Source organism: Novosphingobium sp. RL4, assembly GCF_035658495.1.
Taxonomy (GTDB): Bacteria; Pseudomonadota; Alphaproteobacteria; order Sphingomonadales; family Sphingomonadaceae; genus Novosphingobium.
Genome location: NZ_CP141945.1, coordinates 287,356 through 402,698, shown reverse-complemented (window position 1 = coordinate 402,698; position 115,343 = coordinate 287,356). Strand labels below are relative to the sequence as shown.

At 65.7% G+C, this 115,343-nt stretch carries 84 protein-coding genes and 1 pseudogene (2 of these 85 only partly in view); 36 read left to right on the top strand and 49 right to left on the bottom strand.

The genetic code is table 11. The features are described 5' to 3' along the window. Positions 1 to 647 carry the 5' portion of a hypothetical protein gene (locus U9J33_RS19045; protein WP_324699704.1) on the bottom strand. The gene continues 517 nt to the left of window position 1, outside the view, so only the first 647 of its 1,164 coding nucleotides appear in the window; its start codon is at positions 645 to 647; its stop codon lies off the left edge, out of view. 207 nt (positions 648 to 854) lie between these two features. Beyond that, positions 855 to 1,139, bottom strand: a pseudogene (locus tag U9J33_RS24885) (hypothetical protein); the annotation flags it as partial. Positions 1,140 to 1,621: 482 nt separating this feature from the next. Here U9J33_RS24885 and U9J33_RS19035 point away from each other — a divergent pair. Then, positions 1,622 to 2,296, top strand: a complete 675-nt coding sequence (locus U9J33_RS19035) for a CDP-alcohol phosphatidyltransferase family protein (protein WP_054439085.1) — start codon at positions 1,622 to 1,624, stop codon at positions 2,294 to 2,296. 117 nt (positions 2,297 to 2,413) lie between these two features. After that, positions 2,414 to 3,550, top strand: a complete 1,137-nt coding sequence (locus U9J33_RS19030) for a glycosidase (protein WP_324699703.1) — start codon at positions 2,414 to 2,416, stop codon at positions 3,548 to 3,550. A 4-nt stretch (positions 3,551 to 3,554) separates the two neighbouring features. Here the strand turns inward: U9J33_RS19030 and U9J33_RS19025 are convergent, their stop codons facing one another. The 3 genes from U9J33_RS19025 to U9J33_RS19015 all read right to left on the bottom strand — a co-directional run bounded on the left by U9J33_RS19025 (position 3,555) and on the right by U9J33_RS19015 (position 9,765). Beyond that, the gene (locus tag U9J33_RS19025) at positions 3,555 to 4,841 is read right to left on the bottom strand and encodes an MFS transporter (protein WP_132469574.1); all 1,287 of its coding nucleotides are present in this window, start codon (positions 4,839 to 4,841) and stop codon (positions 3,555 to 3,557) included. 195 nt (positions 4,842 to 5,036) lie between these two features. Next, on the bottom strand, positions 5,037 to 6,251 hold the full coding sequence (locus U9J33_RS19020) for a methyl-accepting chemotaxis protein (protein WP_324699702.1): 1,215 nt from the start codon (positions 6,249 to 6,251) through the stop codon (positions 5,037 to 5,039). Between the two features lie 385 nt (positions 6,252 to 6,636). After that, positions 6,637 to 9,765 (bottom strand): glycoside hydrolase family 2 TIM barrel-domain containing protein, encoded by a 3,129-nt coding sequence (locus U9J33_RS19015; RefSeq protein WP_324699701.1) that lies wholly within the window; start codon positions 9,763 to 9,765, stop codon positions 6,637 to 6,639. Between the two features lie 209 nt (positions 9,766 to 9,974). Between U9J33_RS19015 and U9J33_RS19010 the strand changes: the two genes are divergently transcribed. Then, complete coding sequence (locus U9J33_RS19010; RefSeq protein ID WP_231636021.1) at positions 9,975 to 12,932, top strand: TonB-dependent receptor domain-containing protein; 2,958 nt, start codon at positions 9,975 to 9,977, stop codon at positions 12,930 to 12,932. Positions 12,933 to 12,989: 57 nt separating this feature from the next. Here the strand turns inward: U9J33_RS19010 and U9J33_RS19005 are convergent, their stop codons facing one another. Then, positions 12,990 to 13,787, bottom strand: coding sequence for an anti-sigma factor family protein (locus U9J33_RS19005; protein WP_185999814.1), 798 nt, complete (start codon positions 13,785 to 13,787; stop codon positions 12,990 to 12,992). Next, on the bottom strand, positions 13,784 to 14,281 hold the full coding sequence (locus U9J33_RS19000) for an RNA polymerase sigma factor (protein ID WP_054439074.1): 498 nt from the start codon (positions 14,279 to 14,281) through the stop codon (positions 13,784 to 13,786). The genes U9J33_RS19005 and U9J33_RS19000 overlap by 4 nt, the downstream gene beginning before the upstream one ends. Before the next feature lie 83 nt (positions 14,282 to 14,364). Here U9J33_RS19000 and U9J33_RS18995 point away from each other — a divergent pair, with 83 nt between their 5' ends. Then, positions 14,365 to 15,612 (top strand): S8 family serine peptidase, encoded by a 1,248-nt coding sequence (locus U9J33_RS18995; protein WP_185999813.1) that lies wholly within the window; start codon positions 14,365 to 14,367, stop codon positions 15,610 to 15,612. A 136-nt stretch (positions 15,613 to 15,748) separates the two neighbouring features. Then, on the top strand, positions 15,749 to 16,477 hold the full coding sequence (locus U9J33_RS18990) for a hypothetical protein (RefSeq protein ID WP_054439072.1): 729 nt from the start codon (positions 15,749 to 15,751) through the stop codon (positions 16,475 to 16,477). A gap of 95 nt (positions 16,478 to 16,572) precedes the next feature. On the opposite strand, the gene U9J33_RS18985 is transcribed toward U9J33_RS18990, so the two are convergent. From U9J33_RS18985 to U9J33_RS18970, 4 genes are all read right to left on the bottom strand, one after another. Further along, positions 16,573 to 17,745 carry an alpha-hydroxy acid oxidase gene (locus U9J33_RS18985; RefSeq protein WP_324699700.1) on the bottom strand — a complete coding sequence of 391 codons (1,173 nt, stop codon included), beginning with the start codon at positions 17,743 to 17,745 and terminating at the stop codon, positions 16,573 to 16,575. Continuing rightward, positions 17,745 to 19,055 (bottom strand): NtaA/DmoA family FMN-dependent monooxygenase, encoded by a 1,311-nt coding sequence (locus U9J33_RS18980; RefSeq protein ID WP_185999812.1) that lies wholly within the window; start codon positions 19,053 to 19,055, stop codon positions 17,745 to 17,747. The genes U9J33_RS18985 and U9J33_RS18980 overlap by 1 nt, the downstream gene beginning before the upstream one ends. 162 nt (positions 19,056 to 19,217) lie before the next feature. After that, positions 19,218 to 19,940 carry a 4-carboxy-4-hydroxy-2-oxoadipate aldolase/oxaloacetate decarboxylase gene (locus U9J33_RS18975; protein WP_054439070.1) on the bottom strand — a complete coding sequence of 241 codons (723 nt, stop codon included), beginning with the start codon at positions 19,938 to 19,940 and terminating at the stop codon, positions 19,218 to 19,220. Then, the gene (locus tag U9J33_RS18970; protein ID WP_185999811.1) at positions 19,937 to 20,893 is read right to left on the bottom strand and encodes a hydroxyacid dehydrogenase; all 957 of its coding nucleotides are present in this window, start codon (positions 20,891 to 20,893) and stop codon (positions 19,937 to 19,939) included. The genes U9J33_RS18975 and U9J33_RS18970 overlap by 4 nt, the downstream gene beginning before the upstream one ends. 160 nt (positions 20,894 to 21,053) lie before the next feature. Between U9J33_RS18970 and U9J33_RS18965 the strand changes: the two genes are divergently transcribed. Beyond that, positions 21,054 to 21,977 carry an SMP-30/gluconolactonase/LRE family protein gene (locus U9J33_RS18965; protein WP_324699699.1) on the top strand — a complete coding sequence of 308 codons (924 nt, stop codon included), beginning with the start codon at positions 21,054 to 21,056 and terminating at the stop codon, positions 21,975 to 21,977. A 58-nt stretch (positions 21,978 to 22,035) separates the two neighbouring features. Here the strand turns inward: U9J33_RS18965 and U9J33_RS18960 are convergent, their stop codons facing one another. From U9J33_RS18960 to U9J33_RS18945, 4 genes are all read right to left on the bottom strand, one after another. Beyond that, positions 22,036 to 22,722 (bottom strand): GntR family transcriptional regulator, encoded by a 687-nt coding sequence (locus tag U9J33_RS18960; protein WP_185999809.1) that lies wholly within the window; start codon positions 22,720 to 22,722, stop codon positions 22,036 to 22,038. A 72-nt stretch (positions 22,723 to 22,794) separates the two neighbouring features. After that, entirely contained in the window at positions 22,795 to 24,090 is a 1,296-nt protein-coding gene (locus tag U9J33_RS18955; RefSeq protein ID WP_324699698.1) for a dicarboxylate/amino acid:cation symporter, read from the bottom strand. Between the two features lie 87 nt (positions 24,091 to 24,177). Next, complete coding sequence (locus U9J33_RS18950) at positions 24,178 to 25,638, bottom strand: amidohydrolase (RefSeq protein WP_324699697.1); 1,461 nt, start codon at positions 25,636 to 25,638, stop codon at positions 24,178 to 24,180. A 74-nt stretch (positions 25,639 to 25,712) separates the two neighbouring features. Beyond that, complete coding sequence (locus U9J33_RS18945; RefSeq protein WP_324699696.1) at positions 25,713 to 28,046, bottom strand: TonB-dependent receptor; 2,334 nt, start codon at positions 28,044 to 28,046, stop codon at positions 25,713 to 25,715. A 202-nt stretch (positions 28,047 to 28,248) separates the two neighbouring features. On the opposite strand from U9J33_RS18945, the gene U9J33_RS18940 reads away from it, so the two are divergent. Together U9J33_RS18940 and U9J33_RS18935 are read left to right on the top strand one after the other, a co-directional pair. Next, positions 28,249 to 28,731 (top strand): RNA polymerase sigma factor, encoded by a 483-nt coding sequence (locus U9J33_RS18940; protein WP_185999805.1) that lies wholly within the window; start codon positions 28,249 to 28,251, stop codon positions 28,729 to 28,731. Next, positions 28,728 to 29,771 carry a FecR family protein gene (locus U9J33_RS18935; protein ID WP_185999804.1) on the top strand — a complete coding sequence of 348 codons (1,044 nt, stop codon included), beginning with the start codon at positions 28,728 to 28,730 and terminating at the stop codon, positions 29,769 to 29,771. Before U9J33_RS18940 ends, U9J33_RS18935 begins: the two co-directional genes overlap by 4 nt. A 20-nt stretch (positions 29,772 to 29,791) precedes the next feature. Here the strand turns inward: U9J33_RS18935 and U9J33_RS18930 are convergent, their stop codons facing one another. Together U9J33_RS18930 and U9J33_RS18925 are read right to left on the bottom strand one after the other, a co-directional pair. Next, complete coding sequence (locus U9J33_RS18930; protein WP_324699695.1) at positions 29,792 to 32,236, bottom strand: TonB-dependent receptor; 2,445 nt, start codon at positions 32,234 to 32,236, stop codon at positions 29,792 to 29,794. Positions 32,237 to 32,455: 219 nt separating this feature from the next. Next, positions 32,456 to 36,679 carry a bifunctional nitrate reductase/sulfite reductase flavoprotein subunit alpha gene (locus U9J33_RS18925; protein WP_324699694.1) on the bottom strand — a complete coding sequence of 1,408 codons (4,224 nt, stop codon included), beginning with the start codon at positions 36,677 to 36,679 and terminating at the stop codon, positions 32,456 to 32,458. 598 nt (positions 36,680 to 37,277) lie between these two features. Between U9J33_RS18925 and U9J33_RS18920 the strand changes: the two genes are divergently transcribed. Next, on the top strand, positions 37,278 to 39,449 hold the full coding sequence (locus U9J33_RS18920; protein ID WP_165913293.1) for a TonB-dependent receptor: 2,172 nt from the start codon (positions 37,278 to 37,280) through the stop codon (positions 39,447 to 39,449). A gap of 169 nt (positions 39,450 to 39,618) precedes the next feature. Here U9J33_RS18920 and U9J33_RS18915 read toward each other — a convergent pair whose 3' ends face one another. The 4 genes from U9J33_RS18915 to U9J33_RS18900 form a co-directional block, all read right to left on the bottom strand. Continuing rightward, positions 39,619 to 40,902: a cystathionine gamma-synthase family protein gene (locus U9J33_RS18915; protein WP_324699693.1), complete on the bottom strand. Its 1,284-nt coding sequence runs from the start codon at positions 40,900 to 40,902 to the stop codon at positions 39,619 to 39,621. Between the two features lie 257 nt (positions 40,903 to 41,159). Continuing rightward, the gene (locus tag U9J33_RS18910) at positions 41,160 to 42,011 is read right to left on the bottom strand and encodes a DUF4198 domain-containing protein (RefSeq protein ID WP_324699692.1); all 852 of its coding nucleotides are present in this window, start codon (positions 42,009 to 42,011) and stop codon (positions 41,160 to 41,162) included. Positions 42,012 to 42,080: 69 nt separating this feature from the next. Next, a complete protein-coding gene (locus tag U9J33_RS18905) occupies positions 42,081 to 44,072 on the bottom strand; it encodes a TonB-dependent receptor domain-containing protein (protein ID WP_324699691.1) in 1,992 nt (663 codons plus the stop codon). A 90-nt stretch (positions 44,073 to 44,162) separates the two neighbouring features. Beyond that, on the bottom strand, positions 44,163 to 45,086 hold the full coding sequence (locus U9J33_RS18900) for a LysR family transcriptional regulator (protein ID WP_324699690.1): 924 nt from the start codon (positions 45,084 to 45,086) through the stop codon (positions 44,163 to 44,165). A gap of 359 nt (positions 45,087 to 45,445) precedes the next feature. On the opposite strand from U9J33_RS18900, the gene U9J33_RS18895 reads away from it, so the two are divergent. Continuing rightward, on the top strand, positions 45,446 to 46,213 hold the full coding sequence (locus U9J33_RS18895; RefSeq protein WP_054439048.1) for an energy transducer TonB: 768 nt from the start codon (positions 45,446 to 45,448) through the stop codon (positions 46,211 to 46,213). Positions 46,214 to 46,234: 21 nt separating this feature from the next. On the opposite strand, the gene U9J33_RS18890 is transcribed toward U9J33_RS18895, so the two are convergent. After that, on the bottom strand, positions 46,235 to 46,885 hold the full coding sequence (locus tag U9J33_RS18890) for an isochorismatase family protein (RefSeq protein ID WP_324699689.1): 651 nt from the start codon (positions 46,883 to 46,885) through the stop codon (positions 46,235 to 46,237). A 27-nt stretch (positions 46,886 to 46,912) separates the two neighbouring features. Between U9J33_RS18890 and pncB the strand changes: the two genes are divergently transcribed. Further along, entirely contained in the window at positions 46,913 to 48,217 is a 1,305-nt protein-coding gene (gene pncB, locus U9J33_RS18885; RefSeq protein WP_324699688.1) for a nicotinate phosphoribosyltransferase, read from the top strand. Positions 48,218 to 48,244: 27 nt separating this feature from the next. Here pncB and U9J33_RS18880 read toward each other — a convergent pair whose 3' ends face one another. The 3 genes from U9J33_RS18880 to U9J33_RS18870 form a co-directional block, all read right to left on the bottom strand. Next, on the bottom strand, positions 48,245 to 50,053 hold the full coding sequence (locus U9J33_RS18880; RefSeq protein ID WP_197283080.1) for a diguanylate cyclase: 1,809 nt from the start codon (positions 50,051 to 50,053) through the stop codon (positions 48,245 to 48,247). Positions 50,054 to 50,195: 142 nt separating this feature from the next. Further along, positions 50,196 to 50,957: an SDR family oxidoreductase gene (locus U9J33_RS18875; RefSeq protein WP_324699687.1), complete on the bottom strand. Its 762-nt coding sequence runs from the start codon at positions 50,955 to 50,957 to the stop codon at positions 50,196 to 50,198. Positions 50,958 to 51,037: 80 nt separating this feature from the next. Then, positions 51,038 to 53,176: a TonB-dependent receptor gene (locus U9J33_RS18870; RefSeq protein ID WP_324699686.1), complete on the bottom strand. Its 2,139-nt coding sequence runs from the start codon at positions 53,174 to 53,176 to the stop codon at positions 51,038 to 51,040. A 635-nt stretch (positions 53,177 to 53,811) separates the two neighbouring features. Here U9J33_RS18870 and U9J33_RS18865 point away from each other — a divergent pair. Continuing rightward, positions 53,812 to 56,238, top strand: a complete 2,427-nt coding sequence (locus U9J33_RS18865) for a TonB-dependent receptor (protein ID WP_324699685.1) — start codon at positions 53,812 to 53,814, stop codon at positions 56,236 to 56,238. Positions 56,239 to 56,319: 81 nt separating this feature from the next. Beyond that, positions 56,320 to 57,804 carry an NAD(P)/FAD-dependent oxidoreductase gene (locus U9J33_RS18860; protein ID WP_324699684.1) on the top strand — a complete coding sequence of 495 codons (1,485 nt, stop codon included), beginning with the start codon at positions 56,320 to 56,322 and terminating at the stop codon, positions 57,802 to 57,804. 72 nt (positions 57,805 to 57,876) lie between these two features. Here the strand turns inward: U9J33_RS18860 and U9J33_RS18855 are convergent, their stop codons facing one another. The 5 genes from U9J33_RS18855 to U9J33_RS18835 form a co-directional block, all read right to left on the bottom strand. Then, positions 57,877 to 60,231 (bottom strand): TonB-dependent receptor, encoded by a 2,355-nt coding sequence (locus U9J33_RS18855; RefSeq protein ID WP_324699683.1) that lies wholly within the window; start codon positions 60,229 to 60,231, stop codon positions 57,877 to 57,879. Between the two features lie 178 nt (positions 60,232 to 60,409). Further along, positions 60,410 to 61,786: an MFS transporter gene (locus U9J33_RS18850; RefSeq protein WP_324699682.1), complete on the bottom strand. Its 1,377-nt coding sequence runs from the start codon at positions 61,784 to 61,786 to the stop codon at positions 60,410 to 60,412. Positions 61,787 to 61,819: 33 nt separating this feature from the next. Then, complete coding sequence (locus tag U9J33_RS18845) at positions 61,820 to 62,401, bottom strand: hypothetical protein (RefSeq protein ID WP_324699681.1); 582 nt, start codon at positions 62,399 to 62,401, stop codon at positions 61,820 to 61,822. Then, on the bottom strand, positions 62,398 to 63,264 hold the full coding sequence (locus tag U9J33_RS18840) for a phytanoyl-CoA dioxygenase family protein (RefSeq protein ID WP_054439039.1): 867 nt from the start codon (positions 63,262 to 63,264) through the stop codon (positions 62,398 to 62,400). Before U9J33_RS18840 ends, U9J33_RS18845 begins: the two co-directional genes overlap by 4 nt. A gap of 133 nt (positions 63,265 to 63,397) precedes the next feature. Then, a complete protein-coding gene (locus tag U9J33_RS18835) occupies positions 63,398 to 64,384 on the bottom strand; it encodes a LysR family transcriptional regulator (RefSeq protein WP_324699680.1) in 987 nt (328 codons plus the stop codon). A gap of 163 nt (positions 64,385 to 64,547) precedes the next feature. Between U9J33_RS18835 and U9J33_RS18830 the strand changes: the two genes are divergently transcribed. The 3 genes from U9J33_RS18830 (at position 64,548) to U9J33_RS18820 (ending at position 67,666) form a co-directional block, all read left to right on the top strand. Next, positions 64,548 to 65,735: an LLM class flavin-dependent oxidoreductase gene (locus U9J33_RS18830; RefSeq protein WP_324699679.1), complete on the top strand. Its 1,188-nt coding sequence runs from the start codon at positions 64,548 to 64,550 to the stop codon at positions 65,733 to 65,735. 15 nt (positions 65,736 to 65,750) lie between these two features. After that, on the top strand, positions 65,751 to 66,302 hold the full coding sequence (locus U9J33_RS18825) for a cupin domain-containing protein (protein ID WP_054439036.1): 552 nt from the start codon (positions 65,751 to 65,753) through the stop codon (positions 66,300 to 66,302). 143 nt (positions 66,303 to 66,445) lie between these two features. Continuing rightward, the gene (locus U9J33_RS18820) at positions 66,446 to 67,666 is read left to right on the top strand and encodes an alpha/beta hydrolase-fold protein (protein WP_324699678.1); all 1,221 of its coding nucleotides are present in this window, start codon (positions 66,446 to 66,448) and stop codon (positions 67,664 to 67,666) included. A gap of 48 nt (positions 67,667 to 67,714) precedes the next feature. On the opposite strand, the gene U9J33_RS18815 is transcribed toward U9J33_RS18820, so the two are convergent. Next, on the bottom strand, positions 67,715 to 69,928 hold the full coding sequence (locus U9J33_RS18815; protein ID WP_324699677.1) for a beta-glucosidase family protein: 2,214 nt from the start codon (positions 69,926 to 69,928) through the stop codon (positions 67,715 to 67,717). 232 nt (positions 69,929 to 70,160) lie between these two features. Here U9J33_RS18815 and U9J33_RS18810 point away from each other — a divergent pair, with 232 nt between their 5' ends. The 4 genes from U9J33_RS18810 (at position 70,161) to U9J33_RS18795 (ending at position 74,189) form a co-directional block, all read left to right on the top strand. After that, the gene (locus tag U9J33_RS18810; protein WP_292636064.1) at positions 70,161 to 71,561 is read left to right on the top strand and encodes an MFS transporter; all 1,401 of its coding nucleotides are present in this window, start codon (positions 70,161 to 70,163) and stop codon (positions 71,559 to 71,561) included. Beyond that, positions 71,554 to 72,669, top strand: a complete 1,116-nt coding sequence (locus U9J33_RS18805; protein ID WP_132469563.1) for a DUF3089 domain-containing protein — start codon at positions 71,554 to 71,556, stop codon at positions 72,667 to 72,669. The genes U9J33_RS18810 and U9J33_RS18805 overlap by 8 nt, the downstream gene beginning before the upstream one ends. Before the next feature lie 189 nt (positions 72,670 to 72,858). Further along, the gene (locus U9J33_RS18800) at positions 72,859 to 73,260 is read left to right on the top strand and encodes a c-type cytochrome (protein WP_054439023.1); all 402 of its coding nucleotides are present in this window, start codon (positions 72,859 to 72,861) and stop codon (positions 73,258 to 73,260) included. A 2-nt stretch (positions 73,261 to 73,262) separates the two neighbouring features. Continuing rightward, entirely contained in the window at positions 73,263 to 74,189 is a 927-nt protein-coding gene (locus U9J33_RS18795; RefSeq protein ID WP_324699676.1) for an alpha/beta hydrolase family protein, read from the top strand. A 73-nt stretch (positions 74,190 to 74,262) separates the two neighbouring features. Here U9J33_RS18795 and U9J33_RS18790 read toward each other — a convergent pair whose 3' ends face one another. Further along, positions 74,263 to 75,822, bottom strand: coding sequence for an FAD-binding oxidoreductase (locus U9J33_RS18790; protein ID WP_324699675.1), 1,560 nt, complete (start codon positions 75,820 to 75,822; stop codon positions 74,263 to 74,265). Between the two features lie 182 nt (positions 75,823 to 76,004). On the opposite strand from U9J33_RS18790, the gene U9J33_RS18785 reads away from it, so the two are divergent. The 4 genes from U9J33_RS18785 to U9J33_RS18770 all read left to right on the top strand — a co-directional run bounded on the left by U9J33_RS18785 (position 76,005) and on the right by U9J33_RS18770 (position 79,384). Further along, complete coding sequence (locus U9J33_RS18785; RefSeq protein WP_324699674.1) at positions 76,005 to 76,595, top strand: ureidoglycolate lyase; 591 nt, start codon at positions 76,005 to 76,007, stop codon at positions 76,593 to 76,595. Between the two features lie 4 nt (positions 76,596 to 76,599). Next, positions 76,600 to 76,956 (top strand): hypothetical protein, encoded by a 357-nt coding sequence (locus U9J33_RS18780; protein WP_054439114.1) that lies wholly within the window; start codon positions 76,600 to 76,602, stop codon positions 76,954 to 76,956. Positions 76,957 to 76,978: 22 nt separating this feature from the next. Then, a complete protein-coding gene (locus U9J33_RS18775) occupies positions 76,979 to 78,163 on the top strand; it encodes a class I SAM-dependent methyltransferase (protein WP_292636070.1) in 1,185 nt (394 codons plus the stop codon). Between the two features lie 126 nt (positions 78,164 to 78,289). After that, positions 78,290 to 79,384 (top strand): LLM class flavin-dependent oxidoreductase, encoded by a 1,095-nt coding sequence (locus tag U9J33_RS18770; protein WP_324699673.1) that lies wholly within the window; start codon positions 78,290 to 78,292, stop codon positions 79,382 to 79,384. A 64-nt stretch (positions 79,385 to 79,448) separates the two neighbouring features. On the opposite strand, the gene U9J33_RS18765 is transcribed toward U9J33_RS18770, so the two are convergent. The 8 genes from U9J33_RS18765 to U9J33_RS18730 all read right to left on the bottom strand — a co-directional run bounded on the left by U9J33_RS18765 (position 79,449) and on the right by U9J33_RS18730 (position 87,429). Then, the gene (locus U9J33_RS18765) at positions 79,449 to 80,408 is read right to left on the bottom strand and encodes an alpha/beta hydrolase (RefSeq protein ID WP_324699672.1); all 960 of its coding nucleotides are present in this window, start codon (positions 80,406 to 80,408) and stop codon (positions 79,449 to 79,451) included. Then, on the bottom strand, positions 80,405 to 80,800 hold the full coding sequence (locus U9J33_RS18760) for a hypothetical protein (RefSeq protein ID WP_132469558.1): 396 nt from the start codon (positions 80,798 to 80,800) through the stop codon (positions 80,405 to 80,407). The genes U9J33_RS18765 and U9J33_RS18760 overlap by 4 nt, the downstream gene beginning before the upstream one ends. Before the next feature lie 2 nt (positions 80,801 to 80,802). Beyond that, positions 80,803 to 81,783, bottom strand: coding sequence for an alpha/beta fold hydrolase (locus tag U9J33_RS18755; protein ID WP_185999774.1), 981 nt, complete (start codon positions 81,781 to 81,783; stop codon positions 80,803 to 80,805). A 68-nt stretch (positions 81,784 to 81,851) separates the two neighbouring features. Then, positions 81,852 to 83,267 carry an MFS transporter gene (locus U9J33_RS18750; protein WP_324699671.1) on the bottom strand — a complete coding sequence of 472 codons (1,416 nt, stop codon included), beginning with the start codon at positions 83,265 to 83,267 and terminating at the stop codon, positions 81,852 to 81,854. A gap of 2 nt (positions 83,268 to 83,269) precedes the next feature. Continuing rightward, positions 83,270 to 84,277 (bottom strand): phosphotransferase enzyme family protein, encoded by a 1,008-nt coding sequence (locus U9J33_RS18745; protein ID WP_292636074.1) that lies wholly within the window; start codon positions 84,275 to 84,277, stop codon positions 83,270 to 83,272. Further along, complete coding sequence (locus tag U9J33_RS18740) at positions 84,255 to 85,088, bottom strand: alpha/beta fold hydrolase (RefSeq protein ID WP_185999772.1); 834 nt, start codon at positions 85,086 to 85,088, stop codon at positions 84,255 to 84,257. Before U9J33_RS18740 ends, U9J33_RS18745 begins: the two co-directional genes overlap by 23 nt. Before the next feature lie 71 nt (positions 85,089 to 85,159). Further along, complete coding sequence (locus tag U9J33_RS18735) at positions 85,160 to 86,560, bottom strand: MFS transporter (protein ID WP_324699670.1); 1,401 nt, start codon at positions 86,558 to 86,560, stop codon at positions 85,160 to 85,162. Continuing rightward, entirely contained in the window at positions 86,557 to 87,429 is an 873-nt protein-coding gene (locus U9J33_RS18730) for an alpha/beta fold hydrolase (RefSeq protein WP_324699669.1), read from the bottom strand. The genes U9J33_RS18735 and U9J33_RS18730 overlap by 4 nt, the downstream gene beginning before the upstream one ends. A gap of 120 nt (positions 87,430 to 87,549) precedes the next feature. Between U9J33_RS18730 and U9J33_RS18725 the strand changes: the two genes are divergently transcribed. The 8 genes from U9J33_RS18725 (at position 87,550) to U9J33_RS18690 (ending at position 96,290) form a co-directional block, all read left to right on the top strand. After that, entirely contained in the window at positions 87,550 to 88,851 is a 1,302-nt protein-coding gene (locus U9J33_RS18725) for a M24 family metallopeptidase (protein WP_324699668.1), read from the top strand. Beyond that, positions 88,848 to 89,696: an LLM class flavin-dependent oxidoreductase gene (locus tag U9J33_RS18720; RefSeq protein WP_324699667.1), complete on the top strand. Its 849-nt coding sequence runs from the start codon at positions 88,848 to 88,850 to the stop codon at positions 89,694 to 89,696. The genes U9J33_RS18725 and U9J33_RS18720 overlap by 4 nt, the downstream gene beginning before the upstream one ends. Beyond that, a complete protein-coding gene (locus U9J33_RS18715; RefSeq protein WP_324699666.1) occupies positions 89,693 to 90,922 on the top strand; it encodes an LLM class flavin-dependent oxidoreductase in 1,230 nt (409 codons plus the stop codon). The genes U9J33_RS18720 and U9J33_RS18715 overlap by 4 nt, the downstream gene beginning before the upstream one ends. Further along, complete coding sequence (locus U9J33_RS18710; protein ID WP_324699665.1) at positions 90,919 to 91,914, top strand: alpha/beta hydrolase; 996 nt, start codon at positions 90,919 to 90,921, stop codon at positions 91,912 to 91,914. The genes U9J33_RS18715 and U9J33_RS18710 overlap by 4 nt, the downstream gene beginning before the upstream one ends. Positions 91,915 to 92,066: 152 nt before the next feature. Then, complete coding sequence (locus U9J33_RS18705; protein ID WP_324699664.1) at positions 92,067 to 93,275, top strand: FAD-dependent oxidoreductase; 1,209 nt, start codon at positions 92,067 to 92,069, stop codon at positions 93,273 to 93,275. Positions 93,276 to 93,325: 50 nt separating this feature from the next. Beyond that, positions 93,326 to 93,616: a DUF1330 domain-containing protein gene (locus tag U9J33_RS18700; RefSeq protein WP_054439005.1), complete on the top strand. Its 291-nt coding sequence runs from the start codon at positions 93,326 to 93,328 to the stop codon at positions 93,614 to 93,616. Positions 93,617 to 93,734: 118 nt separating this feature from the next. Beyond that, positions 93,735 to 95,198 carry an MFS transporter gene (locus U9J33_RS18695; protein WP_324699663.1) on the top strand — a complete coding sequence of 488 codons (1,464 nt, stop codon included), beginning with the start codon at positions 93,735 to 93,737 and terminating at the stop codon, positions 95,196 to 95,198. A gap of 30 nt (positions 95,199 to 95,228) precedes the next feature. After that, positions 95,229 to 96,290: an LLM class flavin-dependent oxidoreductase gene (locus U9J33_RS18690; RefSeq protein ID WP_324699662.1), complete on the top strand. Its 1,062-nt coding sequence runs from the start codon at positions 95,229 to 95,231 to the stop codon at positions 96,288 to 96,290. A 73-nt stretch (positions 96,291 to 96,363) separates the two neighbouring features. On the opposite strand, the gene U9J33_RS18685 is transcribed toward U9J33_RS18690, so the two are convergent. Together U9J33_RS18685 and U9J33_RS18680 are read right to left on the bottom strand one after the other, a co-directional pair. After that, positions 96,364 to 96,738 (bottom strand): hypothetical protein, encoded by a 375-nt coding sequence (locus tag U9J33_RS18685; RefSeq protein ID WP_324699945.1) that lies wholly within the window; start codon positions 96,736 to 96,738, stop codon positions 96,364 to 96,366. Positions 96,739 to 96,743: 5 nt separating this feature from the next. Then, a complete protein-coding gene (locus U9J33_RS18680) occupies positions 96,744 to 97,973 on the bottom strand; it encodes a class I SAM-dependent methyltransferase (RefSeq protein WP_324699661.1) in 1,230 nt (409 codons plus the stop codon). A 191-nt stretch (positions 97,974 to 98,164) separates the two neighbouring features. Between U9J33_RS18680 and U9J33_RS18675 the strand changes: the two genes are divergently transcribed. Next, on the top strand, positions 98,165 to 99,199 hold the full coding sequence (locus U9J33_RS18675; protein WP_185999764.1) for a DUF1838 family protein: 1,035 nt from the start codon (positions 98,165 to 98,167) through the stop codon (positions 99,197 to 99,199). Between the two features lie 104 nt (positions 99,200 to 99,303). Further along, positions 99,304 to 100,371, top strand: a complete 1,068-nt coding sequence (locus U9J33_RS18670) for a Gfo/Idh/MocA family oxidoreductase (RefSeq protein WP_324699660.1) — start codon at positions 99,304 to 99,306, stop codon at positions 100,369 to 100,371. Here U9J33_RS18670 and U9J33_RS18665 read toward each other — a convergent pair whose 3' ends face one another. The 4 genes from U9J33_RS18665 to U9J33_RS18650 all read right to left on the bottom strand — a co-directional run bounded on the left by U9J33_RS18665 (position 100,372) and on the right by U9J33_RS18650 (position 108,836). After that, positions 100,372 to 101,604 (bottom strand): glycoside hydrolase family 27 protein, encoded by a 1,233-nt coding sequence (locus U9J33_RS18665; RefSeq protein ID WP_324699659.1) that lies wholly within the window; start codon positions 101,602 to 101,604, stop codon positions 100,372 to 100,374. Positions 101,605 to 101,627: 23 nt separating this feature from the next. Then, the gene (locus tag U9J33_RS18660; protein ID WP_324699658.1) at positions 101,628 to 104,066 is read right to left on the bottom strand and encodes a glycoside hydrolase family 3 protein; all 2,439 of its coding nucleotides are present in this window, start codon (positions 104,064 to 104,066) and stop codon (positions 101,628 to 101,630) included. Between the two features lie 9 nt (positions 104,067 to 104,075). Next, positions 104,076 to 105,626 (bottom strand): tryptophan halogenase family protein, encoded by a 1,551-nt coding sequence (locus U9J33_RS18655; RefSeq protein WP_324699657.1) that lies wholly within the window; start codon positions 105,624 to 105,626, stop codon positions 104,076 to 104,078. A gap of 105 nt (positions 105,627 to 105,731) precedes the next feature. After that, on the bottom strand, positions 105,732 to 108,836 hold the full coding sequence (locus U9J33_RS18650; RefSeq protein WP_324699656.1) for a TonB-dependent receptor: 3,105 nt from the start codon (positions 108,834 to 108,836) through the stop codon (positions 105,732 to 105,734). 216 nt (positions 108,837 to 109,052) lie between these two features. Between U9J33_RS18650 and U9J33_RS18645 the strand changes: the two genes are divergently transcribed. Together U9J33_RS18645 and U9J33_RS18640 are read left to right on the top strand one after the other, a co-directional pair. Next, positions 109,053 to 110,297: an ROK family transcriptional regulator gene (locus U9J33_RS18645; RefSeq protein WP_132469550.1), complete on the top strand. Its 1,245-nt coding sequence runs from the start codon at positions 109,053 to 109,055 to the stop codon at positions 110,295 to 110,297. Between the two features lie 147 nt (positions 110,298 to 110,444). Further along, positions 110,445 to 111,365, top strand: coding sequence for an ROK family protein (locus U9J33_RS18640; protein ID WP_324699655.1), 921 nt, complete (start codon positions 110,445 to 110,447; stop codon positions 111,363 to 111,365). A 6-nt stretch (positions 111,366 to 111,371) separates the two neighbouring features. On the opposite strand, the gene U9J33_RS18635 is transcribed toward U9J33_RS18640, so the two are convergent. The 3 genes in view from U9J33_RS18635 to U9J33_RS18625 are tightly spaced (each overlapping or abutting the next) and all read right to left on the bottom strand, a layout consistent with a single transcriptional unit that may run on beyond the window. Beyond that, the gene (locus tag U9J33_RS18635) at positions 111,372 to 112,832 is read right to left on the bottom strand and encodes a carboxylesterase/lipase family protein (RefSeq protein ID WP_324699654.1); all 1,461 of its coding nucleotides are present in this window, start codon (positions 112,830 to 112,832) and stop codon (positions 111,372 to 111,374) included. Then, on the bottom strand, positions 112,829 to 113,629 hold the full coding sequence (locus U9J33_RS18630) for a GDSL-type esterase/lipase family protein (protein ID WP_420719912.1): 801 nt from the start codon (positions 113,627 to 113,629) through the stop codon (positions 112,829 to 112,831). Before U9J33_RS18630 ends, U9J33_RS18635 begins: the two co-directional genes overlap by 4 nt. Then, a protein-coding gene (locus U9J33_RS18625) for a glycosyl hydrolase 2 galactose-binding domain-containing protein (protein WP_420719921.1) crosses the window boundary here: on the bottom strand, positions 113,626 to 115,343 show its 3' portion. 1,696 nt of this gene lie beyond the right edge of the window; the window shows 1,718 of its 3,414 coding nt (coding positions 1,697-3,414); its start codon lies off the right edge, out of view; its stop codon occupies positions 113,626 to 113,628. Before U9J33_RS18625 ends, U9J33_RS18630 begins: the two co-directional genes overlap by 4 nt.

Here is a 115,343-nt window from a genome sequence, read left to right as displayed (position 1 = left end):
AATATCGCCTTGTCTCCGGAAAGGAGGCAGGCGGCATGGAGGGCGATGAAGGTATCGCCTTCAAGCGCCCTGGATACCAGCGCCGCGCGAAGGCCCGGGCCGGTATTCGCGCTTGGGACCAGCATCCCGCGCGGCGATACAGAGATGAAGGAGAGCGTCCCGATGCGGCAAAGCGCAACCCTATCCTGCGCTATGAGCGATGGCGTCAAGCCGGCTGCCAGATGCGCGTAAGGGGCGGCGAAGGTCTGGCCCCAGGGATCGTCGGGAAAACGGATTTCCACCAGATCGTCTCCCCGTGGCAGGTACCTTTGGATGGCATAAGGAGGAACAGGGGCAGAGAAGGACAGGCCCGGCTCGGCGGCGATCACCCCTTGTTCGGACCAGCCAGTCAACAGGGCGTCGATCGCCTCATCCGATAAGGCTCCCGCAAGCTGGCGGCGCAGCGCCGAAAGCGATATTCCATCGGCAAGCCACGCCACGATGTGGGCTGCCGAGCCGTCTAGCGCGTGGAGTTGCTGGGAGGCTTCGAGGAAGAGCACCGGGCGCTGGTCAACCACGAGCGGCACGGCGCCTGGAGCCAGGCACAGTTTCAGGCTTTCGGCATCGGACTTCGCTGCCGGGGAATCCCGATCCGCGTTGCGGTGCATCGCTCCCTCCGGCCCCCGACCACGCGGATTACTCCGCGTGGTGTGATTCGATCAGCGCTTGTCGCCTTTCTTGCGCTCGGGTCCATCGCGCGAGCCCCCTTCGGCAACCTTGGGCGCCGAGCCTTCCGATTTCGTCTCGGGGACCTTCGTTCCGCCGCCGTCGCCTGTCGCCGACCCGGCAGCAGGCGTATCCTTGGGCGGGGAAGCGCCGCCGTCCTTGGTGCCGCCGGCACCGCCATCGCCGGTGCTGGCGCCATCCTTGCTGCCGCCGCCATCGCCGGTATGTCCGCCGTCACCGGTGCTGCCGCCGCTTCCGCCACCGCCGCCACCTCCACCGCCGCCGGACTTGGCGATCGCGGGCGAGCTCAGCGATGTCGAAAGGAGCATTGTCATCGCGGGCGGAACGAGCAGGGAATACTTTCCGCAAGCCGCGAGGAACGAGCGTCGATCGTTCGTTTCGGCTTGCTCAATCAGGTCTTGCGGGTTCTCCATTGCCTCGACTCCCCATCATGCCGAAGCCAGCGTACAGGAGGGCGCCTCCCCCGAAAGCGGCTATTATGGGCAGCGCCGCGCAACTATCCCGATGCACTTGCCGCATCATTCATAAGGTATCGGCGACTACCTCCCATTTGCCCTTGCGGGGCGGCGCGGCTGGCCAGACCGGCGATCGTCGGCTATAGGCCCCCGATCGCCGACAGGTATTTGCACGTCGGCGACTGAGAGACCAACGAGCTCCCGCAGGCAGGAGAGCTTCGATGGACTATCAGGTATCCCGAACAGACGAAGGCTTTTCGCGGGTCGATGCGGCTTCCCGCTGCATGGGAGTGCCGTGAAAAGACAGGTCAGGTGACGTCATCGGGGGCAATGACGTGGCCACGGGCTGATCCGGCCCGGCATTCGCGCGGGAGCGTCCGGCCTTCATCGGGGTTTCCGTTTTATGACATTTTGAATTCAAGCTTCACGGACGACATCTCATGACCGGCAAATCCGAAACGCAGCCTCTGCCCCCCACGCGGATTCAGGAAAACATCCTGGCAAGGCGGGAACGACAGCTCCTGCAATGGCTCTGCGCCCGGATGCCGCGATGGGTCACGCCGGACGTGCTGACCGCGACCGGTCTCGTCGGTGCCTTCATGACCTTCGGCGGCTACGCCGCAAGTAACCTTTCGGCGCAGTGGCTGTGGCTGGCGATGGCGGGTTATGTCGTGCAGTGGTTCGGCGATTCCATGGACGGCAGCCTTGCCCGGTTCCGCCGCATCGAGCGCCCGTCCTATGGCTATTTCATCGATCACAGCTGTGACGGGCTGACGACGGCGCTGATCGTCTGGGGCATCGGCACCAGCCCCTATGTGACGATGGACGTCGCAATGGTGGCACTGGTGGGATATCTCCTGCTTTCCATCCATGCCTATCTTGCCGCCCGCGTGCTGGGCGAATTCAAGCTCTCCTATCTCCAGGCCGGGCCTACCGAACTGCGCTTCATGCTGATCGGCCTCACCCTGATGATGATGACGTTGGGTTCGGGCAAGGGCCTGTTCGGCGCGGTTTCCGGCTTTGATCTGTTCGTCGGCAGCGTCGGCGTGATCCTCATGGTCCTGTTCGTCGTTCAGACGCTTGTGACCGGCCGCCGCCTCGCCGCGGCGAGCTGATCGGCGAAACCCAATGCGGCCACGCGCGTTTTCCCGACGATTCCGTCAGGAGAATGCCATGGTCGATCCAGTCACCGCCATCCCGGGGAGCGTTTCCTTTACGGTAGGGATGTGTTCATGAGCGGTTTTCCGGTGGACCGTCTCGTGTTCGTTCCCGATGACGTGGACCTTTCCCGCTCGCCACTGGCCGGCCATCTCGATGCCGAGACTTATGTTCTTGGCGCTTTCAACCCCGGCCTGACGCGCCTTCCCGGAGGCAATCTGCTGATGATGGTGCGCGTGGCCGAAGCCTTGCGCGAACCGATCCGGGACGGCCATGTCCACGCCATCCGATGGGAGGGCGAGGAAGGCGATCATGGGCGCTACGTGCTAGACGCCTGGCCGCTGGAGCATGCCGATACCGCCGACCCGCGCAAATTCATGCTGCGGGGCGGAGGTTGGCGCATCATGGCGCTGACTTCGCTTTCGTGGTTACTGCCCGTCGAACTCGACGCCGAAGGGCTGAACGTGGTCGCCGTCCACTACGACCGCGCGATCGCGCCGCAGCGCAGCCTGCAATGCTACGGGATCGAGGATGCGCGGATCAGCAAGGTGGGGGAAGACTGGCTGATGACCACGTGCTCGGTCAGTCCCGAGCGGCATTCGACCACGCTCTACAGTTCGAAAAACGGTCTGGACTGGCAGTTCGAGGACATCGTGCTCGATCACCAGAACAAGGACATGCTGATCTTCGAGGGCCTCATCGGCGGTCATTACTGGGCGCAGACACGCCCGCTCGGCGATCTCTATTTCGCCTATCCGCCGGGCAGCGAGTGGCGTTCGGGGCCTTCGATAAACCTTGCGCTCTCGCCTGACGCGCGGTTCTGGAAGCCCTGTGGCAGGCCTGGAATTCGGCCCCATTCCGCTACCGTCGCCACCGCGAGAATGGGGGGAGGGGCGCCGCCGGTCCTCACGGACCAGGGCTGGTTGACGCTCTGGCACGGGGTGGAGCCCAAGGAAATCGTGGGTATCTATCGCACGTACTGGTCGATCCTGGACCGAGACGATCCCAGCCGCGTCCTGCGGACCGGCCATTCGCCGTTGCTTGAAGCGGACCCGGACCTGACGCTTCCGCTAGAACACCAGATGTATTTGCGGGACGTGGTATTCACCACGGGCATCGCCGCGCATGGGGAGCATTATATAGTGGCGTCCGGCGAGGCCGACCTGGTCTGCCGGATCACGCATATTCCCCATGCTGTCTTCGCGCCCTGAAGGATCAGGCCCGGCGCGGAACGCAGATCGCCAGAACCGCTCCGAGCAGGGCAAGAGCACCCAGGACCATGAAGATCTTCGTGATCGAAAGGCCCGCTCCGATCAGGAAACCGCCGATCAGCGGCCCTCCAACGCCGCCGAGCCGACCAAAGCCCGCGCACCAAGCCACCCCGGCGCCGCGCATGCGCGTGGGGAAGTAATTGGCGGCCAGCCCGTAGATCAGCGTCTGCGTTCCGCTTGTGCCCACGCCCACGAGCGCGACGACGCACAGCAGTAGCCAAAGCGGCAGGGCAAGGGTCAATGCGAGAATGGCCAGCGCGCCCACGATGAAGCTTGCCGCCACGACCGGGCGCGGCCCCATCCGGTCCGCAAAGCGGGCAGCGAACATCGGACCGAGCACGGCGCCGCCGTTGAGCACCAGCAGGAAGGAAAGCGATCCCCTGGCGTCGAAGCCGGAGCGCATCATCAACTCGGGCAGCCAGGTGTTCAGCGAATAGACCAGCAGCAGCCCGGTCGCACTGACGAGACCGATGAGAACGGCGGGGACGAGGAATTCGCCGAAGAGGCCGCGATAACCGGTCGCCTCCGTTTCGGAACGGCGGGGCGCCGGTTCCTGATCGGGCAGCGCCACGCCGGTTCGTGCCGCGATTGCGCGTGCTTCCTCGACCCGGCCGCGCGAGACGAGCCACATGACGGATTCCGGCATCCTCAAGATCGCAAGCGGCAGCAGCGTTATCAGCGGCAGAGCCCCGATCGCGAACATGCCGCGCCATCCTATATGCTTGGCCAGCAGGATCGCGATACCTGCCGCTGCGAGGCTGCCCAGCGGCACGCCCGCGTAAGTCACGGCATTGTAGAGATTGCGCCGTCCCGGCGGAGCATATTCCGAAACCATGGCGGCCGTCGTCGCCAACAGTGCGCCGACCCCGAGCCCGGTGGTAAAACGCAGGATTCCGAACATGGCGGCGGAATGGGCGAGGGCGGTGAACAGCATTCCCAGCGAAAACCACGCATAGGCTGCGATCATCATTCGCCGTCGGCCGATACGGTCGCCGATGCTCCCGGCAATAAGCGCGCCCACGAGTACGCCAAGCAGCGCATAGCTGCCGAGGGCGCCTGCCAGCGCCGGATCGACTGGACCGATCTGCGCCGGGTCACGAAGGAACGTGGAGACCACGGTCCCGTATACGACGAGGTCATAGCCATCGAACATGAGACCAGCCATTGCGATCCCGACAATCCACGCCAATGTCCTTCGGCGCAGTTTCTGCGCCGTGGCATCTGCAGCCATCCGCCTTTCCCTTCCCAATCCTGCTCGTTTCGAGCCAAGGTCTCTTGCGGCGACCTCTGGCGGGAACGTAGTACACGCAATATAGGAAGTATGCGACGTAAATTTGTCATGGAGCCGAAGCGAGGCCACAAAGCGGAAGGCCCGCTCGCCTTTTGAAGGCGAACGGGCCGGAAATTCCGCGAAATTTGGTTTGTTTCAGGTGCCGCTGCGAACCAGTGTCGGACGGAAGCCTGGGCTGGCAGGGCCAATGCGAAAGTGGTCCGCTTCGTTTGCCAGCGAAGCGATTTCGTTGGTCAGGTTCCTCGCCGCGGCGGATGTCTGTTCGACCATAGCGGCATTCTGCTGCGTCGAATGGTCCATGACGCCAACCGCCGTGTTGATCTCCCCGATGGCCGCCGCCTGCGCATCGTTGTCGGCTGCGATCTGGCCGGCAAGGCGGGCAACTTCCTCGCCGGAGGTAGAGATCACTTCGAACGCCGCGTCGACCTTGCGCACCGCTTCCACGGCGACCTCGATATCCGACTGGGTGACCCCGAGTTGGTCGCGGGCACGCTTGGCTTCCTCCTCCGCCCGCATGGCTAGGGCGGAAACCAGATCGGCCACGACCGCGAAACCGCGACCGGCATCGCCCGCGCGGCCTGCCTCCACGGCGGCATTCATGGCCAGGACGCGGGTCTGGAAGGCGATCTTGTCTAGCCCTTCGATCACGCCGTCGATGCCTTTCGCGCTGTCGCTGACACGGTTCATCGCCCCGACGGCGGCATCGGTGCGTGCGCGTCCTTCGTTGACCGCACCCATCGCCTGCCCCGATGTGGCCACGGAGAGCGAAGCGGCCTGGGCCGTGGCTTTCAGCCGTGTGTCGATCTGCTGGATCGCCGCTGCCGTCTGTTCGAGACTTGCTGCATTGCCCTCCGTTCGGCGGGCAAGATCTTCCGATGCCTGTGCGATCTCGCGCGAGCCGGTAAGGCTGTTCTGGGTGCTGGCCTTCACCGCTCCCAGCAATGACCGCAGGCTGGCGAGAGCCTCGTTGAAGCTTTCCTTGAGGACGGCATAGTCGGCAGGATAAGCCTCGGTAATGTCCGCGGTAAGATCGCCCTGCGACATGCGGCGGAAATTCTCGGCCATGCCTTGCACGATCAGGGAATTGTTCTGCGCCTCCTTGTCGGACTCGATCTGAGCCTGCGCAGTGGCGCGGAACTGGAACATCGCCGTGGTCATCCGGCCCACGCAGTCGCGAAAGTCGGTGAACTGGATCGGCGTGTCCAGATCGCCAGCAGCCAGGCCCTCCATCCTCACGACCGTGGTAACATAAGGTCCGGCGATGGCTTCGCGGTAAAGGAATGCCAGCACCATGGCGAGCACGACGGTGCCCGCGGCCATCCACCGGGCCACCGAAGCTGGCATGAGCATGCCGGAAAATCCGGCAAGCGCCGTCAGGGCAACAAAGCTGCCGAAAGCGATGAATAATTTGAGACGAATAGGCGCGTCGGCCTTGAACCAGTACATAAGATACCCCCCACCCCTGAGTTCGCCGCCCGGACCTGAAGAGATCCGATGCCGGCGAAGTATCATCAGGCATTATAGGTGCCGGGGTCCGGGAGCTGGACGTTCCGGGCAGCTCGCAAGGGGGCGTTTCCGGGAAATTTTAGAACCTGAATGGTTCTATTTGTTATGCTGAGGGCGTGTGATTTGAAATAAATCTCAATATCGCGCTGAAAAGATTTGATATTGCGTCCCGTGGGGACGGCGTTCGCCCCGCCCGCCTCCGAGGGGGCTGGCAGGGCGAAGGTCGTTGTCAGTCTGCTCCGCCGATCGTGAAGGAATAGGTGAGCGGCTTCAGTTCGATGCGGTAGGGCATGTGCGCGCGGCCATCGAGGTTCCAGCCGGTGTCGCCGCCTACGCCCGCCTGCGCGGCATCGATCAGCAGCGTTCCGCTGCCATGCGGGCGGATGTCCGAGCTGTGCGCCTGACCAGGCGGCTTCATCGCGAGATCGGCATAGGGGAACGCGAGGGCATTGACCGAAAGCGGCTGCGCGCCAGTGATGCGCAGCCCGACATTGTTGCCGGTCTTCGTTCCCGTTAGTTCGATCCAGCGAACGTCGGTCTTGTTGCCCGATTCCTGGGGACGGGCGTAGTCGTGGAACTGGTCCGCCAGCAAACCCTGCCACTGGGCGATCATGCCGCCGGTCTTGCGGTCGGCGTATGTTTCCTGCGGACCGCGCCCGAACCAGCGGACGTGATCGAGTTCGGCCGGGGTCTCGAACGCGAGACCGACGCGGAGCGGATCGGGCAGGGTGTCTCGCAGCGGCTCGAAATGGATTGTGACGCCCACCGATCCGTCGCTTGCCATCGTCCAGCGCGTTTCGGTCTTCACCGAGCCGACGCCCATGTCATGGCGGACGATCACGGCATTGCCTTCACGCGTGATCGTCTCGAGACGGCGATGCTCGGAAAAGTACTGCCACATGGCGTGGCTCTTTGGCACGCCCGCGCCGACGTCGTTATCGGTCGGCGAGCGCCAGAAGTTCGGCGCACCGCCGGTCAGCAGCAGCTTGCCGCCGCGTTCGTAGCGGGTGACGAGGCCGGTTGCCTTGTCGATCTCCAGCACGGCACCGCCCGTTTCGAAGCGCAGCGCAGAGGCGGTCTCGCCGGGAGCGACCGTGCCCGCGGTGGCGGGTGCTGCGACCGGGCCGGATAGCTCGAACTGCTCCCAGCCGACGACATGCCCGGCCGGCTGCGAGGGTACGGCGCCGGCCCTGGCACGGGCGCGCAGGACGAGGATGCGCTCTGCGGAGGCATTTCTCGCAGCCGGAACCGGAACGGTGAGCGCCGCTGAACTGCCGGCCGCGACCTGCGGTGTGGCCAGAGTGCCGCTGGCGACATCATTGCCGTTTTCCATCATCGTCCAGTCCAGCGTGAAGCGCGAGAGGTCGATGTGGTCGTGGCGATTGACTACGCGGTATCCGCCAGCGTCATGCGTGAAGGCAATCGGTGACTGCACCTTGGCCAGTTCGTAGTATTCCGGGTCCGGCGTCCGGTCCGACTGGATCACGCCGTCGCCCACCGGGCTGTCGTCGCCATGTACGCCGGGCGCTTTCGGGTCGGGATCGTAGTCGAGGCCCTGTCCCCAGAACGGACGACCATCCTTGTCCTTTAGCAGCATGGTCTGGTCCACCCAGTCCCAGATGAAGCCGCCCTGCAGCTTGGGATAGCTGCGCATGGTTCGCCAGTAGCCTTCGAGATCGCCGAGGCTGTTGCCCATCGAATGCGCATATTCGCACAGGATCAGCGGTTGGGTGAACGCCGGATCCTTGGCGTAATCGACCATCTTGGGAACATCGTCATACATTGGCGCAAAGATGTCGACGTAGCTGTTCGTCGGATGGCGCCAGTTGCTCATGCTCCAGCCAAGGAAGCTCACGAGGCGGGTGGGATCGTTCGCCTTCACCCACTTGGCGGCGGCTTCGAAGTTGCTGCCGATGCCGGTTTCGTTGCCGAGCGACCAGAAGATGATCGAGGGATGGTTGCGATCGCGCTCGACCATGCGCTCCACCCGGTCGAGATGGGCCGCGAGCCATTTCGGGTCGTTGCCAAGCAGATACTTCGGGTCGTTCCCGTGTTCCTGCGAAAGGCTGAGGTAGCCGTGGCTCTCTATGTTCGCTTCGTCCATGACATAGAGGCCGTATTCGTCGGCAAGGTCATACCAGCGCGGATCGTTGGGATAGTGCGAGGTGCGCACCGCGTTGACGTTGGCCGCCTTCATCAGTTCGATGTCGCGGCGCATCGTTTCCTCGGAAACGATGCGGAAGGTTTTGGGATCGTGTTCGTGGCGGTTGACGCCGCGGATCATGATGCGCTTGCCGTTCACGCGCACTTCGCCGCCCGCGATCTCCACCGTGCGGAAGCCGATGCGGCGGCTGGTCGCCTCGATCAGCTTGCCATCGGCGCCCAGCAGCTCGACCAGCAAGGTGTAAAGCTGCGGATCTTCGGCCGACCAGCTTCGCACGGCGGGAATGGTCGCCGAGAGGGAAACGGCGCTTCCGTCTGCCGTGCCTTCGCGCACCAGCACTTCGCGCCTGCCGTCAAGCAGCGTCGCGCGGATCCGCATCGCGGCGGCCTGTCCGGCCAGGTCGACCTTCACGGCCAGCTTGCCGTCACGATACCCGTTCTCCAGCCCCGCATCGACGGTCAGGTCGCGAATATGCGTAGCCGGTGCGGCGTAGAGCGTGACGCTGCGCTCAATCCCGTTGACGCGCCAGAAGTCCTGGTCTTCCAGATAGCTGCCATCGGCAAAGCGGTAGAGTTCGATGGCGACGGTGTTGTTGCCGGCATGAGCATAGCGCGTCACGTCGAACTCGGCGGGCAGCTTGGAGTCTTCCGAATAGCCTACGCGCTGGCCATTGACCCAGATGTAATAGGCCGCGCCCGCCGCGCCGACGGTCAGCAGCAGGCGTCGGCCAGACCAGGTGGCGGGAACGGTGAAGTTGCGGCGGTAGGACGCCACTTCGTTGAGGCTGTGGTCGATCCAGGGCTGGTTGCGCGGAAAGGGATAGCCGCTGCCCACGAACACCGGCCGTCCATGACCCTCGGCCTGGAGGATGCCGGGGACTTTCATGGTTCCCCAGCCGCTTGCGTCGAAATCCTCAGCGAAGAAATCGGTAGGGCGGGTTTCCGGTGTCCTGGAGAGTTGGAACTTCCAGTTACCGTCGAGCGAGAGATGGTAGCGTGACTTTGCGGTTTCTCGCGACAAGGCGGCGGCGCGCGTCTCGAACCCGTCGAAAGTCGCATGCATCGGTTCGGCGCCTTGCCGGATGACATCCGGCTGCTCCCATTCCGGGGTTGGAGCCTGTGCATGGGCGGCTCCGGAAACCAGCAGGCTCGCCATCAGGCTTCCGATCGCGCTCGAATGGATGATGGTACGCACTTGGCATTTCCCCTGACGGTAAGCTGTTCCGGCAACGGAAAACCGGATAAATATATCGTATACCAATATAGGAAAAGCGCAACCGGTCAGGGTCTTCGCATTGCAACCGATTGAATGCGCTGCACCCAACTTGACAACGCAGAAATGATAATATCGTATACGGTGTACCGTATGTGGGGATTCATGCGGTCAACAGGGAGCAAAAATCAATGAGATATAATGCCCTCGCCGCGGGGTCCGCCGTGGCGCGTTTCCGGTGCGTGCTGATGCTGAGTTGCCTGGGGCTTTCCGCTGGCGCCCTTTCAACCGCGGCCTTCGCCCAGACGCTGCCCGAGACCGCCCAGGACACGGCGGGCGAGAACAAGGCGGCCGATATCGTCGTTACCGGTTCCCGCATCCGCCGCGCCGCAGCCGACAGTCCTTCGCCGCTTTCGATCGTCGATGCAGACCAGATCAAGGCGACTGGCACGCAGAACATCGCCGATGTCGTCAACCAGCTTCCGGCACTGGCCGTCACCCAGACCAACCAGACCAGCAACCTTGCGGGCAACGCTGGCGTCAATGCGCTTGACCTGCGCGGCCTGGGCACGCAGCGCACGCTGGTACTGGTCGACGGTCGCCGTCAGGTGGCGGCGATTCCGGGTACTTCGGCGGTCGATCTCAGCAATATTCCCTCCAGCCTCGTCCAGCGCGTGGAGGTGATCACCGGCGGCGCCTCGGCGCTGTACGGCGCGGATGCGGTTGCGGGCGTGGCCAACTTCATCCTCAAGAAGGACTTCGAAGGGGTCGAGGCGAACACGCGCTACAGTGCGTCCACGCGCGGCGACATGGATACCTACGGGTTCGACCTGCTGGCCGGCGCCAACTTTGCCGACCATCGCGGCAACGTGACGCTTTACGGGTTCTTCGAGAACACGCCCGGAACCGTCAGCGGTGCGGACCGGCCATGGACGGCGGACGGTTATCCGATCTACGCCCGCACCAGCAGTTCAAGCCCCTATTACATCCAGGATCACGTTCGCAACATCAACACCGCCGATGCCGCGCAAGTGGTACTGGGCGGCAGGCTTTACGCGGTCAGCGGCAATGGCACGCTGCGCGATCCGATCCTCGGTCCGGGTGGTTTCGTCAACGCCGTTCCCGTCAATCTGGGCACGTCGACCGAACCGCTGGGCACTTTGCTGACCGATGGCGGCGAATATAATGGCCGCTATGACGGCTGGTTCCTCTCGGTTCCCTCGCAGCGTATCAACACCCGCGCATCGGCGAGCTTTGAGGTCAGCGATGCGCTGAAGCTGTTCGCCAACGCTACTTTCGCGCACAATACGTCCAAGGCCGGCTATCTCCAGATGACCGCCTTCGGCACCGACGTCGTTCCGGCGGACAGCCCCTACATCACGGACGAGATGCGCGCTGCCAATGGCGGTGCGGTGCCGGCGGGCGGCGTGCAGTTCGCGCGGCGTTTCATGGAACTGGCCGCTCCGCGCACCGAGTATGACCGCACGCTGTTCCAGGCCGTGACCGGTGCCGAGGGTGATTTCACGCTCTTCTCCAAGCCATGGAACTATTCGACCTATTACTCCTACGGCAAGACCACCGAACGCGTGCGCGACGTCAATTCGACTGCATACGATCGCTGGTATCTGGGCCTCGACAGCACGACGGGGCCGGACGGCAAGGCGATCTGCCGCAGCACGCTCGACGATCCCGGCAACGGCTGCGTGGCGATCAATCCCCTGGTGAAGCTCACGCCGGAGATGATCGACTACATCACCTATACCTCGCACTGGTCGAAATCGACGCTGACGCAGCAGGTCCTGTCCGGCTACGTTAGCGGCGGCCTGTTCGACCTTCCCGGCGGCGCGGTGCAGGTTGTGCTGGGCGGAGAGTACCGCAAGGAGCGCAACGATATCGGCGCGATCCCCGAGTACAATCCGGACAGCCCGCTTTACGATCCCACCATCGGCACGACCGCCGGAACGCTGGTAGGAAAGTATTCGGTCAAGGAAGTCTACGGCGAAGTCCACGTCCCGCTGCTGGCGAAGACGCCATTCTTCGAGACGCTTTCGCTGGACGGCGCGCTGCGCCTTTCGGACTACAGCACCGCCGGTTCGACTACGACCTGGAAGATCGGCGGCGAATGGGCGCCGATCCGTGACATCCGCTTCCGCGCGACTTATGGCCAGGCCGTGCGCGCGCCGAACATAGGCGAGCTTTACACAGCGGACAGCATTTCGGGTCTCTGGATCACGGACCCGTGCAACACCTACAACCTCGCCAACCGGGCTACCCGCACGCAGTACACGGCGGCGAACTGCGCGGCGATCAGCCCTGCGGATACCGCCAGCTACTGGCTCTACCGTGACATCATCTCGAGCGGCAATCTCGACCTGAAGCCGGAAACCGCCAAGACGCTGACGGTCGGCGCGGTGATGCAGCCGCGCTTCTTGCCGGGCCTGTCGCTGACGGTCGATTACTACAACATCGACCTGCGCAATGCGATCGATGCGTTCGGTGCGCAGACCCTGATCGACAAGTGCGTGGATCAGCCGACGCTCGACAATATCTTCTGCCCCCTCATCAAGCGCGACGCCAACGGCAATCTCGAAGCGGTGATGACGCAGAAGCTGAACCTTGCGCAGTATCTGACGCGGGGTATCGATTTCGGCCTGAACTATTCGGTTCCGCTGGCACGGCTCGGCCTGCCGGACGACGAGGGCAAGCTTTCGATCGACGCCAACTACACGCGCCTGCTCAATCGTCGCTACACGCTCGATCCGTCCGATCCCAATTCGATCACCGAATATGCCGGAATCTTCGGTTCTCCGAAGTGGAAGGGTGTTGTGCGCACGACCTATTCGCGTGACGGCTTGGGCTTCACCTGGAGCCTGCGCCACGTCTCGCCGATGAAGGCCAGCACCACGATCACCAAGGAGAAGTACAGCAAGATCTGGACGCCGAACGTATTCTACAACGATTTCTCGGCCTTCTTCGCGCTCACTGACAATATCGAACTGTCAGGCGGGCTCAACAACGCCTTCGACCGCAAGCCGCCGCGCATCCCCGGTGCCGAGGCGGGCGGCGCGAACTTCGAACTGAGCGAACAGTCCGGTGTCTACGATGTGATCGGACGCACCTTCTTCCTCAGCCTGAGGTTCCACCGATGATACAGGCGCGCCCGGTTTCCTTGGGAAGCCGGGCGCGCTCATTTGGTGGCTGTTCGTTCAGCGCCAGTTTCTCTCGCGAGCGGCACTTTCCTGTGCGGCGTCAAGTGGCTCGCCCGCGGCCATCTCCTGCGCGGCCGCCAGCAAAGCGGCACCGGCGGACCCGGCCTGCCGGTAAGTACCAGCTGCCCTGTCGCCCGGCTTCATCGTCCGCTCGAGAACCCAGTCGCGGTCATCCTTGCAGGCGATGCCCGTTGCCGCGCGGGCTTCGAACACGCGGCAATAGCCGCCGTCGCTGCGCCGGAAGCTGGTGAGGATACGCAAGTCGCCATCTCCTCCCGCCGATGCCAGCGTGCGGTCGAGCCCCTTTGCCAGCGTACCCGAGGCCACCAGCCTGTCGCCATTCGACGTGATCGGCCCTTCGCTGTGAAGCCGGGTGCCCAGCATCAGCCCGAGCACCAGTGAAGCGGCGATGGCGAAGGCCATGCGCCGATCAGCGAAGATCGGAGCGCGTGATCTTCTTTCGGCCTTGCGGCGCGCCTTTTCGGCTTCCTCGCGGCGGCTGCGTGCGCTCGCGAAGTCCAGCACCTGCGCCGGTGCGGCGTGGTTGCTGTCGGTCATCTGCTCTTCCGCCTCCTCGGCGGCGGCGCGGGCGATCATGTCGGTGAGCGCATCGGGCACGGGTTCCCTGGCCACCGGTGCGAAATGTCCGCGCAGGGTTTCGCGAAGGCCGCGCTCGGCATCGAGCCGCCGGGCCAGTTCCGGGTCCGCCGCAATGGCGGCTTCGACGCGCGCAGCATCTTCGGGCGAAAGCTCGCCGTCGACGAGCGCCATCAGTTCTTCCGCCGTCACGCTCATGCCACTTCTCCCAATTCCTTCATCAGTGCTTCCCGGCCGCGACCTAGCCGGGAGGTCAGTGTTCCCTGCGGAATGCCGATCATCTCGGCGGCCTCGCGGTAAGCGAAGCCTTCGACCAGCACCAGCACGACGGCCTCGCGCTGTTCTTCCGGCAGCCGCGCCAGCGCGCGGTCAACATTGCTCAGCTCGACGCGGTTCTCCGCGTCGCGGTCCCCGGCCATGCCGATGTTCGCGCCTTCGTCCTCGTGAGCGAAAGTCTGTGCCCGGCGCGCTCTTGCTCTGGTCTCGTCGATCCACTGGTTCCGCATGATCCTGTAAACCCACGCGTCAAGACGCGTCCCTTCCTGCCACTGCTGGCGGGCCCTGAGCGCACGCTCGACGGTCGACTGGCAAAGGTCGTCGGCATCGGCGGCATTCTGCGCAAGCCCGCGTGCGAACCGCCGCAAGCGTGGCAGCAGTGCCGTCAGTTCGTTGCAGAAGCCGTTGTTGCTCATCGAATTGCCATGTCCCGGGATGAAACGTCCCGATGCCACCGTTTCATCCCCTGACGCCATTTATTTTTGCTATCGGACCACTGATGATACCGCGCGGGAAGACACCATACGCATTGCTGGCCTCGCTGCTCCTGGCCCTGACGGGGCCGGCGCAGGCACAGCTTTCGCTTCCCGGCGGGATTGATCCGCTCGGCACTTTGGGGCGGGTTGGCGATGCCGCGCAGGAATTGACGGATCGAGCACTGGCGCCAACCTCGACAATCGAGCGCAGCGCGCGCCAACTTGCGCAGGCGCGTATCGCGCGTCTGGAAGGCTTGGTCATGGCAAGCCGGGGAGCGGTGGACTGGGATGATCGCCATGAACCGGCCCGCGCCGGAGAGGTACTGTTGCTCGATCCCGACCCTGCCAGCCTTGCCCTCGCGCGGGACCGGGGATTCCTGCCGATCGAGCAAGGTGTGATCGAGGATCTCGGCATCGCTTATGCGCGGCTTTCCGTCCCCGCCGGGCAATCGCTCGCCCGCGGGCTCAAGATCTTGCGCCGGGCGCTGCCAGGCCGCGAGATCACGGCTGACCAGATTCATTTCCCGTCAGGCGTGGGCGCCGGTGGGACCAATGCGAAGCCTGCTACGCCGGCGCTGCCACGAGGGGGAACGGTCGGCGTTATCGATGGTGCGATTGCGGGCTCGGATCGGCTTGTCGCTCAGCGCGGTTTCGCCAGCGGCGCCCCCAAAGGCAGTGAGCATGCTTCTGCGATCGCCTCGCTGCTCAAGAGTGCAGGATCGGCGCGGATCTATGGTGCCGATGTCTACGGTTCGGACCCGGCTGGCGGCAATGCCCTTGCTATCGCGCGCGCGCTTGGCTGGATGGCGGGGCAGGGGGTGCCGGTCGTGTCGATCAGCCTGGTCGGGCCTGTCAATCCGTTGCTGGCGCGGGCGGTGGCGGCTGCCCGCGCGAAAGGGATGGCGGTGGTCGCCGCCGTCGGCAATGACGGCGCCGCTGCGCCTCCTGCCTACCCGGCGTCCTATCCCGGTGTTGTCGCGGTGACCGGAGTGGACGGTCGGGGCCGGGTGCTGATCGAGGCCGGACGGGCATCCCACCTGGATTATGCTGCTCCCGGCGCGGACATGTCGGCAATCGTTCCTGCCAAGGGACGCATCGGTTTGCGGGGCACGTCCTTCGCCGCTCCTCTAGCGGCGTCCCGCATCGCGGCTCGCATGGCGCAGGGCAGGAGTGCCGCTTCGGCTCTTGAAGCCGCGAATTCCGAGGCATTCGGCGCATCGCGCCAGACTGGACGGGGCGTGCTCTGCATGATCTGCCGTTCGGGTACATAAGAGGCCGCGCGGAATTTTTTTATAAAAATCGCCTTCGTCACGGATGAAAGCGCAATGGCCATCCGTTCCTCTCACAGACACCCCGGCAAGGCGAGATGCCCTGGCGGCAGGTACGACAAGAGGAAGGAACGAAATCATGAAGAAGCTCTCTTTCGGTACGGCCATCACCGTTTTCGCCATCGTAGCCGTTAGCGGCACTGCCAATGCCCAATTGCTGGGCGGCGGCGGACTGGGCGGCTCGCTGGGTGGTTCCCTGGGCGGTTCGCTCGGAGGCAGCATTGGTTCGGTCGGGAGTTCGATCGGCGGCGCGGGTAGCGGCGCGGGCGACATCGGTGTGTCGCGAACCACGCGTTCGGTCACGTCTTCGGCCAGGGGCAGCGGCGAGGGACGAGCCCGCAAGTCGGTGAGCGCGCCATCGATCTCCGCGCCGGACACTTCGGCGGTCCGCGATACGGCATCGGGCGCGGCAGGCAATCTGGGCGGTTCGGCGGGATCGCTCGGCGCCACGGGAAGCGGCACCGCGAGCGGAACAGCAAGCCGCACCGCCTCGGGCGCCATGCTTTCCGGCAGTGGCGCGGCCGATGGCGTGCTGTCAGCGGGAACGCTGCCGGGTGATGCGGCATCGACGCTCGGCAATGCCCGAAGCGCAGCCGGACAACAGCTTTCTTCCGCCGCATCCGGCGCGCGTGACCGTGCCGGCGAAACTGCCTCCGCAGTTCAGAGTGCGCAGGCCCAGGGATCGGGCAATGGTTCCGCCAATGCCGGTGCGGCCGAACACAATGCTGCCGCCTCGGGTTCGGCAGGAGCCTCGCGCTCGGCCTCCGGCGCCTCGGTCAACCTTGGCGCGAGCGCCAGCGGCAATTGAACCTGACAATACCCCCCGCGCACCGACGGGGCCGATGATCGGCTCATGACGGTGCGAGCCCCCGGTTGGCAGAAATGCCGCCGGGGGTTTTCGTTTCAGCGCAGCAACCCGGCGGTTCCGGGCATCAGGAAGCTGCGGTCAAGCTGGTTCAGCCGGTTCACGCCCAGCATGGCCATGCCCACGTCTATCTCGTTCGCGAGCAACGTCAGCGCATGTCGGGCTCCTGCCTCGCCAGCGGCGGCGCAGCCATAGAGCGTCGCACGGCCTACCATCACCGCGTCCGCGCCGATCGCCATGGCTTTCAGCACGTCTGCGCCGCGCCGGATGCCACTGTCGAACAGGACTGCTGCGCGCCCTGCCACGGCATCGACGATATCGCCGAGTGCGGTGATAGCGGGCGGCGAGGAATCGAAATTGCGCCCGCCATGGTTGGATACGGCGATACCGTCCACGCCGTGATCCACTGCCATCCGCGCATCGTCGGGATGGAGCAGGCCCTTGAGCACGAGTTTGCCGGGCCAGCGGCGGCGCAGTTCGGCCACGTCCTTCCAGTCGACCGAGGCGGAATTGGCGACGCGGGAGACCTTGCCGGTGATCCGTCCGCCGACTTCCGCCGGATAATTGGCGAACTGCGGCAAGCCGCCCTCCAGCATGTAGCGGCCCATGACCGAGGCGAGCCAGCGCGGTCGGCGCAGGAAATCGCCGACGAGGCGGGCGTTCGGGCGCACCGGGTTCGACATGCCGGCCCTGCGGTTGAATTCGCGCAGCGGCCAGAGCGGCGTATCCACTGTCAGCACCAGGACTTCCGCGCCGTTTTCCCGTGCGGCATCGACGACCTGCCACGACAGGTCGCGCCTTTCCCAGAGGTACATCTGCATCCAGTGCCCGCACGAGGCCACTTTGGCGATCTCGGCGAAGCTGGTGGTGGAACTAGTGGTCTGCGTGAAGGGAATGCCCGCTGTTGCCGCGGCTTTCGCGATGGCGCGTTCGCCGCGGTGCCACATGAGATCCGCTACCCCGGTGGGTGCGATCACCAGTGGGAGCGGCTGGCGGCGCCCGAACAGCGTAATTTCTGCGGAACGCGCGGAGACGTCGCGCAGGGTGCGCGGCAGGAGTTGCACGGCGCGCAGGGCATCGGGGTTCCGCCCGATCAGGAGATCGTCTTCGGTTCCCCGCTCCACGAACTCCCATATCGCGCGTGGCAGGCGGCGGCGGGCGAGGTCGCGAAGCTGGGGTATATTGTGCGCGCGTTCGGCGATGGCGGCCATCAGTTCAGCCCGAGATTTCTGGCGAACGTCGTGCCTTCGTATTCCGTGCGATAGATCCCGCGCTTCTGCAGGATCGGCACCACCTCGTCGACAAAACCTTCTACTGAGGAAGCCATGACCGTAGGAGTGAGGTTGAAGCCGTGGCAGCCGGTTTCGCGCCAGATGCTTTCCAGTTTGTCGGCGACTTGGTCGGGCGTGCCCACGAGCTGCGGCATGCCGACGGCAAGACCCCACTTGATGGCCACTTCGCGCAAGGTGAAGGGCCTGTCGCCCAGAACCGAGGTAAAGGCCTTCATCAGCCCCTGCGAAGCCTGGGTCGCCTGTTCCTGCATCGGCTGGTCCAGTTCGATGCCGGAGAAGTCCACGCCCATCGTGCCGGAAAGGCGGGCAAGGCAACCGTCGAGTGGCAAGCGTTCGATCAGGTCGTCGAGATGGCGCTGGGCTTCCTCCTCGGTGCCGCCGAGGATCGGCTGCACGCCAAACAGCACGCCCGGGGTTTTGCGGCCAAGACCGGAAGCGGCTTCTTCGAGTTGCCGCATGTAGCGCTGCATTCCCGGCAGATTCGGCTGGATCGCGAACACCACGTCGCCGTGCTCGATGCCGAAGCGCAGCCCCCGCCCGGAGGTTCCGGCCTGGAACAGCACCGGGCGACGCTGCGGCGAAGGCAGGACCGGGCCGACCGTGTGGCACTTGTGGAATTCACCGTTGAAGTCGACGAACTTCACCTTGTCGGGATCGGCATAGATGCCGCGTTCGCGGTCGGCCAGGATCGCGCCTTCGCCGATGGAATCCCAGAGCCGGTAGCAGATCTCCATATATTCGTCGGCAGCATCGTATCGGCGGTCATGTTCGAGCTGTTCGAGGCCCAGCGCGCGATGTTCGCCGCGCAAGTGGCCGGTGACGATATTCCAGCCGACACGTCCGCCGGACAGGTAGTCCAGCGTCGAGAGCTGGCGCACGATCGACCAGGGGCGATAGGAACTTGTCGACATCGTGGTTGCCAGGCCGAGATGTTCGGTGGCGGCGGCAAGGGCGGAAAGCAGTACGACAGGATCGTGGCTGGGCCAGCACACGCCGTACTTCACCGCGTCCTCGTGGCTGTCTCTATAGCGGTCGAACACGCCGGGCGTGTCGGCGAAGAACAGCCCGTCGAACTTCCCGCGCTCAAGCGTGCGAACGAGGCTTTGCCAGGCCTTGAGGTCGCTCATCGCGGAGAGCCGGGTATCGCCGGGCGCGGCCCAGCTCAGCACGGTATGATTGATCGGCGAATGGATCTGGAAGCTGACCAGATGAATCTGCTTGCTCGTCATGGCGCCGGTTCCCTCTCTCGCAATCTGAAGTGCAGGTCCGGCGGGCCGAAAGGCATGTCTGGACCTTTTTTAATGTATACAAGTTTTCGCGCCTGTATCCCGTAGGCGGGGGATGCGGCCGGAACCGGCGCAAGCCGGCCCCGGCCGCCCCTGCCGGACCTCCTAGAGGTCCCCTCCCCAGGTGCAGTCGTGAATTTCGATGCCGAGATCGGCGATGACCTTGTCCATGCCGAGCACCTCGAACAGCACTTCGCCCTCGCCGATGCGGCGGCGGAACTCGACTTCGGCAGCCGCGCGTTTCTCCGCGCTTTCAACCGTTTGCAGAAGGTGGGCGCGCGGGATGACGAGCACTCCGTCGGAATCGCCGACCACGACGTCGCCCGGTTCGACCAGTACGCCGTCCGCCACCAGCGGCACGTTGACCGCAACCGGGCCGCGTTTCTTCGGATGCTCGACGGAAACGGCCGTGGACCAGACCGGGTAGTCGAGCTCGCGAATGGCATCGACGTCGCGCATGGCGCCATGGACGACAGTGCCGGCAAGGCCTTTGCGGCGAGCGTAAGTGCAGGCCACGTCACCCCAAAGCGCCCCTTGATGGCCGCCGCCATTCGTCAGCACCAGCACGTCGCCGGCTTCCGCCACGTAGAGAGCTGCGTGAATGGCAAGATTGTCGCCGGGAAAATTCCACGCCGTGACGGCGGGGCCGCAGAGCTTCTGGCCGGGGGAGATGGGCGCCATCGCAGGGCTCATCAGGCACATGCGGCCGGCGATCTCGCCAAGGCCTTCGTGAAGATCGGCCACGCCGAACCGGGCTGCGCGGGCCACAAGCTCGGGATCGGGCCGGGGGATACGCTTGTAGATCACGGACTTGAGCGGAGCGGTCATTCGGAAATCTCCGGATTGAGGAGGGTCGCGGGTCGTTCTCCGCGGCTTACGCAGTCGACGACGCTGGCGACGTGGAGCGCCATGTCCTTCATGCCCGCCTCGGTGACGCCGGCGACATGCGGTGAGAGCATGCAGTTGGTCAGGCCGAACAAGGGGTTGTCCGGGGACGGCGGTTCGGCTTCGAAAACGTCGATCCCGGCTCCCGCGATCTGGCCGGATCTGAGCGCCTCGGCGAGCGCGGCCTCATTGACGATGCCCCCGCGCGAGCAGTTCACCAGGATCGCATGCGGTGCCATCAGGCCGAGTTCGACAGTGTCGATCAGGTTGCGCGTGCCTTCGCTGAGCGGAGTGTGGATCGAGACGATGTCGCGCTGGAGAATCCGTTCGAGGGGCAGAGGTTCGACCCCGGCGGCGCGCATGTCCTCATCCGGCACCATCGGATCGAACGCCGCAACTTCGGCTCCGAAACCGGCGCTGCATATGCGTGCGACGCAGCGGGCGATGCGGCCGAAGCCGATCAGTCCGACTTTCGCGCCGGTCAGGTCTCCAAGGCGGATCTGCCAGCGCTCGTCCCAGCGATTGCCGCGCACCAGTGCGTCCATCTCGCGGGACTGGCGCAGCAACGAGAGCATCATCGAGACCGCGCCTTCGGCCACGGCGGTGGAGTTGTTGCCGCCCGGCGTGTTGGCCACCATCACGCCCTGCGCGCTGGCTGCCGGAATGGCGATGTTGTCTACGCCCGCACCGTGTTTCACGATGGCCTTGAGGCGGGGCATCGCACCGAAAATCTCCGGCCCCAACGGGCTGGTGCGGATGACGATCACGCTGGTTTCGCGAAGCCTTGCGTCCTCGCGCCAGTTCGCCGGAGCGATAATGTCATGGCGGGCGCTCAGCCTTTCCACGCCGATAGGGTGGATAGGATCGATAATGCATACGAGTTCGCGGGAACTCACGGCTGAATCTCCTCTCCATGACGATTATGTATACGTTTGTGGCTTGAGTGTCTCGTGAAAGCTCTTTCTCGCGCGGTCAACTCCTATTAGGTCTTTCCGCAAAGAGATGTATCCGATCTGTCCGTTTTTCGTCCGGGCGATCGGCTGAGAGGAGAATGCGATGTTCGCTGCCCCGCCCGCCGTCATGGCGGAACCCTTCTGCCGTATTCCCGAGAAATTCCGCCGGCACGGCGAGACGACCGAATGGGCCAGGGTCCAGCTTCACGGTGCGGCAGCGCCGGTGTTTCTCGAAGGACCGGTGTTCGATGCGCAGGGGAACCTGTGGGTTACCGATATTCCCTGGGGACGGCTGTTCCGGATCGCGCCCGACGGAACCTGCGAACTGGGTTTCGAATACGATGGGCAGCCGAACGGCATGAAGTTCCTCGCCGATGGACGGCTGCTGGTGGCGGACCATCACAAGGGCATGGTCGTTTGCGACTTGCAGAGCGGAAAGGCGGAAACATGGTTCGACCGCTACCTGCTCGAACCTTTCCTTGGCTGCAACGACCTGACGATCGCGCGCAATGGCGATATCTACTTCACCGACCAGGGCCAGTCGGGCTGGCAGAACCCCAATGGCCGGCTGTTCCGCGTGCGCGCCGGGACGGCGCAGCCCGAATTGCTGCTGGACCGGATTCCCAGTCCCAACGGGCTCGTGCTGAACAAGGCCGAGACGGCGCTGTTCCTGGCGGTTACCCGCGCCAATGCCGTTTGGCGGTGCCCACTGGTCAACGACGGTGCGGTGATCAGCAAGGTGGGGACCTATATCCAGATGTCCGGCGGCTCCGGGCCGGACGGACTGACGATCGACGAGGATGACAATCTCGTCGTCTGCCATGTCGGTTTCGGCGCGGTCTGGCTTTTCAGCAATCGGGGCGAGCCGATGCTGCGGATCGATGTGCCGGAAGGGCGCTATACCACCAATGCGGCATATGGCGGACCGGGCAACAAATGGCTCTACTTCACGGAATCGAGCACCGGCACCGTTTACCGGGTGGAGATGCCGGTGCCGGGACGTCCGATCTGTTCGGCTAGCATCTGAGGAGTTTTTATCCCCTTCGCGCGCGCGAAAAATGCGTCCCGCGCCAATCCGATTGGCGTCAGGCGCGGGGGGGCTTGGTCTTTGCGTCGGACTGGCTCAACAGGTGGGCGTAGCGCTCCAGCCCGATCCGCGTGCGGCCGATATGCATGACGAGGACGGCCTGTGCGGTTTCCACTTCGCGGCGGCTTATCGCGTCATAGAGCAGCCGGTGTTCCACGTCGTGCGTGCGATTGCCGCTGCCGAGCGAGAGCTTCATGTAGGCCCGGCGATAGCTCTGCGTTGTATCCCAGACGCGCTCGACGATCTGCGCGAGCAGCGGCGTATCGTGGCGGCGATAGGTGATCCAGTGAAACTCGCGGCCCAGCGCGATCGTCTCGTCAAGGTCGGAAACCTGCTCGATCCGCTCCATCACCTCCTTGAGGTCGGCCAGGTCTTGTTCTGTCAGGTTCGGCACGCTTTCCGCCAGCAGCAGCGGCTCCACCCTGGCGCGTATCTCGAACGAGACTTCGAGATCGCGCATCGTCAGGCTCGTCACCCGGGCCCCGGTGTTGGGGCGCATGGTGACGAGGCCGCGTGCTTCCAGCATCCGCAGGGCATCGCGCACCGGGATGCGGCTGGTTTCCAGCTCCGCCGCCAGTTCGTCCTGCTTGATCCGGGTTCCCGGCCGCAGATCCCCCGAGAGGATACGCTCTGCGAGGATATCGGCGATGCGCTGGCTGGCAACGGAGGATGGTTGGGAACTCATGATGTTCCCCTGATAGGCGATTCTGCCCGTGGGTCGAGGTGTGAACGCGGCTCCGGCGGTTTGCGAGGCAGGTTACGGCAGGGCGATCTTCGCAATGTCCGCTTCGGCCACGGCGGGAACAGGACGCTCGCCCTCGCTCTCGGGCGCCAGCAGACCTTCCCATTGGGTGATGACCGAGGTGGCGATGGCGTTGCCCAGGACGTTGGTGGCGGTGCGGCCCATGTCCATGAAGTGATCGACAGCAAGGATGAAGGCCACGCCTTCGACCGGCAGGTCGAACTGCGCCAGCGTGGCGGCGACCACCACCAGCGAGGCGCGGGGGACCGCCGCGATGCCCTTGCTCGTCACCATCAGCACCAGCAGGATCGTGATCTGCGTCATGAGCGGCAGGTCTATGCCGTAAGCTTGCGCGATGAACATCGTCGCGAAAGTGGCGTACATCATCGAGCCGTCGAGGTTGAAGCTGTAGCCCAGTGGCAGGATGAAGCTGTAGATGCGCCGGGGCACGCCGAAGCGGTCCAGTTGTTCCAGCATCTTGGGATAGGCCGCCTCGGAAGAGGCGGTCGAAAAGGCGAGCAGCACCGGTTCGCGCACATGGCGGATCAGCGAGAAGATGCGCTTGCCGAGGAATAGCGCGCCCGCGGCCAGCAGGAGAACCCAGAGCGCCATGAGCGCAAGGTAGAATTCGCCCACCAGCGTGCCGAAGGTCCTGAGCACGCCGAGGCCCTCGGTCGTCACGGCCGCCGCCAGCGCGCCGAACACGGCCAGCGGCGCGACCCGCATGACGTAGCCGGTCACTTTCAGCATGAGTTGGGCCATGGTCTCTATCAGCAGCACCACCGGCTTGCCGGCATCGCCCAGCGCCGTGAGGCCCACGCCGATGAAGAGCGAGAAGACCACGATCTGGAGCACCGAATTGTCTGCCATCGCGCCGACCATCGATGTCGGGAACACGTGCAGCACGAAGTCACGCAAATTCAGGGCACTGCCATTGACGGGCGCGTCGACGTTCGTGGCAGAGCGCACGAGGTCCAGCCCCTCGCCGGGGGCGAAGAGGTTCACGAATACCAGGCCCAGCGTCAGCGAGATCAGGCTGGCGATCACGAACCAGGCCATGGCCCGCCCGCCGATCCGGCCCAATGCGCCGCTGTCTCCCATATGCGCAACCCCCGCGACCAGCGTGGAAAACACCAGCGGCGCGATGATCATCTTTATGAGGTGCAGGAAAATGTCGGCAAGGAGGTGGAAGTAGCCCGCCACTTGCCCGGCGGTTTCGGCCGATCCGCCGACGATCTGGTTGGCGGCAAATCCGGCGCAGACGCCGGATACCATCCCGGCGACGATCAGGGTCGTCAGGCGACGTGACATAGGCAGTACTCTTTGGAAGAGGGGCGGGGCCCAAAAAAGGACCCGGTTCCGCCGGGATGGGCGGAACCGGGGTCAGGATGGGTCCGGTCAATCCTTGGTGGCAGACCCCTTGCGGTAATCCAGCGAAGGGGCCTTGTCGCCGAGCAGCGAGCGATAGACGAAGTTCGGACCGCGGCGCTCGTCGAGTTCGGCCTTGGCGGCGGCCAGCGTATCGGGGCTCTGGAACAGTTGCGCGGCGGTGAGGGCAAGCGCCTTGGCGGCGACTTCGGCGCCCTTGGTGCCGACGCTGTTGCCGCTGGCCGCAACCGCCTGCCAGCTGTGCGGCGGGGTGCCCGGCGCCCAGGTGCCGGCGGACAGCCCGGCGGTGGGGGTCGTGTAGCTGACGTCGCCGACGTCGGTGGAGGCCGACATGATCTCGCCGCTGCTATAGGGGGCGACGCCCGGTGTGCTTTTGCGGCCGCCCTTGGGCAGGGTGGCGCTGATCTTGTCGATGAAGGCCTGTTCCTGCGCCGTGTAGGCGGGCAGCGGCACCTGCTTGAGGTTCTCGTACATGACATGGCCGAGCGTGTCGTTCGGCAGCAGGTCGAAAGTGCCGCCGATCTGGTTGTACTCCACCGTTGTGCCGGTGCCGAGCGCGGCGCCTTCTGCGGCCTTCTTCACGCGCTCCATGATCTCGGCCACCTGCTGCTGGTCGGGGTGGCGGACGTAGTAGTAGACTTCGGCCGTGTCGGGCACGACGTTGGGTGCCTTGCCGCCATCGGTGATGACGTAATGAATGCGTGTTTCCTGCGGGACGTGCTCGCGCATCATGTTGACCATGTTGTCCATCGCCTCGACCGCATCCAGCGCGGAGCGGCCGCGTTCGGGCGCGGCGGCCGCGTGCGAGGCGATCCCGTGGAAGCGGAATTTGGCGCTGACATTGGCAAGGGCATGGCCCTGCATGGCGCTGTAGCCGTCACCCGCATGCCAGTGCAGCATGGCGGAGACGTCCTTGGTCAGGCCCGAGCGGACGAGGAAGACCTTGCCCGAACCACCCTCTTCGGCAGGCGCGCCATAGACACGCAGTTCGCCCTTGATGCCGTGAGCGACCATCCAATTCTTGGTGGCGATGGCAGCGGCGATGGAGGCGGCGCCGAACAGGTTGTGGCCGCAGGCATGGCCGGCAATGCCGTCAAGCGCATGGCGCTCCGGCTCGGCGGCCTGGGCGAGGCCGGGCAGGGCATCGAATTCGGCAAGGATGCCGATGACGGGGCCGTCGCCGGTCCTGAAGCTGGCGACGAAGGCGGTGGGCATTCCGGCGGCGCCGGGCGTGACCTGGAAGCCGGCGGTCTTCAGCTCCTTCTGAAGCAGCCCGGAACTTTTGGTTTCCTCAAAGCCGACTTCGGCCCAGGACCAGATCTGAAGCGCATTGCGTGACATGGCGGCAGAGCCGCGATCGACGTCGGCCAGGATCGCGGTGCGGTCGGCATCGGCAAGCGGCCCGGCCAGAGCGGGAACGCTGGCGCTGGCGGCGAGCAGGAACAGGACGGTACGAACGAGGGATTTCATGAGCACATCCTCATTGAAGGTCGTATCGAAATTGTCCCGCGCGGATCGGCGAACCGCGCGGGACAGGCAGTAAATCAGCGCTTCCCGAACGAGACGCGAAGCTGGGCGCCGAACACGCGCGGTTCGTTGTAGACCAGCGTGGTCGAAGTGATCGAGGGGGTCACCACGCCGCCGGCCGCCGCGTAAGTCACGTCGAACAGGTTGCGGATGAAGAAGCCGATATCGATGCCCCGGCCCTCGATGTCGTTGAGGTCAAGCTTCAGGTTGACGGTGTCGTAGGCCTTCTGGATGCCGTTGGTATCCAGCGGGCGCTCGACGTACCAGACCTTGGTGCTGTGGAACCAGTTGGCGTTGAACACCAGTTCCGCGAACTCGCCCAGGTCATGCGCGTAACGCGCGCCGCCGCCCACGGTCCACTTGGGGGTGTAGGAGAACTTGTTGTTGACCGGATTGTTGCCCAGCAGCGGGATGAAGGCGGCCGGGGCATCGTACTCGTCGTACTTGGCGTCGGTATAGGCGCCGAAGCCCGAGAGGGTGAAGCCGTGAACCGGCGTGACCGAGAAGTCGAACTCGGTGCCCTGGATCGTCGCCTTGGCGGCGTTGATGATCAGGCTGCTGGGGTCGTTGGCGGAGTTGCCGTCGCCGTCGAAATCCGCGCCGGGGAAGATCGAGCGCTGGATGTTGTTGTACTTGCTGGTGTAGGCGGCGATGTTGAAGCGGCCCTTCACGTCGCCGAGCTGCCAGCTCGACTTGATGCCGGCTTCATAGTCGGTGACCTTCTCGGGCTTGAAGGTCTCGAAACCGTCGAAGTAGGAGGACAGCCCGCTCTGGTTGTAACCGGCCGAACGGTAGCCCCGGCGGTTGGTGACGTAGAGGAACAGGTCGTCGTTGACCTTGTAGTCGAAGCCCAGTGTCCAGGTCGGCGCCTTGGAGCTTTCCGAGCCGGTCTTGCCGCCGCGATCCTCGCAGGCGTCCGGCCCGATACGTGCCGCCGTATCCAGCGCCGCCACCGAGCAGCCCGAGGACTTGTCCCAGGTGTAGCGGAACCCGCCGTTGAAGCGCAGGCCTTCCGCAAATCCGCCGAAGGCATAGCCGATCTGGCCGAACAGCGCCTTGCTGGTCGAGGTGTTGTAGTTCTCGTTATAGGTGAAGGTCTTGCCCGGGATCACGGCGGAGTACGTGACGCTGCCGTTCACACCGTTAGGGTCGCTCTTCAGGTAGAATGCGCCGACGATCCAGTCGAGCTTGTCTCCGAACAGCTTGCCCATGGCCTGGAACTCGTTCGAGTACTGCTGGACATTGGTGTTGGACACGCCGTCGTAGAGGGCAAGGTAAGTGCCGTCCATGTCGCGAGCACCGTCTACCTTGCTGCTGCGGTAGCCGAAGATGTTCTTGAAGGTGACCGTGCCGACATCGAGCGTGGTGGTATTGGCAAGGCCCCAGAACGTGCGGTTCGAATAAGGATCGATGCTGGTCGACACGTCGCGCACGCCGGCGGCCTGCTGCTCGGACAGGGCGATGTCGATGTCGCAGCCGGCAACGCCGCAGTCGAAGTAAGGCGCGTTGGCCGCCGTGCGCGCGGTGCCGCCACCGGAGACGGCGGGGTTCGGGTAGACGCCGTTGAGCACGAGGCCGGTGCCGTTCTCCCGCGCGCGGTACCAGTCGAACACCGTCACGTTCTTGAGGCCCTCGACAGGTTCCACCAGCAGCGAGGCACGGAAGGCGTTGTTGTTGCGGTCGTCAAGGTTGCCGCCGATGCCGTGGTTCTTGGTGTAGCCGTCGCGGCGCGCAACCTGTCCGGCCAGACGCAGGGCGACGTGTTCGTCCATGATCGGCACATTGACGGCGCCTTCGAAGGTCCGCTCGTTGTAGGAGCCGAGCGTGACCTGCCCGTAGCCGCCGAAGTCGTAATCCGGCGCGGTAGGATAAAGCAGCAGCGCGCCGCCGGTGGTGTTGCGGCCGAACAGCGTGCCCTGCGGGCCCTTGAGGACCTGGATCGAACCGACGTCGAACGTCGGCACGATGGAGCCTTCATTGGGCAGCGGCACATCGGCGAAGTAGGTGACAACCGAAGGCGCGGCCGCGCCTGCCGTCGCGCGGCGCTGGCCGCGAATGACGATGCTGGGCGTATCGCGCGAGGTCTGCGGGGCGACGTTGAGGCCCGGCGTCGTGTAAGTGAGGTCCTGCGTGCTGACGATCGCCTTTTCGCGCAGCATTTCCTCGTTGAAGGCGGTCACCGAGACGGGAACGGTCTGGGCGCTTTCCTCGCGGCGGCGGGCGGTGACGAAGATTTCGCCGCCGGGCTCGTCGGATACGCGCGAGGCGGTTTCCTGGGCCTGGGCGACCGGGGCCGAAATGGCCAGGAACGAAGAGGCAAGCAGCAATGCGGAAAGGCTACGACAGGACATATTATTCTATTTCCTTATCTATCCGGCCTGTCCCTGATCGCAGGCCGATAGTCGCAAGACGCAGTCCGGCGCGGATCATTCGCTTTCGATGAAAAAATATTCCGGGTGACGTTTCGCCGGCTGCGCGGCTAAGGAGAGGCGGTTTCCGGATCGAAGGATCGACGTCATTTTCTCGCTGCGCAGGACATCGCCGAACGAACGCGTGGAGGCGCCGGATCTCTCGGCGCACGTCCCGGCCTTGCGGCGGTACATCGCCAAGCGGGCGGTGCCCGGTGATGTGGACGATCTCGTGCAGGACGTGCTGGTGCGCATGCACGTGCGCGGGCAGACCGATCCGATCGCCAATGTCGAGGGTTACCTGTTCCAGGTCGCGGCCAGTGTGCTGACCGACCGCGCGCGCCGCGATCAGGTCCGCCACCGTAGCGCGCATTTCGAACTGACCGAGACGTTCCACCCGGTAGAGGAACTGACGCCTGAGCGTGTCTTGCGTGGGCGCGAGGACGTGGACCGGCTGGTCAATGCGCTTGAGGAAATGCCCGAACTTACGCGCGACGCCTTCGTCCTCCACCGCTTCGAGGAGATGTCCTACGATGCGATCGGAGAGCATCTCGGCCTTTCTAACAGTGCAGTCGGGCGGCACCTGATGAAGGCCGTGCGCTTCCTGGCTGCGAGGGATCTGCCATGAGCAAGTCCATCGATCCCCGGCCCTTCGATGCCCGCGCTCTGGAACAGATCGATTCCCCCGAAGCGACGGCGGCCGCCTATTTCAGCCTGTTCCGTTCGCCTCGGGCGACCGCGCAGGATTACGATGATTTCGAGCGCTGGCACGCCCGTGACGAGGGCAATCGCGTGGCCTGGGCGCGCGTCGAGCGCGCATGGGAAGAGACCGCCGCGATGCGAACGGATGCACGCATCCTGGCGATCCGCGAACGGGCGCTGGCCAACCGCCGCTCACGTGGCCGGTGGCAGCGTCCGCTGGCGGCCGCGGTTGCAGCTGTTGCGGTGCTGACCGCCGGTGTCGTCTACCAGCGGCAACAAAGCGCCGAAGTTGCGGCGACGGCCACGGCGATTGCGGGGGCGGACAGCCGGATCATTTCAACCGGCATCGGCCAGCAGTTGACCTTCCGCATGACGGACGGTTCGACGATCACGGCGAATACCTCTTCCACCCTTGCGGTCAACGAAACCGATACGCGGCGCAGCACCTCCATCAGGAATGGCGAAGCCTTCTTCGAGGTGGCGAAGAACCCGCGCAAGCCGTTCGTGGTCGAGGCGGGCGGGGTGAAGGTCACTGCGCTGGGCACCGCTTTTGCGGTTCGGGACTTCGGCGGTACCATCGGCGTTACGCTTGCGCACGGAAAGGTCCGTGTCGATATGCCCGCGAGCGCTGGACAGCCTGCGCAATCGGCGATCCTTGCCCCCGGGCAGGAGCTTGTCTGGAGTTCCGGCAGGTTCCGCACCGGCAGCATCGATGTCGACCGGCAGCTTGCCTGGCGCAAGGGTGTTGTCAGTTTCGACCAGGTTCCCCTGAAGGATGCCGTGGCGGAGATCAACCGCTACAGTCCGCAGGAAATCATCGTCGCCAGCCCGGCACTGGCCCGTCATCCGATCAGCGGCACGTTCCGCATCGGGGTGACGCGCGGTTTCCTCCAGAGCCTGGAACTGGCCGGCATTGCCCGCGTCGAGAATGAAAGCGCGACCCGGGCCGAACTCGTCCAGCCCTGAGCGGCGCGCCTTGGGCGGCGCTATTCGAAAGTGTAGCGCAGCCGCAGGCCCATGGTCCTGGGCGGACCGGGAATGATGGTCGCGGCGGCATAGGCTGGATTGAGCGTGCCGCCGCCGCTGGCGTAGAAACGGTCGGTCAGATTGCGGCCCCATATCTCCAGGTCCAACGGCATCCCGCCGATCCGCTGCCATGTGATCGATGCGCCAAGCAGGCCGTAAGCCGGCTGGGTTCCGAAAGTCTCGCTCGGCCGCTCGGTGAAGCGGACGGCGCTGACGTAGCTGTAATCCGCAGCGAGGCTCAATTCGCCCAGCCGATGAGGCAGGGGCACCTCGCGGGAGAGCGAAACGGTTCCGCTGAAGCTGGGCGTATAAGTGAAGCGGTTGTTGAGCGGGTCTGTTCCCAGCAGCGAGATCAGGGCTGCCGGAGCGACCACTTCCGTATAGCGTGCGTGGATCCAGGAGGCGCTGAGCGTCACATGGGTGCGCGTGTCCAGGTTGGCCGAAAATTCGCCATCGAAACCGGCAACGCGGGCTTTTGCGCTGTTGATGTAAAGTGTGATCGGGTCCGTCGTGATGTCGCCATCGCCGTCAAAGTCGAGATCGGGGAAAAGCGCGCGCTGGACATTGGTGTAAAGCCCGGCATAGGCCGCCGCCGAATAATATCCTCCAAGATTTCCGGCCGACCAGCGCCCCTTGGCGCCAATTTCAAGATCGGTCAGGGTTTCCGGCTTGAAGGTCTGGTAGGGGGCCAGCGTGCCGGCAAGGCGCGGTGTATTGTATCCACCGGACCGGAACGCCCGTCTGCTGGTGAGATAGAAACTGTGATCGCCGAGCTTGCGGGTCAGGGCGAAAGTCCATGTCAGTCGCTGCGAAGCGGCCGTCGCGGCGGAACCGCCGTCATCGAGGCAGGCCTCGCGGGTCGCGGGCCGGGCCGTCAGCGAGCGCAAGGTGCAGCCGCTGACCTGCTCGGCGGTATAGCGCAGGCCGAGGTCGGCGGTCAGTTCATCACCGATCGGGACAGTCGCCTGCCCGAAAACGGCGGCGCTGCGGAAGGTCTGGTAGTTGGCGACGTGAAAGGGCGGATTGTCCGGGCGGACGAACCGGGAGACGTCCTGCAGCACCGCGCCGGACGGTGCGCTGTCCAGATAGAACAGGCCCGCGATGTAGCGGACCTTTCCCAGCCGGCCCTGAAGCTGGAATTCTTCCGTCCACTGATGATGGGCAGATCGGGTGGTGGAATCGTTGATTTCCAGCGGGGTGCCGTCCCCGTCGAGCGCATAGAAAACACGGGTGGATCGCCAGCCGACAATATTGCGGACCATCAGGTCTTCGTCACCGTACTCGGTGATGTTGCCGAGCCCCCGGAACCGCCGCCGATAGATCGGCGCGATTCCGGATTGCGAGGTGCGCCGGCCGAGCGATTGCTGGATCGAGAAGTAGCTGTCGATGTCGCATGCGCCGCTTCCGCAGTCGAAATAGGGCACGTTTTCAGGATTGCGGGCGCTGCCGGTTTCATAGACCCCGGCCAGGATCAGCGCTGCGCCCATCTCTTCGGCGTCCAGCATGTCGAAGCTGAGCGTCGATCGCAGTGGACTTTCGGGTTCGAAGCGGACTATTGCGCGCATGGCATCGCTGTGGGCCGTGTCTGCCCGTCCGCCCGAGGCCATGTGCGTATAGCCGTTTCGCCGCATCCGCTGGCCGGAAACGCGCAAGGAGAAGGGCCCCTCCCGCGGCAGTTCGAGGGCGCCTTCGAGCCGGCTCAGGCCATATGTGCCAGTCTCCGCTTCGAGATAGCCGGGCACCCCGCTTCCCGGCAGGACCGAATGAAGCTGCACGGCGCCACTGGTGGTGTTGCGGCCGAACAGGGTGCCTTGCGGCCCGCGCAGTACCTCGATCGAGGCCATGTCGTAAAGCGGTGCGACGGCGGCCTGGTTGGGAAGCGGCACCTCGTCCTGATAGACGACCAGCGGCAGGCGGTTTTCATCGCTGATCGAGCGGCGCTGGCCGCGCATGACGAGGAGCGGCGTGGCGCTAGACGTCTGTCCCGTCGCGACGAAACCGGGCGTGATGCGGGCGAGATCGGCCAGAGTTCGGATGGAGGCCCGGTCGAGCGTTTCGGCGTCCCGCTGGACCACCTGCAGTGGCACTTCGATTTCCCGTTCCGGCCTGCGCCGTGCCGAGACCAGGATATCGGGCGAGGGATCGGGTGTGGGTGGGCGGGGTTCGGCCTTGCGGCGTTCGGCGCGGGGCGAAGCCAGCACGAGGTATACGCCCGGTGAGACCTGCCTCGTTTCCAGATCCATGCCGCGGATCATGCGCTGTAGCGCTTCCCGCGCTGAAAGGTGCCCTTTCACGGTTCTGGAAAGGCGGCGCTCCTGACCGGGCGTGTTGAGCAGGATCTCCACGCCGGCCTGCTGCCCCAGTTGCGCGATGGCGCGGGAGAGTGGCTGGGAGGGAACATTCACTTCGGCGGATTGCGCCAGAACGCCGGTTGCGGGCCACAGGATTGCGGCCAGAGTGCAAACGGAATGAGCGACGCGAAAACGCAATCCGACGGTTCCCGGCCCTGCGGTCCTGTTGCGGGGCACCCAGTGAGAGGAGGAACGAACCGGCTATCGATTGCGCCGCGCAAGTTCAACAAAATGGCGCGTGGGCGGGGATGTTATGAACAATTCTTACGCCACTTAATAGACATCGCGGGCGTAGCGCTTGTCCTCCCGCATCTGGGCGACGTAATCGTCCGCCGCCTCGGCCGTCATGCCTCCGTGTACCGCGATCACCTGTCTGAGCGCCTTGTCCACGTCCCTGGCCATGCGGCTGGCATCGCCGCAGACGTAGAAATGCGCGCCCCCGTCGATCCAGCGCCACAGTTCTGCGCCTTCCTCGATCATGCGGTTTTGCACATAGACCTTCTCCGCCTGATCGCGGGAAAAGGCGAGGCTGAGCCGGTCGAGGTGGCCTGAACGGCGCCACTGGTCGATCTCTTCGCGGTAGTAGAAGTCGGTGGCCTCGTGCTGCTCGCCGAAGAACAGCCAGTTGCTTCCCGCCGCGCCGCTGGCCTCGCGGTCATGGAGGAAACCCCGGAAAGGTGCGATGCCGGTGCCCGGGCCTACCATGATCGCGGCGCGGGCCGGATCGGCAGGCGGCCGGAAATGCGAGGATGGTTGCAGGAACAGGCCGGTTCCGCGCCCGGCCTCGTACTCGGCTGCGCGGTCCGCCATGAAGGCCGAGCAGACCCCCGAGCGTCGCCGCCCCCGGTTGCTGTAGCGCAGGACCGAGACGGTAAGTTGCACCTCGTTCGCCTGCGCAAGCGGGCTGGAGGCGATCGAGTAGAAGCGCGGTTGCAATGGCCGCATGACCTGCATCAGGTCTGCCGTGTCGAGCTGGGCGCCGGTTTCGTGCAGGATATCGGCGATCTGGTTTTCGCGCAGGAGCCGGTCATACTCCGGCTTGCGGTCCGGATCGAGCAGCGGGATGAACGCGGCTTGCGGCATGCGCTCGGCAATGAGTTCGAGAATGTTGCGCGTGGGTTTGGCAATGTCCCAGTGGCGGAGCAGCGCTTCGTGGAGCGGCACTTCGCCAAGGCCCTTTATAATTACGGGAGCATCGGGATCGAGCGCAAGCAGGTCCACGATCTCCGCCACGAGCGCCGGGCAGTTGATCGGCCATACCCCCAGCGCATCGCCGGCGCGGTAGGCGAAATCTTGCCCGGCGAGATCGAAACCGAACTGGCGCACTTCCTTCTGGGCGCCCAGCCCGCTGAGCAGGGTGTTTCGAACCAGCGCCGTCCTGAGCGGGGCCTTGCGGGTGTAGGAGACTTGCGCCGGGGCCTGGGCGGAGCGCAGTGCGGGGGATACCGGAGCGACGGTGAGCACGGCGGCGGCACCTTCCATTGCCGCTTCGGCGGGCACATCCATCGTGCCGGGGAGCAGGGCCGCCGATACCGCATCCAGCCATCGCGCGGCTTCCACTTCGAAGTCGGGTTCGCAATCGGCGCGGGGCGCGAGGCGGTTGGCGCCGAGTTCCTCCAGCCGGGCGTCGAGTTTTCGCCCGAAACCGCAGAACTGGTCGTAGCTGGAATCGCCAAACGCCAGCACCGAATAGCGCAGGGCTTCGATCCCTGAAGGCGCTTCCGATGCCAGCGCGGACCAGAATGCGCCCGCGTCGTCGGGGGCATCGCCGTCGCCGAAGGTGCTGGCGATGAACAGCGCCCGGCCTGCCGCGGCCAGGTCCGCAGGTTTCACGCTGCCTAGCGGCGCAAGCCTCACTTTGCAGGACTGTTCTGCCAGCCGGCTGGCGCATTGTTCGGCGAAACTTTCCGCCGTTCCGGTCTGCGACGCCCAGAGCACCAGCACTTCGGGCAGGCTTTCCCTGGACGTCGCGGCGGCGGGCAGGGATACCGCCTCTCTCCGATCGCCGTCCGGAATTGCGGGCGAGCGGGAGAAGAGGCCGGCCAGGAGGCCGTTCATGTAGGTCCGCTTGTCTTCATCGACCGGTGATCCGCCGGGCAGCACGGGCACACCGGCGTCTTCAGGCAGGTTGCCCGAACGCAGGCCGGTCATGAAGCCCGAAAGGTAGCGTTCCTCGCTTCCGGATAGCGCCGGCGGCGTGCCGGGGCTCAGGCCCATGACCTGCAGGAATGCGTCGATCGCGGCCGTCTGGAACGGGAGCAGTCCGGCCGGACCGGGCAGGGGGTCTGCGAATGGCGGTGTCATGTCTTCCGGCGCGGCTGTGATGGGATCGTCCTCCGCCGGCCCTGACAGCCGGGCGAGGGCAATGGCGGAGAACTTGAATTCGGGTTGCAGCGAAAGCGGATCGACCGCGTCGCTGGTGAGCGCATTGACGGCCAGATCCTCTCCGAACACGTCGTTCCAGTGGAACGGGGCGAAACAGTTGCCGGGACGGACCCGCTCTGTGAGCATCGCGGGGAGGACAGCCCGGCCCCGCCGCGAGCGGACTTCCACCCTGTCACCCTCGCCGATGCCTAGCGCCGCGGCGTCCTCGGGGTGGATTTCCACGAACGGTCCCGGATTGAGCTTGTTGAGCTTGCCCACTTTCCCCGTCTTCGTCAGCGTGTGCCACTGGTGCTGGAGGCGGCCGGTATTGAGCACGAGCGGATAATCGGCATCCGGCATCTCGGCGGGGGACAGGTGTGGCCGGGGCAGGAAGTGCGCCTTTCCGCTTTCGGTGGGAAAGGAGATCGCCGGACGGCTGCCGTCCTCGTTAATCCGTCCCGTCTGGCTCACGCCGTCGTTGAGGTATCGGATGGGGTTCCGGCCATGATCGTCACCCGGCGGGCAGGGCCATTGCAGCGGAGCCTCGCGGAGCCGGTCATGGCTGGCGCCGCGGATGTCATATCCGGTGCGCGGGTTCCAGAATCCGCGGATTTCCTCAAAGACTTCCGCGGCCGACGCATAAGTGAACGCATGACCATAACCCATTTCGCAGGCGACGCGGGCGATGATCTGCCAGTCCGCCATCGCCTCTCCCGGCGGATCGACGGCTTTCTGCATCAACGTGAGGTTGCGTTCGGAATTTATCATGACGCCTTCCGCCTCGGCCCACAGGGCGCCGGGCAGGATCAGGTCGGCGTAGCGGTTGGTTTCGGTATCGATGTAGACGTCCTGCGCGATCACCAGTTCGGCGGCTTCCAGCCCTGCAATCACGGTCTTGCGGTTCGCCACGCTGGCCACCGGGTTGGTGCAGATGATCCAGCAGGCCTTGATCCGTCCTGCGGCCATCTCCTCGAACAGCGATATCGTCCCCGCCCCGGCATCCACGCGAAGGCTGCCAGGCGCAATGCCCCAGGCGTCCTCCACGAAACGGCGGTCCTCATCGCTGGGCGTCGCGCGCTGGCCCGGCAGGCCCGGACCCATGTAGCCCATTTCGCGGCCGCCCATGGCGTTGGGCTGGCCGGTAAGCGAGAAGGGGCCGCTTCCCGGTCGGCAGATCGCCCCCGTGGCGAGGTGCAGGTTGCAGATCGCGTTCGTGTTCCAGGTGCCGTGCGTGCTCTGGTTCAGCCCCATGGTCCAGCATGACATCCACTCGCCGGCCTCGCCGATCCATCGGGCGGCCTGCCTGATGTCGGCCTCGGGAATGCCGGTCAGTTCGACCACGCGGGCGGGGGTGTAATCCGCCAGGAACTCGGGCATCGCGTCCCAGCCCTCGGTGTGGGCGGCGATGAAATCCTCGTCGATCCGGCCTTCCTGCGCCAGCAGGTGGAGCAGGCCGTTCAGCAGCGCGAGATCGGTGCCGGGGCGGATCTGGAGGAACAGGTCGGCCTTGTCCGCCGTGCCGTTGCGGCGCGGATCGACGACGATCAGCCGTGCCCCGGCCTTCACCCGGTCCATCATCCGCAGGAACAGGATGGGGTGGCAATCGGCCATGTTGGCGCCGATCACGAAGAACAGGTCCGCCTTGTCGAAATCCTGATAGGAGCCGGGCGGGCCGTCTGCCCCGATCGACAGTTTGTAGCCGCTTGCCGCGCTCGCCATGCAAAGGCGCGAATTGCTCTCTATGTTGTTCGTGCCGATGAAGCCCTTGCAGAGCTTGTTGGCCAGATATTGCGCCTCCAGCGACATCTGGCCCGATACATAGAGCGAGACGGCATCCGGCCCGTCGCGATCGATGATCGCACGCAGGCCCCGTGCGGTGCGGCCGATCGCCTCTTCCATGGGGATAGCGCCCTGGTCATTGCCCCCGGCGATCCGGGCATAGGCCGTGACGGCACGGCCCGCCGCCGCCACCGGTTCGTGGCAGGTGTTGCCCTTGGTGCAGAGCCGGCCGAAATTGGTGGGATGGCTCTTGTCGCCGGAGACCTTGACGATCCGGTTGTCCGCCACTTCCATGACGATACCGCAGCCGACGCCGCAGTAGGGACATACGCTCTTGACCGTCCTGTTGCTCACATGGTCCCCAAAACGAAAAAACGCCACCGACCGGGCCCCTTGCAGGGCCGATCGATGGCGTCGTTGCCTCTATATGCGGTTCCGAAGGACCGCTGGATTGCGCCTGCGTCATTGCGGGCAGAATCCGAATTCGTGGCTCTATCTTGCCTAATCGAGGGACCCGCTGCAAGAATTTGTTTCGCGCTGCAGCATCCGGCGGGGGCTTTCGTTCCGCCGATCTCCCCGGCGTGAACTCCCGGGCGGCAATGATCGAGGTTCGAGGCAAAAACGGCCCGCCATGAGGACGGAACGCGCAGGAGAACTATGTTCCCTTGATGTAAAATCCGCCAATTTCTTATGCTTGTGGCGGAAATTTGCGGCCTTGGCGGTTCCTGGTCGATTGACCCTCCTATTCGTGCCGATCACCCTTGGGAGCGATCCGGGGCGGCAATTTCAAATACAATCGAGCGCCTCGGCAGGACAGGCGAAGCATGGCTTCGCAATGGGAGGAGCGCCGGGACCGGCGCCCATGCACGAATCTGGAGGGTGTGCAATGTCAGGAAATCGTCGGTTTTCCAGCTCTTTACCTGCGTATTGGGGCTGCGCTGCCATCGCCGTCATGGCCTTGTGCGAGGTGCGGCCTGCAAGGGCGCAGGATGAGGCGCACGGCCTTCAGGAAATCATCGTGACCGCGCAGCGCCGGGCGGAGAACCTCCAGGAAGTGCCGATCGCGATCACCGCAGTCGGATCGGAAGCGCTTCAGTCCTCCGGCATTTCCGAGACCAATACGCTGACCCAGGCCGTTCCGGCGGTGCAGTTCTCCCGTTCGGGTGCCAGCGGCCTGTTCTTCGTGCGGGGGGTGGGCACCACCAATGCCTCGATCGGGGACGAAGGCTCGAATGCCTTCTACGTCGATGGGGTCTATATGCCGGACTTGTCCAGCACTGTCATGCAATTCAATAACATAGAGCGTATAGAGGTGCTGAAGGGGCCGCAGGGTACGCTGTTCGGCCGCAATGCATTCGGCGGGCTCATCCATGTCATCACCCGGGAGCCGGGCGACCATCTCGAAGCGTCCGGGCAGGTGGGCTATGCGAACTACGACACGATACAGGGGCAGGCCTATCTGGGCGGGCCGATCACGGACCGGATCAGCGCGGACATCGCCCTGACCGGCTACGACCAGCGCGACGGTTGGGGCCGAAACGTCACGCTGGACCGCGATATCAAGAAGATGCGGTACTGGGGCGCCCGATCCAAGATCGTGCTTCGCGCCAGCGACGATGTGAAATTCGTGCTGTCAGGCGATTACTACGACACGGATGACAATACCGCGGTCGGCTGGAGCGTGGATGAGGACTATCTCGTAGTCGGGGGCATCCGTTCGATCGGCAGCATGGACACGGCATCGAACGATTATTCGCTCACCCAGCTGACCAACTGGGGAGTTAGCCTGACGGGCGAGGCGGATCTCGGCTTTGCGACGTTGACCAGCATCAGTTCCCTGCGCGACAGCAAGAACAGATCGGACTTCGACGTTGATGCCACGCAGGTTCCCTACATGCGGATCGCGTTCACATCGGGCTCGCGCGCCTATCAGCAGGAATTGCGTCTGGCATCAAGCGATACAGAACCGCTCAGCTGGCAAATCGGGGCGTTCTACCTGCGTTCAGAGGTTTTCAACCGGGCCAGGTTCACCGGATTGGCGCTGGGCGGGCTCACCAGCGGCCAGTACATCGATGCCACGCTCGATACCGATTCCTACGCGGCGTTCGGCGAAGTGACCTATGCGCTGACATCCACGACCAAGCTGACCGGCGGCGTCCGTTATACAAAGGACCAGCGCCGCCTCGGCGGTGGCTATGCCGCGCTCGCCAACGATGTCGTGGGTGTTCTCATCCCGACCGACGACAAGATAAGCTATGGCAAGTTCACCTGGCGCGCCGCGATCCGGCAGGAGCTTTCCGACGACGTGAGCGTCTATGCCTCCTATAACCGCGGCTTCAAGGCAGGCACCTATTCGTTGCAGAACCCGCAGCTTCCGCCCGTCCAGCCGCAGTATATCAACGCCTACGAAATCGGCGTGAAGTCGGAACTGTTCGACCGTGCGTTGCGCCTGAATGCCTCGGTATTCCACTATGACATCACCAACTATCAGGTGCGCTCGGCGGCGGTGGGCACGATCGGAACGGCGGCCCTGCTGAATGCGGCTTCGGTCAAGGTGGATGGTCTCGACGTGGATTTCGAGGCTGCGCCGACCGACGGTCTGCGCATCTTCGGGGGCTTTACCTGGCTCGATTCCCGCTTCCACTACTTCGGCCCGACCGACACGCTGGCAGGCGCTCCGTTCATCTACCCCAACCCGGCGATCTGCGACGCCACCGGAACCCGCGCGCCGGGGATGACCACCGGGCCGCAGGCCGGCGGGTTCAAGACCTGCTTCGGCGATGCTTCAGGGTTCCAGACCCCGACGGCGCCGGACTTTTCCGCCAGTCTCGGCGCCAGCGCGACCATCCCGCTGGGTGAGGTGCAGCAACTGCGCGTAAACATGATGGGCAGCTACAACAGCGGCTTTCCTTTCGAGACGGACGGGGTCCTGAAGCAGGACGAATACATGCTGCTTAACGGCTCGATCGAATACCGTCCGACGGAGAAATGGGGGTTGGAGTTCTGGATGAAGAACATCTCGGACACGAAGTATTTCCAGCAAAAGATATCGACCGGGCTCGGTGCCACCACGGCGCGCGCAGCGCCGCGCACTTATGGCGCGACGCTTCGATTTACCTATTGATCCGGCGTTTTTACGAAATCCTAAACAGGCATTCTCAAAGAAACATCTTACGGTGCGGACGTTGGCGTGCCCGATATCCAGCACCGGTGGATGGAGAATGGCAGCGCGACGCTGCTTGTCGGCAGACCGACCTTGCGCTTTCGAAAGGTCGGTCTGCCGCGGCGCAAGGTCAGGCGAGGTCGAGCGCTTGCGCGAGATCGGCGACAATATCCTCGGCATGTTCGATGCCGATGGAAAGCCGCACAGTCGTTTCCAGCACGCCGATACGATCGCGCACTTCCAGAGGGACGCCCGAATGGGTTGTGGTCGCCGGGTGGCTCGCCAGCGATTCCGTGCCTCCGAGGCTGACCGCCAGTTTGAAGATCTGCAATGCGTTCAGGAACCGGAACGCGGCGGGCTGGCCTCCGGCAATATCGAAGGCAAAGGTAGAGCCCGCGCCGCTGCACTGGGCGGCGAAGACTTCGGCCTGCCGGGAACCTGCGGGATAGAAAGGGGGGTAGGCCACGCCGATAACCTTCGGATGATCCTTCAGGAATGTGGCGGCCACGGCGGCGTTGGCATTCGCGCGCTCCATGCGAAGACCCAGTGTTTCCAGCGACCGGCTCAGCATCCAGCAGCTGTGAGGGTCCAACTGGGTCCCGATTGCGCTGCGCAGGAGGCGAACTTCGCGCATGAGTGCCGCCGAGCCGAGCGCAGCGCCTGCCACGAGGTCGGAATGCCCGCCCACATACTTGGTCAGGGAATAGAGCGAAATGTCGGCGCCATGTGCCAGGGGATGCTGGAACACCGGGCCAAGAAGAGTATTGTCGCATACCAGCAGCGGACGGTGCCCCTGCAGGTCGCCCAGTCTGGCACAAAAGCGTTCGAGCAGCGATATGTCGACGAGACTGTTGGTCGGGTTGGCCGGGGTCTCGATCAGCACCATCGAAACACGCCCCAGTGCTGCCGCCTCACTTGCGGCGGCCATCACGGCGGCTTCGTCCAGTCCGTCTGCAAAGCCGAGCGCCTTGATGCCCAGATTGGCGAAAGTCTTCGCCAAAAGCGTCTCTGTTCCGCCGTAAAGCGGCTGCGAATGGAGGATCACGTCACCGGGCCGGGCAAACGCCAATACAGTGGTCGTGATCGCTCCCATGCCGGAAGAGAACACGACGCCTGCTTCGGCGCCTTCATAGACCGCCAGCCGGTCCTCGACGATTTCGCTGTTGGGGTGGTTGAAGCGGGAATAGACCAGCCCGCGCCCCTGACCTGCAGGCGGCTCCTTCCGGCCGGCAACATAATCGAAGAAGTCCCGGCCTTCCTCGGCTGTCGGGAAAACGAACGTCGATGTCAGGAAAACCGGAGGCTTGACCGCCCCTTCCGAGAGAGACGGATCGTAGCCATAGTTCAGCATCAGAGTGTCCGGGTGAAGCTTGTGTCCACCGATGGCTGTCTTGCTTTCGCGAGGTGCGGTCATCTCATCCTCCTTGCTGATGGCCCGGGCGACGGGCCGGCGCAACATAGCATCCAATGCGTGTTCTGTGTTCGCACATTGAAAGTGCCAAGTGTCACCCCCGTCCGCACGGACGGATACCGCTCTGGGTGGGCGGGCATACCGAGCCCGCCTAAGGACGGGATGCTGGGATCGTCGATCGGTTCATCTCGCGGCGCCCGGTGGAAACCCGGCCGCCCCGACGCGGAGTTGCCGAACGAGGTCCGGCAACTCCGGCACGATCAGGGGGCAAGCACTTCCAGCGTGGTGGTGAAGCTCATGCGCCGTTCGCTGGCCCGGCGTTCGTCGGGCCTGGCATCGGCGGTAGCGGCGTTGAGCCAGTAAACCCCGGCGACCGGCCACTTCACCGTGAGCACGCCTTGCGCGTCGGTCACGAGTTCCTGCGCCATTTCGGCTTCGCGGAACTTCTTGGCGCCGGGAACCACGTTGACTTTCACGCCTGCGGCGGGCCTGCCGTCGACCAGGAACCGGAACCGGGCTTCCTCGTCCGAAACGAGCGCGGAGGGATGAGTGACGGGATCGAACTCCAGCCCCTTGCCGGTGACGAAGACGGTCTTGGTGGGGGCATCGGCGGTTACGAATATCGCATTGGTTGCGATGACTTCGGCCAGCTTGATGTCGGTTGCCCCGGCGGGAATATCCGCCAGACCCGCGACGCGGCGCACCGGGGCGGGAGCAGCGCCCGGCGCAACCGGACGCGGCGGACGGCCGCCGACGCGCCATTCCTCGCCGTTCAGCTTGAAACTTCCGGCATAGGCCGTGCGCTGGGTGCCGATCCTCCAGGTTCCGGGCTTGTCGATCTTCACGTCGAAGGTCGAACGGTGGCGGCCCTTGGCGGCGTTCTCAACCAGGCCGTCGCTGCCGTCGGGAGCATTGACCGTGATCTGGTCGCTGTTCAGTGCGACGTGATCGGGGTGGAACAGGTCGTTCGATACGGCGGCGTCCACCGAGACGACTTGCCCGGTGCCGGACAGGGAGGCGGTTGACGGCAGCAGCCAGGCACGGTGTGCGTGAGCGGGGGCGGCAAATGCGGCGGCCGCGAAACCGGCGAGAAGCAGGGAGCGGAAAAGCATGGTATGTCCTCGATTTAAAAGCCGAAAGGCGCTCCGGGAATGATGCCCCGAAGCGCTAGTTCGTGGTCGTCAGAAGCGGGCGGTGGCGCCCATCCAGATGCGGGCCGGATCGATGACATAGCCGTAGTTGTCGTAGTCGATCCGCTTGTCGAGCAGGTTCTGTACGCCGGCATGGAAAGTGAAGGCCGGCGAGACCTTGTACGAACCGCCGAGGTCCACGGTCGTATAGGACGAGGCGACGATGTTGTTGCCGCTGATCTGGGCTTCCGTCACGGCTTCCTCGCCGCGGAACACGGCGCGTGCATAAACGGTCAGGCGGTCGTCGGGCCGCCAGTTGAGCGAACCGCTGGCCTGCTGCTTGGGCGTGTCGTTCAGCGCGGAGCCGATGTTGGCGCCGGTCAGCTGTTCCGAATCCGTCAGCGTGCCGGTGGCGTTCAGGCGCAGCGTGCCGGTGAGGGCGATATCGATGGTGGCCTCGATGCCGCGCACTTTCGCCTTGTCGACATTCACGTACGTCGTTGGCGGGCGGCCGATCGAGCTTAGCGGCTCGTCCATGCACCACGCGCCGGCCACTTCGCAGGTCACGCGGGTGATCTTGTCGTTGAAGCGGGTGTCGTAGACGGTGAGGCTGGCTTCGAAGCCCTTGCCTTCGTACATCGCCACCGCCTCTACGGTGCGCGAGGTCTCGGCTGCGAGGTCAGGGTTGCCATAGATCGTGCCGCCTCGGCTGCTCTGTCCCCAGTCCGGCAATGTCTGGCGCAGGTTGGGCGCGCGGAAACCCTGTGAATAGCCGCCTTTCAGCGTGAAGTTGCTGGCCGCATTCCACACCGCGTAGATGCGCGGCGTCCAGTGCGAGCCGTACTGCTCGTCCTTGTCGAGGCGGATGCCGCCGGTGAGGCGCAGGTTGTCGAGGAGGGTGAGCTCGTTCTCGGCGAACAGCGCCCAGTTGGTACGCGAGGCACCTGCGCGGGTGGAGCCGGAGAGCAAGTTGCCGGTGGTGTCGCTCAGGTCCTCGTTGCGGAAGAACCCGCCGAGACTGAGCATGTTCGACGGCAGCGGCACCGACCAGATCGACTGTGCGACCGTGTTCTTGATCCGCTTGTCGCTCTCGATGTTCCTGGCGTCCTCGTACTGGACGTAGCTTTCGGAACTGGCGAAGCCCCAGCGTCCCTGGTGGCTGAGCGCGGCGACGTAGCGTTCCTGGGTCTGCGAATCCACGGTGCCTTCAGGCACGGTGGCGGTCACTTCCACGGTCTTTCCTGCGGTCGATACGGTCTTCTGGCGGTAGTACCCGCCCTCGATCAGGAGGTCGTGGTCCGGCCCGGCCGAGAAGCCCAGCTTGCCCGAGAGGCTCTCGTCCTTGCGGTCGGGGGTGCCGCCGATCACGTTGTCCTCGGTGCGGCGGTTGATCGAGCCCTGCACCTGGAGGCCGATGCCCTTGGTGACCGGACCGGAAAGATAGAAGCTGCCGTCCGCGAAATTGCCATAATCGCTGCCGAGTTGCATCGTGCCGTTCACTCGGACGCTGCCGCGCCAGTTGTCGGCGATGCGGCGGGTGATGACGTTGACGACGCCGCCCATCGCGTCCGAGCCGTAGAGCGATGACATCGGGCCGCGCACCACTTCGATGCGTTCGATGGCCTCCAGCGGCGGCAACATGCCGCCTTCGGAGATGCTGCCCCCGTTCGTGCGGGATTCGCGCGAACTGAGGCGTTTCCCGTCGACCAGGATCAGCGTGTACTGCGGAGACATGCCGCGGATCGAGATGTCGCGGCTGTTGCCTTCGCCCGGGGTTACGGTGACGCCCGGAATTTCCATCAGCGCATCGGTTATTTCGCGATAGGGCAGGCGTTCCAGATCCTCGCGGGTGAGAACGCTGATCGAGGCGGGGGCGTCCTTCACTTCCTGCTCGCGGCTGGTCGCGGTGACGACGATCGTCGAGCCGTTGGTTGTGCCGTCTACCTCGTCGGCGCGCGCCGGGACGGCGCTGATCGACACGGCAGGTGCCACGACAAGCGCCAGGGTGGCCGCGCTCGCGCGCAGCCCGGATTTTTTGAACACGGAAACCCCCATTGTGCTAATGCGAATAGATTGCAGTAGCGCCATTGGGACGGAAGCTGGCCAAGGCCAACAATCAAGATCGGATATCGACTATTCAGGTTTGCCGGTCAGGCTTGCGGAGCAGATCTCCTGAAGCCGGTCCCGCAGCCATTCGGCTGCTCGGTCGCGGTGGCTGCGCTCGTGCCAGAGCAGCCAGTATTCCAGTTCTCCCAGTTGCTCCGGCGCCGGGCGCGAAGCCAGTTCGTGAGTCTGGCTGAAATGGTTTGCCGCCCGTGCGGGCAGCACCATCACGAGATCGCCGGCCGCCAGCATGTCCGGCGCGAGGCCGAAGTAAGGCAGGCTGGCGGCGACCTTGCGCGTGGCGGCGAGCGGGCCGAGCGTCATTGTCACCCGGTCCAGTTCCGCTTCGCTTACAGTGAGGCCGAGATGGGGGTGCTCCAGGAAGGTTTCCACCGTGATCGGCGTGTCATCGCTTACGGCCAGGGGATGATCGCGTCGCGTGACGCAGCGGAAGCTGTCCCTGAAGAGCAACATTCGATGAAGCTGCGCCGGGTCATGGTCGAGCCCGGAAATCGCGAAGTCGATATCGCCCTCCGCCAGCGAGCGGTGCGTGGCATGGCTGAGCTGCACGATGTCGATCGAGATAGCGGGCGCGAGTTCTCGAAGCATCGCGATGGCAGGCAGAAGCACCGACATCACCCCGAAATCGGTTGAGGCGATGCGAAAGCGCCGTTCCACTTCGGCGGGCGCGAAGCTGTCCTCCACGAGCAGGGAGGACGTCGTCGTCACCCAGTCCGCCAGTTTGCCGACAAGTTCCTCACCCCGGCGCGTCCTTGCCATGCCCGCGCCGGAGCGGACCAGCAGCGGGTCCTTCAGTGCGGTCCGAAGCTGCGAGAGCGCTCGGCTTACGCTGGGCTGGCTTACGCCCAGGGCGAGTGCCGTCCCGCTCACGCTTTTAGTCTTGAGCAGGAGCGCGAGGATCAGCAGCAGGTTGGGTGCGATCGGGAGCGACATTTCCGGCGATTATTGCAATTCCTTCGCAGTCGCAATTTTTCCGCCTAACGATGGAATCAGAAAAAATCATTCTAATACAAATTTTTAAGTGATTGGCTGACGAAAGTTGCAAGGAATGCTTCGCATCTTGCAATTGCGGATATTGCTTTATCGCGTTTCATTCGCAATAGCGAAATACATGGCAATCGAGTGGCAATGCATCGTGGAAGGCAAGGCTGCGAATCGTCCGGCCTTACGCGCGGTTGTGGCGGGAACCGCCCATGCGGTGCGGATTGTGTCTCGACTGCAAATCAAGGTTCAGCTATGCGAATGACTCGCATTAGCCAGGCCAAAATGGCTTTTGGCGGGGGTTCGGTAACTTGACGAAATACGCCACAATTCAGCAGACGGACGACGTCGTCCTGCCGGAGCGTCCGAGGGCTCAGCCCCAGGGCGAGGTCGTCGCTCTTCCCGGAGCCTGGGCGGTTTCGCGTTATGGCGAACAACGCCGCCCGAACATCGGCGCGATGCTGGGCGCCACCGCGATCGTCGGTGGGATGATCGCCTCGATGCTGGCACTCAATATCGTCAACGGCCATCAGGAAGCACGCAAGCGGCTGGTGGTCGCCGATCTGGAACAGCCCACGCCCCCGCCTCCGCCGCCGCCCAAATCCCAGCCGCAACCCGTGAAGCAGGTGGTGCAGCCGGTCTCCCCGGTCGTGGCGCCGCCGCCGCCGATCGTGCTGACCTCGGCGCCCGCCACGATCTCCACCTCGCCGGAGCCGCCGGTCGTGCAGGTGGCGATTCCGGGCCCGCCAGCGCCCCAGACACAGACAGTGGCTGTGGCCCCGGCGCCTCGGATCGAGAACGCAGGGGACCTTTCTTCCAAGATGATCGCTGCGGATCCGCCGCGCTATCCGGTGGAATCGCGCCGCAAGCGCGAGCAGGGCACGGTCGTGCTCATGGTCATCCTTGGCGCGGACGGTTCGGTCGCGGATATCTCGGTGTCGAAAAGCAGCGGGTTCGAGCGTCTCGACAAGGCCGCGCTGTCCGCGGTGAGGCGCTGGAAGTGGTCTCCCACGCGGCGCGACGGTGCCGCGGTCATGGTGCGCGGGCTGGTCGAGATTCCCTTCGTCCTCCAGACCTGACCCGCGCGGCGGGGGCAGGGCTTACGGAGCCAGCGCAACCAGGCGGTGTTCTTCGCCCAGTTCGGCGATGACTTCCCCGGCATCCTTGCCGATGCCGCGCGTCAGGGATGCGGGCAGATCAACCCTGAAGCCGCGAGCGAGCAGGCCTTCCATGGCCCAGCGCACGCAGTAGTCTGCCGCCACGCCCACTACGGTCACGGTTTCCACGCCCGACCCGGCCAGATCGGAGAAGAAACTGTCGCGGCCTGTCGGCTCACCTTGCGCGCCGCGTGCAGGTTCCATCGACAGTCCGGGTTCGGCCCACATATCGAACACGCCCTTTTCCAGCGTATAGATCGGAATGAGGGGATCGATGGTGCTTGCATCGAGCACGCTTTCCCAGCCCGCCGTTCCCTTCATGCAATGAATGGGGAACTCCTTGCTTTCCGGAGATCCGGCATAGATTTCAGGCTGATGCGTGTCGAAAGTAAGCAGGACACCGGCGGTCAGCGCGGGATCGAGCGCGTTGAGCCAATCCCGCATCGGCGCCACGATGGCTTGCGCGCCGGGGACGGGCAGGGCGCCGTCGGCATGTACGAAGTCCCCCTGCATGTCCACGACGATGACGAACCGGCGGCTGCCGGAATGCGAAACCGGAGTTGCCGTAAGGTTGAGTGCCCCAGGGTTTGTCATTGCGGGATATCGTCCTAAGAGTTTGTCATGGTCTACACCGATATCGCAACGCGTACATACAATCACAACTGGCGCCTCGACCCGATCGTGCGCAGCCTGCTGGATACGGACTTCTACAAGCTGTTGATGCTTCAGATGGTCCGGCATCTCTACCCGGATGTGCAGGCGACGTTCGAGCTCATCAATCGCACGAAGTCGGTCCGTCTCGCCGCTGTGATCGACGAGGCCGAACTGCGCGCCCAGCTCGACCATGCGCGTTCGCTGCGGTTCGGCAAGAAGGAGCTGATCTGGCTGGCGGGCAACAGCTTCTACGGCAAGGCGCAGATGTTCAGCCCGGATTTCATCGCCTGGCTCGCGGATTTCCGCTTGCCGGAGTATGAGCTTCGCAAAATGGACGGCCAGTACGAACTGCGGTTCGAAGGACCGTGGACGCATACCATGATGTGGGAAATTCCCGCGCTCGCCATCGTGAACGAGCTGCGTTCGCGCACGGCGCTGAAGGATCGCGGCCGCTTTGAGCTCGACGTGCTCTATGCGCGCGCCAAGGCGAAGCTGTGGGAGAAGGTCGAGCGGCTCGCCCAGCTTCCCGACCTCGTGCTTTCGGATTTCGGCACGCGGCGGCGGCACGGCTTCCTCTGGCAGCGCTGGTGCGTCGAAGCGTTGAAGGAAGGGCTGGGCGAGCGCTTCATCGGGTCATCCAACGTCCTGCTGGCGATGGATGCGGACCTTGAGGCGATCGGCACCAATGCGCACGAATTGCCGATGGTGCTGGCCGCGCTGGCAGACGGCGACGAGGAGCTGCGGCAGGCCCCCTATCGCGTGCTCAAGGACTGGAGCGATCATTATGCCGGCAACCTGCTGGTGGCGCTGCCGGATGCCTTCGGTACGACGTCGTTCCTCGAACGCGCGCCTGACTGGGTGGCCGACTGGACCGGCTTCCGCCCCGACAGCGCGCCGCCGATCGAGGGCGGTGAGCAGATCATCCGCTGGTGGCGTGAAAAGGGCCGCGATCCCCGGACCAAGCTGCTGATCTTTTCCGACGGCATGGATATCGACAGCATCGAGGCGACCTATCGCCATTTCCACGGCCGGGTGCGGATGAGCTTCGGCTGGGGTACCAACCTCACGAATGACTTCCGGGGCTGCGCGCCTTTCGAAACCGATGGGCTCGATCCGATCTCGCTGGTCTGCAAGGTGGTTTCGGCCAACGGCCGGCCCGCCGTGAAGCTGTCGGACAATCCGGCCAAGGCGACCGGCAGGCCCGCCGAGATCGAACGTTACCTGCGCGTATTCGGCGACGGCGGGCGGGTTGCGGCAAAGGTCAGCGTCTAGCGCCGCAACCCTGCGTTCGGGACAGGATCAGGCCGCCAGTGCTTCCGCACGGGCATCCAGCACGACCCGGTTCCGCCCGTCGCGCTTGGCGCGATAGAGCGCGGCGTCAGCGGACTTGATGAGAGTGGAGCCGTCACGCTCCATGTTCTCTTCCCAGGTGGCGATGCCGAAGGACATGGTGGTGGAGCCGAGCGTGCGGCCGCCCTGGTTGACCATCAGTTCGCTGATCGCCTGGCGCACGATTTCCACGCGGCCCGCCAGCACGGCGGCCGAAGTGCCGGGCGCGATGATCGTGAATTCCTCGCCGCCGAAGCGGCAGACCACGTCGCCGTCGCGGAAACGGCTGCGCATCTCGGCCGCAACGGCCTGGAGCACGGCATCGCCTGCCTCGTGGCCGAATTCGTCGTTGAAGCGCTTGAAGTGGTCGACATCGCACATGACGAGGCTGAGCGGGCTGCCGGTGCGCGAGGCGCGGGCGATTTCCAGCGCCAGCGTCTCTTCCATGTAGCGGCGGTTGAACAGGCTGGTGAGCGGGTCGCGGATCGTCTGTTCGCGCAGGCCGCGCTGCAGCCTGTGGTTGACGAGGGCCGAGGCGATGTTCTCGGTCAGCACGGTCAGGCGGAAGCGGTTCTCGGCCCCGACCACGCCCTTGAGATAAAGCACGCCGATGACTTCGCCGCCGGCCAGCAGCGGCTCGCAGTGATAGTGGTCGGTTTCGGCCCCGACATGGGCGCAGACGATATCGGAGCCGGGTTCGACCACGAAATGGCTCTGGCCGCGCCGCAGCGCCCAGCACTGGTCCGGTGCGAACCCGGCGGTCTCGACTTCGAGCCCCGCCCACGCCGCGATCGGCACGAGCAGGTTGCGCGAATTGTTGTGGGCATAGAGCGCGCCGGGGATTTCGGGCAGGACGCGCGGCACGAAGACGCGGATGATCGAGGCCAGTTCCTCGTCTGTGCGGGCGGCCTGCATCCGGTGCGCCATGCCGCCCAGTAGTTCGATGACCTCGCCGCGTTCGCGCAGGACATCGGCGTTTCCGCTCAGTTCGAGATTGGCGACGCGCAGCCTTTCCTCGCTGTCCACCTGATCGGCGACGGCGGCCTCAAGCTCCTCGGCCATGGCGTTGTAGCCGCTGGCGAGGCGTTCGAATTCGCTCGAATCCATGGTCGCGTCGATGCGGGCACTGCGATCGCCCGCGCCAAGTTGGCCCATCACGGTCATCATGGCGTCGACCGGGCGGCGGATGCGGCGGATCAGTGCGGTGCCCATCAGGGCGATGATGACGATGGCAAGCGGCGTGCCGATGAGCACCAGCCAGCGGATGTAGTTGAGCCTGTGCTCCACCGCGCCCATCCGCGAGATCGAAAGGGCGCGCTCCTCGCTGAGCAGGTCGCCGACGCGGGCGTCCACCAGCAGCATGATGTAGCGCCCGCGCCCGGTGGCGGCCAGGGCCTGCGCGGCGGCGAAATCGCCGTTGCGGGTAAGTTCGGCGGACTTTTCCAGGTTTGCTGAGCGTTCCTCGATCAGCGAGCGGATCTGGCGGGCGCGTTCGTTCTGCGACGGGTTGTCGGAGGTGAGGGTGACAAGCGCCGCCGCGTCCCGCTTGGAGGCCGCGATTTCCGTGGCGACGGTCTGGCCGAATTCGGGATTATGCGTGAGCACGAACCCGCGCTGGCCGGACTCGGCCTGCTGGAGATGGCTGAGAGCACGATTAGCGGTCTTGAGAACCTGCGAGGAATGCGTCACCCACGTGAGGCTGCCGTGCATCTGCGACGAACCGTCGAGCAGGAGCCCCGCCAGGACGGCCAACATCAGGCACAGGATGCTGCACAGCATCACGATGCGATTGGACAATGATCCGACCAAGGGGAAACTCCGTAGATCCGCAATGTTTCGCCTTTGGTCAATCGGGGCGACGATGCAACAGAAATCGATTGTCTTGATGAGGTTGTGGCAGGTTAGCGTAGGTTTGCTTAAGTCAGGCGCCGGGGATGTTCCCGCCGTCCACCGGGACATGGATGCCGGAAATGGCGCGGTTGGCGGGATCTGCGAGGAACAGCACGGCGCGGGCGATATCCTCGGGCGTGGCCAGCAGGCCGAGCGGGCTGAAACTCTCCATGCGGGCGAGGAATTCGCTCTCGGTCTCGCCGCCGTGCATGTTGCCCATGAGCATCGGGGTGGGGACGGCGCCGGGCAGCACGGCGTTGACCCTGATACCGTAGCGGCCTGCCGCCCGCGCCGCCGCCCTGGTGGTCATGAGCGCAGCGGCCTTGGAGGCGCAGTAGGCCGCGCCGTTCGGGTTGGCGGTGATCGACATGCCCGACCCCAGGTTGACCACGGAGCCGCCGCCACGCCCCTTCATATGCCGGATCGCATGCTTGCAGCCGAGGAAAGTGCCGTCGCAATTGATGGCGAAATGGCGCTGCCACAGGTCCAGCGGCATGTCCTCGAAGGCGATGTCGGGCAGATAGAACCCGGCGTTGTTCACCAGGACATCCAGTCCGCCGAGATGGGTATCCACGAAATCGAGCAGGCCGGACCAGGACGCTTCGCTGGTGACGTCCAGGCGGCGTTCGAGGACAAGGGCCTTGCCGGTGCCGCCATCCTCATCCTCGCAGGCGAGATCCGCGCTCACCACGCGGGCTCCTTCGGCGGCAAAGGCCGAGACGATGGCAGCGCCGATGCCGCCGCGTCCCCCGGTGACGACGACGTTGAGGCCGGAAAACCGCGCGTTGTTCATTTCCTTTGCACTCCATGACGCCTGCGGCCGCCGATCGCGGGAGGCGGGCTCCCGGCCGAGGGGAGCCCGCCGGGACGTTGCTAGAAGCTGTACTTCACCGTGCCCAGCACCGTGCGCGGATTGGCCATGATGCGCGGGTTGATCACCGAAAAGCCGAAGCCGGTCGTCCAGTAGGTCTGGTTGAACAGGTTCTTGCCGGCGATCTGGAAGTTCCATGGGCCCACGTCGTATCCGGCATAGGCGTTGAACAACTGGGTCGCCTTGACGTGGCCGACCTCCAGATTGTCCGGCGTCGAGAAGTACTGGTCGCGGAAGGCGGCGTCGGCGCCGAGCTTGGCCGTGCCTGGACCGACCGGCAGCGAGTAGTCCACGCCGATGGTGCCCTGGTACTTGGGCAACGAGGGCGGGTTCTTGCCGATCAGCGAACCGACGGCGGAGTCGGTGGAGAGGTATTTGCCCCGGTTGATCGAGCCATTGCCCCAGATCTGGAGCCCGGTAAGCGGGCGCCAGGCCAGCTCTGCCTCGATGCCGGAAATCCTCACGTTGTAGTTCTCGACAAGGAAGCCGCCGTCATTGAGGTTCACGGTTTCCTGGCGGTCCGTGATCTTGTTGACGAAGCCGGCAATGGAGCCGCGAACGGTCCGGCCGATATCGGCCTTCACGCCTGCTTCCCAAGCTTTCGTGGTCTCCGGACGATAGGCGGTGGCCAGTTGCGCGGCGGTGGAGGCGAGGCCGTTGTAGCCGCCTGACTTGAAGCCGACCGTGTACGAGGCATAGAGCAGCATGTCGCGCGAGGGCTTGAAGTTGACGCCGAGCTTGGGCGTGAACTTCTCGTAGTGGTCCCGGCTGATCGCGGGCGTGCCGGCCAGCGTGGCGTCCAGGCTCTTGTCTTCCAGCGTGTACCGGCCGCCCGCCACGAGTGCGAGCTTGTCGGTCACGTTGAAGGTGAACTGGCCGTAGCCCGCCCAGGCATTCGTCTCGGCATGGAACCGGGTGGTAGAGGGGGCGAAGAAGATCGTGGAGTTCATGTCCTGATCGCCCTGCTCGTGGAAGTAGTAGAGCCCGACGACATAGTTCACCAGATCGTCCGCCAGCGACCCGGCGAACTGGGTCTCCTGACTGGCCTGCCATGACTTCGAGCGGCTTTCGCGTTCGAACAGCGAGATCGGCGTATCGCCGCTGCCCTCGATCATCGAAGGGTAGACGCCGCCGGAGAAGTCTTCGCCCCAGCGGTCCTTCAGGCGCGAATAGGCGGTGATCGAGGTGATGGTGCCGCCCGGATAATCGGCGGAAAGGCGCAGCGATCCGCCCTTCTGCGTGACGGCGGTATAGGACGGGAAGGGCGAGAGCACGGTGCGGTAGGAGCCGGAGAGCGGCACGATCTTGCCGTCGTCGCCAGTGACGGTGTTGCTGGCCCATTGGCCGTCGCTGTTGAGATGGACATAGAACAGGTTGAGCCGCCCCTTAACGGCGTCGCCCTTGTAGGCGAGATCGAACTGGCCGCCCTGGAAGTCTTCCTTGCCGACCTTCCGGTCCAGCGTGGCATTGTACTGGCGGCCGCCGTCTCGCGCGCGGACGATGCCGTTGAGCGAGAAGGCCCACTTGCCGTCCTTGCTGAGCGGAACCGAAAGGTAGCCCTTCACGCGGCGTTCGTTCCACGTGCCGTAGCCGACCTGCACGTTGCCGGTCAGCGTGTCGGCAGGCTGCTTGGTGATGATGTTGATCGCGCCCGCCGCCGCGTTACGGCCGTAGAGCACGCCTTGCGGGCCGCGCAGCACCTCGATCCGCTCGATCTCGGCAAAGTCCAGCAGGGCGGCCTGCATGCGGGCGTTGTAGACGTCGTTCACGTAAAGCGCGACTTCCGGCTCCGACATGATGTAGCCGCCGTCCGTCACGCCGCCGCCGCGGATATAGGCGGTGAGGCCGGCGCTGCCGCCGGTCACCGAACTGAGGTTCACGTTGGGGGCGAGGCGGCCGATATCGGTGGGGGAGAGCACCTGGCGGGTCTCGATCTCCTCGGCGGTGATGGCGGTTACCGAGACCGGAACGTCCTGGAGCCGCTGGTCGATGCGCTGGGCGCTGACCACGATGTCTCCGAAGCCCTGTTGCGGGGCGTCCTGTTCCGACCCTGCTTGCGGTGTTTCCTGGGCCATGGCGACGGCAGGAAGCGCGGTGAGTGCCGTTGCGACCAGCAGCACCCGCATGACAGACTTCTTCATTTGAAAAACTCCGATTTGAACCTGAACCTTGCTTTTTCGTCACCGGACCGCTCTGCGTCGGCTTGGTGCGGCACCTGTCTTCCCGGGCTGCGGGCGGGGGTTTCCCCTGCCTGCCATGTCTTCCTGCACGTCCCGACGGGGCGGAGATGCAGCAGGCACGCCCTCCGGCGATCGTGATCCACGCGGATCACCGATGGTCGGACATGAAGCGGTGCGGAACCTGAATGTCGCGATTGATCGCCAAGGTCCATGACGATCCGCGCACGGGTTCATGGCGGGACAGATTTTTTCCGCTCCCTCATCCGACAGGCGAACAGGGCCCAGATTCAGCGCCGATCCGGCGGCGGGAAAGTAAATCTCATGGGCATGGACAAGCGCTCGATCGTCATGACGAAGCAGCTTGCGACGCGGTTCACCCCGCAACCGGATGCGCAAGTATTCCGACCTTTAAAGACTGGGACATGCCAAGGAGGGGTGCCTCCCAGCGGTTCTGTTCATTTTTCGATGGAAGCTCGTCTGGAACGAAACTTCTGACCTGTTCGGGTCAGCCCTTCCCGCATGTCGATGTTCGACAGGGAACTTCTCCGGGTACGCGCCGTGAAAGCGCGCGGTCCGGACAACATCGAGGGGCTACCATGATCAGAAACAGTCACATTCTACGTTTCACCACCGCGCTTTCAACGGCGCTCGCATGCTGGGCCGCTCCGGCTTTCGCACAGGGACAGTCCGCACCGGCGCAGGCGACTGAAATGGCGCCGGGCGATATCGTCGTCACCGCCCGCAAACGGGAGGAGAGCCTGCTGAAGACGCCGGTCACGGTGACCGCGATGACTTCGGAAACGCTGGAGGCCAAGGGCATCGTCTCGATGCAGTCGCTGGCGAGTTCGACGCCGGGCATCAACATCAACAACAGCTCTTCCGGCCATGCCGACCGTTCCTTCCAGCAGATCTCGCTGCGCGGTTTCACGCCGGTGACGACCAATGCGACGACGACCTCGATGTTCATCGACGGCGTTCCGGTTGCCTCGCCTTCGCCGTTCACCTCGATCAGCGATCCCGAGCGGATCGAGATCCTCAAGGGGCCGCAGAGCGCCTATTTCGGCCGCAATACTTTTGCCGGTGCGATCAACTTCGTGAACAAGGAGCCGGGCGGAGAGTGGCACGGCCAACTGACGGGCATGATCGGCACGCGTGACAACTGGCGCCTGCGCGGCTCGGTCGAAGGCCCGATCATCGGCGACATGCTGACGTTCCGGATAACCGGCGATGCGTTCGACAAGGGCGGATCGTGGAAGAACAGCTATGACGGCGGCACGCTGGGCGATGAATCGACGCGCAGCGCCAGCCTCCTGCTCGTCGCCAAGCCGAGCGACCGGCTCACCGTCAAGGCGTTCGGCATGTGGACGCGTGACGAGGACGGACCCTCGGCGCAGACGCGGCTCGTGGCCACGGATATCAAGACGCCGGGCGGCACCGTGATCCAGAGCAGCCAGAGCAATTGCACGACGCCGGGCGGCTATGCCTTCATCTGCGGCACCGCGCCGGGCCTCGTCAATCGGGTGAGCGCCAACACCAGCTTCACCAGCCAGCTCAAGAACTGGCTCGACAATCCTGCCGGGCGCCTGCTTTCAAGCGACGAGACGGTCGATCACTATGGTCTGCTGCGCAATTCCATCCACGCGCACCTTACCGCCGACTACGAGATCGACGACAATTTCTCGCTCTCGCTGCTGGCCGGGCACAACGAGGAGAAATGGAGCACCCTGGTCGACCTGGACGGGTTCGACAGTTCGGCCTTCACCGGCACGAGTTACTGGAACACCGCCTATTACGACTTCCCCTACCTGATCGAGCGGGAGATGCACGATTACTCGGCGGAGGGCCGGGTGAACTACGATTTCGGCGCCGTCCACGGCGTGGCCGGGGCCAGCTATCTCGAAGCGTGGAACCGGGTGGGCAGCGGCACGCCGATCTACGGCGGCCGCCCCGGCACCACCGGGCGCAACGAGAGCAAGACCCTGGGCATCTTCGCGGGCCTCACTTACGACATCACCGATCGCTTCTCGGTAAGCGCGGAAGGCCGCTACCAGATCGACCGGATCGCAACCTACGCCAACAGCAACCTGACCATCGCCGATTCCATCTATGTCCCGGCGGGCACTTATGCGGCGGGTAGCAAGCTGGCTTCGGACAAGTTCCGCAACTTCACGCCGCGCGTGATCGCCAACTTCCAGATCGACCCGGACCTTATGGTCTACGCCTCCTATTCGCGCGGGGTGAACCCGTCGCAGTTCAACGCCTTCCTGCTGGCCTCGACGACGGATTCGGGTGACCGGGAGCTGGCGGCGCAGCAGGGCGTACCGCTTACGGTGCAGCCGGAGAAGCTGACCAACTACGAACTGGGGGTAAAGGGCAAGGCGCTGAACGGCCGGCTGACGTATACGGCGGCCGGATATTACGCGAAGTGGCGCAAGCAGATCACGTCCTGTTCGTTCCTGCTGGATGACGGCACCCTGTTCACCGGCGTTGCCAACTCCGGCTCCACCGATCTCTACGGGCTTGAGGCGGAAACGCACCTGCGGCTGGGCGATCTCGTCACCATCGATGCGGCGGGCGCCTATACGGGCACGGACATCAACAGCTTCGTCAATCCTTCCGTAACCGCCTATTCCGGGATCACCGACTTCAGCGGCAAGGAAATGGCGCGTACTTCCAAGTGGTCTGCGAACCTGGGCGTGCAACTCGGCGGGGACTTGCGCGGGATCGACGATGCCGGCTGGTTCGCGCGGGCGGACTACAGCTTCAAGTCGGGCGTCTGGTCCGACCAGGCGAACCTCATCAAGACGCAGGACCGCCACCTGGTGAACCTGCGCACCGGCCTTTCGCGCGGGAAGGCCTCGATAGAGCTGTTCGTGAACAACGTCTTCAACAACAAGGCCTATACCAGCATCGACGATAACTGGGCGATTGCGCCCGGCTATTCGCTGGCGCGCTACAACGCCGTGCTCGTCGGCCTGCCCGACCTGCGCACCGCAGGCGTGCAGCTCAAGCTGGGCTTCTGATGACAGGCGGCCGTTCCCGGATGGCTGGCCCGTCCGGGAACGGCCGTTCCAAGCTTCCTTTTCAGACTGGAGACAGTTCTCATGTTCACTCGCCGCAAGATTCTGGGCGCGGGCGCGCTTGGCGCCGCCACCTTCGCGCTGCCGCGCATGGCTTTCGCCGCGGAGAAGGCCGATGTCGTCATCATCGGCGCGGGCCTTTCCGGCCTGCATTCGGCCGAGCTCCTGCGCGATCTCGGGATGCGCGTGCTCATCCTCGAAGCGTCCGACCGGGTTGGCGGGCGCGTGCAGACCGTTCAGACCGTGGACGGCCCCATCGACGTCGGCGCCAGCCAGATCGGCCGCAGCTATGCCCGCGTGCTGGACGCCTGCCAGCGCTACGGGCTCAAGCTCGTTTCGGAAGACCGCGACCTGCTTTCGTTCGGCGGTCATATCAAGGACACCTGGATCGACCCGAAGACGTGGGAATCGAACCCGCTCAACCGCACCGTCGGCGATGAGCGCAAGATCAACCCGATCCTGATGGGGCAGGCCGTCACCGCGAAATTCAATCCGCTCAAGGAAGTGGACGACTGGCTGGACCCGCGCTTTTCCGGGTACGACATCTCCCTGCGCGAACTGATGAAGCGCAACGGCTACAGCGAGGCGGCGATCGAACTCGCGGCGTTCTCGGCGCCCGGTATCGGCATCGACGAAACCTCGATGCTGCGCATGTGGCAGGAGGAGACGCGCGGAGGCGTCGATCGCCGGACGGGCCAGTCGCCGGTCCAGCACGCGCGGGACCATCCTTTCGGCGAGGCCAACGACCACAACATGATCGACGGCCTCGCCTCCACCAACAACATCGTCGGCGGCTGCCAGCAGCTGCCGCTGGCCATGGCGGCGAAGCTGGGTGACGCCATCCGCCTCGGACGCAAGGTGGCGCGGATCGAGATGACGGACAGCGGCGCCACCGTGACTTGTGCGGACGGCAGTGCAGTTTCGGCGCGGTTCGTGATTTCCGCCGTTCCCTTCTCGGTGCTGCGCCGTGTCGAAATCGTCGCGGGCAGGGACAATCCCCTGCAAAGGCAGGCGATTTCGGCGATGCCCTATGCCAACACCGCGCGCATGTACCTGACGGCCGAGAAGCCGTTCTGGAAGGAAGACGGACTGCCGCCCTCGTTCTCCACCGATGGTCCGATCGGGATGTTCTGGGCGATCGACAATCACACCGGCGAGGGCCGGCACCGGGCGATGGTGGTCATGGTCGGCCTTGTCGCGCAGGCCATCGCGAAAATGGAACATGCCGAGGCGGAAGCCTTCATCCAGAACGAGATCGTCCGCCTCCGCCCCGCTGCGAAAGGACTTCTGCGGCTGGCCACCTACAAGGACTGGATGCGCGATCCCAACCAGCTCGGCTGCGGGTTCAGCCTGGCACCGGGCCAGGTCAACGGCTTTGCCCGGACGATGACCGATCCCTGGCAGGTCATGCACTTTGCGGGCGAGCATACGCGGCGGCTCGATTTCGGCATGGAATCGGCGATGGAAAGCGGTGAACGCGTTGCCGTGGAGATCGGCGCGCGGGCCTGATTTGCGCGCGTGACGAACGGGAAAAGGCCCGGCAGGCGATGTGCCTGCCGGGCCTTTTGCTTGCCGGCGGGATCAGAAGCGCAGGGTGGCTTCCATGCCCCATTCGGCCGGACGGGGGACCGAGGCGTAGAGGCACTGCTGGTTGGAGCCGTAAGTGGCGGTGTCGCGTTCCACGAAGATGCAGGTCGCGGTGGCTCCGGCGAGGCCGGAGCCGGTCGGGCGCTGGTTGTTGAGGATGTTGCGGCCGAAGAGCGAGAAGTCGATGGCATCGCTGGCGAAGTTGATCCGCGCGTCCACGGTCCAGGCCGAGCGGCCCTTCACGGTGTTGGCGAGATTGGCGTACCAGCTGCCGCGATAGGCGCCGTCCAGACGGAAGCTGGGCGAAAAACCGCCCATTTCCGGCAACTTGTATTCGCCGCCGATGAAGCCGTTCCAGTCCGGCACATTGGCCTGGGTGAGCCCGTCGAGCACGATCGAATTGTCCGCGCTGGCGGGGAACCCGTAAGTCGAGCTGGTGCTGATGATGAGCGGGGTCTTGGTCGTGAACTCCTGGTGGGCATAGCCGACCGAGCCGCGCAGCGTCAGGCGCGGGGTTATCCGGAGGTTCGCCTCGCCTTCGAAACCAAGGATTTTCGAGGCGCCGACGTTGCCCACCGTGGCGATGTTGACGATGTTGCCGTTGACCGTGCGTTCCTGCGTGGAGACGAGCTGCTGGTCCTTCACTTCGTCATAGAACGCGGCGAGGTTGAGGGTCAGGCGGCCGCCGAAGAAGGTGTTCTTGCTGCCGATCTCGTAGTTGAACAGCTTCTCCGGGTCCGCGGCGAGCCCGACATAGTTTCCACCGACATTCACGAAGCTGTACCGTGCGCTTTTCACACCCTTGGAAAACAGCGCATAGATCATGCTCTCACCCGTCACCTTGTAGCTCAGGGTGATACGCGGGCTGAAGTCCTCAGAGACGTTGTTGTAATCGACAGAGGTCGGGTAGAACACGCAAGTGGGGCAGGCGGGGGAGGACACCTTCTCGCGGGCGTAGCGCCCTTCGCCGCTCAGCGTCAGCGCGTCGGTGACGTCCCAGTCGAACCCGCCCAGCACCGCCATGTTGGTGAGGTGGTCGTTGCGCGTCACGCCCTTGGGATTGGCGGTGGTGCCGTAGCCGGAGAAGGCGGAGAGATCGTTCTCCCAGAAATAATAGAGCCCCGCCCGCCAGCGGAACGGTTTGCTTCCGGGGGAGAGCAGCATGAGCTGGTGGCTGGTGTTCTCGAAAGTCTCGGTCGAGGGGAAGGTGCCCAGCACCGAACTGCGCACGGTTACCGTGCCATCGGTTATCAGGTCGCCGAACACCGGGTCCTGTCCGGGCTGCACCGCGCGGGGAACGGTGGCGACATTGGCCCAGCGCGATTCCCTGAAATAGCCGCCGCGGTAGCTCAGTTCATAATCGCCGAAGGTCTTGGTGACGACGGCGCTGGCGAAGTAGCGGTCGCGTCCGTAGCCGGTGGCGCCCTGCGTGCCGATGGTGTCGAGGTCGCCGTCCGGCAGGTAGGCGGGGAAGAACGCGCCGTTGCCGCGCGCGAAAGGCGCCACCGCGACGCCGGCTGCCAGCCATTCGCGCGGGTGCTGAACCACTTGTGCGGGCGGGGAATCGCGGTCGTGCTGGTACATGCCGCGCAGCTTGATCGAGAAGCTTTCGTCCGGCTTGAAGAACAGCGTGCCCGAGACGACCTGCGTGCGTTCGCGCCCGATCGCGGTGCCGTCGTCAACCGACTTCGCGAAGGCGCCGTTCTGCATCAGCGAGCCGGAAACAGAGAACCATAGCGCATCCTTCACTATCGGCGCGGTAATGGTGCCGCCGAAGTAGTAGCTGGCGTCCGGCGCCTTGTTGGTGAGGCTGCCGCGCGCCTTGACGAAGCCGGTCACGGCATCGCTCGAGGGATCGGCGGTGACGTAGTTGATCGCGCCGCTGTAGGTGGCGCGGCCGAAGGTGGCGCTTTGCGGGCCCTTGATGATCTCCACGCGCTGGAGGTTCTCCAGATCGAGCGAGGCGAGTTGCCCGGACAGGGCCACGCCGTCGATGAAGATCGAGATGCCCTGGTAGCGTTCGTCCGAAGTATTGGGGGCCAGGCCGCGCAGCGAGTAGGCCGAGGGATCGTTGCGGCCCGAGCCGGCGAAAAGGCTGAGGTTCGGCGTGATCTTCTGGAGGTCTCGCGCGTCGCGGATCTGGGCACCGGCGAGATCCTGGTCGCTCAGCGCGGTGATCGCCAGCGGCACGTCCTGAAGGCTTTCCTTGCGGTTCTTGGCGGTGACGACGATGGTATTGCCGCCTTCCGCGTCGCCGGCCTGCTGAGCCTGCGCGGGGGCCGTCGCCAGCATGGCGGCGGTGGCGATCAGGCTGGTCGTCAATGCTGTTCTTTTCAACTTACCGGTCATGGACGCTTTCCCTCATGTTATTTGTTCTTGAGGGGACATGCTGTCCCAGTCGGGTGAGTATTTTTCTGAAGTATTTCCCCTATCCGATGGACGGATAAAGAAAATATCGCGAAGATGGCTGCGGGGCGAGACGCTGGAAGCGCCCGCCCTGCAGGGGGTTGGAACTGGCTTTTTCCGGTCAGGCGGCAGTTGCGTTCAGGGCAATTCCTTCGGCTGTTTCAGAAGCCTGCGCAGCGTGTTCTGGCGCGGCCTGACCCGGAAGCCGGTAGCGCAGCATGATGAGGCCCGCGGCCACCGCGGCGAGCGAGGGCACGACGGAGAGCGCCACGATGATCCCGAGCCGCACGCTGGGAGGCTGCGCATCCGCGCCGTTGCCGGTGGAGGACACGAACCCGACCCAGGCCATGGTCATGCTGAACACGAAGGTTCCGAAGGCGGCCGTGCCCTTCTCCACCATGACGAAGACGCCTGCGAGCATCCCGGCGCGGCTGTCTCCCTGTACCTGGCGCGAATAGTCCATCGTGTCGGTCAGCACGGTGTAGAGACCGAGGAAGATGCCGCCGGTGGCGATGCCGGAAACCAGCGCGCAGAGATGGACGAAGGGTTCGGGCCGGGCGGCGGGAACGAAGAGCCAGCTGAAATAGGCGAGCGCGCAGAGCGCACTGGCGCCCAGCAGCGCGTTGCGGCGGCCGTGGCGCGCGGCAAGCCTTACCCAGAGGTACTGCGAGCCCATCATCGCCAGCGTCTGCACGAGGAAGATCGAGCCCAGCGTGCTGTCGGCCACGCCCAGCACGTGGCGCGTGTAGAAGGGGATCGCCGCCATGTGGACGGTAAGGCCCGAGAACAGCACGAGCTTGAAGCCGATCAGGCAGAGGAACGGCCGGTTGCGGCGCAGGGCACCCACCGCCTCGCGCAGGGAGCCATCGCCGGATGGCGCGCTTTCCGCCGCTTCGCCTTCGCGCAGCAGTGCGAAGGAAGCCGCCCCGCCAAGGGCGATGAGCACGCCCAGCACGATCGCCACCATGCCGTGCCCGGCACGGTCGCTGCCGATGCGCGAAAGCAGGAACGGCGCGGCGGCGGTCGCGGCCATGTTGCCGAGTGAGGATCCGTAGACGCTGAAGGTCATCAGCTTCGAGCGTTCCTGAAAGTTCGACGTGATCGCCCGCCCCAGCGCCAGATAGGGAATGCGGAACAAGGTATAGGCGGTGGAGAAGAACAGCAGTGTCATCCCCACCCAGACCCATAGGCCGGTGCCCGAAAGCGCCGCAGGCACGTTGAACAGCATGACCATGGAAAGCCCGGCCATCAGCCCGCCGCCCAGCAGATAGGGGCGGTACTTGCCGAAACGGGTGTGCGTGCGGTCGCCGATGTGGCCCATCAGCGGGTCGCAGGCGGCATCGTATATCTTGGCAAGGACGGTCAGCATTCCGGCCAGCCCGATGGCAAGGCCGAGCGAATCCGTCATGAACCGCAAGTGCAGCAGGCCCACGGCGCTGACCAGCGCCGAGGACGTGAAGGAGCCGATCGCCCAGCCGAGATATGCAGTCTTCTTCACGCGTGTTCCTTGCAGCGAGGGGGGGCTATGGGCTCAGCGGGCTTGGTCGGACCAGACCTTCGTCATGTCGGAACTGCCGGACAGGGGGCAGCCTTCGCCGGGAAGCTGCACCGCGACCATGAACGAGCCTTCCGGCCCGGCTTTCGAGATGTGGCCCTTGCCGGTGCAGTCCTCCGCATAGGCGAGGTCGCCGTGGCGCAGTTCGTATTCGGTGCCGTCATGAAGGCCGATCATCATCGACCCGAAGATCGGGATCAGCAGGGTCGGCTGGCTGGCGACGTGGAAGCCGAAACCGGCGCCGGGTTGCGATCCGCCCAGGGTGACGCGCGCGGCGGTGCGGCGCAGCAGCGTGGCGATGGCCTGGCCGCGCGGCTCGACCACTTCGAGTTGTTCGCCCCGGGTCAGCCCGTCAGGGCCGGAATAGAGGTGAAAGACCCGCTTCAGCCAGGGAACCGTGCCGCCGCTGCCGGGAAATTCCATCGGCAGGTTCGGGCCCTGGACCGGCTCTACCCGGATGCCGGGAGCGCTGCCCGCCACCGCCGGGCCGGAAATTCCCAGCATCGCGAGAAGCGCCGCGCCGCCAAGGAATTCCCGCTTGCCGGGATCGAAGGTCATGCTGCCCGCGCCGCTTGCGCGGGGCGCGGGGCGAAGGCGCGCGGTTCGTCGTCGGGGCGGTGCCAGATCAGCGGTAGCAGTTCGCCGGGTTCGGGGTGAACGCCGTCGGGCTGGCTCATCAGGTCCATGCCGTGGACCGGCATCAGCCCTTCGCGCGGGCACCAGTAGCAGTCGTCGCCGATCATCCGCATGGCAAGGCCGGTGCGGGCGAGCGTGTCGGAATCGTTGCCCTTGGAATAGTGCGGGATATCGACATGGAACAGCACGGCGTCACCCGGCTGGAGATCCCAGGTGACGAAGCGGAACGGGAAATCCGGATTGTCGCGCTCGGCTTCGAAGTCGGGGAAGCGGAAGGTGCCGTCTCCGGCGGGGCCGAAGCGCGAGCCGGTGTCGATGCAGAAGCGGTGATAGCCCGCGACGAATTCGATCCGGCCGTTTTCCTCGTTCACCGGCGACAGCGCGACCCACAGGTTGGGGATCATGGTGCCGGTGAAGGGCCAGAGGTGATCGGCATGCCACTGCATGATCGCGGGCGATTGCGGCGGCTTGCGGAACAGGTGATCGTGGAACATCTGCACGTTGTCCGCCTCGATCACGCGGCCCACGATCTCGCCGGCGGGCGAGTTGAAGGCGAAGTCGCGGAATATGCCCGGCTTGTGCCAGAGGTGCGAAACCGAGACCATGGCGCCGTGCGAGGGGCCGGTAAGGCCGTGTGCGGCGGGATCGGCGGATACTTCGAGCGCGGCCTGCTGGAGACGCTCGATCCATTCCGCGTCGAACATCTGGCGCAGGCAGACCACGCCGTCGCGGCGATAGGTCTCGATGTGCTCGGGCGTGACGGGGTTGAGGGGATGCTTGTTCATCGCCGGACTCGCTGTGAGGAAAAAAGGGGCCACGGTGAGCGACTGGAACCCAGCGCAGCCAGTGGCGGCATGTTGCTTGGGCTTGGCGAGGCGGAACAGAGAACTAATTTTGACCTGTGATAGAGCGCCTCTATCACCCGGGCAGCGGCGGCCAACATGCCGCGATCTTCGGGGTGGGCAGCGCCTTGGGATGGTCGGGAACCTGCATCGTGCGCAGCAGCGACTTCAGCCGCCGCACCGCCAGCGTCTCGTAGCAGCCGTCGATCCACAACAGGCCGAGCGGCGGCCCCTCGATGTTGGAGCCGGGCACCTGGCGGACGGTGCCGCCCTGCAGTTCGGTGGCGAACTGGCTTTCCGGCACCATGCCCAGCAGGCCGCCGTCCATGACCATCCGGCGGATCAGGTGCATCGAGGCGGAGCGGATCGCCACCATGTTCTCGGTCATCCCGAAGCGTGCGAGCAGTTCCAGCACCATGTTGGTATTGCTGCGATCGCCACTGCTGGCGGTCACCTGCCGCGCGCCGACATTGGGGGCGTCTGCCTGCGCCCAGGCATGTTCGGTGATCGGGCCGCCGCTTTCGATCTGTTCGAAGATCGCGTGATCGGGGCGGGCGAAGATCGAGTAATACTGGCGCAGCAGCGGCTCGAAGGCGATTTCGTCGGCGTCCTCGTCCTCGGGCGGGGCGGCGGAGAAGGCCAGGTCCAGTTCGCCGCGTTGCAGGCGGGCGATGAGGTCGGCGCTATAGGCTTCCACCACGCGCAGGGTAACGGCGGGCTCGCGTTCGCGAAAAGCGGCGATGGTGTGGGCGAACTGGCTGTTGAGCAGCACCGGGTGGACGCCGATCACGATCACCTGCTGGCGGTTCTTGCGCTCCACTTCGGCGAGCAGGCGGGCATGTTCGCTGACGATCAGGCGCGCGCGCACGATCAGCGTCTCGCAGGCTTCCGTCGGGCGGATGCCGGAGGGGCCGCGCACGAACAGCGAGAGGCCGAGGCTTTCCTCCAATTGCCGGATGCTCCAGGTGAGCGCGGGCTGCGACATGCCGAAACGGCGCGCTGCCTTGCGGAAACTGCCTGCCTCGTAGACGGCGATCATGCGTTCGAGCTTGACGATGTTCATCGGCGGGGGGCCTCCTGGTTGCCGTTGCCCGGGGAGGTTCGATCAAGCTTCTCTCGCAGGGTAATAGATTTCTTGGATTATTCGCCTCTCGGTCACCTGCCAGTTTTTCGGGGTCAGAATTGAAGCCGGCACGCATCGTGGCCCGGCCTTGGGGAGGGCCGTCATGTCGCTTGAAATCCTGGGAGTCCTGCTCCACCGCAATGCCTCGGAAGTGTCGCCGCCGGGCGGGCCGAGCTTCGATGTGGAGACGATCGGCACGCTGGCCCGCGCTTTCGACGAGAACGGCTTCGACCGCGTGCTGATCCTCCAGAACTCCTACGCGCCGGACCCTTTCGCCATCGCCAGTTACGCGGCCGCGATCACCCGGCGGCTATCCTTCATGGTGGCGCATCGGCCCGGCTTCATCGCGCCGACCATGGCCGCGCGCATGTTCGCCACGCTTGACCGGCTGAGCGGCGGGCGTGCCGGGGTCCATGTCATCACCGGCGCCAACGACCTGGAACTGGCCTGCGACGGGGATTACCACACCAAGGACGAACGCTACCGGCGCAGCGGCGAATATGTTGAGATCATGCGCCGGGTCTGGGCCGCGCGCGAGCCGGTGAGCCATGCGGGCGACTGGTACCGGTTCGACCGGGCGCTGGCGGAAATCCGGCCGGAGGGCGGCGCCATCCCGGTCTACTGGGGCGGAGCTTCTCCGCTGGCGCTGGAAGTGGGCGCGCAAGTGGCGGATGTCTACGCGATCGGCGGTCTCAAGCCGCTGGCGCAGATGGAAGAGGCGGCGGCGCAGGTCAAGGCGGCCTGGGCGGCAACCGGCCGTCCCCTGCGCCTCCAGACATCGGCGCGGGTCATCCTTGGCGAGACCGAGGAACAGGCATGGCAGGCCGCGCGCGCGGTGATCGAGCAGCTTCGCGACACTGCCGCGATGCAGCAGGCGAAAATCTCCGAAGCCGATGCCGGAAAGGGCGAGGCGACCGGCACCGCCATGCGGCTCGACCCCAGGCTGGCCACGACGCGCGGCGGATCCGGGCGTGAGGAACTGGAGGCGCTCGCCGGTGGCAGCGAACTGATCGACAAGCGCCTCTGGACCGGGATCACCCGCGCCTCGATCGATTTCTCGACGCCGATGCTGCCGCCCGCGCTGGTGGGCACGGCCGAGCAGGTGGCGGATGCCTTGATGGACTATTATGCCATGGGCATCGGCGGCTTCCTGCTGCGCGGATTCGACCTGCTGGGCGATATCGCCGTCCACGGGCGCGAACTGATCCCGCGCCTGCGCGAACTGGCCGCCCGCCATGACGAGAAGTCCGGCGCCGACCTCGCCGCCGCCGGTTCCCGCGTCAGTGCCTGAAGGAGAACAAGGCGCATGAAACTGCTCGTTCCGTTCGCCGCCGTGCTGGCCCTTGCGGCGCCCGCGCTGGCCGATCCGGCGCCCGTCACCCCGCTTTCTCCCACCGGCAAGGCCATGCGCATGATGCACATGTACGGCGGGGAGGACGGCGAATCCCATCTCGAGATCATCGACCTGCCGCTGACCGGCGGGGGCGACGGGCGTTCGGTGCAGTCGCGCCTGCGCGCCACCGATGTCGAGATCGGCGATACGCTGCCCGGCGGTTTCATCGATTTTCACGGCGTTTCCACCCCGCGTTTCCTGATCGTCCTGTCAGGCCAGCTCGAAGTGGGGCTGGGTGACGGTTCGAAGCACATCCTTTCCAAGGGCGACATCGTTCTGGCGGACGACGTGACCGGGCGCGGCCATACCTCGCGCATGATCGGCACCGAGCCCGTGCGCATCCTCACCGTCCGTCTGCCGAAGGACAGCGCGCTCGTGCCCAAGGCCGAGAGCTGCCCCGATGGCATGCCCGCCGACCAGTGCGTGGCGGCGCGGCTGGGAAAGCAGGGCGAAGCGCGCAAGTGAACCGCCACCCACGGTGATGGCGGGGTGTGCGGAGCGGGCGGGTCCGCCAGTCGGATAGACGCGATGGCGCCGTTCGTTCCGGCACCGGCAGAAGCGACCTTTCGCGGCAGCAGCGCTCGCTGCGTTCGCGAAAGGTTTTTTGCATGGTTCGCCGCAAGATAGTCTCCTCCGCCGCGCTGCTGGCGGCCGTATCCGCCATCGCGGCGGCGCTGCCGGCGACGGCGCAGATGCAGTCGCCCAAGCTCGATCCCTCCACTTGCGTGATGCCCCCGTTCTATTCCGGCCCCGCGCCCTACAAGTCGGTGGAGCAGCTTCCCGACCGGCGCGTGACCTTCCGCCTCTGCGCGCCGAATGCATCGGAAGTGCTGCTGACCAGCACCGATATCGCCACGGTCATTCCCATGGGCTTCCCCGCCGGTACGCCGCAGGGCCTTGCCATGGCGAAGGACGCGACCGGTCTCTGGACCGTCACCACCCCCCGCCCGGTGCCGGCGGACACTTACCGCTTCGCCTTCCGCGTGGACGGGGTGAAGACCGTGGATCCGCTGGGCAAGACTTTCTCCGAGGAGCTCAAGGGCATCAATTCGACATTCGAGGTGCGCGGCCCCGAAGGCGATTTCCAGACGTGGAACCCGCAAGTCGCGCATGGCGCGGTATCGACGATCGAATACTGGTCGAAATCGCTCGGCATCGCCCGCCGCGCCCATGTCTATACGCCGCCCGGCTACATGAAGGGCGGCCGCAAGTATCCGGTGCTCTATCTCGTGCACGGCGCGGGAGACAGTGACGACAGCTGGACCAGCGTGGGCCGGGCCAATGCCATCCTGGACAACCTGATCGCCGCCGGAAAAGTCGTGCCGATGATCGTCGTCATGCCGGACGGCCACACCCCGCTGCGCGAAGGGGTGATGACGCTCGACAACCCCGATTTCGGCGCCGACCTGATCGGCGACCTGATCCCCTATGTCGATGCCGCTTACCGCAGCGACGCCCGGCCAGAGGCACGGGCCATGGCGGGGCTGTCTATGGGCGGATCGCATACCCTGCGAAACGGGCTGACGCACCCGGACCAGTTCCGCTGGATCGGCATATTCTCGATGGGGCTGAGCAAGGGCAACGCCTTCAACGGCGTGGAGACGTATGCCGCGAAATACGATGCCGAACTGAAGCGCAGCGCGAAGGAACTGAAGCTCGTCTACTTCGCGATGGGCAGGGAGGATTTCCTTCACGAGACGGTCGCGCCCACGCGCGCGCTGTTCGATCGCTACCACATCGCGCACGTCTATCACGAAACCGGCGGCGGCCACGAATGGGTGAACTGGCGGCGCTATCTCGCCGATTTCGCGCCGCGCCTGTTCCGCTGAAGGCAGGCCCGGGCGCGCCTTTTGCGCGCCCGGGCCTGCCTTCTGGCTTCAGTCCTTCCAGCGGCGCGCTTTCATCGTCACGGTCACCGGCGCGCCCAGATGCTCGGCATCGGTGCCCACCGCGAAAGCGTAACGGCCCGCCGGGATCGTCCAGCTTCCATCCTTCCAGTCCGCCAGCAGGCGCGGGTCGATCGTCATCGCCACTTCGCCCGAGGCGCCCGGCGCCAGTTCCACGCGGCCGAAGCCGACGAGACGGCGTTTCGTCTCTCCTGCCCGGTCGGTCAGGTAGAGCTGTACCACGTCCGCACCTGCCCGCGCGCCGGTGTTGGTCACGGTGACGCGCGCGGCGGAACCCTTGATCACCGGCTTGCCTTGCGCGAACGCGGTGTAGCTGAGCCCGTGGCCGAAGGGGAACAGCGGCCGGACCGCTGTGCGGGCGAACCAGCGATAGCCGAGGTCCGAACCTTCGATGTCGTAGTCTGCGGGCAGCTTGTCCTTGCCTCCCTTCGGATTGCCGCCGAAGTCCGGCTCCACCCAGTCGCTCCCGTCCAGGCGGGGGCGGGGAAGCTGGCTCTCGTCGGCCGGGAAAGTGATCGGCAGGCGGCCCGAGGGGTTGGTTTCGCCGAACAGCACCGAAGCGATTGCCTCGCCGCCGCGCGCGCCGGGATACCACGCCTCGATCACGCCCCTGACCTTGCCCAGCCAGGGCATCTTCACCGGGCCTCCGGTTTCGAGCACGACGATGGTATTCGGATTGGCGGCGGCAACTGCCTCGATCAGCGCATCCTGTCCGCGCGGCAGCGACAGGTCCGGCACGTCCAGCCCTTCGGTCATCCACTGGGTGGCGAAGACGATGGCCACTTCCGAACGCGCGGCCAGTTCGGCCGCGTCCTTGATGTACTGACCCTGGCGGTAGAGCACGGCGGCGCCCGGCGCCTGCGCCTTGATCGCCGCCATCGGGCTGGAACGGTGGTAGGATTCCGAGATGAACCCGGCCCATACGCCCGACCCTGCCACCGGCAGCTTCACCGCAGGCCCGCCTTCGCCCATGACCTGGCTCGACCCGGCGCCCGAAAGCACGCCGCCGTCGGCATAGCCGCCGATGACCGCGATGGACTTCGCGGTCCTGGCCAGCGGCAGCACATGGCCTTCGTTCTTCAGCAGGACGATGCCCTGCTTGGCGACCTCCTCGGCAATAGCGGCATGGGCGGGCCAGTCTATCGTGCCGCCGGGTTCTGCGGGATGGCTGTCCAGCCCGGCGGCATAGACGGCGGTCAGGATACGGGTGTTCATGTCATCGAGCCGGGCGGCCCATGCCGGATCGAGCGCGGCCTTTTCGGCCAGCTTCGCGCCGAAGAACACGCCCGGATCGAGCTGGTCGCCCGATTGCTGGTCAAGCCCGTTCATCGCCGCGTCGATCGAGGGCACGGCTCCCCAGTCCGACATGACGAAGCCCTTGTAGCCCCATTCCTGCTTGAGCACCTTGTTGAGCAGCCAGTCGCTGGAGCAGGCCTGCGCCCCGTGAACGCGGTTGTAGGCGCACATGACCGAGCCCGGCTGGCCCTGCTCGATGCCGATCTGGAAGGCCAGCAGGTCGCTTTCATGGGCGGCGGCGGGCGCGATCTTCACGTCCACGTACTTGCGGCCGGTTTCCTGCCCGTTGAGCGCGAAGTGCTTGATGGTGGAGATGATATGGTTGGATTGTACCCCCCGGATCGCCGCGCCCGCCAGCACGCCGGACAGCAGCGGGTCTTCCGAGAAGTATTCGAAAGTCCGCCCGTTGCGCGGATCGCGGGCCAGGTTCACGCCGCCTGCAAGAAGGACGTTGAAGCCCTTGGCCCGCGCTTCCGAGCCGATCATCGCGCCGCCGCGCTCGACCAGTGCGGGGTTCCAGCTTGCCGCCTGCGCCACGGCCGAGGGCAGGGCGGTGGACCAGTCCTTGCGCGCGCCCATCACCCAGCTCACGCCGAGGCTGGCATCGGTTTCCCGCAAGTGCGGAATGCCGAGCCGGGCAACGCCGGGAATGTAGCCCGCGCCGATGATCGCTTCGGCCGGGATCTCCACTTTCGGGCCGCCGCCGGGCAGGGGCATGATGCCGTGAGTGATGACCACCTTTTCCTGCGCGGACATGCGGGAAACCGTTTCGCCCGCGCGCTTCTGTGCGGCCGCAAGGTCGATGGCGCGGCTGTCGCGTTCGGCTGCGGGCGCGGGCGCGGCGATAACCAGTGAAACGGCTGTGCAGGCGAGCAGGCGGGAAATCATTGCGGAAGGTCTCCAGGAGAGGGAGGATCGCCCCGAAATTCGGGTCTCGGGGCTTCGCGGCCACCATGGATCGCTGCCGAAGGGTGTCCACGCAGCGGACCGCCACGTCCGTCTGGTGGATAAACCGCGCAATTGCCGCGATGCGGCAAAGGTCAATGGCATGAATATCCCATGGACGGAGCGGGCGCTCCGTCGCATGTTGCAGTGCAACAAAACAAGATTCGGGAAGCGCATGGCCACCATGATCGAGCAGACAATCCTCCCGCAGCCACCGGCGGGGCATGACGACAGGGTCGGCACCTCCGTCCTCCTGCGCTACGGTACCGGCCAGCTCGGGGCGCAGATCTTCCGCGATACCCCCGCGGTGCTGCTGCCGCTGTTCCTCACCACCATGCTCGGCGTAGAGGCCTGGCTGGCGGGGCTGGTCGTGCTCATCCCCAAGCTCTGGCTGATCGTTTGCGATCCGCTGGTCGGCGCCTGGTCCGATCGGCTGCGCGGAAAGCATGGGCGCGCGCCCTTCCTCGTCGCGGGAGCGGTTCTCACCAGCCTCGGCTTCGTGGCGCTGTTCACGCTGACCGAGAGTTCCAGCCCGCTGCTCTCGGCGGCGATCACCTGCTTCCTGTTCTTTCTCGCCTCCACCGCTTTCTCGATGTTCTCGGTGCCCTATCTCGCGATTGCGGCGGCGCTGTCGCACGATCCGCATGAGCGCACCCGGATCATGGTCTGGCGCATGGTCTTCTCGACGCTGGGCGTGCTGGTGGGCGTGGGCGTGGCGCAGCCGCTGATCTATGCGCTGGGCGGCGGCGCGCATGGCTGGACCGTGATGGCACTGGTGCTGGGCGCAGTGTGCCTCGGCACGATGCTGGTGACCGCGCTGGGCCTTGCCCGCGTGCCGATGATCCGCGACGATGCCGCGCCGGGCAGCCTCTTGAGCCAGCTTGGCGCGATCAAGGGCAACCGCCCCTATCTGGTGCTGCTGGCAACCTGCCTGATCCAGAACATTGGGCAGGCTTCGGGCTATACCGTGATCGGCTTCATCTATCTCTATGCGATCCAGGCGATCTGGATCGTGCCGCTGTTCATCCTCGTCATGGCGATCGCGGGTATTCTCGCGCAGCCGCTCTGGCTCGCGCTTTCGCGCCGCTGGGGCAAGGAGCGCACTTACGTCATCGCCTCCGCCGCATGGGCGATGGTGACGGTAACCTGGTTCTTCGTCCACCCGGCCACCGATGTGCTGGTGAACATTCCCGGCGTGGGCGCGCTGGGCACGCAGCACGTTCTGGTGCTGGTGCGCGGCGCGGTGATCGGCGTAGTGAACTCGGCGTTCGTCATGCTCTCGCTCTCGATGCTCACCGATACGATCGATTACGAACGCCGCCGCAAGGGCATTGCCAACGAAGGCGTCTTCGCCGGACTGTTCTCGGCCATGGAAAAGCTCTCCTTTGCGCTCGGCCCGGTCGTCGCGGGCCTTGTGATGAGTGCGTTCGGCTTCGTATCCTCTACCGGCGGAGCGGTGACGCAGACGCCCCATGCGATCACCGGCATCGTCCTGCTCTACAGCCTGATCCCGGCTGGGACCCAGCTCGTCAGCCTCCTTGTGTTCTCGCGCTACCGGCTGCCCGCCGATGCGTGAGCGCGGCCGCGCTGCCCGGCTGAGGGCACGGTCGGCGGCAAGATCCGCAGCAGGCCTCATATCGGTGCTGCTGTGCTGGTCCGGTCCGGTCCGCGCCGCACCGCAGGATGACATCGCCGCGCTCGCGCCGCCCGCACCCGATTACGCTGTCGCCGGGAACTGGGCCGCCGGCCCTGCCGGTCCCGGCCCGGCGGCGGCCTTGCCCGAGGGCGCCGCGCCGGTCGCGCAGGCTCCGGGGGTGGATGTGTTCTATGTCCATCCCACCACCTTCCGCAGCCAGACCGCGTGGAACCAGGACCCTGCCGACGTCGCCGCCAGCACCTGGACGGACGAGAGCGCGGTGGCCCGGCAAGCCAGCGCGTTCGGGGCCTGCTGCCGGATCTGGGCGCCGCGATACCGGGCGGCCAGCTACAAGGCGCTGATGGACCCCGCGCACCGGGATGCCGCCTTTGCGCTTGCCTATTCCGACGTGGAGCGCGCGTTCGACTGGTTCCTCGCCCATGTCGGCGATGGTCGGCCCTTCATCATCGCCGGACACAGCCAGGGCGCCAAGCACATCGCCGACCTGCTGGAACGGCGGATCGACGGCACGCCGCTGCAGCAGCGCATGGTGGCGGCCTACATCGTGGGCATCAATCTTTCCGAAGGCGAGTTCGGCCTGCGGTACAGGCATGTCCCCGTTTGCGACAGGCCCGCGCAGACCGGATGCGCGCTGCAATGGAACGCGGTTGAGGCTGGCGCCAACCTTGCGCCCATCGTCGCCGCTTACGAAAAGGCCTTCGTCGACAGATATGGCGACGTTCCCGGCAAGCGCCCGCTCTGCATCAACCCGGTGACTTTCGACCGGTCCCGCCCCGCCGCGCTTTCGGCGCAGGCACGCGGCGCGGTTCCGGGCGAGCCCGGTTTCGGCGCGATGAAGCCGCTGCGACCCGGCGCGGTGGCCGTGCGGTGCGAGCAGGGGCTTGCCGTGACCTATCCGGCGCCGGGGCTCGATGTGAGGCCGATGGCGGGCGGAAGCCTTCACTATTACGATTTCGCGCTGTTCTATGCGGACATCCGCGCCAATGCGGCCCTGCGCGCCTCGGCCTGGCTCAAGGCGCATCGCTGAACGGCCTGTCCGCAAGGCGGATAGTCGGCGCTGCGTATCGGGCAGAGTTCGCGTTTACGTCCTAGGTTGGAGGATGACTGGAAAGAACGGGCCCCGGCGGACCCGATGGGCGGCCTTCCAAGCAGAGAAGGCGTCCGGGCATCCCGGCCGGAGCGATAATGACGCATTCCAAAGGGTAGGCAGTTAGACATGACCAGACAGATCATCCTTCCGGCACTGGCCGCGGCCGCCTTCGCTGCCATGGCGGCGATTCCGGCAAGCGTTTCGGCCGCGCCGCCGGCGACTGACGCCGCGGCAGGCAAGCGCATCTTCATGCGCTGCATGGCCTGCCACACGGTGAATGCCGGGGGTGCGAACAAGGTGGGACCGAATCTGTCGGGCGTGGTCGGCAAGAAGTCCGGCACGGTGAAGGGCTTCCGCTATTCGGCAGCCATGACCAAGTCCGGCGTGACCTGGAACGATGCCACGCTCGACAAGTGGCTGACCCGTCCGGCCAGCGTGGTTCCCGGCACCTCGATGGTCTTCGCCGGGCTTCCCAAGCCGGAAGACCGCAAGGCCGTGATCGCCTACCTCAAGAAGCCGGCGCCCTGAACGTGACGCGGATCGTGGAGACGGGCCTTGCGGTATCGCGCCGGTCGCTGCTGGCCGGTTCCGTCGCGGCGGCGGGACTGGCCGTGGCCGGACGCGCGCTGGCGGCCTCCCCGCCAAAGCCGATGCCGCAGCCTGCGGTCATCGAGCTGAAGACGCCGGAAGGCCGCGCGGTTTCCATCACCGAATGGCGGCCGCAGGGCAGCCCGCGCGGGGTGATCCTGTTCTCGCACGGGGCGGGATCGGCCCCTGCATACTACGATCCGATCATAGGGCCCTGGGTCGCAGCAGGGTGGCGGGTGCTCGCACCGCTTCACGTGGATTCGCGCGAGCACCCGCAAACCGCGCAGTACCAGGGACTTGCAAGCTGGAAGGCGCGTATCGAGGATATGCGCGCGCTCGTTTCCCATATCGGCGATGCGCCGTTCGTGGCGGCGGGACATTCCTATGGCGGCCTCGTCGCGACGATGCTGGGCGGTGCGCAGCCGGTCTTGCCGGAAGGGCTGCAAGCGCCGCTGGTGCCGCGCCTTGCAAGGGCGGTGATCGCCTTCTCGCCTCCGCCGCCGATCCCTGTCCTCGTGACCGAGGCGGGCTACGGCGCGCTGTCGGTGCCCGCGCTGGTCCAGACGGGTACGCTTGACCTGATGCCGGGGATGGCCGCCGATGGCTGGAAGGGCCACCTCGCGCCGTTCACTGCCGCTGCTGTGGGGGGTGATCGCTATGGCCTCGTGCTCGAAGGGGCCAACCACTACTTCGGCGGCGCCATCTGCGATTTCTCGCAGCCGGGACCGCCGCAACTGGCGGCCCTGAAGCTGGCGGTCGAGCGTGCTGCGCTGTTCCTCGAAGGCTTCGGCGGGGGAAGCGTAAGGGCGCGCCGCCGTCTAGACAGGCTAGTGACGGAAGCCCTGCCGGCGCGCCTCATGAAGCGCTGAGGCTCTTCGCCATTCTCCTTGAAAAACGCCCCGGAATTCGTTTCCGGGGCGTTTTTCGTGGGTTTCGGCGGTTTCAGAGCCCGAGCGCGCCGGGATTCATCAGTCCCTTCGGATCGAGTTCCCGCTTTACCGCGCCCAGTAGGGAAAGCGCCTGGGGAGACAGCCGCTGGCGGTAGGGATAGGCCCGGCCGAGCTGGAAGTGCCCGGCGCCGTATTCCTGCATCAGCGCGACGATCGCCTGCTTGAGATCGTCCGCATAGGCGCGCGATTCCGCGTTGGCGGCGAATTGCGGCTGCTGGGACAGGTATTCCTCGCCCAATACCGTGCGGTGATAGGCGGTGCGGTCGTCCGGCCAGTAAAGCGCCACTTCGTAAAGGAAGCCGGTGGCGCCGACCGGGGAGAACATCGTGCCGGTCCAGACGCCGAGACGGTCCATTTCCGCCTTGCGACCGGCGATCAGTTCCTTGAACGCGGCGTCGAACGGCACGGCCTGGTCGTGGGCGAGCACGCCGTGGATCGGCACCCAGCGCTCGCCGCCGGGGCCGAGCACGTTGAACAGCGGCGCGAAGGGCACCGAGTGGACGAAAGTCGGGATCGAGTTGGCGATCTCGCGGCCGTGCCGGGCCAGCATCCGGCGCAGGATCCTGGCCTTGTGCGCCGCCTCGTCGGCGTCGAACCCCTCGATGATGAAGTGGCACATGTAGGCGCCCGCGCGCATCGGGTTCTCACCCGCCAGCGCCATGCGGACGAGCTGGGCAAGGCCCTTCATCTTGTCCGGCGCCTTGCGCATCACCTCGGCGGCGATCTTCAGGCGCGCGCCCATGCCTTCCTGGCGGCCGATCTGCCCTTGCGACAGGGCAAGGTCGAGGCCGAAGTGGGAATCGTCCAGCCGCGCCATGGCCGCCTCGCGCGAGGCGGCGTGATAGTCCGCGAAGCTTTCGAACGCGAAGCTCAGGCATTCGAAATGCGGCAGGACCGGCAGCAGCGGCAGGCGAATGCGTGCCTTGATGCCGAAAATCCCGCAGTCGCCCGTGAACAGGCCGGTGAGGTCCGGCCCATAGAAGCGCATGGCCGAACTGGCGCTGGTCGAGAGCATTTCCCCGCTCGCCAGCACCACGTCCATCGACAGGACCGACTGTGCCGAGATACCGTGCGCGGTGCTGCCGTGGCTCAGCGTGTTCTGGCTCATGCTGCCGCCCACGGTGGCGGCGATGCCGGAAAACGGCCCCCAGAACGGCGTGCGTAGGCCCTTGGCGTCAAGCGCGGCCTTGAGCGCCATCCACGTGACCCCCGCGCCGACCGTGACGACGGCGTTGCGTTCGTCGATCTCGATCGTGTCGAGCGCGCCGGTGTCGATCAGGACGTGACCGCCCTCGGGCAGAAGATAGGCGTCGGTATAGGATGCACCGCCGCCGCGCGGGACCATGGCGACCCCGGCCGCCGCACAGATGCGCACGGCTTCCTGAAGCGCTTTCACATCGGCCGGGCGGACAACCGCCTTGGGCGCGGCCCCGCCGCGATAGACGTCGTTCGAGAAGTAGGCGAGCGCCTCGCCCTCATGGATCACGGCATCGGCTCCCAGTGCCTTCACCAGGGCAGAAACCACTTGTTCCTCGACAATCGCGCTGCTCATCAGAATACCCGAATTTTCCATATCGGCCGCTAGGCTTGACCATTCCCGCCAGCCCCCGCGACCGCCCGGCGCCAGCCTATCCACCCTGCGGCTATCCGGCCAGCGATCAAACAGTTCGATCCCTGCTCGAATCCCCTTTCCGGGGCCCATGATCGGGCGGACAAAGGCGGCAGAGGGCATCCATGACCACGCAAAACGGCAGTTCAACGCCTGAATGCACCGTGATCGAGCTTGCGGTCGAACCCGCCACGCCCGAGGCGCTGGCGCCGTTCGGTGCGGTGATCGGCCGCGATGCGCCGGTTAAGCCGGTTTCGGTCGATTTCTACAAGGGCGCGGTGAAGATGAGCTACCCCGCCCGCTTCCTCTGCGAACATCCGGTGGAAGTCACGCTGGCCCAGATGGATCGCCGCCCCGGCGAGGTGCGCTACATGGAGCGCCATTTCCAGCATACCCAGGCATTCCTGCCGCTTGGCGGCAAGCCTTTCGTGGCGGTCATGGCGCCGCCGAGCGAGGGCGAGCTTCCCGACCTTTCGCAAGTCCGCGCCTTCCGTTTCGACGGGACGGCGGGCTTCGCCATGCACCTTGGCACATGGCACGAGTTTCCCTTCGCGGTGGAGGACGGGACCGACCTCGTCGTGATCCTCTCCAGCCAGACCGGCTATGATCTGAAAGCCAAGGATGCCGTGACCGAAGAGGCGCACGGCCCCGATCTCGACAAGAAGGACATCGTTGCCCGCACCGGCAACCTGTTCCGTTTCGAACTGATGGAGTGACGTGATGGCAGAGCGCATGAACCTTGACCGCAAGGCGCGGTCGAAGGGCAGCCAGCCGGTGGTTTTCGAAAGTGGGACGGTGGACGCCCTCGCGGGGCTCGTGCTGGCGCTGATGGGCGAGGTCGTCGTGCTGAAGGACCGGCTCGACGCGAACGAGCGCCTGCTCAAGGCCGCGGGCTTGCACGGCCCCGCTGATATCGACACATTCGCCCCGGACGCCGAGGCGCGCGCCTATCGCGGCGCCTACCGGCAAGGGATTTACGAGCGCGTGCTGGGCACCGCCCGCGACAAGCTGATGCCCGAGGCACTGGCCGACCAGCACGATTATGAAGGCGTCCTTGACGCCGTGACCCGCGATTAATCCGGAACGGGAGCCCCAATACATGGAACAGTACCGCCAGGAACATTTCGGTCATGCGGTGATGCCGCAGTCCAACCATGACGAGCAGGCGATGGAGGACCACTTCCTCGCCATGCGCGCCTGGACCAGCCAGAACATGGACCCGCTCGACCGTCGCCTGCTGGACGAGGTTATCGTCCCGGAGATCGAGAAGAAGACCGGCAGCAAGCCGACCTCCAGCACCCAGGTTCGCGGGGCGCTGGAAGCCCATCCGCTGCACCAGTACTGGCTGACGCTCTCGCTGTTCTACCAGGACCGCATCTGGCTTTCGCTCGACGGTGCGATCGACCGCCAGTTTGACGAGCTTTCGGCCAAGGTCGAGGCGCAAGTGGCGGAGCCCAAGGGCAGCCTCCGCCTGAATCCGGACCTTGCCATTCCGCGCTACATCTCGTCCTTCGATCATCACCGCATGCCGGGCAGCTACACGGTCGACACCGCCGCGGGCGATTTCCGCGCCGGCGCGCTCTACGACCGTTTCGCTTCCACGTACCTACGCAATCTCAACGGCGGCTGGAAGAACGACGGACGCGGGCACACGCTCGCCAGCCATGTCCAGGACTTCTACCCGGACTTCAAGCCCCGGCGGATCCTCGATCTCGGCTGCTCGGTCGGCCATTCGACCGTGGCGATCGCGCAGGCTTTCCCCGATGCGGAAGTCTTCGCGCTCGACGTGGGCGCGCCGATGCTGCGCTACGGCCATGCCCGCGCCGAGGCGATGGGCGCGGCGATCCACTTCAGCCAGCAGGACGCCGAGCATACCGACTTCGAGGACGAGAGCTTCGATCTGGTCTGCTCTTCCGCCGTGCTCCACGAGACTTCGGCCAAGGGCATGCGCGGCATCTTCAAGGAGAGCCACCGCCTGCTGCGCAAAGGCGGGATCATGTGCCACGTGGATGTGCCGCCGCGCCATGAGCATCTCTCGCTCTGGGACCAGATGCGCTGCGATTTCGAAAGCCACTACAATAACGAACCGTTCATGACCTCGCTGGCGCGTACCGACTGGATGAAGGTCGCGGTGGATGCCGGTTTCGACCCTGAAGAAGTCATGGTCGGCTACCGCAAGGGCACGTTCTTCCTCAAGCCCGACCGGGCGGACTTCTTCACCGAAGGCCACCCCGAGGGGCGGGCGATGATCGGCAGCTGGTACGCCTGCTCGGCTACCAAGTGACCTTTCCGGGCAGGTGGGACGGCACCCCCGTTCCACCTGTCGGATACCGAAGAGCGACGGCTTTGCGCCGATACAGCCGGGCATAGACTTCGGCCTTCAGCACTATCGAGGAGGGCTTCGAGCCTCATGCCGGTCGAGATAAACGGTCTGCTCAACCACAACATTTCGAGCGAAACGCATCCCGTTCCCTTCGAGACGTTCGATCCCGAAGGCATCGCGCGGATGGCGCGCCTCCATGACGCATGGGGCTATGACAAGGTGCTGGTCGCCAATGCCGCGATCATGCCGGACAACTTCACCATCGCCGGATATGTCGCCGCGAACACGACGCGGCTCGGCGTCATGCTGGCGCACCGGCCGGGCTTCATCCCGCCGACCATGGCCGCGCGGATGCTGGCCACGCTTGACCGGTTGATGCCGGGCCGCGTCGGCGTCCACATCATCACCGCCGCCAGCGACGAGGAAACGCAGGCCGACGGCGATTACCGGACCAAGGTGGAGCGCTACGACCGCGCAAAGGAATATATCTCGGTGCTGCGCCGGATATGGACCAGCCAAAAGCCCGTCGATCATGAGGACAAGTGGTTCCGTTTCAACGGCGGTTTTGCCGCGATCAAGCCCACGCAGGGCACGGTTCCGGTCTATTTCGGCGGGATGAGCCCGGCAGCGCTCGAAGTGGCGGGCGAGTATTGCGATACTTTCGCCACCCTCTCCGATACGGTGGCAGGGATGACCGAAGTGGTCGCCAAGGTGCGCGAGGCCGCCGCGCCGCATGGTCGCTCCCCGCGCTTCCTGATGTCGATCCGCATCGTCATCGCCGATAGCGAGGAAGCGGCATGGGCCCGCGCCGACGAGATCCGCGAGGCGGTGGCCGCCAACATGGGCAAGCTGGCGCCGAACACCGCCGCCGTGAAGGCCGACGGGTTCAAGCGCACCGCCGAACTCGCCGCCCGCGGCGACAGGCTGGAGAAGTGCTTCTGGAACGGCATCAACCAGCTTCGCGGCGGGCAGAGCAATTCGGGCACCCTTGTCGGTACCCCGGCCCAGCTCGCCGACGCGCTGATGGACTATTACGATGCCGGGGTTTCGGCGTTCATCCTGCGCGGTTTCGATCCGGTGGAAGACGTGATCGCCATCGGACGCGACCTTATTCCGCTGCTGCGCGCGAAAGTGGCCGAGCGCGATGCCGAACTGGCGGAGGCGGAACCCATGCCGGCCTGACCGGGCGCCGTTTGCCCCAGGGATCGAAGGCCGCGCCCTTTCACGGGGGCGCGGCCTTTTCCTGTCACCTGGCAGTGCGGCGGAGGAAGGGCATCATGCGTTCGAGAGCCCGATCCGGGCAGTCGAACGGCATCATGTGGCCGCAGCGGTCGATGACTTCGAGCGATTTGTCGGTGCTGCCGAGCAGCGCGAGCGCCTGTTTTCCGTCCCGCTCCAGCGTGGTTTCGTGGTCGTCGGCGGACCAGAGCAGCAGCGTGGGTGCGGTGATCCGGCGCAAGTCGTCCGGCGTTCGCGCGAAGGACGTGGACGCCGCCACCGCCTTGCCGATGGCGGGATCGCGCAAGGGGCGGCTGTTGAGGTCGGTCCACTGGGCCACCAGCGCGGGAGTGATGCGCGCGGGATCGACGACATTGGCGAGCAGGATCTGCCGCCAGTATTCCGGCGCGTGCCAGCCGGGGTGGGTCCGGTCCTCGGCCAGCGCGGCCTTGAGCGCGGGGGGCAGGCCGTCGAGGTCGAACTTCACCGGCCCCGCCGCGATGTTGTTCAGCACCAGCGCCCGCACCCGCTTTGGCCGGGCGGCAGCGTAGGCGGCGGCGGGCAGCCCGCCGCTGGATGTCGCGACCATGACGAAGCGGTCTGCCTTCAGCTGGTCCATCAATCCGTCGATCACGCGGATGCGGTGCTCGATGGTATAGTCTCCGGCAGGGCTGGGCCCCGAGAGTCCGGCGGGAGACTGGTCGTAGCGGATCACCCGGTAATGGCGCGAGAGCCTGGCGGCCCAATCGTCCCACTGGCGCAGGCTGGCGTAGGAGCCGTGGACCAGCAGGATCGCCGGGCCCTTGCCCTCCACGACGTAATGGACGCTTTCCCCGTCGATCTCGGCGAATTGCGAGCCGGGCAGCGCATAGCGGCTGCGCAGGGCGGCATCGCCGAGCGGGGCCGGCTCGGTCTGCGCGGCGGCGGGAGACAGCGCCAGGGCGGCCAGCGAGAGCCCGCAGATACGCGCAAGCCGGATCGGCCTCATGTCCGTTCCTCCCGCGTGGCCTGCAGTTCCATGACGACGTATCGGCCGTTGTAGTTGCAAGAAGTGCCCCGCGCGCTTGCAAGGTCCGGCGCGAAGGTGAGCTGTGAAAGGCCGAAGAAGGTATGGCTTTCGGTGGCGAAATGCTCGGGGTCAGCCTCGTAGCCATAGCGCAGGTGCCACTCGCCCGAGGGCAGGGGCGTGAGCTTCTCGGCGAAGCTCACCGAGCGGGAGGTCTTGAAGCCGGTGGTCTCGATGGCGACGGAGAAGGCATCTCCGCCGGGAACGAGCGTCATCCTGCCGTCCCATTCGTAAAGCGTATCGCCATCGGGGCCGAGCGTGGCGCCGTGGAGGGCCCATGTGCCGGCCAGATCGGGCCCGGTTCGATCTGGCACGCTCACTTCGTCACCGTCCGGTCGAGCCAGGCGCGCAGGTCCCTTGCGGTTTCCCCGGGCAGTTCGAGCATCGGGTAATGGCCGAGATCGGGATAGTGGATCACGTCCACTTTCGTGCCCGAGAACTCCTTCACCGCATCGGCGGCGAGGTACTTCGGCAGCACCGGATCGGCATCACCCCATTGCAGCAGGATTGGCGCCTTGACCCGCGCGGCGTCGTCGCCCGCGCCCTTGGCCCAGACCGCCTTCTTGTTTGTCTCGTAGTAGTCCTTCACGCGGGCGAAGCCGCCGGGCAGGGTGTTGGTCTGGTAGTACCAGTCCACCGTCGCGTCCGTGAGGCGTTCGGGCTTGCCGTAGAGTTCGGAAAGCGCGCGGCGATAGTAGAAGCGCGGGTAGTAATTGGGCACCAGCGTTTCGTGGGTCCAGACCATCGCCCACATCAGGCGGCTGAAATCGCTGGGCGGCGGCGCTTTCAGCGGCAGGGCCGAGAGCGCCAGCGCCGTGACCTTCTGCGGATACTTCGCAGCGTAGAGCGTCGAGACGGTGGCTCCGCTGGACGTGCCGACAAGGGCGAAGCGCGTGACGCCCTTCTTCTCCATCAGCTTTTCCAGCAGCGCCACCACGCCGGGCATCCCGGTGGAGGGGGCGCTGTCCGTCGAGAGGCCGTAGGGCGGCCAGTCGAACCGGATCACCCGGTACTTGTCCTTGAGCGCGTCGGTCCAGCCGTCCCATTCGCGCAGGTTCGTCATCGAGCTGTGGAGCATCACCACGACCGGGCCATCGCGCGGACCTTCGTCGCGGATGTGGAGATTGGCGGTGCCGATGCGTTCGAACGTCGAGGGCGCGGTGGCCTGCGCCGCCTTTACGCTTTCATAGGACGGGTTCCACCAGCCCAGCCGCATCGTCAGCAGCACGAGCGCCAGCAGGACGACAACGGCAAGGACCGCGCCCCCCGCCGCCTTAAGAATTCGACCGACCGTCATCGCTGTTTCCCCCTGGGTAGGCTGTCATGGCCGGGCGATTGCGCCCGGCCATGGATTGTGTGTCTCGATCAGTTGGCGCCGCTTGAAAGAAGCTGCGCGCATTCGCTGTCGCCGCGCGCGGCGGCGCGGCGCATCGCGCGCCCGGCTCCGGCATAGAGCGCGGCGCCCAGCAACAGGAACGGCGTGCAGACCACGGCAATCGACCAGCCCACTTGCGCCGGGTCGTGCAGCACGCGCTCGGTCACGCTGGCGACCATCAGCGGGCCGAGGCTGGCGCCGATGATGGTGTTGAGCACGAGCGTGAGCGAAATCGCGCAGCCGCGCATTCGGGGCGGGACGAGGGACTGCAAAGTGGCGAACATGACCGTGCCGATCACCGAGAACACGGCGTTCGAAGAGGCCACCAGCACTGTCGCCAGGTGAAGTTCCCCAGCCAGAACGGCGAGCACCGAAGGCAACGCAAAAAGCGGTGCGACCGCGAGGATCGCGAAGCGCGCCATCGTCCGGCCCGAGCGCATCGAGCGGTCCAGCATCGTTCCGCCGATCAGCGGGCCGATGGCGGAGAACAGGATCGAGAGCGGCCCCAGCCACTTGCCGAGGAACGCGGCATCGGCGCCGTAGCCGCGCAGCAGCATCGTCGGCGCCCAGGCGGAACCGCCGTAGGCGACCGTGAAGCAGGTCGCGAAACCGAAATAGAGCGGCAGGAGCACGCGGCGATTGCGCCAGAAATAGGCGGCTTCCGCTGCGCCGGGCAGGCGCGGCACGGCTCCGGCGGCGGCCTGCACTTGTCGGACGGGCTCGCGCGTGAAGGCAAGCAGGGCCAGCGCCACCAGCAGCCCGCCGGCGCCGAACACCACGAAGACGATCCGCCAGGGCACGAGGTGGCCGATCAGCGGCAGGCCGAGGAAAGCGCCCGCGCCCGCCGCCGTCACCAAGAGGCCGGTAAGCGAGATGGCCACGCCGTTGGCAAGTCCCTGTCCCATCATGTAGAACGAGATCGGCCGTCCGCGCTGCGCCGGTGAGAAAAGGTCGGCGATCAGCGAGATCGCGGCCGGCCCCAGCGCCGCTTCTCCCAGACCCACCAGCAGGCGGGCGGTGAACAGCGAGCCGAACGTCTGGGCCAGCCCGCTGCCGATCGTCGCCACGCTCCACAGCGCGATCCCCGCGACAATCAGGTTGCGGCGGGAGATGCGATCGGCCAGCAGACCCATCGGCAGGCCCATGAAGGCATAGAACAGCCCGAAGGCGAGGCCCTGCAACAGCCCGATCTGCTCGTCCCCGATGCCGATATCGGCACGCACCGGATCGACCAGGATGTTGAGCGCCGCCCGGTCGATGACCGAGAGCACCCCTGCCAGGAACAGCATGAAAACCATGACCCAGGCGGATTTTCCGCCCGGCCACGAGCCTTCCGCCACCGGGCGGGAGCCGGACGATGGCATCGCCGCAGCCTCCGCCCTGTCGAGCGCGATCGGGCCGTTCATGGTCAGAGCAGGCCGCAGGCGCGGGCGCGGGTCTTCACATAGTCCCCCAGCCAGTCGAGATTGCGGAAGCGCAGGGTGCCGCGCCCTACCGCCGTCGAGCTATGGGCCATGCCTGCGATCAGGCGCAGGGCCTTGGCCATCAGGAACAGCTCGGTATTCTCGGTCTCTTCCCGGGTGAAGGGCCGAACCGACTGGTAGCCGTCCTCGAAAGCCTCGCCGATCTTCGGGTCGAAGCCGTAGAACAGGTTGCCCCAGACGAAGTTCTGCACGTCCTGCATGAGGAAGTCCTCGCCCGCGGCGTCGAAGTCCAGCAGGGTGATGCCGCCGTCTTCGGCGACGTGGACGTTGCTGGGGTGGAAATCGCGGTGGCACACGCCCAGCGGCACTTTGCCCGAGGCGGCCAGTTCGTCGAGCCGCTTGTCGAGGTTGGCGGCGATCACCGGATAGTCGCGCAAGTCGTCCGGCCGGTCGTAGACGAAGTCGATCAGCGCCGGCATGCAGATGTTGTAGTCCTTGGCCGTCTCGGTCGAGAACCGGTGGTCGGCGCCCGCCCAGGCATTGCCGAGCAGGTGCATCCGGGCCATGGCGGCGCCGATGCGGAAGGCGGTTTCCTCGGACAGGCGGTCTCCGAACTTCACGCCCGGCGCCCAGTCGTAAAGCGCGATGGCGCGTTCGCCCTCGGGGGAGAGCACCTTGAAGTAGAGCTTGCCGTCATGCTGCGGCACGCCGACCGAGGCGGGGAAGCCCTGTTCGCGCAGATAGTCGAGGAAATCGAGTTCGTAGGCCACGTCGTCAACGTCGCGGTAGGTCTTGCGCCAGACGCGCAGGGCGTATTTCGCTTCCTCGTCCTGCACGAGATAGACATCGTTCATGCCCCGGTAGAGCAGGAAACAAGTCAGCTCGCCCTTGACGGGATAGCGGCGCGCCACTTCGGCGGCGATGAACTCGGGATGGAGGACCGAGTGCGAAACCTCGGCCACCGGAAGGTCAGAGGCGGTCAAGGAAGTCACGCAGTTCATGGGCAATACGCTCCGGGGCAAGATCGAAAATGTCTTTGTCGAGATCGAGAAGCTGGACCGTCCGGCAGTCCGGCATGCGCGCGGCGGCCTGGAGGGACACTTCGAGAAGGTCTTCCGCCGTCTGCACGAGCACGGCAGGCTGGGTTACGAGGCCGAGGCGCGAGAAATCCCACGACCAGACGCCGCTGTAGGCCCAGGTGAAACGGTGCAGCACGCGCGATTTGTCGGCGAAGTTCCACACCGCCTTGTCGAGCGGCTGTGCGGGATCGCGGTTGGTGACGATATAGCCCCAGAGCCTGCCAAGCAGGCCGAGGATCACTTCGCCGCTTTCGTCCGGCTCCGGGAAATTGCGCGCTTCTTCGAGCTTGGCGGCAAGGGTGGCCGGATCGAACATCGGAATGCCGGTCAGCCCCAATGCGCGGACCTTGTCCGGGCGGGCGATGGCCAGTTCGCAGGACAGCAGCGTGCCGGTGTGGAAGCCGTAGAGATCGACCTTGCCGGTGAGCACGCCGTCGGCCTCCAGCGCATCGAGCGCGTCCGAGAAGGCGGCGGCATAGCCCGCCATCCCCGGCGGCGCGGGCGGCGCGTCGGACATGCCGTAGCCCGGCGTGTCGAAGGAGATCACGAGCCGGTCGGTCGCCAGTTCGCGGATCAGGGCCTCGTACTCGTAGGAAGACGAGGGGTTCTGGTGCAGCAGCACGATGGGCGTGCGTCCGGCCTGTGCGGCCCCGGCGGTGCGATAATGCATCTGGCCGTGGCGGCAGGTGGTATAGGCACGGCGGATCGAGGGTGTGTCGGTCATGAAGGCAGAATGCTCGCTGCTTTGCGCACCTTGCGCGGCCAAAGAGGAATCTCCGCTGTTCGGGGATCGGGTCATGCCACTGCGTTCCCAAGGCCTTCGGAAGTCTCCAGGCGCGCGGCGGCGAGCTTGTCCTCGTCAAGGTCGTATGCCCAGAGGAACAGGCCGTTGATTGCGAACATGACCGCCGGGATCACCGAGAATCCGAGCTTCAGCGCCAGCATCGCGCTGGCGGGCTGGGCGACGATGGCGCCGCCGGTGGTCGGCACGTAGCCCAGCGCGTGAAGGAACACGCCCAGCACCGCCACGCCGAGCGCGAAGCTGACTTTCTCGATCACGGCTATGGCGCTGGAGAGCAGGCCCTCGCGCGCCTCGCCGGTCAGCAGGCGGTCATAGGCCTGGGTGTCGCCCAGCATCGAGATCGACATCAGGATGATCGCGCCCGAGCCGAGGCCGCCGCCGATACCGCGCAGGACGATACCGGTCGTGGTGATCGAATGGTCGGCCAGGAGCCAGCTTAGCGTGGTCATGCAGAACAGCACGACGCCCGCCAGATACGTGCGGCGCTTGCCGAAGCGCTTTCCGGTCCAGACCCACAGCGGCATAACCAGCGCGGTGACGACGTTCTGGGTCACGGCAAAGGCGATCTGGCCGTTGTAGCCCACGCCCACGACGTTGAGCATGAACAGCAGCATCGTCGAGGCGACCGAGGCGAAGGAGAGGAACTGGAACACCTTGGCGCCCAGCAGCATCATGAAGGGCCGGTTGCGGGCGATCGCGCGAAGCTGCGCCGGACCGGGCAGGTGCTTGCCGGAACCCGGCGCGGTACCGTGCTTCACCGGAACGGCGAGCGCCGTCGCCGTCATCGATCCGCCGATGATGAGCGCCATGACCACGCCCATGGTGGCGAAGCCGGAACGGCCCGCGCCGCCGCTCTGGATCAGCCACGCGGTGCCCGCCATCGCCAGAAGCTGGCCGATCGAGACGAACACGGTGCGGAACGAGATCAGGCGCGTGCGTTCGTGGAAGCCGTCGGTCAGTTCGGCGGGCAGGGCCATGTAGGGCACGTTGAACAGCGAATAGGCGGTGGAATAGATCACCAGCCCCGCGATCATCCAGAGCAGCAGTGCCCCTTCGGACAGGACCGGCGGTGCGAACAGCATCACGAACGAGACCGCCGAAAGCAGCGCTCCTCCCAGGAGGAACGGCTTGCGCCGGCCCCAGCGGGTGCGGGCGCGGTCGGACAGGCTGCCGATGGCGACGTCGATCACCGCGTCGGCCAGCTTGGAGATCATCAGCAGGTAGCCGGCGATCTCGGGCGACTGGCCCAGCACGGTGGACATCAGCGCGGGGAAGTAGGTGGTCACGGTGTTGAGCATGATCGACACGCCCACCGTGCCGATCCCAAAGCCGAGGCAGGTCCTGACACTTAACCGGACATCGGCCCGGCTATCCTTCGAAACCGACATCTTCATGGTAGCTGCCTCTTGAGGAATTTGGCCATGGCGGCGGCCTTGGCTGCGGGTGATCCGCCGGTTGCCGCCTCATGCCCGTCGGCCAGCAGGCCAAGCGCGGTCTTCACCGAGGCATTGAGCAGGGCCAGTTCGGTCTCGGGCTTGAGCAGCAGCGTGGGCGCTGCGATCCGGGCCATGCGCTCGAACGCGCGGTAGCGGAACGCTGCGATGTAGGGCTTGGGATAAGTGTCGAGCGCCTTGAGCACGTCCAGCGTGATCCGGTGCAGCACTTGCGGCGGCGGCATCGGCACGGAAAGCCGATGTTCCGCATCCTTCATGAAATGGGGGAAGAACAGCGCCTGGTCGCGGCAGAAGTTGAACGCCCAGACCAGGTGGCGGCCATATTCGTCCGGCTCGACCACGGGGGCGTAATTGGCGATCACCGCTTCGCGCAGATCGTCCTCGTATTCGGTGATGCCGTCCAGCACGAGGCGGTGCACGCGGGCGGGATGGCCGGCGGCAAGCTCGCAGGCGATGCGGGCGCCGGTGTGCGTGCCGTAGGCATCGACCGCTCCGAAGCCCAGTGCGTTGCACAGGCGGTCCACGGAATCCGCGAAATAGGCGATGTCGGGCTCGGCAGGTCCGGGGGCGGCGGAATCGCCGTTGCCGAGCGTATCGGGCGCGACGATCTCGCCCAGGTATCCCGCCGCGCGAAGGGCCGTCATCAGGTCCTGCATGAACCATGAGGACGCGGGCGAGGCGTGAAGCAGGAGCAAGGGCCGGTGCGCGGCATCGGCCGCGGGCAGGCGGCGCAAGTGAACCTGCCCCTCATCCAGCCGGACGAAGGCGCGCTCGATCTGAAGGGTATCGGGAATCTCGGGTTCGTTCATGGGGGCCGAGGCTATCGCAGGCCGGTCACCCGCCGCCCCTCCATGCAAACTTGATCGGCAGGCGAATAGTTTTATCCCCCCACCCCGGATTGCTCGGCGGCGGGGTTCATAATCGCCGTCATGGACACATCCTTCCTTCCTGACGACGGCGCGCTTCTGACGGCGCTAGAGCGCGAGGGGCCGATCAATCTGGCCCGTGCGATCGCCGTGATGGAACGGCACGATCTGGCGGGCCTGGTGCTGGGCGATCCCGTGAACGTGTTCCACGCGCTGGGGCACTGGCCGCAGATCGGGCGGACCCGGCCCGGGCAGCCTCCGGGGACTTTCGCACTGATCGCGCGGGAGCGGCCCGGACAGTGGGGCCTCGTCACCAGCCGCTTCCTCCATCACTATAGCTGGGCCGACGGACGCAGCCGCAACGACGTGGCCGTCTGGCTCTACGACACGCTCGGAGACGCGGGCGACGACACCCCGGCGCAAGTGCCGGACACGCCCGTCCTGCCGCGCCGATCCAGCAGCCCTCCGACCGCCGCCGAGGCTCACCGCGAGGCGATTTCCGCGCGTGAGGCCGGGGCCATGACGGCGCGCGGGGATGCAGGGGCTGCCATCGCCGCGGCCATGCGCGGTCTTGGCCTGTGGCAGGGACGGATCGGCTACGACCACGGGGTCATCGCCGAAGTCGCCCTGCGGCGCGAGCATCCCGGCGAACTGGTGCAGGCCGACAATATACTGCGCGAGATCCGCCTAGTGAAATCGCCGCTGGAGCACGCCCTGATGGCGCGCGCGGCGAAGTCCAACGTCGATGCCCTCAATGCCGTGGGCCGCGCGATCCGCGCCGGCGCCAGCCATGCCGAATTGCAGGCGCTGTTCCGCATGGAAACCGCCGCGCGCGGCAATACGGCAGTGTTCCTCAATGTCGACCGGGTCTCCTCGGACCTGTCGCGGATCGAGGTGGCGGATGGGCAGACGCTGATGCTCGACGGGGTGAGCAAGTATCTTGGTTACCACGGCGATTTCGCCCGCACCGTTTTCGTCGGCGAGCCCACCCGCGCCGCTGCCCGCGCGGCACAGGCGGCCGCCTTCGGCTGGCAGGCGGTGCGCGAGAAGCTGCGGCCGGGCCTGCGTTATTCCGAGATCGCGATGCTGGGCGAAGCGGCCATTCGCAAGGCCGGATACGAGGCTGTCATCGGCTTCGGCCCGCACAGCGTCGGCCTGGCCCATACCGACGAGCCGGGCGAGGTCCACGGCGGTTTCTGGCGCAAGCCGGACATCGTGCTGGAGCCGGGCATGATCCTCTCGGTCGACTGCCCGACGCTGGATACCGGCATCGGCGGCTCGGCCCATTGCGAAGACCTCGTGCGCATTACCGAGACCGGCTGCGAACCCATCCATCCCCTTCACGAACCGGTGATCATCGTATGACCAGACCTTTCATCCTCTCCGCCTCGATCGCCGAGGTCGCCTTCGCCGTTCCCGAAAGCGCCGCGCCGATCCTGTACGCGGCCGAAGCGGCCGGTCTCGACCTGCTGGTCATGGGCCGCTCCGGCGCGCGTCCCTTCGATGCGCAAGTGCTGCTGGCATGGGCGGCGCCGCTGACCTCGCGGCTCGGCCTCGTCGCCACGGTTCCCGCGTCGAACGCGCACCCCTTCCACGTTGCCCGGGCGCTTTCGGCCATCGATTTCCTGAGCGCGGGCCGCACCGGCTGGTCAGTGGTATCCGAAGGCGCGCCGCAAGGCATGGGCGAGGACATGGTCGGCGCCGCCCGCGCGCTGTGGGATGGCTGGGGCAGCGACACGCTGATCCTCGACAAGGCGAGCGGACGCTATCTCGATGCGTCGAAAGTCAGCGCCTCGAACTACGAAGGCGCCTTCTTCAAGGTGGCCGGTCCCGTCAACGCCATGCGCCCGTTGCTCGGCCATCCGCTGCTGGTGGTGGACGGGGATGACCCTCTCGCCGTGGCTGATGCCGATATCGCGCTGTTTGCCGATGGACAGCCCGTGCCGCCGGCAAGCAAGCGGCTGCTCAAGGTTGCGCCCGATGCCGATCCTGCCGAACCGATGGCCCGTTTCGAGGCCGGTGAAATCGACGGCCTGCACTTCACCCTGACCGACGCCCTGTCACAGCTTCCCGTGATCGGCGCGCGCTTCGGCGCTCCCGTTTCGGCGCGGCCCTCCGAGAGCGGCGACCTGCGCGCGCGGCTTGGCCTGCCGATCCCTTCCACCGCATCAAACCAGCCCGGCGGCGCCGTGATCCCGGAGAACGCATGATGGACAAGCAAATTCACCTCTGGGCCTTCCTTCAGGGCATCGGCTTCTTCCCGAGTGGATGGATGCATGAGCGCGCGAACCCGGCGGGTGTGTTCTCGATGGACTATTACGCCCGCGTCGCGAAACTCGCCGAACAGGGCATGTTCGACGCGATCGTCTTCGGCGACCAGCTTCAGTCGCGCGGGGCGGGTGGTCGCACGCCGGAGCGCATGGCGATGCCGACGCTCGATCCCGTCAGCCTGCTCACCGCGATGGCGGCGGTAACGAAGCACGTCGGCCTCGTCGCCACGGTTTCGACGACATACAACACCCCGGAAATGCTCGCCGAGCGCTTCGGCACGATGGAGCGTATTTCCGGCGGCCGCGCGGGCTGGAACATCGTGACCACCGCGCACCCCGACACCGCCCCCAACTTCGGCGAGGACGACCTGCCGCCGAAGGACGAACGCTATCGCCACGCCAAGGAAGTCGTCGCCAAGGCCTGCGAACTCTGGGCGGCGATGGACCGCGAAGGGCCGCTGCTGCCGCAGGGCCGCCCGGTCCTCGTCCAGGCGGGCCAGTCACCCGACGGGCGCGATTTCGCGGCGCGCACGGCCGAGGCGATCTTCTGTCCGGCCGCCAATATCGAGGCAGGCGTGGATTTCCGCAGCGACTTGCGCACCCGCATCGCCGCCGTGGGCCGCGATCCCGACGGTGTGCGGATCATGCCGGGCCTGTCCTGCGTGCTCGGCGGCACCGAGGAGGAGGCGCGCGCCAACCATCTCGCCATTCTCGATCTTGCCGACGATGCGCTGGCCATCGAGTATCTCTCGGAATCGCTGGGCTGCGACCTGACCGCCTTCGACCCTGCCGGTGCGATCCCGGTGGACACGATCCTCGACCGGACGATCCTGCCCAAGGCCGACATCGCCCGCGCCATCACCCCCGCGCAGGAGAAGGGCACCCCGCTTGGCGATTTCGCGGCCAATTTCATGCGCCATCCGCGCGGCCATAACGTGTTCCTCGGCACGCCCGAGCAGATGGCGGACATGATGATCGCCTGGCGCGATGCCGGTGCCTGCGATGGTTTCACCCTCCAGCCCAGCTACATGCCGGGCGGGCTTGAGGACTTCGTCGAACAGGTGGTGCCGCTGCTCCAGCAGCGCGGACGCCTGCGCACCGAATATCCCGGCAGCACCCTGCGCGAGACGCTGGGCCTGCCCGCGCGTGAGGCGGTGGCGGCATGAAGAAGCGCCATATCCTTCTGGGCGCGCTTGGCGCGTTGGTGCTGGTCGGCGGTGGAAGCGTGCTGGCCCTGCGGGCAGGAGCGGGCGCGAGCGACCGGGCGGAACTCGAAAAGCGCTGGGCCGACGGCCCCTCGCGCTTCGTCACCGTGGACGGTGTGCGGATGCACGTGCGCGAGGAAGGCCCGGCGCGCGCGCCGGTCGTGGTCCTGCTTCACGGCTCGATCGTCAATCTCCATGAATGGGACGGCGTTGCCGAGCGTCTCAAGGACCGCTACCGCGTGGTCCGCTTCGACTGGTCGCCCTATGGGCTGACCGGCCCCGATCCTTCGGGCGTCTATTCCACGCCGCGTTCCGCGCAGCTCATGGACGGGCTGATGAAACAGCTTGGCCATGACAGGTTCGCGGTCGTCGCCACGTCCAATGGATCGAACGTCGCGCTCGAATACAACCGCGCCTATCCGGGCCACGCCACGGCCATGGCGTTTTCGATGCTGCCGCTCGAACGGCCGAGCCAGACCCGCAAGGTCGATCCGCGGCTGGCGTGGATGCTCTCGTTCCACAAGGCGGTGCTGCCGGACTGGCGCTCGCACTGGTTCTGGAAGCTGATGCTGGAGGATACCACGCCCCCCGGCTTCGTGCCGACCGATCGCATGGTCGACCAGATTTACGACATGAACAACCTGCCCGGCGCGCTGGGCCGCCAGGCGCAGTACATTCAGGCCAACGTCAAGGCGTTCAAGACCTCGGACGTCGGAGCAGTGGCGGAAACGGTGCGCGTGCCGGTGCTGCTGCAATGGTGCAGCTATGACGACGTGATCTCGCAAGGGGCCAAGGCCTCGGTCGCCCGCTTCACGCATGCGCCGGTCGAACTGATCGAATATCCCGACCTCGGCCACTTCCCGATGTGGGAGAACCCGGAGAAGTTCACCCGCGACCTCAAACGCTGGCTGGACAAGGTCACACCGGCTGCCGTTCCGGCCGCGAAAGCCTGAACGGGGCCGCCCGAACACCGCCCCAAACATCACCCCAAACATCGCAGCCCCGATCCCGCTCACCGCGCCTCGGATAGAGTCACGGTCGGCGCCGCAAGCCCGGACGGCAGCTTTTACGCCTGTCGGTCCCGTTGAATGGAGTTTCATCGCAAATGTCAGTGAAAGATCGTTGCCAGGTAGCGATTGCCGGTGCCGGCCCTGTCGGCACGGTCATGGCGACGTTGTTGGCGCAGCAGGGTATCTCGGTGATCCTGCTCGAAGCCGGACAGGACTGTGCGCAGGATCTGCGCGCCTCGACCTTCCACCCGCCGACGCTCGAAATGCTGGACGATATCGGCATCACGCCGATGCTGCTGGAAACCGGCCTCAAGGCCCCCGTCTATCAGTGGCGCGACCGCGCTTCGGGCGAAGTGATCGAGTTCGATCTCAGCGAGCTGCACGACGTCACCCGCTATCCCTTCCGCATCCAGTGCGAACAGTATCACCTTTCCCGTGCGCTTGCATCGGGGCTGGACAATCACGCCAATGCCGATGTCCGCTTCGGCAATCGCCTGCTTTCGTTCGTGCAGGACGAGAACGGCGTGGACCTTGCCGTGGAGACGACGATGGGGATCGAGCGCGTCCGCGCCGACTTCCTGATCGGCGCGGACGGTGCGAATTCCATCGTGCGCAAGTGGCTCGGCACCGAATTCGACGGGTTCACTTATCCCGAGCGGTTCCTGACCCTTTCGACCGAAACCGATCTCGGCCAGTTCCTGCCCAACCTTTCGCTGGTGAACTACGTTTCCGATCCGCAGGAATGGCTGGTGCTGCTGAAGGTGCCGTCCGTCTGGCGCGTGCTGGTGCCGGTGAACGGCGCGGTGGACGAGGCGGAACTGACGTCCGAAGCCAACAAGACGGCGATCTTCGATCGTCTCATGGGGGACGGTGCCTCGGTCGTCACGCATCACCGCACGCTCTATCGGGTCCACCAGCGCGTGGCCCAGTCGTTCCGCGAGGGCCGCGTCGTGCTGGTGGGCGATGCTGCCCATCTCAACAATCCGCTCGGCGGCTTCGGCATGAATTCGGGCATCCACGATGCCTTCAACCTGTTCGAGAAGCTGCTGCCCGTGCTCAAGGGACAGGCGGCGATGGAGCCCAGCCTCGCGCTTTACGACCGCCAGCGCCGCGAAGTGACGCATAGCTTCACCCAGGCCCAGACCAAGCAGAACATGGCCTTCATCAGCGGCGGCTGCGGATCGGCGCACGATGCGCGTCGGCGCGAGTTCCTGGCGATCAAGCAGGACGACGAACGCCGCCGTGCCTACCTCATGCGCCAGGCGATGTTCCAGAGCCTGGAGGATGCGGCGCTGATCCGCTGACCCGCGTGGAACCGGACCGACCGGTCCGGTTCCCATTTCTGAGACAGAACATGCCTGCCTGGTTCGTCATCACCACGAAAGTCCACGACCGGGAGGCCTTCATGTCGGGCTATTCCCCGGCAGTGGCCCGGCTCGCGGAGGAATGGGGCGCGCGCTACGTGCTGCGCGGCCGGAAGGGCCGGGTGCTCGAAGGCGCAGGCCATGAGGGCGGCGGTGCGGTCGTCATGGAGTGGCCCGATGCCGGAACCGCGATGGCCTTCTGGGAATCGGCCGAATACGCCGAGGTGAAGAAGCTGCGCGACGGCATTGCCGAGGTCAGCGTGACGCTCGTCGAAGGGTGATCCCTCGCGGTTCTCCGCTCTGCGGAGAATGCGCAGAAACGGCGCGGCGGGCGGCTGCCCGCAGGCACCTTCGCAAGGGACGGCATCGACTGGGATGCACGGCAGGAGGGCAGCAGGCTTGACCAGCGAACTAAACGGCGCGGGAACGATTCCGCGCGCCATCGATATACCGCAGACCATCGCTCCGCCTGCCGGTTCCAAGCCATCCGGTTCCAGGACATGGCGTATCCGGTTCGGCTCGCTCATGATCCCGCTGGCACATGCCGCGGGGCAGAATGTCGTCACCGTGCTGGGCCTGCGCTTCATGACTGACAGCCTTGCCATCTCGGCAGGGGCGGCGGGCCTGATCTTCGCGCTGGTCAAGATCTACGACGGTTTCCTCGATCCGGCGGTCGGCGCCTGGAGCGACCGCGCGGTGACGCCCTGGGGGCGCCGCCTGCCGTTCCTCTTCGCGGGTGGCATCGCCATGCCGCTGGGCCTCGCGCTGCTGTTCGGGGCGCCGGACATGGGCTCTATCGTGCTGGCGCAAGTCTTCGTCACGCTGGCTCTGGCGATCCACGCCACCGGCTATACCCTGCTGACGATCCCGGGCTTCGCGATGGTGGTGGAAAGCTCCTCCGATCCGCACGAACGTACCCGGCTCATGGCCTGGCGCACTTACGGCAATGCCATCGGCACCCTGATCGGATCGACGCTTCCCGCCTGGCTGCTCGGCCTGACCGGGCCGACGCGCGGCGGGCATCTCCTGCTGGCGATGGTCGTGGGTCTCGTGGTCCTGCTGGCCACCGTGCTGGCGGTGCGCCTGCTGCGCGACGCTCCGCGCACGCAGCCGCGCGCCTCCACCGCCATCGTGCGCCGCAATCCGCTGGTCGCGCTGGGGCGGCAGGTCCGGCTAGCCTGGGATAACCGACCTTTCCGGATTCTCGCCATCGCCCATGTCTTCCTGCTGTTCGGCACCGCGATCGGATCGGCTGCGCTTGCCTATTTCACGCGTGTCGTTCTCGGGCTGGGCGACGAGGTGCTGGGCACTTACTTCATGATGGCGACCGTGATGATGGTGCTGGGCATGACGGTGTGGGTCTGGCTTTCGGGCCGGGTCGGCAAGAAGGCCTGCTATATGGCCTCGCTGGCGCTGTTCGGACTGGTGCAACTGAGCTGGCTTGCCGCCGCGCCGGGCGAGAGCATGGTGCTGGTTTCTCTGCGCGGTCTGGCAAGCGGCTTTGCGGGCGGGGGCATGATCCTGTGCGCCTATGCCTTGCTGTCCGACGCCGTGCGCTATGACTATGTGCAGAGCGGCGAGCGCCGGGAGGGCGCTTTTGCCGGCTTCACCACGCTGTTCGACAAGCTCTCCTCCGCCGCGGCGCTGGCGGCGATGGGGGTGTTCCTGGGCGCGATGGGCTACGTTCCTTCGGCCAGCGGACAGGCGGCCGTGCAGGGCGAGCGGGCGATCCTGGCGATCATGCTCTGCGAATCCGCGATCCCCGCCGCGGCCATGCTCTGTGCCATCGTCGCCTTGTGTTTCTATCGGCTCGATCCCGCGCAGCTTCAGGCGCTGGAGAACGGGCAGGACGCGAAGGCCTGACCCTCAGGCTCCATTCCGGGAAATCATGCCATGTCACGCAAACCCATCGAGCTCGTCGGCCTCGTCTCGCCCTACCGGGGTTCCGAGGCGAGCGTCGAACCTGCCCTTTACGATCCCGCCTTCGTCGCCGAATGTGCGCGCGCCTATGAGCAGGCGGGCTACGACCGGGTACTGATCGGCCAGAACGCGAAGTCTGCCGACAGCCTCGTCACCGCGACATGGGTGGCGGCGGCGACCAGCCGCCTCAAGCTGATGGTTGCGCATCGTCCCGGTTTCATCGCCCCGACCATGGCCGCGCGCGCCTTCGCGACGCTCGATCAGTTCTCCGGCGGCAGAGCGGGCGTCCACATCATCACTGCCTTTTCCGACATCGAAACCCGCTGTGACGGCGATTACCACTCCAAGCAGGAGCGCTATAACCGCAGCCGCGAATATGTGCAGGTCATGCGCCGGATGTGGGCCGGAGAGCACCCCTTCGACCATGAGGGAGACTGGTACCAGTTCGAGCAGGCTGGCAGCGAAGTGCGTCCGGTGAACGGCAGCGTGCCGGTGTTCTGGGCCGGGACGTCGGAACTGGGCCTGCGCTACGGCGCCGAACTGGCGGATGTCTACGCGCTCGGGCCGGGCAGCGCTGCGCAAGTGGCCGAACTGGTCGGCAAGGTGAGGCGGGAGGCGGGGGTCCATGGCCGCGATCCGCGTTTCTCGATGTCGATGCGCCTGGTGGTGGCGGACAGCGACGAGGCGGCATGGGATCGCGCCCGCGACCTCCTGCGCGGTGTCGAGGCGCGGCAGGCCGCGTTCGGGGCACTGGGACGCGATCTTGGCCGGGCGGCACAGGATGCGGCGGAGCGCGCGGTGGAGGCGGACGATGCCGCATTGGACCCATGCCTGTGGACCGGGCTCACCAAGGCGACGCAAGGCCGCCTTCAGGTGATGTGCCTTGTCGGATCGCCCGGAACCCTGGTGCAGGCCCTGATGCGCTACCGCGAGGCGGGGATCGACAATTTCCTCGTCACCGGGTTCGACTGGCTGGCGGACACGCACCGGATCGGCACCGAGATCGGTCCGGAACTGCGGCGACTGGCGGATTGAGGCAGACGGGAGGCACGAAAAAGCCGCCGATGCGTCCGGCATCGGCGGCTTTTTCCTTGTCCCGGCAGCAGCTCTACTGCTGCGCGATATCGGCAATGGTCTGGTTGTAGGCGGCCTCGGTCTGGGCCTTGGCCGCTTCGTCGGCATCCTTGAGCTGGAGATAGAACAGCCGCTGGAGGAAATCCTGGCGGCGCTGCTCGCGCTCTTCCAGGGCGTCCTGGTCGAACTGGAGCGTCTCGATCCCGGCGGCGAGGTCGAGCCCCGAGGCTTTGGCGACGCGCTCGGCGGAATCCAGCCGGTCGCGCAGGACGCACATCTCGTTGGCCAGCACCATTATCATCGACATGGCGGCATCGAGGCCGGGCGTGTCGTAGAACTGCGGGCGCTTGCCCCTGGCGTGGCGGATGACGTGCGGGCGTTCGCCGGTGGTTTCTTCAGTCATGGTCATGTCGTTCACGCGGCGAGGGCCTTTTCTTCGGGCTTGCGGGCAATGAGAACTTCCCAGCCACCGCCGGGCGCGAATTCGCCGGCGGTGAAGTCACGCTCGGCAACATGCTCGGAGGCTTCCTGGCTGTAACCCTCGGCGGCGGCGGCGAATTCCATCACGGCCATCGGCGCGGTATCGAAACGCACGTCTGCGCGGTCGAACCCGGCCTTTTCGGCCAGCGCGATCTGGTCCATGTCGCGCATGGCGCCCCAGAACGGCTCGTTATTGTACCAGGTCTCGTTATCGAGGATGAACTGGGTGAACGGGTCCATGAGATCGAAGGGAGGAAGGTCTGCGTGGATCATCAACCCGCCGGGCGCGAGCACGCGGTGTGCTTCCTCGAAGATCTTGGGCATGGCCTTGCCGCTGGTTTCATGCAGGAGGATATGGCTGACGACGAGGTCGAAGTGACCGTCGGGGAAGGTGGTCTGCTCGGCGCTCATCTGCGCGAAGTTGACCTCCTGTCCCATCGCGGCGGCGCGGGCATGGGCATAGCGCACCACCGGCGCGCCCACGTCGATGCCCCAGACTTCGGCTTCGGGGAACAGTTCCTTGTAGGGCAGGGTCGAGTGGCCGACCGTGCAGCCCATGTCGAGGATGCGGCGGGGCTTGAAATCAGGCCGATTGCGCTTGAGGTAGTTCACCACCGAGCGGCCCATGTCGTCATTGTCGGGGCCGGTATAGCCCATCGCATAGAGGTAGACGCCCCGGTCGTAGAGCGCGCCCACCGAAATGTCCTGCGCGCAGACTTCCGAGCAATAGCCGCCGGGCATGCAGTGGATGTCGAGCGCGGTGACATAGCGCGGCGGGACGAAATCTTCGGGAATCTGCAGCTTTGCCGGGGTGGAGGCGGACAGTTCCTTCGCCTTTCCCAGCAGCTCGGGAAGCTGGCGGTCCACCGAGCCGTTCACCGATTCCCACAGCAGTTCCTGCGCGATCCGGTTCGCGGCGGCATAGTGCTGGAAGTAGAGATCGCCCACCATGCCCGTGCGGATGTCGCGGCGGTCCACCGGGGCGCGGCCGTGCTGTTTCTCGAACGACTGGGAGACGCGGGTCTGGTAGACCGGGCCGAGGCCTGGCAACAGGCCGGACTGGATGAAGCCCTTGAAGCTCTTGGCGAATTCCTGGCGCGAGGCCTCGTCGGCATTCGCTTTCGGCAGGGCTGCGTGGGGCGATTGCTGGAAGGTGTTGAGCATTCTGCTGCGACTCCGCTTGATCCTGTGCGCGGTTACGGTTCTGCGGCGATGCGCGGTTCGGGGCAGCCCCGCCGCCGCCGGCTATCCGCTTGGCGATCACCGCACCCTATCGCGATGCCGCGCGCTTTCGAAAGCGCAAAAAACCGATCAACCGGTTCGAACGGATGCCGGACCCAACAGGGGATCATCGAATGGACGAAATGAAGTTCTCCCGCCGCGAAAGCCTCGGATTCGCAGGAGTTGCAGCAGGACTTGCGGCAGCACCGTCGCTGGCGCAGGCCGCCACCGGGCCCAGCAAGGCAACGCCTGCCTTCAAGACCAGGATCGATTTCAAGGACCCGGAGTGGAACCGCGACGTCTACGTCCGTATCGATGCCGATATCGATCCTGCCAAGGAAAAGTGCGGCTGGCTGAAGGGCAAGGCCTATGGCGTGCGGCCGAACGAGCCGGTTCGTCCGCTGTTCGGCGTGGAGGGCTTCAGCTTCGTGCGGACCAAGCGGCTGGAGGACGGTTCCTATCGCCGGATGCTGCGCGAGATCGTGTTCTATCGGGATCTCGAAACCGGTAAGATACTGGAAAACTGGCAGAATCCCTACACCGGCGAGACCGTGAAGGTCGTGCCGATCGCCAACGATCCGTTCAACTTCACGATCAGCCAGTGGGCGCCCGAACCCCCGTCCTACGGCGGTCTCAACAAGGACAAGCCGCCGCGCAAGCCCTTCCTTCAGGATTGGGAGGAAGGTCCCAACGGCACGCTGATCCTGCGTACCGACATCGACATGCAGTATCCCAACGCACTGGACCCGGCGAAGTGGGTGCGCGAATCCGCCGGCCCCATGAACCGCGTTTCGGAGCACTTCATCTATACGGTGAAGCGCGAGGACGTTGAGAATCCGCGCCTTACGCATATCCCGCATATCGGCGCCTGGAGCCGGATCACGCCGTGGTTGCCGTGGATGCTGATGGGGCAGGCCGAAGGCCATGTGAACTACTTCACCCATTTCCAGACGATCGAGGACGGCGAAAAGGGCCTTCCGGCGGATCTCGTGGCGGCGGCGCGCGGTTATGGCGAAAAGTGGCTGCACGCGCCGACGGAGGACTATGGCCCGTCGCTTTCGAGCCTTGAGAACTATGCCCGCGAACAGAAGCCTGCCCCGGTTCCGGCGGGTTGGACACCGCCCAAGCCGCCCGCCGCGCCGCAGGCGCTGCTGCACAAGCCGGAGTAGACCGAGCGGCACCTAAAGCTGCCTGAACGGCACCGAGGGGTGGGTCGGCCTGTCGACCCATCCTTCGGTGCGGATTTGCTTTTCCCGACCGGAGCCCCGCGACGATGACCGACCAGACAAGACCGCCGACCGGTCTCGCCATCATCGGCTGCGGCCGCATCTCCGGCGCGCATTTCGCCGCCGCCGCATCGCTGCCCGGCCATGTCAGGCTGGTCGCCGCGGTCGATGCCGATCGGGCCGCGGCGCAGGCCGCCGCTGCGCCGTTCGGTGCCCGGGCGCTGACCTCGCTGGAGGAGGCGCTGGCGCTGGCGGAGGTGGAGGCGGTGCTGATCGCCACGCCCAACGCGCTTCATGCCGAACAGTCGCTGGCGGCGCTGCGGGCAGGGCGGCATGTGCTGGTGGAGAAGCCGGTGGCGGAGACCGGGGCCGATGCCGCGATGCTGGCGCGCGAGGCGCAGGCGCGGGGGCTGGTGCTGGCGGCGGGGCATACCTTCCGGCACAACGCCGCGGTGCGCTGCATGGCGGACATCCTCTCGGGCGCCAGCGCGGAAAGGTCGGCGCAGTTCGGCCGCCTGCGCACGCTGGAGGTTTCGACCTGCGTGAAATGGGACGGTCCGCAGGCCCCGTGGTGGGCCGAGCGCAGCCCGGAGGAGGGGCTGATCCTTTCGCTCTTCGCGCCTCATGCGCTGGATTTCGTGCAACTGGTCATGGGGGATGACGATCCCGTTCGCGTCCATGCCGAAGCTGCGCGCCACCAGTCCGGCTGGCAGGGCGAGGATGAGGCGATGATCCTGCTCGCCTATCCCGGCCGCCGCATGGCCAGCGTCCACATCTCGTACAACCAGCCCTCGGTGCTGGACCGCAAGGTGCTGCACTTCGAGCACGGCGTGCTGGAGATCGAGCACGGCGAGATATTGCGCTGGAACGGCGAAGTGCTGGTCACTCCGCCGGAGGGCGTGCTGGCCAATCCGCGCGCGATGGGCGGGCGGCGGCTTGATCACTACTTCACCGATCAGCTCCGCGAATTCGTGCAGGCCCTGCGCGGAGAGCCCCATCGCTGCCCGACCGGCGACGATGCCGCCCGCCTCATCACCCTGATAGACCGGGTGAAGGCATCGGCCCGCGCCAATTCGGCGGCCGATGCCATCGACCCTCCGCTTCTGGCGGAGTGATCAGCTTTCCGGCGTGAGCGTGACCATCACCACGTCATGCGGCTGGACCTGCGCCGAGAAGCTGCCCTTCATCGCGCCCAGATCGCGGTGCGCCCAAAGGTCACGCAGCCTGAGCGAATGGCCGGCCGGATAGTCCAGCTGCGCCCAGTTCACCGTCACCTTCACCGGCGTCTCGCCCCGGTTGAACAGCAGCGCGGCGCGCTTGCCGTCCGCCAGCGTGCGGACCCAGACTTCGCCGTTTCCGTCCTTCGCAATCCGGCGGCCCTGACGGCCCAGCTTGTCCTGATCGACCGCGATCACGTCCTTGTTGAGCAGGATCGCTCTGGTATCGGCGCTCATGTTCGCCACGTCGTTGCCCGCGATCAGCGGCGAGGCCATCATCGACCAGAGCGAGAAGTGGCTGCGGTATTCGGTGGTGGTCATGCCGCCGTTGCCGACTTCCAGCATGTCCGGGTCGTTCCAGTGTCCCGGCGCGGCATAAGCCCAGAGCGGCTCGTTGAGATCGACGATATCGAGCATGCCCAGCGCATAGCCGTGCTTGCCCGACCATTTGTCAGTGATATCGGCGGTGGTGCGCCACATGTTGCCGATCTTCGAGGCCCAGAGCCATGGGCGGTTGGTGCCCCATTCGCAGAGCGAGAGCAGCACGTCGCGCCCCGTGGAGCGCAGCGCATCCGACATCAGCGCATAGGCTTCTTCCGCATTGCGGCTGCCGGTGCTGCACCAGTCGTACTTGAGATAGTCCACGCCCCACGAGGCATAAGTGATCGCGTCCTGATACTCGTGGCCCTGACTTCCGGGCCGTCCGCCGCAGGTCTTGGTGCCGGCGTCCGAATAGATGCCGAACTTGAGGCCCTTCGAATGGACGTAGTCGGCCGTGGCCTTGATGCCCGAGGGGAAGGCCTTGGCATTGGCGGTGATGAAGCCCTTGGCATCGCGCTCGCCATGCCAGCAATCGTCGATCACGAGGTAATTGTAGCCCGCATCCTTCATCCCGGTGGCGACCAGCGCGTCCGCCGTGTCGCGGATGGTCTTTTCCGAGATGTTGCAGGCGAACTTGTTCCAGCTGTTCCAGCCCATCGGCGGCGTCTGTGCAAGGCCGTTGGCCATGCGTGCCGGGTCCTGCGAGGGCGGCAGGCGGTTCTGGTCCACTTCCTCCGCCAGCGCCGGATTGGTGAGGGCCACAGGGGCAAGGCTCAGGGCGAGTGCGGCGAATTTCGCAAGTCGCGACATGGGGAGCATTCTCTCTTTAAAGCTCAGTTCGGGCAGATCGCGCCGGTGGGATCGGCGTCGAGCTTGACGGTGGAAATGGCGATCGTCTGGCCCGCATTGCCTTGCAGCACGAAGGGACGTGAAATCTTCGTCATGTCCGCCCCGGCCTTGGCGAAGCAGGAGAGCGAGACCTTGACGCTGGCCCACTGGCCCGGCGCGGCGGTGAAGACCTGTGCGCCGTCGAGGAGCGTCTCGCCCAAGCCCAGCTTCGGCGCGACGGTTCCCTTGGCATCGATGCGGTAATCGATGCGCAAGCTGAGCATCGCGTTGCTCTGGCGGTTCAGATCGACCGTCGGTCCTTCGATGCGCACTTCGCCGGGGCCGGTGAAGGTGAGCTGGCGCGCGCCTTCCTGCGTGCCGCCGCCGTCGACATTCCTCACCGCGACCGCGCCGCCTGTTGCGAGCTTCCACGGCGCCAGCACCTTGCCTGGCAGGTAGTAGACCGAGACGTTGGAAAGCGAGGCATCGAGCCCGGCCACTTCGCTCAGCTGCGGAACCGCGCTTTTGTCCTTGTAGGTCAGGCCGTAGCCATAGGCGAACTGCGGATCGTAGCCCGGCTGGCCCACGTTGTTGAGGAACTGGCCTGCGTTCTTCGGCCAGGAATAGCTGAGCTTGCCGCGGAAGTCCTTGTTCGGCGTGCCGTCCTTCCTGGCGACCAGCACGTCGGCCAGGCCCTCGCCCTCGGAACCCGGCAGGAAGGCGGCAACGAAAGCGTCGGACTGGTTGATCTCCGGGTTCACCCAGAGCGCGCGGCCCGAGATGAACACCGAGACGACCGGAATCCCCTGCGCCTTCAGCGCTTTCAACTGTGCCAGCGCCTGCTTGTCGCCCGGCTGGAATTCCAGCGTGGAGATATCGCCGACCATTTCGGCATAAGGCGTCTCGCCGAAGACGACGACGGCGACATCGGGCTGCGGCCCCGTGACCTTGCCGTCGGCACTCAGCGTGGCGGTGCCGCCCGCCGCCTCGATCGCGGTCTTGAGGCCGCCCCAGATCGAGGTGGCGCCGGGGAAGTCGGCATTGGTGTTGCCGGTGCCCTGCCACGACATCGTCCAGCCGCCGGTCTGCATGCCGATATCGTCGGCATGGGTGCCGGTGACGAGCACCTTCTGGCCCGGCCTGATCGGCAGCAGCGCGCCGTTGTTCTTGAGCAGCACCAGCGATTCCGCCGCCGCCTGACGCGCTACCGCGCGGTGCTCCGGCGTGCCGAGCTCGGTGCGGTGTTCGTAGGGGCGGGCGGGATCGAACAGGCCCAGCTTGAACTTCACGCGCAGGATGCGGCGCACCGCATCGTCCACCCGCGCCATCGGGATGGTGCCGTCCTGAACCTGCTTCAGCGTGTTGTTGAACAGGTCCTTCCAGTCGCTGGGCACCATCGCCATGTCGAGACCGGCATTGAAGGTTGCCGCGCAATTGCCGTTGGTGCAGCCGGGGATCTGGCCATGCGCGTTCCAGTCGCCCACGGTGAAGCCCTCGAAGCCGAGGCGGCCCTTGAGGACATCGGTCAGCAGCGTCTTGTTGCCGTGGTTCTTGACCCCGTTCCACGAGGAGAAGCTGGCCATCACGGTCATCGCCCCGGCATCGATGCCGCTGACGTAACCCGGCGAGTGGATCTCGATCAGGTCTTTCTCGGGGACTTGCGCGTCGCCCTGATCGATGCCGCCGTGCGTGCCGCCGTCAGCCAGGAAGTGCTTGATCGATGCGGCGACATTGCCGTTCTGGATGCGGCTCTTGCCGGGCGTACCCTGCAGCCCGCGCACCATGGCGGCGGAGTATTCGCGGGTGATCTCGGGGCGCTCGGAATAGCCTTCGTAGGCGCGGCCCCAGCGATCGTCCTGCGGCACGGTGACGGTGGGACCGAAGGCCCAGTCGAAGCCGGAGGCGGCGCTTTCGGCAGCCGTCACCTGACCGATCTTCTCCATCAGTTCGGGATCGCGCATCGCGCCAAGGCCGACATTGTGCGGGAAGATCGTGGCGCCGAACACGTTCGAGTTGCCGTGGACCGAATCCATGCCGAAGATCACCGGGATCGGCACATGGCCGGGGCGCTTTTCGATCGAGATCTGGCGGAAGGCTTCGGCGGTGGCGATCCAGTCGCTGGCCGGGCCCCGGTCGTTGCCCGAAAGCGGCGGATCGTTGCCGCCGCCCAGGATCGAGCCCACCGGATATTCGCGCAGTTCCTCCGGCTTCATCGCGGCGATGCTGGGCTGGATCATCTGCCCGACCTTCTCCCGCACCGACATCTGCGCCATCAGCCGGGTGATCTTCGCCTCCGTTTCCGGATCGACAAGGCCGACGCTCTGCGCCTTGGGCCAGAGTTCGGCATGCGCGGTGGCGGCGGGGCCGGTGTCCTCGGCAAGAGCGCTTGCCAGCGGCAGTACGCTTCCGGAAAGGGCAAGCAGAGTGGCGAGCGTACGGCGCATCGGGCGTTCCTAGGCTGAATGGGCGGGCACGCGCCCATGATCATGAGGCGCGGCAGGGGCGGCGCAGTTTTCGGCGATGAAGCGGGCATGCGGCACTGCCAGCGCTGCGGCGCGCCCGATGGCCTCACGCATCTTGGCGAACGAAGCGCCCAGTTCCTCCACCGTCAACTGGTCCGCCAGCGGATCGTGGCGGGGCGGCCAGATGTCGAAACCGGCATACATCGAAAGCCAGCTCGGCGACTGGAAGGAGTCCCACTCGAAACGCGGCAGCTTGCCGCCGCCCGTGAAGGCACGGATGCGTGCGGCCAGCGTCTCGGGCAGTTCCAGCGCGCGGCATTCGTCCCACATCGCTTCGCCCTCGCGGCGGTTCGCCCAGTAGTGGAGCAGCAGGAAGTCCCTGATCCGCGCATATTCCAGCCGGGTGATGCGGTTGAATTCATCCGCCAGCGAGGGATCGAAGTCACGGTCGGGGAAGTGGTCGAGCAGGCGTTCGACGGCGCTCTGGATGAGGGTGATCGAGGTCGATTCCAGCGGTTCGAGGAAGCCCGCGGCCAGGCCCACCGCCACGCAGTTCTTCTCCCACAGGCGCTGCCGGTGCCCGGTCCTGAAGCGCAGCATGTTGGGTTCGGCCAGCGTCTCGCCTTCGAGCCGCGAGAGCAGCGTGGCGGTGGCCTCGTCGTCGGAAATGTGGCGGCTCGAATAGACGTAGCCGTTGCCGACGCGGTGCTGGAGCGGGATGCGCCACTGCCACCCGGCGGAAAGCGCGGTGCTCCGGGTGAAGGGGGCCATCTCCTCGCCATGCGTGCAGGGCACGGCCACCGCGCGGTCGCAGGGGAGCAGGTGCGTCCAGTCCTCGTAAGGCACGTCCAGCGCCTGTCCCAGCAGGAGGCTGCGGAAGCCCGAACAGTCCACGAAGAGATCGGCCGCCAGTTCGGCCCCTCCTTCGAGCGTGACGGAGGCGATGCGTCCGGTCTCTCCATCGCGGTTCACGCCGGCGATGGTGCCTTCGACATGGCGCACGCCCAGATCGTCCCGGGCGCGCTGGGAAAGAAACCGCGCGAAGAGGCCCGCGTCGAAATGGATCGCCCAGTCGAACACGCCGAGGTCGTTGGCGGGCTGGTCGGGCGGCAGCAGCACGAGACCGCGCGATGCCGCCTCGGTCGCCAGGCAATAGGCCGAGAGGGGGGTCTCGTCTCCCGCCATGCGGCGCTTGAGCCAGAACTGGTGGAACGGCACCGCGAAGGCGTCCACGCCGTAGCGGCCGAAGGGATGGAAAAAGCGTTCCCCGGGCCGTGCCCAGTCCTGGAATTCGATGCCGAGCTTCACGGTGCCCTGCGTGGCCCGCATCACTTCGAATTCGGTGACGCCGATGGCCTTGAAGTAATCCCGAATGGCGGGAACCGTCGCCTCGCCCACGCCGACGGTGCGGATGTCGGGGCTTTCGACGAGAGTAATCTCGATCGGCAGGCGGCGCAGGCGCGTTGCCAGCAGGTTTGCAGTCATCCAGCCGGCGGTGCCGCCGCCGACGATCAGGATGGAACGGATCGCATTCTTCGCCATTGTCTGGCCCCCCGAAGACCTGTCCAGGTCGTGAACCTAGCCGGTCGCGATGGAAAAAGGATCCCCCCCGCCCGGAGGAGGTGGGCGGGGGAGAAAGGGGGGAGGTCAGAACTTGACGCGCGCACCCATGGTGAAGCGGCGTTCGAAGATGTTGTTGTAGGCCTTCTGGTCCTTCCAGGTGAGGTAGTACTTCTCGTACTCGCCCGTGAGGTTGGAACCCTGCCCGTAGATCGTGATGTTCGGCGTCACGTCGTAGCTGATCGAGGCGTCGACGTAGTTGGTGGGCGCCTGGTAGAGTTCCAGACCGGCAATGCCGCCGAAGTTGGACTGTACCGCGCGCTTGGAACGGAAGTTCCACGCCACGCGGGCCTGGAAGTGCGAGTCCTGGTAGAACACGGCCGCGTTGGTCTGGATCTTCGAGTTGTCCTGGAAGGGAATCTTGCGCCCCGCCAGATCCTTGTCGCCGGTGCTGGAGGGCGAGAAGGTGAAGTTCGTGTCGATGCCGAAGTTTTCCAGGAAGCCCGGCATGAAGCCGAGATCGGTGAACGAGAGTTTCGCACCGGCCTCGACCCCCTTCAGCGAGCCGCCCGAACCCTGCACCGGGGTGCTGATCGAGACCGTGCGGTTGCGCACCACGCCGTCGTTGTCGGGCAGGTCGGTCCGGATCTCGTTGCCGCTCTGGATGAAGCTGTCCACCGCGATGTGGAAAGCGCCCAGGCTCAGCAGGCTTCCCCGGCCGAGGTAGTATTCCAGCGATGCCTCGACATTGGTGGCGCGCCAGGGATCGAGGTTCGGGTTGCCGTTCTGGCTGCCGCCCGTGACGCGGAAGACAGGGGTTCCGGGAATGCTGGTGTCGATCGCGTAAGTCGGGTTCAGGCCGCCGCCCCACTGGTTGAGGTCGAGCAGGGTCATCGTCTTCGAGAAGGCGAAGCGGAACTTCAGGTTCTGCGCCAGGTCGAAGGCCACGTTGAACGCGGGCAGGATGTCGGTGAAATCACGCTTGGTGTTGACCGAACCGCCCAGTTCGTTGGCGAGCCCGTAAGGCTGCGGGCCTCCGGTGATGTACTGGGTGATGTCGAGCTTGGTGTTGATGACCTTCACGCCCCCGTTACCCGAGAAGGGCACGCCGAACAGGTCGCCATGGAAGTCCGTCTGGACATAGCCCGAAATCTGCTTGACGCCGACCTTGAACGAGGCGCCCGGGTTCATGACCTCGACGTTGCCGGGGTAGAACTCGTTCTGGAAGGCCAGGGCGTTATCCATCGCCTTGGGATCGAGCACGTACATGGCAGGCACACCGGCAACGCCGGGGTTGAACAGCTTGACCCGGCCGCCAAGGGTTGGATCGTTGGCGAGGCGGGTGAGACCGGCGGTGTAGAAGCCGGAAGCGTCGCCGGCGCTGCACGAGCTGTCGCTCATGGGAACGTCGAACGCCTTCCACTTCACGAGGCAGCCGTTCGGATCGCTCGCCATGCCAGCATAGAGCGGCGCAGCGCGGTCGAACTCGTAGTCATTGATGGAGCGTTCGGAATAGCGGCCGCCGAAGCTCACCGTGAGGTCCGGCGAGGCTTCGTAGGAGCCATCCGCACGCAGGACCTTGAGGTCGCCCTTGCGGCGATAGTTGCCTTCCGACGACATCGTCTTGAGCGCATAGTTGCTGATGTCGCCCAGTTCGCTCAGGAGCTGGGAGGGCAAGGTGAAGACCGGCTTGTTGCCGGTGAAGTCCACTACGGCGGGAAGCGAGTTCAGCCCGGCAATCGTGTTGACGGTGTAGCCGTTCTCGTTGAACACGCGGTCGCCGTCGGGATAGTGGCCGATGCCGCCCGGCTGCCATTGCCGGCCGTCGGACATGCTGAACTGGAGGTAGCTCTGGTCGTAGTACTGGTGCGCCTTGCCATAGATGCCGCGCAGGCTTCCCTTGAACGGACCGCCATTGTCGAATTTCAGCTCGACGTTGTAGTTCTGCGACTGCGACTTGTAGCGATCGGTCTGAGCGTAGGAATCGAAGTTGCCGAGATCGTAGTTGTAAACCTGGGTGGTATTGATGTTGTAGGTGCGCCCGTCACCGCCGACATAAGTTGCGCCCGTATCGCGTGACTGGCCGGGGACGAATTCCGCCGCCTGCCAGTTCACGTTTTGCATCTGGAAACCGGCGGTGCGGTCATGCTCGTTCTGGCGGGTGAAGAAAGCGTCGCCGGTCAGGGTGAGGGCGTCGTTGATCATCCACTGCGCCGAGCCGTTGATGCCGAGGCGCTGGCGCTGGTTGATCTTGTTCCAGCCGGTGAAGCCCTGCGGAACGATGAAGGCATCGTTGGAATTGCCGTTGTCGTTGACGTCCACGCCGCCGGCTACCGCCGTGCCACGCGGGCGGTTGGCGGGCGAGAAGCCGTTGGTGGAGGTGGCGTCCAGCGTGCCTTCGTTATGCAGGGCGGCGCCGTAGCCTTCCTGGATGCCGTTGTGCGAATTCGACAGGCGCACGTCGGAATAGGCGGCGGAGACCATGAAGCCGAAGCGGTCGTTGTGCCAGGAAAGCAGGCCGTTGAAGTTCGGGTCGAACTTGTGCTTGGTCTTGTCGCCGTAGGCCCCTTCCGCCGCGACGGCGACGGTCACGCCTTCCTTCAGGTCGAAGGGACGGCGGGTGCGCAAGTTGACGGTGCCGGTGATGCCGGCGTTCAGCGAATCCGCGGTGGCCGACTTGATGACGTCGGCGCCTGCGAAGAGCTGCGAGGGGATATCGTTGAAGTTCGGCTGGATCGTGGTGATCGACTGCGCGCCGAGATAGGCTTCGCCGTTGAGCAGCGTGGTAACTTGCGGCAGGCCGCGGATATTGATGGTCGAACCTTCGCCCGCGCTGCGCAGGATCTGCACGCCCGGAATGCGCTGGAGGGAGTCCGAGATGGTGACGTCGGGCAGCTTGCCGATGTCCTCGGCAGAAATGGAATCGACCACGGAAGTCGCATTGCGCTTGATGTTGACGGCGCGTTCCTGGGAGGCGCGGATGCCGGTGACGATGATTTCCTCGGCGCTGGGATCGGCCGTCGGAGCGGCGGTACCGCCGCCTTCGGCCTGTTCCGCCACGGCAAGGCGCGTGGCGGTTCCGGTCAGGACCGGCGCGATTTCCTCGGCCCAGGCGCCATGCGACGAACCCAGTGCAACGATAGACGTGGCCGCCAACAGGACGCCACGACGCACGCAACTATGCTGCTTCATTCCCCTCAACTCCTCTCCACTCACGCGCGATGCGTGCCTCATTCTTTTCGGAGAGGGGCGTCGACCCGCGGTCGTACTGCCGCTTATCCTCTCCGGGTGCGAGTATTCTTGGTGACTCGCGTTGCGATACACATCTGCCCAATAGGGAAGAGCGTCAACTTAAATTTTTTCTTTTTTGTTAGTTCGGCGAGCAATCCGGATGTAATCGTCTGAGCCATGAAAAGAGAGGATCGCATCGTCGCATCACCTGATTCGGCGGAAGCCCGTGGCAAGCGGCTCGCCATCTCGCTGTCCGGCACCAACCTGGCGCGGGCGAGCGATTACAACCAGCGCATCGTGCTCCAGGCCATCCGGCTCAGCGGCGAAACCACGCGTATCGAACTGGCCCGGCAAACCGGCCTGACCGCGCCCACCATCGCCAACATCACCTCCCGGCTCGACGAGATGGGCCTGATCGCCCACCTCGGCCGCAAGCATGGCGGCCGGGGGCAGCCGGCCCTGCGCCTTGCGATCAACCCGGACGGGGCCTTCGCCATCGGCCTCAACGTGGACCGCGATCACATCACTCTCGTCGCGCTCGACCTTGCCGGCGAAGTGCGCAGTCGCGTCACCCGCGAAGTCCGCTTCGCGCTGCCGTCCGACGTGCTGGCTATCGTTGCCGAGGAAATCGACGGCCTGCTGGCGGCGGGCGGAGTCGACCGGGAACGGGTGCTGGGGATCGGTCTTGCCCGGCCCGACGATCTCGGCGGGATCGCCTTGCCGCACAAGCCGGAAGGATACGGCAGCTGGTCGGAAGTCGATTTCCCCAGCCTCCTCAAGGAAATCCTGCCCTGGCCCGTCCATGTCGACAATGACGCAGCAGCGGCCGCTCTTGGCGAGGCGCAAGGCGTGATCGGGCAGGAAAGGCCGAGCTTCTTCTACCTGCTGATCAGCGCGGGTCTTGGCGGCGGGCCGGTGATCGACGGCAGCTATTATCGCGGCGCGCGGATGCGGAGCGGCGAAATCGGGCTCATGCCGGATGTCGGCGCGGCCGAGCCGGGGGCGGTGGTGCAGGACACCGTTTCGCTTTCGGCGATCGAGGAGCGGCTGTTGCAGGCCGGGCGCAGGCTCGATGCGCTGGAGGACCTGCTCGCCCTGGATCCGGTGATGGCGACCACGATGGACCAGTGGATCGCCGACGCCACCCGCGCGCTGACCGGGCCGCTGGTGGCAGTGTCGTGCCTGCTCGATCCCGACGCCATCGTGATCGGCGGCCGGCTTCCGGTGCCGCTGATCGAACGGTTGAGCGCCCGGCTCGACGCCGCCCTCGCGCAGGTTTCCATGCCCAATCGCGTGCCGGTCCATCCGGCGCAGATGGCGGCGGAAGCACCGGCCATCGGCGCGGCTATCCTGCCGTTCCTTGACCAGCTCCTGCCCTCAGATGCCATCCTCATGCAGGCCGGTCGCTCGGACCCGATCTAAAAAAAAGAAATTGTCTTATTCGGTGAACGTGCCAAAGTGCGCTTGAACATTTGAAGCGTCGCGGGCGTGTATGGATTTGCCTGGCGAAGGCGCAGTTTTACCGGAGAGGGCTATGGCGGGTTTCGCGCCGATGCGGCGAGCAGCCGCATGACCATGCGGATTGGAATCGATTTCGGCGGCACCAAGATCGAGGCGGCGGCGCTGGCTGCCGACGGCTCGGTTCTGCACCGCCGCCGGACGCCGACGCCCGGCTCCTATGACGGCGCGCTGGCGACGCTCTGCGAACTTGTGGCGGCGGTCGAAGGCGAGCTTGGGATGCGCGGCACGATCGGGATCGGCACGCCGGGGTCGGCGGCGCGAGGCACCGGCCTCATGCGCAATGCCAATTCGGCCTATCTCAACGGACGCCCGTTCCAGCGCGATCTCGAAGCGGCGCTGGGCCGGCAGGTCCGTCTTGCGAATGACGCCAACTGCTTCGCCCTGTCGGAAGCCATCGACGGTGCGGCGGCGGGCAAGGCGTCGGTCTTCGGGCTCATCATCGGCACCGGCTGCGGCGGCGGCTTCGTGCTGGACCATCACGTCGTGGGCGGCGCGCATGGACTGACCGGGGAACTCGGGCATATGCCGCTTCCCGATCCGCAGCCCGACGAGCTTCCCGCGCCGCCTTGCTGGTGCGGGCTGCGCGGATGCTTCGAATCCTGGGTTTCGGGAACGGGGTTCCGCCGCTCGTTCGAAGGCGCGACCGGACGCGATCTCGATGCGCCGGCCATCGTTGCCGCCGCCGAGGCCGGGGATGCGCATGGACGCGAGGCGCTGGAGCGCTACCGCGACCGTCTGGCGCGCGGCCTCGCGGTGGTTGCCAACCTGCTGGATCCAGACGCCATCGTGCTGGGCGGCGGCATGTCGAATGTCGAGCCGATCTACGAGGGATTGGCGCAGGCCGTGCGGGCGCGGACTTTCTCCGGCGCGTGGACCGGCGAAGTGGTGCGGGCGCGCTGGGGCGACAGTTCGGGCGTGCGCGGCGCGGCGCTGCTCTGGGACTTGGACGAGGCGGTTCCTGCCGCCTGACCCCGATCAGGGTGCGCTGCGCAGCGCGCAGACCTCGCCGGAAAGGCGGGGCACCAGCCGTGCGCCGTTCGCGGTGAATTCCAGCGTGGCGGCGTCCGCACCGAAACGGGGCCATGCGGGCAGCCCGGCGGCATTGGGATCGCCCGTGGCTGCAAACGCGGTCCAGTAAGCGGCGAGCGGGGCGAGCGCGCCTTCCGCGCTCCCTGCGGCGCCGAGGACGTAGCGAATTTCCGAACCGTGGGTGACCGGGGCTTCTCCGGGGCCGTCGATGCTGAACTGGTAATGCCAGGTGCGCCCGCCGCCATGCGCGCGGGCCGCCGCGACATGCAGGGCGGGGCAGCGGAATGTCAGGTCGTTCGCCAGCCGTAATTCGAGATCGGCGGGCGGCGTGCCAGCGCGCGTCAGGCCATATGCCTTCAGCGCGCTGGGCGCATTCGTTCCGAACCCCTGCGCGATGGCCCGCTGCGGCGTGCCGTGAAGGCCGAGTTCGTGGAAGTTGTTGCCCAATATCAGCGGAATGTCGTTGCCGGTCCCGCGTGCCAGCGATGCTGCCGGGGTTTCCGTCAGCACCACTCCGTCGACCACGGCCTGAAGCCAGATGAAGCTGTCATCATCCAGCGCGGGAACGTCCGCCGCCTCGCTGGCGGCGATGAGCGCCGCTGCCGGGACGGCGCGAAGCTGCCGTGCCGAGGCATGGGGCGGGGCCCCGGCGGCCACGGCGATATGCTCGCCGAGTGTTTCGTTTTCGGTCAGGCTCCGGGGCGGCAGGCCGAAGCCGGGAGTTCCGCTTTCGGCGATGGCCTTGGCGAACAGCCCCCGGGCGCCGGGCGAGAGCATTTGCAGCCCGACGTCCTGAGCCCCTGCGGATTCGCCGAAGATCGTCACATTCGCCGGATCGCCGCCGAAGCGGGCGATATTGGCTTGGACCCAGCGCAGGGCGGCTTGCTGGTCCATCAACCCGTAATTGCCCGAATGTGCGCCGAGCGCCGGGTGGGACAGGAAGCCGAGCGCGGAGAGCCGGTACTGCACGCTGACCAGCACGATGCCGCGCCTGACGATCGGCGAGGAGATCGTGCCCGCACCGCCGCCGCCGCGATTGCCGCCGCCGTGGATCCAGACCATGACCGGCAGCGGCTTCTCAGGCCGCAACGATGGCGTGCCGACTTCCAGATAGAGGCAATCCTCCGACTGGTTCGCCGCCGCTTCATGGTTCCAGCCGTAATCCACCTGCATGCAGGCCGGGGCTGATCGCGTGGCTTCGCGCAGGCCCTGCCACGGCATGGCGGGTTGCGGGGGCTGCCAGCGCAAGTCGCCGATGGGCGGCGCGGCAAAGGGAATGCCGCGAAACAGGCTGCGCCCGTCTTCGGCGGTCTCGCCCCGGATCGCGCCGGCATCGGTCTCCACCACGGGCGCGGCGGCGCTCGTCCCCGCCGCAGTCAGGACGAGCGCCGCCAGAGCGCCGATCATGGCACGCGGGCGGCGGCCAGCGGCCTTGTCGCGGGCAGGGCGAGGGCCTGTTTGAATGCTGCCTCGGCAACCTTGTTCATCACTTCATATCCGGCGGGCGTCGGGTGGACATGGTCGGAGGTGAGCCCCTCGCGCGCGCCGAGGCCGGTGCCCTTCATCGCCGTCCAGTAATCGGCATAGACCGCGCCGGTCTTTACGGCATAGCTCTTGAGCCAGGCATTGATGCGCTGGATGCGCGATCCCGTGTCGAGGCCGGGGCGCCAGGGGAACAGGTCGGCCGGGGGAATCGAGGCGATCACCACGCGGATGCCGTGCGCCTGGGCCAGTTCCACCATCGAGCGGAAGTTGCCCTGGATCTGCTCGTCGGTCATCGGCCCGGTATTACCGGCGATGTCGTTGGTTCCGGCCATGATCTGCACGACCTGCGGCTTGAGATCGATCACGTCCTGCCGGAAGCGCAGCAGCATCTGCGAGGTCGTCTGCCCGCCGATGCCGCGTCCGATCCGGCCCGGCGTGAAGAAGGGGCGATCGAGATCGTACCAGCCCTGCGTGATGGAATCGCCCATCAGCACGATGCGGGGGCGGGCAGCAGTGGCCGCATCCGCCAGATTGGCGTCCCGGTAGCGCGTCGTCCAGGCCCAGTCAGTTCGCAGGCGCAGGTCCGCCGCCTGCGCCGCATTGGGCGCAGCGGGCGCGGTCGGAGCCGTCTGGGCAAGAACCGGCGCGGAAAGAGCCAGGGAGGACAGGGCAAGGGAGGGAAGGGCGAAAGCAGGCAGAATTTTCAGGCGCAAGGTCATTTTCCTGTGGCGATGGTCCGGGGTTCGACGTTCCAGCCGCGCAGCTTGACCGAAGGTGAATTGCCGGCGGCAGCGGTGGGCGCGGTGATCGTCACGTTACGGGTCTCTCCCGGCAGAAGCGAGACGTAGTTGTCCGAGAAATAGGCCGGAAGCACCTGTTTTCCCTTGGCATCGAACAGGGTCAGCTTGGTCTGGATCGCGGCTGTCGTGCCGGGGTTGGTCAAGGTGACCTCGATCCTCGTCTCGTCGCCGTCCTGCGCCGCCCTTGCGCTTGCGGTGAGGGGCACCTGCGCCATGGCGCTGAGCGCCTGAAGCGCTTCGTCGCTCGCCGCCTGCCAGTAGAAGTTGTCGGAAAGCCGGGTTCCCGATGTGTCGACCGCCTCCAGTCGCACCAGAACCGGACCCGAGGCCATGAGCGGCGCAAGGTCGAGCGTGAAGGCCTCGCCCACCTTGCCGGCGGTGAGATCGAGTTTCGTCTCCTGCGCCGCAAGCTGGCGGCCGTCGAGCGCCTGCACCCTGGCCCGCACGGTCACGCCGGAAAGCGCGGCCATGCGGTTGTTGACCACGATCACCTTGTGGTCCGGCAGGTTCATCTGGACGTGGACCGGCTCGGAGGCCTTCTTCATCCCGTAGAACGCGCCGTGGGTGTCATAGTCGGAGGATAGGATCTGCCACGCCGAACTCGGCCAGGCGGGCTGGGTCATCCAGAGCATGCGGCCCGAATTCTCGGTCCAGAGGCCGGCGTTCATGCCCTCGAAGATCGCACGGTAGCTTTCGTATTCCAGCATCTGCGCCTTGCGCTCGAAATCGGGCAGGCTGGTCGGCTTGCCGAATTCGCGGTCCATGGCATCGGTGAAGGTCTTGACCGCGCCGTTCCCGGTCTGGTGCCAGTCGTGATAGGCCCAGGTATCGCTGATCGGCCAGCGCTCGCTCGCCGGGATCGCGCGCTCCCACGATTCCAGTGTCGGGAAGGACGGCGTGCCCACCTCGACCGCGAAGCCCTTCGAGTATTCGGTGAAGTACTTCTCCGGCGCGCGCCAGTTGTAGGGGCCGGAATCGTGCAGGCTGATGCGATTGGACGAGGTCATGTAAAGGCGCGTGCCGTCTTCCTTGCGGAGCAGCGTGTCCAGCCCTTCGTTGAGGATCGGTTGCGGCACGCCTTCGTTGCGGCCGAACCACAGCACGATCGAGGGATGGTTGCGGAACCGCTGGACCACGTCCCTGGCATTGCCGAGGAACAGGTCCGCGTCCTCGGCCTCGATATTGTAGTCCTGCGTCGATTCCCAGAAATCGCTCATGACCATGAGGCCGTATTCATCGGCGAGATCGAAGAAGCTGGCCTGCGTATTCTGGCCCACCCAGTTGCGGATGACGTTGACGTGGGCGTTCTTGTGCAGCTTGAAGAAGGGCTCCAGCCGCTCGCGGTCCACGCGCTTCATGAAGTCGTCCATGCCGATCGAGCCGCCGCGCGCGGCGATCCGCACGCCGTTGACGCGCAGGACGAGGAACGGCGAAAGGCCCTCGTCGCCCCGGATCGGGGTGACGGCGGGGGAGTTCTCGGCGCCGGGCGCGAAGGAATAGGCCCAGCCGCCGCGCACCTGCCGGATCGCCTCGTGCCGTTCGTCCACGATCTGCTGGCCGAGCGCCCGCGCCTTCTCGAAGTCGATGGCGACCCGGTCGAGATTGCCTTCGCCGTCCACCAGCGAGAGTTCGT

Bases quoted from the DNA above. Each gene is read 5' to 3' on its own strand.
- U9J33_RS19035 (WP_054439085.1), top strand. From the start codon at position 1,622: ATGACCGGCAAATCCGAAACGCAGCCTCTGCCCCCCACGCGGATTCAG.
- U9J33_RS19030 (WP_324699703.1), top strand. From the start codon at position 2,414: ATGAGCGGTTTTCCGGTGGACCGTCTCGTGTTCGTTCCCGATGACGTG.
- U9J33_RS19025 (WP_132469574.1), bottom strand. From the start codon at position 4,841: ATGGCTGCAGATGCCACGGCGCAGAAACTGCGCCGAAGGACATTGGCG.
- U9J33_RS19020 (WP_324699702.1), bottom strand. From the start codon at position 6,251: ATGCTCATGCCAGCTTCGGTGGCCCGGTGGATGGCCGCGGGCACCGTC.
- U9J33_RS19010 (WP_231636021.1), top strand. From the start codon at position 9,975: ATGAGATATAATGCCCTCGCCGCGGGGTCCGCCGTGGCGCGTTTCCGG.
- U9J33_RS19005 (WP_185999814.1), bottom strand. From the start codon at position 13,787: ATGAGCGTGACGGCGGAAGAACTGATGGCGCTCGTCGACGGCGAGCTT.
- U9J33_RS19000 (WP_054439074.1), bottom strand. From the start codon at position 14,281: ATGAGCAACAACGGCTTCTGCAACGAACTGACGGCACTGCTGCCACGC.
- U9J33_RS18995 (WP_185999813.1), top strand. From the start codon at position 14,365: ATGATACCGCGCGGGAAGACACCATACGCATTGCTGGCCTCGCTGCTC.
- U9J33_RS18990 (WP_054439072.1), top strand. From the start codon at position 15,749: ATGAAGAAGCTCTCTTTCGGTACGGCCATCACCGTTTTCGCCATCGTA.
- U9J33_RS18985 (WP_324699700.1), bottom strand. From the start codon at position 17,745: ATGGCCGCCATCGCCGAACGCGCGCACAATATACCCCAGCTTCGCGAC.
- U9J33_RS18980 (WP_185999812.1), bottom strand. From the start codon at position 19,055: ATGACGAGCAAGCAGATTCATCTGGTCAGCTTCCAGATCCATTCGCCG.
- U9J33_RS18975 (WP_054439070.1), bottom strand. From the start codon at position 19,940: ATGACCGCTCCGCTCAAGTCCGTGATCTACAAGCGTATCCCCCGGCCC.
- U9J33_RS18965 (WP_324699699.1), top strand. From the start codon at position 21,054: ATGTTCGCTGCCCCGCCCGCCGTCATGGCGGAACCCTTCTGCCGTATT.
- U9J33_RS18960 (WP_185999809.1), bottom strand. From the start codon at position 22,722: ATGAGTTCCCAACCATCCTCCGTTGCCAGCCAGCGCATCGCCGATATC.
- U9J33_RS18955 (WP_324699698.1), bottom strand. From the start codon at position 24,090: ATGTCACGTCGCCTGACGACCCTGATCGTCGCCGGGATGGTATCCGGC.
- U9J33_RS18950 (WP_324699697.1), bottom strand. From the start codon at position 25,638: ATGAAATCCCTCGTTCGTACCGTCCTGTTCCTGCTCGCCGCCAGCGCC.
- U9J33_RS18945 (WP_324699696.1), bottom strand. From the start codon at position 28,046: ATGTCCTGTCGTAGCCTTTCCGCATTGCTGCTTGCCTCTTCGTTCCTG.
- U9J33_RS18935 (WP_185999804.1), top strand. From the start codon at position 28,728: ATGAGCAAGTCCATCGATCCCCGGCCCTTCGATGCCCGCGCTCTGGAA.
- U9J33_RS18920 (WP_165913293.1), top strand. From the start codon at position 37,278: ATGGCCTTGTGCGAGGTGCGGCCTGCAAGGGCGCAGGATGAGGCGCAC.
- U9J33_RS18915 (WP_324699693.1), bottom strand. From the start codon at position 40,902: ATGACCGCACCTCGCGAAAGCAAGACAGCCATCGGTGGACACAAGCTT.
- U9J33_RS18910 (WP_324699692.1), bottom strand. From the start codon at position 42,011: ATGCTTTTCCGCTCCCTGCTTCTCGCCGGTTTCGCGGCCGCCGCATTT.
- U9J33_RS18900 (WP_324699690.1), bottom strand. From the start codon at position 45,086: ATGTCGCTCCCGATCGCACCCAACCTGCTGCTGATCCTCGCGCTCCTG.
- U9J33_RS18890 (WP_324699689.1), bottom strand. From the start codon at position 46,885: ATGACAAACCCTGGGGCACTCAACCTTACGGCAACTCCGGTTTCGCAT.
- pncB (WP_324699688.1), top strand. From the start codon at position 46,913: ATGGTCTACACCGATATCGCAACGCGTACATACAATCACAACTGGCGC.
- U9J33_RS18880 (WP_197283080.1), bottom strand. From the start codon at position 50,053: ATGCTGTGCAGCATCCTGTGCCTGATGTTGGCCGTCCTGGCGGGGCTC.
- U9J33_RS18875 (WP_324699687.1), bottom strand. From the start codon at position 50,957: ATGAACAACGCGCGGTTTTCCGGCCTCAACGTCGTCGTCACCGGGGGA.
- U9J33_RS18870 (WP_324699686.1), bottom strand. From the start codon at position 53,176: ATGAAGAAGTCTGTCATGCGGGTGCTGCTGGTCGCAACGGCACTCACC.
- U9J33_RS18865 (WP_324699685.1), top strand. From the start codon at position 53,812: ATGATCAGAAACAGTCACATTCTACGTTTCACCACCGCGCTTTCAACG.
- U9J33_RS18860 (WP_324699684.1), top strand. From the start codon at position 56,320: ATGTTCACTCGCCGCAAGATTCTGGGCGCGGGCGCGCTTGGCGCCGCC.
- U9J33_RS18855 (WP_324699683.1), bottom strand. From the start codon at position 60,231: ATGACCGGTAAGTTGAAAAGAACAGCATTGACGACCAGCCTGATCGCC.
- U9J33_RS18845 (WP_324699681.1), bottom strand. From the start codon at position 62,401: ATGACCTTCGATCCCGGCAAGCGGGAATTCCTTGGCGGCGCGGCGCTT.
- U9J33_RS18840 (WP_054439039.1), bottom strand. From the start codon at position 63,264: ATGAACAAGCATCCCCTCAACCCCGTCACGCCCGAGCACATCGAGACC.
- U9J33_RS18835 (WP_324699680.1), bottom strand. From the start codon at position 64,384: ATGAACATCGTCAAGCTCGAACGCATGATCGCCGTCTACGAGGCAGGC.
- U9J33_RS18830 (WP_324699679.1), top strand. From the start codon at position 64,548: ATGTCGCTTGAAATCCTGGGAGTCCTGCTCCACCGCAATGCCTCGGAA.
- U9J33_RS18825 (WP_054439036.1), top strand. From the start codon at position 65,751: ATGAAACTGCTCGTTCCGTTCGCCGCCGTGCTGGCCCTTGCGGCGCCC.
- U9J33_RS18820 (WP_324699678.1), top strand. From the start codon at position 66,446: ATGGTTCGCCGCAAGATAGTCTCCTCCGCCGCGCTGCTGGCGGCCGTA.
- U9J33_RS18815 (WP_324699677.1), bottom strand. From the start codon at position 69,928: ATGATTTCCCGCCTGCTCGCCTGCACAGCCGTTTCACTGGTTATCGCC.
- U9J33_RS18810 (WP_292636064.1), top strand. From the start codon at position 70,161: ATGGCCACCATGATCGAGCAGACAATCCTCCCGCAGCCACCGGCGGGG.
- U9J33_RS18805 (WP_132469563.1), top strand. From the start codon at position 71,554: ATGCGTGAGCGCGGCCGCGCTGCCCGGCTGAGGGCACGGTCGGCGGCA.
- U9J33_RS18800 (WP_054439023.1), top strand. From the start codon at position 72,859: ATGACCAGACAGATCATCCTTCCGGCACTGGCCGCGGCCGCCTTCGCT.
- U9J33_RS18790 (WP_324699675.1), bottom strand. From the start codon at position 75,822: ATGAGCAGCGCGATTGTCGAGGAACAAGTGGTTTCTGCCCTGGTGAAG.
- U9J33_RS18785 (WP_324699674.1), top strand. From the start codon at position 76,005: ATGACCACGCAAAACGGCAGTTCAACGCCTGAATGCACCGTGATCGAG.
- U9J33_RS18780 (WP_054439114.1), top strand. From the start codon at position 76,600: ATGGCAGAGCGCATGAACCTTGACCGCAAGGCGCGGTCGAAGGGCAGC.
- U9J33_RS18775 (WP_292636070.1), top strand. From the start codon at position 76,979: ATGGAACAGTACCGCCAGGAACATTTCGGTCATGCGGTGATGCCGCAG.
- U9J33_RS18770 (WP_324699673.1), top strand. From the start codon at position 78,290: ATGCCGGTCGAGATAAACGGTCTGCTCAACCACAACATTTCGAGCGAA.
- U9J33_RS18765 (WP_324699672.1), bottom strand. From the start codon at position 80,408: ATGAGGCCGATCCGGCTTGCGCGTATCTGCGGGCTCTCGCTGGCCGCC.
- U9J33_RS18755 (WP_185999774.1), bottom strand. From the start codon at position 81,783: ATGACGGTCGGTCGAATTCTTAAGGCGGCGGGGGGCGCGGTCCTTGCC.
- U9J33_RS18750 (WP_324699671.1), bottom strand. From the start codon at position 83,267: ATGAACGGCCCGATCGCGCTCGACAGGGCGGAGGCTGCGGCGATGCCA.
- U9J33_RS18740 (WP_185999772.1), bottom strand. From the start codon at position 85,088: ATGACCGACACACCCTCGATCCGCCGTGCCTATACCACCTGCCGCCAC.
- U9J33_RS18735 (WP_324699670.1), bottom strand. From the start codon at position 86,560: ATGAAGATGTCGGTTTCGAAGGATAGCCGGGCCGATGTCCGGTTAAGT.
- U9J33_RS18730 (WP_324699669.1), bottom strand. From the start codon at position 87,429: ATGAACGAACCCGAGATTCCCGATACCCTTCAGATCGAGCGCGCCTTC.
- U9J33_RS18725 (WP_324699668.1), top strand. From the start codon at position 87,550: ATGGACACATCCTTCCTTCCTGACGACGGCGCGCTTCTGACGGCGCTA.
- U9J33_RS18720 (WP_324699667.1), top strand. From the start codon at position 88,848: ATGACCAGACCTTTCATCCTCTCCGCCTCGATCGCCGAGGTCGCCTTC.
- U9J33_RS18715 (WP_324699666.1), top strand. From the start codon at position 89,693: ATGATGGACAAGCAAATTCACCTCTGGGCCTTCCTTCAGGGCATCGGC.
- U9J33_RS18710 (WP_324699665.1), top strand. From the start codon at position 90,919: ATGAAGAAGCGCCATATCCTTCTGGGCGCGCTTGGCGCGTTGGTGCTG.
- U9J33_RS18705 (WP_324699664.1), top strand. From the start codon at position 92,067: ATGTCAGTGAAAGATCGTTGCCAGGTAGCGATTGCCGGTGCCGGCCCT.
- U9J33_RS18700 (WP_054439005.1), top strand. From the start codon at position 93,326: ATGCCTGCCTGGTTCGTCATCACCACGAAAGTCCACGACCGGGAGGCC.
- U9J33_RS18690 (WP_324699662.1), top strand. From the start codon at position 95,229: ATGTCACGCAAACCCATCGAGCTCGTCGGCCTCGTCTCGCCCTACCGG.
- U9J33_RS18685 (WP_324699945.1), bottom strand. From the start codon at position 96,738: ATGACCATGACTGAAGAAACCACCGGCGAACGCCCGCACGTCATCCGC.
- U9J33_RS18680 (WP_324699661.1), bottom strand. From the start codon at position 97,973: ATGCTCAACACCTTCCAGCAATCGCCCCACGCAGCCCTGCCGAAAGCG.
- U9J33_RS18675 (WP_185999764.1), top strand. From the start codon at position 98,165: ATGGACGAAATGAAGTTCTCCCGCCGCGAAAGCCTCGGATTCGCAGGA.
- U9J33_RS18670 (WP_324699660.1), top strand. From the start codon at position 99,304: ATGACCGACCAGACAAGACCGCCGACCGGTCTCGCCATCATCGGCTGC.
- U9J33_RS18665 (WP_324699659.1), bottom strand. From the start codon at position 101,604: ATGTCGCGACTTGCGAAATTCGCCGCACTCGCCCTGAGCCTTGCCCCT.
- U9J33_RS18660 (WP_324699658.1), bottom strand. From the start codon at position 104,066: ATGCGCCGTACGCTCGCCACTCTGCTTGCCCTTTCCGGAAGCGTACTG.
- U9J33_RS18655 (WP_324699657.1), bottom strand. From the start codon at position 105,626: ATGGCGAAGAATGCGATCCGTTCCATCCTGATCGTCGGCGGCGGCACC.
- U9J33_RS18650 (WP_324699656.1), bottom strand. From the start codon at position 108,836: ATGAAGCAGCATAGTTGCGTGCGTCGTGGCGTCCTGTTGGCGGCCACG.
- U9J33_RS18645 (WP_132469550.1), top strand. From the start codon at position 109,053: ATGAAAAGAGAGGATCGCATCGTCGCATCACCTGATTCGGCGGAAGCC.
- U9J33_RS18640 (WP_324699655.1), top strand. From the start codon at position 110,445: ATGACCATGCGGATTGGAATCGATTTCGGCGGCACCAAGATCGAGGCG.
- U9J33_RS18635 (WP_324699654.1), bottom strand. From the start codon at position 112,832: ATGATCGGCGCTCTGGCGGCGCTCGTCCTGACTGCGGCGGGGACGAGC.
- U9J33_RS18630 (WP_420719912.1), bottom strand. From the start codon at position 113,629: ATGACCTTGCGCCTGAAAATTCTGCCTGCTTTCGCCCTTCCCTCCCTT.